This window comes from Ruegeria sp. CL5, from assembly GCF_056536485.1.
In genome coordinates, this window is the sequence record NZ_JBQFPS010000002.1 from 280758 (window position 1) to 392897 (window position 112140).

Here is a 112140-nt window from a genome sequence, read left to right on the forward strand (position 1 = left end):
GACGCGCTGGTCTGGGCGCTGCATGAGCTGGTTGTGGGGCCCGCGGGGGCGTATCGACGGCCGAGGGTGCGGAGTTTATGAGCACTCTTAGGGTTGCTCTACAAACAATCATGCTCCGCCTAGAGAATTGATCTTTCGCAGGGCGCATTCAGGTTCAGGACATTGGGTGCTCTTGATTCCAACTGTCCTCGTATTCGCCGAGCAACCGGGACAGCGCCAGCAGAGAAGAAAATAGCCTTGCGTGGACATCTGGTGACATCATTGTTTTGTAGTCATCAAGCAGCTGTACAAGAACGACTACGTTGGAGGCAAACACCTCGTAGACGTGTTTGTCAGCAGCAGTCGGTTCATTGGTCCAGTTATTGTTCGTATCGGGGTGTCCGGAAGGTGCAGGTTCGTTTTCATTCATGGGGTGGCCTCTTCAATTTGAAGCACACGTGGGGGCATGTGAAACGCAGACAATTGCCGTGGCACGAAATCACAAGAACTTGGCGGCGATTGCAAAGTAATTGGGTTAAATGTTCAGCGAGCTGCTAAACCTTGCAATCGGCCAAGCTGGGGTCAGGGGCAGGGCTCGCCTGACCGGGTCGATGCTCTGGTCTGGGCGTTGCATGAGCTGGTGGTAGGGCCTGCGGAGGCGTATCGGCGGTCCAGGGTGCGGAATTTGTAAAGCCATACATGCGAGGAATAGCGAGAAGGTCGCAGATCTCGTTTCAAATCAAGAGAGAGTGTAGGGTCTTTTGTGTCGGGGTTCTTATGACTGAGCCGGAGAGACACTATGGAACCTACTGTTTCACAAGAAGAACTGGACGCTGGGCGTGGCTATGAGGAGCTGTTTGTGCCCGCATTGTTTGCGCCGTGGCCCCCACATTTGGTGAAATCCGCCGGAGTCCAAGCTGGCCAGCAGGTTTTGGACATTGCATGCGGCAGCGGTGTTCTGGCGCGGCACTTGTTATCATTGGTCGGCGATGCAGGCCATATAACCGGACTCGATCCAGCGCCAGGGATGATTGCGACTGCGCGAGAGGTTGAGCCGCGCATTGACTGGGTTTTGGCCGGTGCAGAGGATACCGGGTTGGAGAGTGGCGTTTTTGACGCCGTACTCTCTCAGTTCGGCATTATGTTTTTCCAAGATCGTAATCAGGCGGCACGCGAGATGTACCGTGTGCTCAAGCCGGATGGAGTGGTTTCAGTAGCTGTTTGGAATGATCTGGATCACAATCCGGCCTATCATGCGATAATCAAACTTCTGGAGTCGGAAATCAGCAGGGCAGCCGCAGATGCCCTGAGATTACCTTACTCGTTGGGAAGATCTGAAAAGGTCGCGTCAGTCTATGAAAAGGCTGGCTTCATGGACATCTCAGTTACCAACAAAATCGAGCCGGCGAGGTTCACAAGCGCCAGAATTATGGTTGAGGCAGATTTGCGCGGATGGTTGCCTCTGTTTGATATTCACCTGAGTGAAGAGAAAATCGCGAGTGTCTTAGCTTGTGCAGACGACGCTCTTGCAGAGTTCCGCGCGGTCAACGGCGAAGTCGTATTTCAGGCGTCAGCTTATATTGTCAGCGGCAGGAAACCCTGATTGGTTGTTGGTCCGCTTCCGTTGCCCATCCCCCGTACGCCCCATTCCCGAGGCTTAAACTTCTTTCCCTCATAACTCCTTTCAACAAGCCGGGCAGAGCGGCGGCAGAAAGGAGCACAGATGGTATTCGATTTCTTGCGTCGTGGATCGGCTGAGGCAGCGCCCGAGGTGAAGGCGAGCGCGGCGGGGCCTGTGGTGGCGTGGCAGACGGGAGGGCGCGTGGCGTGGAGCCCTCGGGACACGATCTCGCTGACGCGGACGGGGTTTTCGGTGAACCCGGTGGGGTTTCGCTCGGTCAAGCTGATTGCTGAGGCGGCGGCGGCTCTGCCTCTGGTGTTGCAGGATCAAGCGCAGCGGTTTGATACTCATCCGATCCTGTCGTTGATGCGCCGTCCGAATGCGGCGCAGGGGCGGGCGGAGTTGATGGAGGCCTTGTTTGGGCAGTTGCTGCTGTCGGGCAATGCCTATGTCGAGGCGGTTCAGGCCAAGGAAGGCTTGCCGGTTGAGCTGCATGTTTTGCGCTCGGATCGGATGAGCGTGGTGCCCGGGGTGGATGGGTGGCCCAAGGCATATGATTACGCGGTGGGCGGCAAGAAGCACCGGTTTGCAGCGGAAAACATCTGTCATATCAAGTCGTTCCATCCGCAGGATGACCACTATGGGTTCTCGCCCATGCAGGCGGCGGCGATGGCGATCGATGTGCATAACAGCGCGTCTCGCTGGTCGAAATCGCTGCTCGATAATGCGGCGCGGCCTTCGGGGGCGCTGGTTTGGAAAGGCGGTGATGGTCATGGGGTGATGGCCGAGGATCAGTTCCGGCGTCTGTCGGATGAGATCGAGCAGAACTATCGCGGGGCGCGGAATGCTGGCCGTCCGATGGTTCTGGAAGGGGGGCTGGATTGGAAGCCGATGGGGTTCTCGCCGTCCGATATGGAGTTTCAAAAGACCAAGGAAGCCGCCGCCCGCGAGATCGCGCTGGCATTTGGGGTCCCGCCGATGCTGCTGGGGATCCAGGGCGACGCGACCTATTCGAACTATCAGGAGGCCAACCGGGCGTTTTACCGCCTGACCGTGCTACCTCTGGTGACGCGGGTGGCGGCGGCGGTGTCGGATTGGTTGGCGGTCTTTACCGGCGAGGAACTAGTGCTGAAGCCCGATCTGGATCAGGTGCCTGCGCTGTCTGCGGAACGCGATGCGCAATGGGCGCGGGTCAATGGGGCTGATTTTCTGAGCGATGCCGAGAAACGCGCGTTGCTGGGGCTGCCGGAGCGTGCGGATGGGTGACGGGTATCCTCCGTTCGATTGCGCGCCGGGCCTGCGTCTGGCCGCGCATGAGCGGGTGGCCGAGATCCAGCACGCGCATCTGTGTCGGCGGTTGGATCAGATCGAAGAGATGATGGAACGGTTGGAGAAGCGGTTGTGGCTGACAGTCTATGGCGTGGCGGCAGTGATTTTGGCGCAGGCGTTTCAGTCCTTCCTTGCGATAACACCATAATGTCAGTGGGTTGCATGGAGAAGTTCATGGATTTGGAGCATAAATTCGCACGGTTCGGAGACGGGTTGTCGGTGACCGAGGATGCGGTGATCGAAGGTTACGCCAGCCTGTTCGGGCAGGTCGATCAAGGCAGCGATGTGGTGCAACGCGGGGCGTATCGCGACTCGCTTGAGGGGCTCAAGGCCGCTGGCCAGCGGGTTAAGATGCTGTGGCAGCATGATCCGGCGCAGCCCATCGGCGTCTGGGATGACGTGCGCGAGGACGACACCGGCCTGTGGGTCAAAGGGCGTCTGCTGGAGAGCACGCAGAAGGGCCGTGAAGCGGCGGAGCTGATCCGGGCGGGCGCGATGGATGGCCTGTCGATTGGCTATCGCACCAAACGGGCCGTGAAGAATGACAAGGGCCAGCGGGTCCTGACCGAACTGGAGCTGTGGGAGGTGTCTTTGGTGACTTTCCCGATGCTGCCCAGTGCGCGGGTGGCGGCGAAGGGTTTTGAGCCTGATGTCGAGAACACCTGGCGCAGTATTGCCGAGGTGTTTGATCACGCCCGGCAGGAGCTGGCGCGGACCTAGCGCCTCAACCCCCCAAAAAGGAAGTGCTGATGAGCAAGACCGAGATCCCGGCCTTGACCGGAGAGGGTGCGCCCCTGGTTCAGGAGGTGAAGCAGGCGATGGCTGGCTTCGTGAATGAATTCAAGGGTCTGAAGACTGAAGTTAAAACCAAACTACAACAGACAGAAGAGCAACTGACCATGCTGGATCGTAAATCAACCATCGCGGCGCGTCCGCATCTTGCGGCCTCGATCGAGGACGGTGCCCCGCATCAAAAGGCATTCGACGCCTATGTGCGTTCGGGTGAGGATGATGGACTGCGTGGGCTGGAGATTGAGGCCAAATCGCTTTCGACAGCGGTTAACAGCGATGGTGGCTATCTGGTCGATCCGCAGACCGCTGAGATGATCAAGTCGGTGTTGAATTCGACCGCTTCGATCCGTTCGATTGCGTCGGTGGTGAATGTCGAGGCGAACTCGTTCGACGTGCTGATCGACCACACCGATGTGGGCGCGGGTTGGGCGGATGAGAATTCGGCCACGGCTGAAACGTCGACTCCGTCGATTGACCGTATTTCGATCCCACTGCACGAGCTGAGCGCATTGCCCAAGGCGTCGCAGCGCCTGTTGGATGACAGTGCGTTCGATGTCGAAGGATGGCTGGCCGGTCGTATCGCCGACAAGTTTGCACGCGCTGAGGCGGCTGCGTTCATCAATGGCGATGGTGTGGACAAGCCCAAGGGTATCCTAACCCACCGCACGATGGAGAATGGCAGCTGGGGCTGGGACAGCCTGGGTTATGTCGCGTCGGGCATTGATGGCGGCGTTGATGCGGACGCCATTGTGGATGTGGTCTATGCGCTGGGTGCGCAGTACCGGGTGAACGGCACTTTCGTGATGAACTCGAAAACCGCCGGTGTGATCCGCAAGCTGAAGGACAGTGATGGCCGCTTCCTGTGGTCGGATGGTCTGGCTGCGGGTGAGCCTGCGCGTCTGATGGGGTATCCGGTGCTGATTGCCGAGGACATGCCGGATGCGGGCACTGACAGTTTCTCGATTGCCTTTGGTGACTTCCAGGCGGGCTACACCATCGCCGAGCGTCCCGATCTGCGTGTGCTGCGCGATCCGTTCAGCGCCAAGCCTCACGTCCTGTTCTATGCGACCAAGCGCGTGGGCGGCGACGTCAGCGACTTTGCCGCGATCAAGCTGGTGAAATTCGGTACCGCCTAGGCGGTGACGGATCCGGGGGGCTCTGCGCCCCTCGGGCGGCGGGCGCGGGCCGGGGTGAGATCGCCCGCGTTGTCTAGCTGCTCCCCTCCGTCCGAGCAACGTGGGGCGGCGCGTGCCCGTCATTTTCCTGAAGTGGCCCCGGAGGGGTCCGAGATTGCGGAGTGAATGGATGATGTTGATCGAAGAAACCGCCATCGCGGATGCGGCGCTGCCGGTGGATCAGTTCAAGGCGCATCTGCGGCTGGGTACGGGGTTTGCCGAGGGCAATGTGCAGGACGAAGTGCTGCGGGGTTTTCTGCGCGCAGCCATTGCGGCGATAGAGGCGCGCACTGGTAAGGTGCTGATCCAAAGGGAATTTTCATGGAGCCTGAACGGCTGGCGTGACACTGCAGGTGAAGTGCTGCCGGTGGCCCCGGTGGTCTCGGTGGCTGCGGTCACGTTGACAGATGCAGCAGGGACCGAGACGGTTGCGGACTCGGCGGCTTACCGGTTAGAGCGCGACACGCAGCGCCCTCGGCTGCGTCCGGTTGGATCCTGCTTGCCAAAGGTGCAAACCGGCGGTTCGGTCACGATCGCCTTCACGGCTGGAATGGCTGCGGATTGGGGCGGATTGCCCGCTGATCTGGGTCAGGCGGTGCTGTTATTGGCTGCGCACTATTACGAATATCGCGATGAGACGGCGCTGGGCGCGGGGTGCATGCCCTTTGGCGTCACCAGCCTGATCCAGCGCTATCGCACAGTGCGCTTCGGCGCAGGGGTGACGCAATGAGTGCGCCGCGACTGAACCGCAAGCTGGTGCTGGAGGCTCCGGTACGCAGCGCTGACGGCACGGGGGGCTATACCGAGACATGGGCCGCTTTGGGCGCGCTTTGGGCCGAGGTGACGGCGCGCAGCGGCTCGGAACGGGCTGTTGGCGGTGCCTCGGTTTCGCGGGTTGGCTATCGCATCGTGGTGCGGGGTGCACCCAAGGGATCATCAATGCGGCCTACGCCTGATCAGCGCTTTGTCGAAGGAACGCGCCGGTTTGTCATCCGCGCGGTGGCCGAGCGTGATGGGCGCGGCCATTTCCTGACCTGTTTCGCAGATGAAGAGGTGGCGGCATGAGCTATGGCGTTGCAGCCGCTTTGCAGGCGGCGGTGTTTCAGCAATTGGCGGGCGATGCGCAGGTCAGCTCCCTGTCGGGCGGGGCAATCTATGACGCGGTACCCTCAGGGGTGTTGCCACAGACCTACGTGACCTTGGGGCCGGAGGAGGTGCGCGAGGCGTCGGACCGATCCGGTTCGGGTGCGGTGCACCGGTTCACGGTCTCGGTGGTGTCCGAAGCGGCGGGCTTTGGCGCGGCCAAGACACTGGCCGGTGCGGTCTGCGATGCGCTGGAAGGGGCGGCTCTGACTTTGGATCGTGGTCATCTGGTGGGGTTGTGGTTCGAGCGTGCCAGCGCCCGACGTACGGGAACCGGCGGCGCGATCCGCCAGATCGATCTGAGATTCCGCGCCCGCGTGGAAGATGACTAAGCAATCAACGGAGAGAGCATATGGCTGCCCAGAACGGAAAAGACCTTTTGGTCAAAGTGGATATGAACGGCACCGGCCTGTTCGAGACCATCGCGGGCTTGCGTGCCACGCGGATCAGCTTCAACGCGGAAAGCGTGGATGTCACCAGCCTGGAAAGCCAGGGCGGGTGGCGTGAGCTGCTGTCAGGGGCGGGGGTCAAATCAGCCTCGATCTCGGGCTCAGGCGTGTTCAAGGACGCGGGCACGGATGAAAGGGCGCGACAGCTGTTTTTTGACGGTGAGACACCCGGTTTTCAAGTGATCATCCCCGATTTCGGCATTGTCGAAGGGCCGTTTCAGGTCAGCAGCATCGAATATGCGGGCTCGCATAACGGTGAGGCGACCTATGAGATGAGCATGGCAAGCGCCGGTGCGCTGAGCTTTACGGTGCTCTGATGGCCAATCCGTGGACGGGTGAGGTGGCGCTGACCATCGATGGGGAGCAGCGGGTGCTCAAGCTGACATTGGGTGCTTTGGCGGAATTGGAACAAGAGCTGCAGGCCGGGTCTCTGGTTGAGCTGGTGCAGCGGTTTGAAGGCGGGGCTTATTCCAGCGGTGATGTGCTGGCCCTGCTTGTCGCTGGGTTGCGGGGCGGCGGAGCGCAGGTCACACGCGATGATCTGCTGCATGCCGAGATTGAGGGCGGGCCGATGGCGGGGGCCAAGGCGGCGGCTGAGTTGCTGGCGCAGGCCTTCATGGTGCCCGAGTGAGCGGGTTCGATTGGCCAGTACTGATGCGGGCCGGGTTCCTCGGCCTGCGTCTAACGCCGGACCAGTTCTGGCGTCTGACCCCGGTCGAGCTGCGGCTGATGCTGGGGCAATGCGCGGGGATGCCTTCGATGAACCGTGCGGGCCTGGATGCCTTGCTGGTGGCCTATCCGGACAAAGAACAAGGAGAGCGTGATGACGGATCGTGATGGTTTTGACGACCTGCAAGAGCGGGGAGAGGCGCTGGGCGATGCGCTTGGGGATGCCGCCACCATGGCCTCGGCGTTTGATGGTCAGATGCGGCGGATCAGGGCCGCGTTTGAAGAGACCGGAAAGGATGTGGCCACGCTGGAGCGTGGGATGTCCGGCGGGCTGCGTAAGGCGTTCGATGGTGTGGTGCTGGATGGGATGAACCTGTCAGGCGTGCTGGATGTGCTGAAGAATTCGATGATCCGCACCGCCTATTCGGCGGCGATCAAGCCGGTGACAGATCATTTCGGAGGCATGCTGGCCAATGGGGTGGGCGGTTTGGTGCAGGGCATTTTGCCCTTTGCCGATGGCGGCAGTTTTTCCCAAGGCAGGGTGATGCCGTTTGCCAATGGTGGCGTCGTCAGCAGCCCGACCATGTTCCCGATGCGCGGCGGCACCGGGTTGATGGGTGAGGCGGGCCCAGAGGCAATCATGCCGCTGGCGCGCGGCGCGGATGGCAAGCTGGGCGTGCGGACGCAAGGCGGGGGAAGGGCGGTGAATGTGGTGATGAATATCTCCACGCCCGATGTGCAGGGGTTCCGCCGCTCTCAAGGGCAAATCGCGGCGCAGATGAGCCGGGCCTTGGGTCGCGGCAATCGCAACAGATAAGGGGAGCAGGTGATGAATTTCCACGAGGTGAGATTTCCCGCCAGCCTGAGCTTTGGCTCGGTAGGGGGACCGGAACGGCGCACAGATATTGTGACGCTGACCAACGGGTTTGAGGAACGCAACACCCCCTGGGCGCATTCGCGCAGGCGCTATGATGCCGGGCTGGGGATGCGGTCGCTGGACGATGTCGAGACGTTGATCTCGTTCTTTGAGGCGCGGCAGGGGCAGATGTTTGGGTTCCGCTGGAAGGACTGGTCGGACTTCAAGTCGGGCGCGGCGACGGCCGAGGTCGATAAGGGCGATCAGGTGATTGCGCGCGGCGACGGTGAGACGTTCGAGTTTCAGCTGGTCAAGACCTACAGCTCGGGCGGGTTCAGCTATGTGCGGCCGATCCTGAAGCCGGTGCTGGGGACCGTGACACTGGGGCTGGATCAGGATGTGCAGCGCGAGGGGGTGGATTTTGAGGTCGATCTGGCATCCGGGCGTGTGACGTTTACCGCACCGCCACTCGAGCAGGTCGAGATTACGGCAGGGTTCGAGTTCGATGTGCCGGTGCGGTTTGATACCGACAAGATTCAGACAAGCGTCACCAGCTTTCAGGCAGGCGACGTGCCGAATGTGCCGGTTGTCGAGGTGCGGGTCTGATGAGCGGGGACAAACAGGCGCTGCAGGCGCATTTGCAAATGGGCTTGACCACGACCTGCCGCTGCTGGGCGATTACGCGCAGCGACGGGCAGACTTTTGGTTTTACCGATCATGACATGGAGCTGCGCTTTGACGATCTGGTGTTCAAAGCCAGCACCGGCCTGACCGCTGCGGCGATCGAGCAGGCAACTGGCCTGTCGATCGACAATACCGAGGCCATGGGCGCGCTGTCTGATGCCTCGGTCCGCGAAGAGGATATCGAGGCGGGGCGTTTCGACGGGGCTGAGGTGCGGGCCTGGCTGGTCAATTGGGCCGATCCAGAGCAGAGGATGCTGCAGTTTCACGGCTCGATTGGTGAGTTGCGGCGCGCAGGCGGGGCGTTTCATGCGGAACTGCGCGGATTGACCGATCTGCTGAACCGGCCATTGGGGCGGATTTACCAGAAGCCCTGCACGGCTGTGCTGGGCGACAATGACTGCCGGTTTGCCCTTGAGACACCAGGCTATCGTGCCGAGGCCGTAATTGCCTCATTGGATGGTGCGGCGTTGCGTTTGCAAGGCGCGGAGAGTTCTGACGCAGGGTGGTTCGAGCGTGGCAGGCTGGATGTGCTTGATGGTGCCGCACAGGGTCTTTGGGCTTCAATCAAACTGGATGAACCGGCGCGAGATGGGCGCGACGTTACGCTGTGGTCGTCGATTGGCGGCGGGCTGGCGGTTGGGGACCGGGTTCAGTTGACCGCAGGGTGCGACAAACGCATGACCACTTGCCGGTTGAAGTTCAACAACATGTTGAATTTTCAGGGCTTCCCCGACCTGCCGCACGAGGACTGGGTCATGGCCGTGCCCAAGCGAAGCAGTCAACACAAAGGGGGGAGTCGGCGGTGATGCGGAATAAGGAAGAAATCGTTGAAGAAGCGCGGGCGTGGCTGGGTACGCCCTACGTGCATCAAGCGTCTGTCTGTGGGGCCGGGGCGGATTGCCTGGGCCTGCTGCGGGGCGTTTGGCGCGCCGTGATGGGACATGAGCCCGAGACGGTGCCGGTCTACAGCATGGACTGGTCCGAGCCACAGGGAGAGGAACGCATGTGGGCTGCGGCCCGCCGCCATCTCATCGAGAAATCGCCCGAGGATATAACCTCCGGGGATGTTTTGCTGTTTCGGATGCGGAATGCGGCGGTGGCCAAGCATCTGGGCATTGTCAGCGCGCCTGATCCGGTGCGATTCATCCATGCGTACACCGGGCATGGCGTTGTTGAAAACACGCTGAGCGAGCCTTGGCGTCGCCGCGTGGTTGCTTGTTTCGAATTCCCGCTGGAGGACCTCTGATGGCTACAATAGTTCTGTCTGCCGCCGGAGCCGCAATTGGAGGCTCGATCGGGGGCTCGGTCGCAGGGCTGTCGACAGCTGTGATTGGTCGTGCGGTGGGGGCGACACTGGGGCGGGTGATTGACAACCGGCTGATGGCCAGTCAGTCCGTCATGGGGGGCGGCAGTGAGGTCGTTGAAACCGGACGCCTGGATCGCTTCCGTCTGACCGAGACCGGCGAGGGTGCGACCGTCGCGACAGTCTATGGCCGGATGCGTATCGGCGGACAGGTCATCTGGGCATCGGATTTTCTGGAAACCCGCTCTACATCGACCTCGACACAAACTTCGGGCGGTGGTGGCGGGGGCAAAGGGAAGCCCAAGCCCGTTGAGGTGACGACGACAACCACCACCCATAGCTACAGCTATTCGGTTTCTCTGGCGATTGCCGTGGGCGCGGGCCAGGTCGCGGATATCACACGCGTCTGGGCCGATGGCGATGAGGTCGAGCGCCAAACGCTGAATATGCGGATTTATCGTGGGGATCACGATCAATTGCCCGATCCACTGATTGAGGCGGTTGAAGGCACAGGCACGGTGCCTGCCTATCGCGGTACGGCTTATGTGGTGATCGAAGATCTAGCGCTGGGTCCTTTTGGCAACCGTGTACCGCAATTCTCATTTGAGGTGGTACGGCAAGAACAAAACGAGATGCCGGATGCCGCAGACGCGCTGTCTCGGATCATCAAAGGTGTGGCGCTGATGCCGGGAACAGGCGAGTACGCGCTGGCTTCATCTCAAGTCAATTACACCAAGGGCCGGGGCCGCAGTTGGGCGGCGAATGTCAACTCGCCGTCGGGCAAGTCCGATCTGGTGACATCGACGCGGGCGCTGGGCAAAGAGCTGCCGGGGTGCGAGGCAGCGTCGTTGATCGTGTCGTGGTTCGGCAATGATTTGCGCTGCGGAGAATGCCAGATCCGCCCCAAGGTCGAACGCAAGAATATTGAGGGCGCAAACATGCCCTGGAGTGTTTCGGGTCTGTCCCGAACTGTGGCACGGCAAGTGAAATGGCAAGATGGGCGCCCGATCTATGGCGGCACCCCGGCTGATGCGGCGGTGGTGCAGGCGATCCGGCATCTGAAGAATTCGGGCAAACGAGTCATGTTCTATCCGTTCATTCTGATGGAGCAATCAGAGGGCAACGGCCTGCCTGATCCATGGTCTGATGATTTTGATCAGCCGCATTTGCCGTGGCGGGGGCGGATCACGTTGGATGTGGCTCCGGGACGGCCGGGCTCACCGGATCAAACTGCTGATGCGGATGCCCAAGTGGCGGCGTTCTTTGGTACTGCGCGAGCGTCACATTTCTCGACCAGCGGCAGCAAAGTGACCTATCGTGGCCCAAGTGAATGGGGATTGCGGCGGTTCATTTTGCACTATGCGGCCCTGTGCAAGGCCGCGGGTGGTGTGGAGTCCTTCTGCATTGGGTCCGAGATGCGCGGGCTGACACAAATCCGCGGTGCGTCGGGCTTTGCAGCAGTTGCCGAGTTGCGGGAATTGGCTGCGGAGGTGCGTACGATATTGGGGCCGGAGACCAAGATCGGCTATGCCGCCGACTGGACCGAGTATTTCGGGTATCAACCGCAGGATGGCACCGGTGACCGGTATTTTCACCTTGATCCGCTTTGGGCTGATGAGAACATCGATTTTGTCGGCATAGACAATTATATGCCGCTGTCCGACTGGCGGGATGGCGCCTCGCATCTGGACGCTGAGGCGTCGAACGGGTCGATCTATGACCTCGACTATCTGCGTGGCAATATCGAAGGCGGTGAGGGGTATGATTGGTATTACGCTTCACCCGAAGAGGCCGAAGCGCAGATACGAAGCCCGATCACCGATGACGCCAATGGCGAGCCATGGGTTTGGCGGTACAAGGATGTGCGCAACTGGTGGGGGAACCGACATCACGAACGGATCAACGGCACCCGGCAGGAGACCCCTACGGATTGGGTGCCTGGAGCTAAGCCGATCTGGTTTACAGAACTGGGATGCGCGGCCATCGATAAGGGCACGAACCAGCCGAACAAGTTCCTGGACCCGAAATCGTCGGAATCGTATTTACCGAACTATTCCAATGGGTTGCGAGACGACTTTATCATGGTCCAGTACCTCCGGGCCGTTCTGGGCTATTGGAGCGATCCTGAGATCAACCCAGTCTCGGACATCTATGAAGGCCGGATGGTGGACATGTCGAACGCCTTTGTCTGGGCCTGGGATGCACGACCCTTCCCAACCTTTCCAAACCTGCAGTCGCAGTGGTCTGACGGAGACAACTACGCGCGCGGGCATTGGCTGAACGGGCGGTCCGGGTCTCGGACATTGGCCTCGGTCGTGACAGAAATCTGTCACAAGGCGGGGGTGACAGCCATCGATGTCTCAGAGCTGTATGGCGTGGTGCGCGGCTATGCGGTCGAAGAGGTGATGAACGCCCGGCAGGCTTTGCAACCGCTGATGCTGCGCTATGGGTTCGACGCGATCGAGCGAGACGGGGTGCTGAAGTTCAGAACCCGGGATGGGCGTCAGGCTGTAAATCTGGATCCCGAGCAAATCGCGATCAGCTCGGATATCGATGGACCGGTGGAACATCGCCGCGAGGCAGAGGCTGAGATGACAGGGCGTGTCCGTTTACGGTTCGTCCAATCGGATGCCAACCATGATGTCGTCGCGGAAGAGGCCGTCTTGCCCGATGACAGAACCCATTCGGTCGCCGTCAACGAAATGCCTCTGTCGATGACCCGCGCTGAGGGGCGTCAGACGGTCGAACGCTGGCTGAGCGAATCCCGCATCTCGCGCGAGACGGCGCGCTTTGCTCTGCCGCCCTCGCTGCTGCATGTCGGGGCTGGCGATGTGGTTCGTTTGCCGGATGCTGGGGACGGAACGCTATATCGGATTGACCGGCTGGAACAGGCCGAGATGCAATTGGCCGATGCAGTACGGATTGAACCCGGCGTCTATACGCCGTCCGACGTGCTAGACGATGTAGCTGCGGCCAAACCGTTCATCGCGCCGGTGCCTGTCTTACCGGTGTTCATGGACCTGCCGCTGATCACCGGATCCGAAGCGCCCCATGCACCTTATCTTGCAATCTCGGCCGAGCCGTGGCCCGGCAGCGTGGCCGTCTATTCAGCCCCACAGGATGAGGACTATACGCTGCATCAGGTGATCGCAGGGCAGGCGGTAATCGGATTCACCGAGACACCGCTGCGGCGCGCTGAGGCCGGGCTCTGGGATGAAGGGGCTGCGCTGCGGGTCAATCTCATCGATGGCGTGTTGGAGTCTCGTCCACGCTCAGCGTTGTTGAGTGGTGCTAATCTGGCCGCCATCGGGGACGGAACGCCCGGCAATTGGGAAGTGTTCCAGTTTTCCGAAGCCGACCTGCAGGAGACCGGCGTGTATAACCTGTCAGGCCGCCTGCGCGGACAGTTGGGTACGGATGCCTTGATGCCCGATATCTGGCCAGAAGGGTCAACCTTTGTGCTGCTGGATGAACGTGTTTATCAGACCGGATTGCTGCGCACCGAACGGCGCGTGGCCAAGCATTACCGCATCGGCCCGGCTACGCGCGGCTATGAGGACCCGGCCTATGAGCATCTGGTCGAAGCGTTCGACGGCAATGGGCTGAGGCCTTATTCGCCGGTGCATTTGCGAGTCTCTGTGACGGGCTCGGGCGACGACATCTCTTGGGTGCGCCGGACACGGATCGATGGCGATGACTGGGGCGGGCTCGAAGTGCCCTTGGGTGAAGAAAGTGAGGTATATCTAGTTCGCGTGTTCGCCGAAGGCGCTTTGCTGCGCGAGACGGTTACTAGTGCTCCGGTCTGGCAGTATTCCGCCGCGATGAAGTTCGACGATGGGCTGAGCGGAGCTTACAACATCGCGATCGCGCAAGTCTCAGCCACTTATGGGCCCGGTGCGTTTGCACATCTTTCGGTAGGCTAAGACACTGTGAGACCGGTCCTGCACGGAGATATCAGCGCAGCGGCGCGGGCTTTGCTGGCTGCGCCGCTCACTGACCGCGATCAGTTGAGCACCCTTTTGATCTCTGCGGCCGAACTGGCAGATCAGCACGTCGCCAGAACGGGTCGGCTGCATCCGGTTTACGGAAATGGCTCACTAATGGCTGCTGCACGCAGTCGACCGCTGGCAGATGAACCAAGTTTCGATGATCTGCAATATTGCCAGTGTTTCGAGATGATTCTGCTAAAACTGATCCGGTTTCAAATTAAGCAGTCGCGCAGCTAACACATTTGGATGCGGCAAGGTCCAATTTTAGCCGACCGTGGGCAATTTCCTCGCCGCAATCTTCGCAATAGCCAAACTCGTCCTCTTCCATCCGGACAAGCGCAGCCTGAAGACGATGAACTTCGGTGTTCCGCCGAACCTGCTGGGCTTTCGCCATCGCCTGATTTTGAAGGGCATCCATTCGGCTAAGTCGACCAACTGCCTGTTGATCCAGTTCCACAATCGATTGAGCTTCTTGACCAGCTGCGGATTGCGTGGCCAGATCGCTAAGGCGCTTGTGGATGAGTTGCCGGAATTGCTCCAGTTCAGCTGAGTTCATTTTTTGTTGCACTGTGCATCAAGGGTTTGCGTTTGGCGTTTTTGCCACTAGATGGCTATTCTAAGCGCAGCAAAGGATGAAAAGCCATGTTCGAAACGCGCAGCCAAGTGACGCCGGTGGATCCCGTTTGGGACCGCATAACCTCTGAAGCCCACGCGGCGGTTGAAAAAGAGCCGCTGATGGGCGGGTTGGTGCATGCCTGTATACTGCATCACCGCAGCCTGGAACGGGCGCTTTCCTATCGGATCTCGGCCAAGCTGTGCTCGAACGAGATGTCGATGATGGTCCTGCGCGAGATTGTGGACGAGGCCTATACCGACGACAAGGCACTGCTCGAAGCCGCGCGGGCCGATCTGATGGCAGTCTATGAGCGCGATCCGGCCTGCCACCGCCTGCTGCAGCCGATTCTGTATTTCAAGGGCTATCAGGCGATGCAGGCCTACCGTGTGGCCCATTGGCTTTGGAAGAAGGGACGGCATGATCTGGCCTATTTCTTCCAGATGCGCTCATCCGAGATTTTCGGGATCGATATCCATCCCGCCGCGCGGATTGGTAAGGGCATCATGATTGACCATGCGCATTCCATCGTGATCGGTGAGACTGCCGTTGTGGGTGACAATGTCTCGATGTTGCATTCGGTGACGCTGGGCGGGACCGGCAAGGAAGAGGAACAGCGCCATCCCACAATTGGTGATGGAGTTCTGATCGGAGCTGGTGCCAAGGTTCTGGGCAATATCGAGGTCGGCCATTGCAGCCGTATCGCTGCGGGTTCTGTGGTGCTGCAGGAGGTTCCACCGTGCACGACGGTTGCAGGCATTCCCGCTAAGATCGTGGGCGAGGCCGGGTGCGATCAGCCGTCGATCTCGATGGATCATATGCTGGGGAAAGACCAGTAAATCTGAATGAATAGACGAAAAAGGCCGCCTCGGGGTTCGAGGTGGCCTTTTTTGTGCGTATTCCGGTTGGCTTAGGCCAACATGACCATCGGGTTTTCCAGATTGTCGACGATGGCTTGCAGCAGCTGAGCGCCAAGCGCGCCATCGATGACCCGGTGATCGACCGACATGGTGACTGACATGACGGTTGCGACTGTCAGTTCTCCGTCCTCGCCCACGATAGGTTTCTTAAGGCCGGTACCAACTGCGAGAATACCGGCATGCGGCGGGTTCACGATGGCGTCGAAATTGTCGATGCCGAACATGCCAAGATTCGAGACCGCGAAGGTGCCGCCTTGATATTCATGCGGTGCCAGCTTGCGTTCGCGGGCGCGGCCTGCAAGATCCTTCATCTCGGTCGATAGGGCAGATAGCGACTTGGTGTCGGCGTCTTGCAGGACCGGTGTGAACAGGCCTCCCTCGATCGCAACCGCGACAGCCACGTCCGATGGTTTCAGTTGCAGCACCCGGTCACCCGCCCAGACGGCGTTGCATTCGGGAACCTGTTGCAGCGCGTTGGCGACGGCCTTGATAATGAAGTCGTTGACGCTGAGCTTCACACCCCGACCTTCCAACTGCTTGTTCAAATGGCTGCGGAACTTGAGCAGCGCGTCGAGCTTGATGTCCCGGCGCAGGTAGAAATGCGGGATGGTCTGTTTGGCCTCAGACAGACGCGCGGCGATGGTCTTGCGCATACCGTCGAGTTTGATCTCTTCGTATTCGCGACCTTCATACATCTTGGCCACAGCGTCTGCCGATGGGCCTGCAGGTGCAGCGGCGGCTGGGGCGGCCGCAGCAGCAGGCGCTGGTGCCGCTGCAGGTGCGGCTGTGGCGCTTTCCACATCGGCTTTGACGATACGACCATGCGGACCAGAACCTGAGATTTGTGCCAGATCCAGGCCTTTTTGTGCGGCAATCCGACGAGCAAGGGGGGAGGCGAAGATACGACCGCCATCCGCTTTGGCCGGCGCTGCCGGGGCGGGGGCGGGCGCCTCGGGTGCCGCTGGTGCGGCAGCCTCGTTGCCCGCTGCAGCTGCTGGCGCAGCCGCAGGAGCAGCGGCAGGCGTGGCCGCGATATCATCAGCGCTTTCGCCATCTTCCAGCAGAACCGCGATGGCGGTGTTGACCTTGACGCCTTCGGTGCCCTCGGGGATCAGGATTTTGCCGATGGTGCCTTCGTCGACTGCCTCAAATTCCATAGTGGCCTTGTCGGTTTCGATCTCGGCCAGCAGGTCACCGGACGAGACGGTATCGCCTTCCTTGACCAGCCATTTTGCAAGGGTGCCTTCCTCCATCGTCGGGGACAGGGCAGGCATCAGGATTTCGGTGGGCATTTCAGCGCTCCTCAATCAGAGTAATTTGGTCAAAGGGCGCTTTGGGGCGCCCGGTGCCGCGTGCGAGCGTCGCAATCGCAGCCTCGATTTTATCTTTGTTCTCCGCCATCCAGACATAGGCGGTCTGGTGCGAGGGGCGCGCGCCGATCAACCGCATATCCGCCGCAAGCCGTTCGGGCACAAGCGCCCGCACGGTCCGGTCATCGAGATCGATCTCGACACGGTAGCATTCGGTTGCTGGATCGCGGCCCCTGATCTCCATTACCGGTAGGTCACCTGTTTCACCGCCGCGATCACCTCATCAGTGGTGATCAGCGCCAGCTTTTCGAGGTTCGCTGCATATGGCATCGGAACATCTTTGCCGGTGAGGGTGATGACCGGTGCGTCGAGATAATCGAACGCTTCCTGCATCACGACCGAGCTGATGTAGCTACCAACGGAACCTTGCGGCCAGCCTTCTTCGACGGTCACAAGACGGTTGGTTTTCATCACCGAGTTGATGATCGCGCCGGTGTCCATCGGGCGGATAGTGCGCAGGTCGATCACCTCGGCGCTGATGCCGTCCTCGGCCAGCTTGTCGGCGGCCTCTAGCGCATATTGCATGCCGATGCCGAAGCTGACGATGGTCACGTCCGAGCCTTCGCGCCAGATGCGGGCCTTGCCCAGCGGGATGGTAAGGTCATCCACTTGCGGCACGTCGAAGGAGCGGCCGTAGAGGATTTCGTTTTCAAGGAACACAACCGGGTTCGGATCACGGATGGCCGATTTCAGCAGGCCTTTGGCGTCGGCTGCGGAATAGGGCATCACCACCTTGAGGCCAGGCACCTGCATGTACCACGCGGCGTAGTCCTGGCTGTGCTGAGCAGCCACGCGGGCGGCGGCACCGTTGGGGCCACGGAACACGATGGGACAACCCATCTGACCGCCAGACATATAAAGCGTCTTGGCGGCAGAGTTGATGATCTGGTCAATCGCCTGCATGGCAAAGTTGAAAGTCATGAACTCTACAATTGGTTTCAATCCGCCAAAGGCCGACCCAACCGCGATACCGGCAAAGCCGTGCTCAGTGATCGGAGTGTCGATGACACGCTTGGCGCCGAACTCATCGAGCAGACCTTGGGAGATTTTATACGCGCCCTGATATTCGGCGACTTCCTCGCCCATCAGATAGACATCTTCATCACCGCGCATTTCTTCGGCCATCGCATCGCGGAGTGCTTCGCGGACGGTTTCGGACTTCATCTCTGCATCTGCGGGCCAGTCGGGCGACAGGTCGACCACCGGCGCAGCAGGGGCAGTGGCAGAAGTGGGGGCCTCAACCGCCGCTGGGGCGGCCTCGGTCACCACAGCGGCTGCGGGTGCAGCCGCGGGCAGGGCCGAGGCGTCTTCGCCTTCTTCCACAAGCACGGCGATAGGGGTGTTCACTTTGACCCCTTCTGTGCCTTCAGCGATCAGGATTTTGCCGACGATGCCTTCATCAACGGCCTCAAACTCCATCGTCGCCTTGTCGGTTTCGATCTCGGCCATGATGTCGCCGGAAGATACGGTGTCGCCTTCCTTAACCAACCATTTGGCCAGTGTGCCCTCTTCCATCGTGGGCGAAAGGGCGGGCATGAGAATTTCGGTTGCCATGTCTTATTCGTCCTCTCAGGCGTAAATGTCAGTCCAGAGCTCATCCAGCGACGGCTCGGGGCTTTCTTTCGAGAATTCAGCGGCTTGATTGACGATTTCTTTGATTTCTTTGTCGATCGCCTTCAGGTCATCCTCGGTCGCATGTTTGCCGGTCAGAAGCAGTTCGCGCACGTGTTCGATCGGGTCGCTTTGTTCGCGGACCTTCTGAACCTCTTCACGCGTGCGGTATTTCGCTGGGTCCGACATCGAATGGCCGCGATAGCGGTAGGTTTTGACCTCGAGGATGTAGGGACCTTTGCCAGCGCGGCAGTGGGCGACGGCCTTCTCACCAGCAGCTTTGACCGCCAGAACGTCCATGCCATTGACGATCTCGCCGGGGATGCCGAACGCCTCGCCCCGATGGTAGATGTCTTTGGTTGAGGTCGAACGCGTCTGCGACGTGCCCATGGCGTATTGGTTGTTCTCGATCACGAAAACAACCGGCAGATCCCAGATCGCCGCCATGTTGAACGTCTCATAAACCTGGCCCTGGTTGGCCGCGCCATCACCGAAATAGGTGAAGGTTACGCCACCGTTTTCCTTGTACTTGTCGGCGAAGGCCAGACCTGCGCCCAATGGCACCTGAGCGCCGACGATACCGTGGCCACCATAGAAGTGTTTCTCTTTCGAGAACATGTGCATCGAGCCGCCTTTACCTTTTGAAAGGCCACCTTCGCGACCAGTCAATTCGGCCATAACACCACCTGGGTCCATGCCACATGCCAGCATATGTCCGTGATCGCGGTAGGAGGTAATCCGCTTGTCGCCTTCTTTGGCGGCAGCCTCGAGGCCCACAACGACGGCTTCCTGCCCGATATAAAGGTGGCAGAACCCTCCGATCAGACCCATTCCATAGAGTTGACCTGCCTTCTCTTCGAATCGGCGGATCAGAAGCATCTCGCGGTAGTAGGTTTTAAGTTCTTCCGCAGAAACATTTGGTTTCTTTGTGGTTTTTCGCGCAGCCATCGTGGCGATCTCCCCCTCTCGGACAGATAGTTTAGCGTTAAACTATCTCATAAAGCATTTCGCGCGTTCTGGCGAGTACAAATGTGACGCGGGGGGGGGGGGGAGCCTTCGTTTCGGTGGCAGAAAATCTTAGAAGATGAATTAGGGTGAGTGATTTTTCTGTAAAAAACCCTGTGCCTGGGCGTGATCAGCGAATGACAATTTCATCGGCGCGGATCATGCCGAGGATAGATCGTGCCTGCTGATCCAGCAGGTCGAGGTCCAGATAAGTATCAGACAGACGACGGGTCATATTTTCCATTCGCACGATCTCAGCCTGAAGCAGAGTAAGGTCGCGGGACAGCGCGTCACGTTCCGCTGCAATTTCCACACGTCGGAATAAGCCATAATCCCCCTGCACGGCGGCAAAGGTGAAATAGACGCCTAACATAAAGGCGACCGAGTAGAATGCGAATGCCCCAAGACCGGGTCGATAGGAACGGGTCACCGTGTAAACCACCGTAGAACGAACTGCCTCAAAACGTGCCCTTAGCGGGCATCTGCCTGCACTATGTCACAGGTGATTCGGCTTGTGAATCCCCTGTGAGCAAAAAGATCAGATCTGGGGATTGGCTACTTACCGAACCAGAGCGGCGACGCCTGGCAGGGCCTTGCCTTCCATCCATTCCAGGAACGCACCACCTGCGGTGGAGATATAAGAAAATTCAGCCGCTGCACCCGATGCGTTCAGCGCGGCTACCGTGTCACCTCCACCCGCGACAGAGGTTAGTTTGCCATCTCGGGTCAAAGCCGCGGCTTGCAGCGCGGCGGCATTGGTGGCGGCGTCGAACGGGGTCAGCTCGAACGCGCCTAGCGGGCCGTTCCAGATCAGAGTCTGGCTTTTCTCCAGCACCTTGGCCACGGCTTCGACGCTTTCGGGGCCAGCGTCCAGTATCATGGCGTCGGCAGGGCATTGATCCGCGGGCAGAACCTGATGCGGTGCGTTTGCCTCGAATGCCTCGGCTACCACGATGTCGCGCGGCAGGACGATCGTGCAGCCTGTAGATTCGGCTTTGCTCAATATCTCGGTGGCCGTGTCGGTCATGGCGTGTTCGGCCAGAGATTTTCCGACGTCGATCCCTTTGGCCACCAGGAAGGTATTGGCCATCCCTCCGCCGATTACGAGGTAATCGACCTTCTCGATCAGGTTGCCTAACAGGTCTAGTTTGGTTGACACTTTCGCGCCACCGACAACGGCAGTGACGGGGCGATTGGGTGCACCCAAGGCAGCCTCAAGCGCGCTGAGTTCCTGTTGCATCAGACGACCGGCGCAGGCCGGTAGCTGGCGGGCAAGTGCTTCGGTCGAGCTGTGCGCGCGGTGGGCGGCCGAGAAGGCGTCGTTGCAATAGACATCGCCCAGTTTTGCCATGCCTTCAGCAAGGGGCAAGCTGTTCTTGGTTTCTTCGGCATGGAAACGGGTGTTTTCCAATAGCAGTACCTCGCCTGCACCCAGCGATGCTGCGGCAGCTTCGGCCTCAGGACCGACGCAATCATCGGCGAACCGAACCGGTGTGCCAAAGGCGGTCTCGAGCGCCGGGACCAATTGCCTGAGAGACATCTCGGCGACGCGTTCGCCTTTCGGCCGACCGAAATGGGCCAGCAGGATCGGCTTGCCGTTTGCGGCGAGGATATCGCGCACGGTTGGCACGATGCGCTGAATGCGGGTGTCATCCGTGACCACACCATCCGCGACGGGCACGTTGATATCCACACGTACCAGAACCCGTTTGCCGTTCAGTTCCATATCGTCCAGAGTTTTCCAGCCCATCGCTTCTATCCTTGCCCATTACATCCAGTTTCAGGCGGTTCTTTTCCTGCATTTTGCCTTAAGGTCAATGCGTCACTTGGCATTCGCGCGTCTGCGTCATAGGTATTTGCGCAAGTTTCAAAGACAGGAGGGCCAGATGGCCGAGATCAAAGACCCCGAAAACACGATCATCATCGAGCTGAAAGACGGCAATGTCGTTATCGAGCTGCTACCCGACGTGGCACCTCAGCACTCGGCCCGCATGAAAGAGCTGGCGCGTGGTGGCGAATATGACAACGTTGCCTTCCACCGTGTGATCGACGGGTTCATGGCGCAAACCGGTGACGTACAGCATGGCGACATGGAAGACGGTTTCAACATTCGTATGGCAGGCACTGGCGGATCGTCGCTGCCGAACGTACCTGCCGAGTTCTCGAAGCTGCCCCATGATCGCGGCACTTTGGGCGCGGCACGCTCGGCCAACCCGGATTCGGCCAACTCGCAGTTCTTCATCAACTTCAAGGACAACCATTTCCTGAACGGTCAGTACACCGTGTATGGTCGTGTCATCGATGGAATGGAGCATGTGGATGCCATCGTTCGTGGCGAGCCGCCTGCGAGCCCTGACCGGATGATCAGCGTGAAGGTGGCCGCCGATGCATAAGCTGGCTGCTGCATTCGTCATGTTGGCCAGCCCTGCGCTGGCGACAGGCCTTGAGATCGAAATCGAAGGGGAGGGGGCGAATGGCACCGTTACGGTCGACCTCTTCGAAGACCTTGCACCAAAGCATGTCGAGCAGATTACCGCTCTGGCCGCTGACGGTCAGTATGATGGCGTTGTGTTTCACCGCGTGATTGATGGCTTCATGGCTCAGACCGGTGATGTGCAACATGGCCGCGCTGGCGCGGACATGCGTCGCGCCGGAACAGGTGGGTCAGATCGCCCAGACCTGCCTGCTGAGTTCTCGGACTACAATTTTGACCGGGGCGTTGTCGGCATGGCACGGGCACAGGATCCCAACAGCGCAAACTCGCAGTTCTTCATCATGTTCGAGCCCGGTCCGTTCCTGAACGGCCAATACACCGTCGTTGGCCAAGTTACCGACGGGATGGATGTAGTCGATGCGATCAAGCGCGGCGACGGCCCTAACGGTGCTGTTATCGGTCAGCCCGATGCGATGAAAAAGGTCACCGTGACCGAATGAACGAAAAAAGCCCCGGCTCGCGACAGCGGACCGGGGCTTTCAGAAACGGACCGATCAGTCGTCGGACGACATCGCGCGCCAGATCAGCGCGCCAATTGCGCCGCCAATCAGGGGCGCCACCCAGAACAACCAAAGCTGAGCTAATGCCGGACCGTCGGCAAACAGAGCCACGCCAGTTGACCGGGCAGGGTTTACCGAGGTGTTCGTCACTGGAATCGAAATCAGATGGATCAGCGTCAGCCCCAACCCGATGGCAATCGGCGCGAATCCTGCCGGAGCACCGCTGGATGTTGCCCCCAAAATGATCACGATGAAGAAGGCCGTCATGACGATTTCGATTACCAACGCGGACATCATCGAATACCCTTCGGGTGAGGCCTCGCCATACCCGTTCGAGGCAAACCCTCCCACACCTTCAAAACCCGGCGCTCCGCTGACGATTAAATAGAGCACGGCTGCTGCCGCGATGGCTCCGATCACCTGAGCGATCCAATAAGGGATCAGATCTTTGGCGTCGAACCGCCCGCCTATCATTAGGCCAAGGCTGACTGCCGGGTTGAAATGCCCGCCCGAGATATGACCGACCGCAAAGGCCATGGTCAGCACCGTCAGGCCGAAAGCGAATGAAACGCCCAGCCAGCCGATACCCACATCGGCCACACCTGCGGCCAGTACCGCGCTGCCGCAGCCGCCAAGCACAAGCCAGAAGGTGCCAAAGAATTCAGCCATGAGTTTTGATGACATGAAAAGTCCTCCAGAAAACAATGGCTTTTAGTCTAATTCAAAAAGTGCGTTTTGTGAAACTAACGTCTACGGAGAATTTTTCAGGCTTTTCTTCAGCGCCTAAAAACTATCCGGTGCGTCCGTAGAACGTTTGGCGTGCGCTTTCTGACAAAGAAATGCCGGGTTCGGTGTTATAGGCAAGCACCGCAAGGATGCGGGTTTGTTCGCCCTCGTTTGGGGCAACCCGGTGGATCGAGTTCCGGCCACGAAAAAACACCAAAGTTCCAGCCTCGGCGTATAGCTGATTAACTTGGGTACGGCCATCAAGGATGTCGCCAACCGCGTCAAAGCTCATTTCACCGGCATCTGCATCGCGCACATCACGGACATACTCAAAGGAACCGCCCTGTTCAGGCGGTTGAACCATCAGCGTGATCGCGAAAGAGGAATTGTCAAAATGCCATCCCAGCTCTTGCCCTTGTTCGGCAAAATGTAGATTTATTGACGACAATGGATCGGCGTATTCAAACAGGGCTTCTTCTTCCAGCACGTCGCACAGAAAGGCGCGGAATGCATCGGAATCGTATAGCGCACGAAGGGCAGAAGTCTCGGGAATCTGATCATCGGTCAAGCAACCCTTTGACGAGGTCACCAGCCGGTTGCGCGGGTGTTCCGGGTTATAGGCGGGGTCCTTCGGGCTGAGGTAGACCGTGTGCTTCTCGGTCTTGGCATATACCTTATCTTTGTTTGCCAGGCCATCTGCCCGAATGGAGGATATCGCGCTCTCGGTAATGAAACCCGGCATCTCCAGCACACCGTCACGCTGATAGCTCTGTCTGAGCGTTGCGCGAAAGCCAGGGTCCTCGATCGGGTAGGTGGTGAGATCAACAATATCGGCCAGTTCCATTGGACCTCCATGCCATTGAGTGCATTGTTCCCAATTGGTGTAGAACTTTCTCAGTACCCAAGAAACAAAAAACGCCGCGAACAGGATCGCGGCGTTTCTGTTGGACAGAAGTGTTAGTCTTACTGTTTGACTTCCGCAGCCGGATTGGCACCCGATTTGCCACTACGGCCTGGGTTCAGCGGGTCGTCCTGACGCTGTACGGAACCCTCAAAATGGGCGCCGCTTTCGATCGCGATGGTCTTGTGGATGATGTCGCCTTCGACTCGTGCGGTCGAGGTCAGGCGGACCTTCAGGCCACGTACGCGGCCCACGATGCGGCCGTTGACGACGACGTCATCGGCAGTAACTTCACCCTTGATGGTGGCAGTTTCGCCGATGGTCAGCAGATGGGCGCGGATGTCACCTTCTACGGTGCCTTCAACCTGGATATCGCCCGAGGTTTTCAGGTTTCCGGTGATGTGAAGATCCGAGGACAGGACCGATGCGGGCGGCTTTGGCTTGGGCGGGGTGCTCGCCTTGGTTTCAGCCGGTGCAGGAGCCGCCGGAGTGGCCGGTGCGGCTGGTTTTGCTGCCTCAGTCTCTTTCGATCCGGGTTCGTTGATTTTGCTCTTAGAAAACATTTCTCGCAGCCTTGATATAAGTCATTGGGTTAACAGGTTTTCCGTTCACACGGACCTCGTAGTGCAAGTGTGTGCCGGTCGACCGTCCGGTGCTACCCATATCAGCAATATGATCCCCGCGCGAGACCCTTTGACCAACCTTTACGCGTACCTTGGTGTTATGAGCGTAAAGTGTCTCAATCCCAAAGGCGTGCTTGATCTTAACCAGCCGTCCGAAACCCGATTGCCAGCCTGCATGAGTGACAACACCATCAGCAGTCGCGAAGATATCGGTGCCCGAGGGGCCGGCAAAATCAGCGCCATTATGCATGCGGCGACCGCCGGTTTTTGGGTCGCGCCGCGTACCGTAGCCGCTGGTGAAACGAACCGCTGCACGCACCGGGCTGGCGAAGGGGGCCTTTTCGGCAGCGATGCGATAGAGGTTCAGCTGGTCCATCTGTTCCAGCAGGATATTTGCGCGGATCTGGTCGGGGGTCAGTTCCTCACCGCGCGTACTAAGGGATAAAGGGGTCAGCGGACCGCCCATACCGCTATATCCGCGACGAACCTCGTCGAGGATACGATCTGTGGGCATGCCCGCGTTGCGGAACATCTTGTCGAGGGGTTCGACCGAGATCACCATGGCCTCTTCCAACTGGCGGAAAATCTCGTCGCTGCGTTCCTGCATCAGACGAATTTCAAGTTCTAGCTCATCGCGCTGATGCAGCGCGCCTTGTGCGTCAGCTGCAATCTGGTCGCGCTGTGCAGCGGTCCTAGCCAGAGCGTCTGTCATGAATGCCATTTGCGCGGGATTGGCCGATGCCGCCATATACGCAGAATCCCCACCGGCGCTTTGTTGCAGTTCGGCCAATTCAATTCGGGCGTCTTCACGCTGTTTCATCGTGGCGCGCAGTGTGGTCTGGATAACCTCGATGCCGGTCTCCAGCTCGCGGCGGCGGTTCTCGGATTCCAGCAACTCGGACTGCATGACCGAAATCTGTTCCAGCGCCGCGTTGAACCTGTCATGGGCGGCCAAAGCCTCGGCAGCGCGCGTATCACGTTCATCCGACAGGATATTCAGGCGCTCTTGATAGGTTGCTTGATCGCGCTTGGCTTGTTCCCGGAAATTGCCAGACCCAATACTGTCCATCAGCAGGATCGACGTGGCAATGGCGGTCCAGGCGACCATTACCCCGACACCAGCGACGGCGGCAATCTGGGTCTCCGAACTTAGCCGGATAAACCGTGTATCATTGTCAGATTTCAGAAAAACCCGGCGCTCTGGAAAGTGCCGCTCAAGCAGTGAGTGTAGTTTAATTGCCAGACGTGTCCGCACGCGTCCTACCTCAATTGTCCCCATATCTCGGAGCCGGTCGTGAGTGAGTAGCCGCTCCTTGACGCGATTGCATAAAGGGGTCGGGGCATTCGGGCAAGTTTGTTAACCAATCGAGCGCAATGAACGGAGTTTTACCGCACGTGATCGGCGGGAATTTGCCGATAGCAGGCGTTTGCTGTCAGTCTGATACAACTCCGGGTGGTGGTAGGTCTTCGGTCAGGGGCCAATAGAAATCAGGGGGCAGCCCGGCTTCGGCGCGCTTCTCTTCGTTGAAGGGTGGTTTCAGCGCTCCGTGGAAATAGCGACGCACGAGGGCGTGGAACACGTCTTTGGGGTCTGCATTCTCGCGCCCACACAGGAAGTGGAACCATTTCGAACCATAGGCGACATGGCCGACCTCTTCGGCATAAATCACTTCAAGCGCAGCAACGGCGTCATCAGCCTTTGCCTTGCGGAAGATGTCTATCATGCCAGGGGTCACATCCAGCCCGCGCGCCTCAAGAACCATCGGGACCACGGCAAGGCGGCCCATCAGGTCCTCGGCTGTGTCCTCGGCTGCGCGCCACATGCCTGCATGGGCGGGCAGGGCGCCATAGTGGCTGCCCATCTGTTCGAGGCAGTCGCAAACCATCTCGAAATGGCGTGATTCTTCTTCGGCGCATTTCACCCAATCATCGTAGAACCCGATGGGCATCGGCACATGGCCAAAGCGCGCGATGATATCCCAATGCAGGTCCACCGCGTTCAACTCTATATGCGCGACGGCGTGCAACAGCGCGATGCGGCCCGCCTCGGACCCGGGCCTGCGGCGCGGTACATCCCGAGGCGACAACAGTTCGGGCTTTTCAGGCCGCGCGGGGTAAAGCGGTGGCTTAGCGGTGCCTACTTCGATCTTGGGCGCGTCGCCCTGCCGGGATGTAAACCAGGCAGCGGCGTATTGTTTGGACAGGGCGGTTTTCTCGCGTCCGACCGATGTGGTCAAAACCTCAGTCGCCATTTCGGTCAGTGTTTTTGACACGCTTGCCCCCTTACGCTGCAGTCCGCGCGGGTCATACCCTTGATGCCCGCGCGGGTCGAGAGGGTCAGAGTGCGCGCGCAGCCTCAAGCACTTCGTCCACATGGCCCGGCACTTTCACCTTGCGCCAGATACGGGCTATTTTGCCCTCGGCATCGATCAGAAAGGTTGAACGTTCAATGCCCATCGATTTCCGCCCATACATGTTCTTTTCGACCCAAACGCCATAATCCTCGCACACGGTCTGACCCTCGTCGGACAAAAGTGGCGTGGTCAGGCCGTGCTTTGCGACGAATTTGTCGTGCTTTGCCAAGGTGTCGCGCGAGATGCCGAAAACGTTAGCACCCGCATCCGCAAAGGCTTGCAGTTGTTCCGAGAAACCGATGGATTCCTTAGTGCAGCCCGGCGTATCATCGCGGGGGTAGAAAAATAGAACGACGGCACGGCCACGTTGTTCCGACAGGGACACCTCGCCGCCGCCATCGCGGGGCAGAGTAAAGTCGGGTGCGATGTCTGAGACTTCGGGCATATTCAAACTCCGGCTGAGAAATTAACGGTTGCCGCATATCATAGGGCTCCGTGTGCAGGTTGAAAGGCGTGGGACGTAAATTGGTCCAGCAAGAACAGCAGGATGACGCCGGTTCGGTTAAAAAGCCCCGACGTCGGTCGCGTCGACGGACTGCTGGCTTGTGGACACTGCGCGGTGTCTTCATTCTTGTTCTTCTGGCACTGGTCACAGGCTTCATGGTGGTGGGGCAGCGCATGCACGCGCCGGATTGGCTACGTGATCGGGTTGAAACTCGGTTAGATCAGGCGCTGGGCGGCGTCAAAGTGCGGTTCGGCGATGTCAGCTTTATCATTCATGAAGGCTGGCGTCCTCGATTGCGTTTGACCGATGTCCGCATCAATGACGCTGACGGTCGTCAGATCGCCGAAGTGTCCGACCTGCGGGCCAGCCTTTCTATGCGCCCGCTGCTGCGCGGTCATGTGCGGCCCAAGCGGATCATCCTGCAAGGCGCGCAGATCGCTTTGACAAGGGGTGTGGACGGAGCCCTTTCTCTGACGGTGGGTGCGGGCAGTGCGCCGGTCGGGCAAGCTCCGAATCTGGCGCAGCTGATCGAGGCCTCGGACGAGGTGTTCCAGGCCCCTGTCTTGTCAGCCCTGACCTCAGTTGAACTGGATGCAATTACGCTGGACTATCAGGATCTGCGGCTGGGCCGGTCCTGGGTGCTGGATGGTGGGCGCATTCAGGCGACCCGCAGCGCGCGTGAGGTTCGACTTGCCACCAGCTTTTCGGTACTTGCCGGGCGGGACTACGTAAGCACGATCGAGGCCAATTATACCAGTTCGCTTGGCAGCCCTGCCGCACAGTTTGGCATTTCGATCACCGATCTGCCTTCCGAAGATATTGGCGGACACAGCCCAGCTCTTGCATGGATGCAGGTGTTGCGCACGCCCATCTCTGGTGCTTTGCGTGGTAGCGTGGACCCCGAAGGCGCGCTGGGCCCGGTCTTTGCCACACTGAACCTCGGTGCGGGTGCGGTGCAGCCGACACCAGAAACAACACCGATCAAGTTTGAATCGGCGAGAACCTATTTTACATACGATCCAAAGCTGCAGGCGCTGGACTTTAATGAGGTCTCGATCAATTCCGCTTGGGGAACAGTGCAGGCGGATGGAATGACCTTCCTGAAGGGGGTCAAAGCCGGCGGCTTGGAGAGCATGTCAGGGCAGTTCCGTTTGAGCGGGATTGAGATTAATCCCGTGGATCTGTTCCCTGAACCGCTGAACCTTTCGCAGGCCGAGGTGGACTTTCAGATGAAACTGGCCCCGTTCAGGCTGCAGTTGGGCCAGATGTCAATTGAAGATGGTGAACATCGCGCGCGCCTGAGCGGGTCATTGGCCGGTCTGTCCGAAGGTTGGGTTGCCGAGATTGACGCGCAGATCGACCAGATGAGCTCTGATCAATTGTTGAAATACTGGCCAGAACGTCTTGCGCCGAAACCACGTCTCTGGGTCACTGAAAACCTGTATCAGGGCGAAATGTCGGATCTGGATTTCGCTCTGCGTCTGCGGCCAGGAGAAAAACCCGACATCTATGCCGATTTTGAGTTCGAAGAAACCAAGGTCCGGTTCGCCAAGACGCTTCCGCCCATTCAGGATGCACAAGGGCAGGCCAGCCTGCTAAACGGGCGGTTTACGGTCTCGGCGCAGAAGGGGATCGTAATCGCGGACGAGGGCGGGGCGGTTGATGCTTCGGGCACTTCGTTTATCATTCCAGACACCCGTATCAAGAAATCCACGCCCGGGATCGCCCGCGTGCAGGCCAAGGGTAGCGTGACGGCTGCCCTGTCTTTATTGGATCGGCCACCGCTGCAATTATTGACCAAGGCCAATCTTCCCATAGAGCTGGCAGAAGGTCAGGTCAGTCTTTCGGGCACGTTGTCGTTGCCCATGATCAAGGGCTTGAAGCTTGAAGACACACGATTCCATTTTTTGGGCGAACTGGTCGATCTGGACAGTGACAGGCTGGTGCCGGGGTTTGAAGTCAGTGCCAACCAACTCGATCTGACGGGGGATCAAACGCAGGTCGCCATTTCGGGCGAGGGCTTGTTTGGTGTCGTACCAGTTAATGCAACCTGGCGACAGCCCATCGGCGGCGACACCGCGCAACGTAGCGAGCTGACAGGGCAAATTGAAATCTCTCCGCGCCTGATGGAACAGATAAATGCCGGTTTACCTAAAGGGATGCTAACCGGACAGGGGGTCGCCGACTTTTCACTGGGTATCGGCGCAGGTGAACCGCCACTTCTGAACGCAAACTCTGACCTGGTGGGGGTGGCTCTGGCCATCCCCGAGTTGGGGTGGAGGAAAGGGGCAAACAGCAGCGGCACCTTAACAGCCGAAGCGACACTAGGCGCGCAACTCAACGTCGATGAGCTGCGTATCGAGGCGGCGGGGCTGCGAACATCAGCCACGATCTCTTTCAGAGATGGTGAGTTTGACCGCGTGCGCTTCAGCTCATTTGAATTGGGCAACTGGTTGGCTGTTCCTGCGGAACTGATCGGGCGAGGGACGGCGTTACCGGACATCCGCGTGTTGGGCGGCGTGCTTAATTTGGGTAAATCGACTTTGGGTGAAGGGGGTAGCAGCGGAGGAGGCGCAGCTGGACCTGGGCCGAAGCTCGACGTCACCTTGGATCGATTACAGGTAACCGAAACGGTGGCATTGACCGGGTTAACCGGCTCGTTTCAAACCACAGGCGGGTTGACGGGTGGATTCGCAGCTCAGGTCAACGGTGGCGCGCGGATCAAAGGCCAGGTGACGCCGCGCGATAATCGAACGGCGGTTGGGCTGACTTCCGAAGATGCGGGTGCGGTTCTGCGTTCGGCTGGTGTTCTGACGCAGGCGCGTGGCGGGTCCATGCAATTGCAACTCGACCCGATTGCCGAGCCCGGAAACTACGACGTTGACCTGAAAATCAAGAATACACGGATCACCGACGCTCCGGCGATGGCGGCCTTGTTGAACGCGATCAGTCTGGTGGGGCTGTTGGACGAGATGGCGGGACAGGGCATATTCTTTGCAGCCATCGATAGCAAAATGCGCATCACCCCGACCGAAGTGAAGGTTTTAAGTGGCAGCGCCGTGGGGCCATCTATGGGACTTTCATTCGAGGGCACCATTGATACGGTGACTCAAATGCTGAACCTGCGCGGCGCGATCTCGCCAATTTATCTGGTTAATGCGATTGGCAGTGTTCTGTCGAAGAAGGGCGAGGGGATTTTCGCCTTCAACTATACCCTGACCGGCCCACTGAGCGATCCAAAGGTTTCTGTCAATCCGCTGTCCGGGCTGGCCCCGTTGTTCCTGCGAAACTTGTTGCGCGAGCCCGCGCCGACTGTCTCGGATGGCCCAAATGCAACGCCTGACCGATCGGACCAACCCCATCCGGCTGTGCAATCACGCGGCGAGGACCGCTGATCTGAGCGGTGGCCGAATCTGTTGGGCCGATGTATGGCGCGGCCATGAAACTCAGCGATTTTGATTTCCATCTGCCCGAACACCTGATTGCGACGCGGCCTGCCAGCCCGCGCTCATCGGCACGCCTGCTACTTGCGCAGCGGGATACCATTCGAGATCAGCGTGTCCACGATCTGCCGGACATATTGCTCCCTGGGGACCGGCTGGTCTTGAACGACACACGCGTCATCCCGGCACGCCTGAATGGCCGCCGCCATCGCAGCAGCGCACAGGGGCCTGTGTCCGCAGCGATCGAAGCGACGCTGCTGGACCCGCAATCCGACGGCTGCTGGGCTGCACTGATCAAACCGTTAAAGAAGGTCAAACCCGGCGAAGAAATCGTGTTTTCAGATGACTTAAGTGCGACCCTGGATCGGGTTGCCGATGGCCAGGCCTTTCTGCGTTTCAACCTGACCGGAGAGGATTTCGACCAAGCCTTGGAGCAGGCTGGTGCGATGCCATTGCCGCCCTATATTGCGGCGAAACGTGCGGCGGACGAACAGGACAAGACCGATTATCAAACTGTATGGGCGCGGAACTCTGGTGCTGTCGCAGCCCCGACAGCGTCGCTGCATTTCGACGGTGCGTTGCTGCGGGCGCTTTCAGCACGTGGTGTCGAGTTTACCCATGTCACTTTGCATGTGGGTGCGGGCACCTTTCTGCCAGTTAAGGTCGAGGACGTGGCGACCCACAAAATGCATGCTGAATGGGGCCGTGTCAGCGCGCAGGCCGCAGCCGATATCGCCGCGACCAAAGCAGCGGGTGGGCGGATCATTCCTGTGGGCACGACGGCCTTACGTCTGATCGAAAGTGCTGCACGTTCAGGGCAGATCGAACCGTGGGAAGGTGAGACCGACATATTCATTTACCCCGGATTTCAGTTTCACGTCACTGATGCGCTGATGACTAACTTTCATCTGCCGAAATCCACACTGTTAATGCTGGTTTCCGCGTTGATGGGACAGGAACGGGTCAAAACAATTTATGATCACGCCATCGCGGATGAATATCGCTTTTTCTCCTACGGCGACGCATCTCTTTTGATCCCCTAGTCGCATCTGTTTCATCCGCGCCGCAACAATGTCGTAGACAGGCGCGACGCGGATAGTATTTGATCGCAAAGCGAACAAAACAAATCAGCAATTTGGGTTGGCAGAATGCTTCAGGTTCTTTCCAGCGCTTGGGCGCTTCTTCTGGGTATGGGATTGCTGATGGTCGGCAACGGCCTGCAGGGCACTCTGCTGGGCGTGCGTGGCGAGATTGAGGGGTTTTCGACCCTCGAAATGTCATTTGTAATGTCCGCCTATTTTGTTGGATTTCTCGGCGGTTCGCGTTTGGCGCCCGAAATGATCCGTCGCGTCGGTCATGTGCGCGTATTCGCAGCACTGGCTTCGTTTATTTCGGCCGTCATGATCATGTATCCGATGCTTGCCGATCCCATTGCCTGGTCGCTGGGCCGGGTCGTGATCGGATTCTGTTTCTCGGGTGTGTATGTGACCGCTGAGAGCTGGCTGAACAACGCCGCAAACAACGAGAACCGAGGACAGGCCCTTTCGCTTTATATGATCGTGCAGATGGCGGGTGTGGTCAGCGCTCAGGCCCTGCTGCTGGTTGGTGACCCAGCCGGGTATGAAACCTTTGTCATCGCGTCGATTCTGGTTTCGATCTCGTTTGCACCCATTTTGTTGTCGATCTCTCCTACGCCTGCGTTTGACACCACCAAGCCGATGACCCTGCGCCAGTTGATGGAAACATCACCGCTGGGCTGCGTTGGCATGTTCTTGTTGGGCGGGATTTTCTCTGCCCAATTCGGGATGAGTGCCGTTTATGGTGCGCAAGTAGGTCTGAGTCTGGTTGAAATTTCGATCTTCGTGGCGGTGTTCTATATTGGAGCGGTATTGCTTCAGTTTCCACTGGGCTGGATGTCCGACCGGATGGACCGTCGCGTATTGATTATACTGGTCTCGGCAGTTGGCGGGGTTGGTGCCGTTATTGGCATGGTGCTGGGTGTAACATTCACGATGCTTCTTGTTGCGGCCTTCTTTATTGGCGGCATGACAAGCCCGCTCTATTCCCTGCTGATAGCTTATACCAACGATTATCTGGAGTATGATGATATGTCGGCGGCCTCGGGCGGGCTGGTATTCATCAATGGCCTTGGAGCTATCGCCGGGCCAATTATTACCGGCTGGCTGATGGGCACAGGCGTTGTCGGGCCAAAGGGTTTCTTTCTGTTTATCGCTACGCTGATGTTTGCCATGGCCGCCTACGCCGCCTATCGGATGACCCAGCGAGTCTACACGCCGGTGGATGAAACGGGCGCGATTGCTCCGATCTATCCAACTTCGTCACCTGTTGCGCTGGAAGTCGCCCAAGAGGTTGCTATTGAAGCAGCGCAAGATGAGCAAGATGCGCAAGAACCCGCCCGTGCGCCGGAATTGTGACTTTAGTGTTGCAATATGTTACTGTCACAAATCTGTAAAAGTGATTTTAATGACGTTACGTCCTGGGGAGGACAATTACGGAGTCTAGGGCAATGGTAGGTCCTGAAGAAGTATTGAGTTTTTGGTTAGATGAGGTCGGCCCCGAGGGGTGGTACCTACAGGATGAAGCGCTGGATGCGCGGATCCGAGACAAATTCCTTTCAACCTGGAAAGCAGCGTGTGAAGGCAAGTTTTCGCTCTGGCTGACCTATCCCAGCGGGACGCTGGCTTACATTATCCTTTTGGATCAGTTGCCTCGCAATATGTTCCGGGGCAGCAAGCAAGCCTTTGCATCCGATAGGGCGGCACTGGCGGCAGCAAAATGCGCGGTCGATAAGGGCTGGGATCTAAAGATCGATGAACCCGCGCGGCAGTTCTTCTATCTGCCAATGATGCACTCGGAAAATTTGTGCGATCAGGAACGTTGTGTACGCATGATGCTTGAGCGGATGCCCGAAAGTGGCGACAGCAATCTGCTGCATGCGCGCGCGCATCGCGAGGTGATCCGAAAATTCGGCCGTTTCCCATATCGCAACGATGCACTGGAAAGGGCGACTACTGATCACGAAGCCGCATATGTGAGCAATGGTGGCTACGGATCAACAGTGCGTGAATTGCAGGCCGCGACCTAGGTCGCGGGCTCGCAACCCTTGATGATCAAGATCCGGTTGGTGATGTTGTCTGCGGAAGTCGTGATCGCATAGTTGATCAGGTCTTCCGGACGTTCGACAAGGTTCGCCAAGCGAGATTGGGTGTTTTCAAGTTCCCCCTCCAAACTGTTCAAGCGTTGCAGTGTGGCGCTCAGCTGTTGGCGCATGGTTGCATCTAGCTGCGCTCTCTGGCCAAATGAGGCAAGATCGCTGCGCAGCTCTGTCAGCTCTACTCGAATGCCTTGCGCCTGTTCGCGCAATGGCGCCACTGCTTGCAAGTTCTCAGCAAATCCGGTCCGAATTTGGTCTGCAGATTGCAAAAGTTTCCACCCCAGGAAGAGGCATAAGGCCAGCAATATCAATGTCGCGTTCAAAAAAGCCAGTAATAAGTCCTTGAGGGTTTTGGCCATGTTTCGCCTTTCGAAATATGGTGGATATCAAAAACAAATGGTTCCGAAGTCTCCGTTCTAGCCTTTGCGGCGGCACGGGTATAGGCTGAATTCAGCTTGATAATGGCGAAATTACCCTGCGTCACATATGTCGCGGGAAGTTATGTTGATGCGTTGGAAAAAATAGTTTAACGGTAAACTAGTTTTTGAACCGATCTGTGCCGAGAGGGAAACATGGCTGCAAAATCCTATGATCTGATCGTAATCGGGGCTGGCCCCGGTGGCTATGTGGCCGCTATTCGCGCGGCACAATTGGGCCTTAAGACCGCTGTCGTTGAACGCGAGCATTTGGGCGGCATCTGCCTGAATTGGGGCTGTATCCCCACAAAGGCGCTGTTGCGGTCATCGGAAGTGTTCCATCTGATGGAGCGTGCCAAGGATTTTGGCCTGAAAGCTGACAAGGTCGGTTACGATCTGGACGCCGTGGTCAAACGCTCGCGCGGGGTTGCGGCGCAGCTTTCCGGCGGCATCGGTCACCTGTTGAAGAAAAACAAAGTGGCCGTTGTGATGGGAGAAGCGACCATTCCGGCCAAAGGCAAGGTCAGCGTGAAAACTGACAAAGGCACCGAGGAGCTGACAGCGAAGAACATCGTTCTGGCCACTGGCGCCCGTGCGCGTGAACTGCCGGGGCTCGAGGCTGATGGCGATCTGGTCTGGACCTACAAACACGCGCTGCAGCCGCCGCGGATGCCCAAGAAATTGCTCGTTATCGGTTCGGGCGCGATCGGAATCGAATTCGCCAGTTTCTACAACACGCTGGGAGCAGACACGACTGTTGTCGAAGTCATGGATCGCGTTCTGCCGGTCGAAGATGCTGAGATCAGCGCGTTTGCAAAAAAGGCCTTCACCAAGCAAGGCATGACCATCATGGAAAAAGCAATGGTCAAGCAACTGGACCGCGCCAAGGGCAAAGTAACCGCGCATATCGAGGTGAAAGGTAAGGTCGAGAAGCACGACTTTGACACTGTGATTTCGGCGGTCGGTATTGTCGGCAATGTTGAGAACCTCGGGCTTGAGGCTCTGGGCGTAAAGATTGACCGCACCCATGTTGTGACGGATGAATTCTGCCGTACCGGGTTTGAAGGACTTTATGCGATTGGCGATATCGCTGGCGCGCCGTGGCTTGCGCACAAGGCGAGCCACGAAGGCGTTATGGTCGCTGAGCTTATTGCTGGTAAGCACGCACATCCGGTCAAACCCGAAAGCATCGCTGGCTGTACCTATTGTCAGCCTCAAGTCGCCTCGGTCGGATACAGCGAAGCCAAGGCCAAAGAGTTGGGGTACGACATTAAGGTCGGCCGGTTCCCGTTCATTGGCAATGGCAAGGCCATCGCACTGGGTGAGCCTGAAGGGCTGATCAAAACCGTGTTTGATGCCAAAACCGGTGAACTGCTGGGCGCGCACATGATTGGTGCTGAAGTGACCGAGTTGATCCAGGGCTATGTGGTGGGCCGCCAGTTGGAGACCACCGAAGAAGATCTGATGAACACTGTCTTCCCGCACCCAACGCTGTCGGAAATGATGCATGAAAGCGTGCTGGATGCCTATGGACGCGTGATCCACATGTAAGGATGGGGGCTCAGCCCCCGTCGAGGTATGCCGCGACTCTCCGAGATAGTTATCGCCAGATGAAGCAGGGTATCCGTACTTCATCTGGCTGGAAATATCCCGGAGCGCGAGGCAGAGCCTCGCAAAATACCATTCTTATTTCCTGGTCAAAGCGTCCAGAATGCGCGCCCACGAGCGGATGCCCTTGTGGAAACTTTTGACGTCGTATTTCTCGTTCGGTGAGTGAATGGCGTCGTCGTCATTAGCATAGCCGACCAGCATGGAATCCAAGCCCAACACCGAATTGAAATAACCAACGACAGGGATCGAGCCGCCCATGCCAGTGAAGACGGCCTCGCGGTCCCATTCATCCGAAAGCGCGCCGCGCGCGGCTTCGAATTCGGGGCGATTGAGGTTCATGACCGAGGCGGGCGAGCCCTCAAGGTCGTTATCCCATACTACTTTGGCATCCGATGACAAGCGATCTTCGACATGTTTGCGGATTCGATTGCGCAACGCATCTGGATCCATATCGCCAACCAGACGGCAGGTAATCTTGCAATGCGCCTCGGACGGGATCACGGTTTTGGAGCCAGCGCCGTTGTAGCCTCCCCACAAGCCGTTCACTTCCAGCGTCGGCCGCGCCCATTGTTGTTCGAGCGTCGAATACCCCTTTTCGCCGTGTGGTTCGGAGTAGCCAACAGAGTTCAGGTATTCCGCTTCGTCGAAGCCACAATTCTGCCATTGGCGCAGTTGCTCGGCTGGGACTTCGTGCACGCCTTCGTAGAAGCCGTCGACCGCCACGCGACCGGTGTCTTCGTCGTAGAATGAGGCAACGATGCGCGATAGCTCTCGCAGCGGGTTCAGGCCGGGTCCGCCATAATGGCCTGAATGCAGGTCGATGCGGGGGCCGATGATGGTGAATTCATCCTTAAGCATGCCGCGCAGTTGCGACGCGATTGACGGGACACCTCGCGAGACCATCGAGGTGTCACAGACCAAAGCCAGATCGGCTTGAAGCTCGGCTTTATTTGCTTCGAGAAACGGAACCAGAGATGGCGATCCGGATTCTTCCTCGCCCTCAAAGAAAAAGGTAATGCGGCAGGGCAGGGAGCCGTGAACCGCTTTCCAGGCGCGGCAAGCTTCTACAAAGGTCATTAACTGACCCTTGTCATCGGAAGACCCTCGACCGCGGATCACTTGACCATGTGCGGTGTCTTCCAATGCTGGATCGAAGGGGTCGCGGTTCCACAGTTCCAGCGGGTCAACCGGTTGTACGTCATAATGGCCATAGAACAGAACATGAGGACCTTCGTTGCCTTCACCGACATGACCAACAACCATAGGATGGCCAGGGGTTTCTCGCTTTTCAGCGCTGATGCCGATGCTTTTCAAATCATTGACCAACCAGTCTGCGGCTTTGTCGACGTTCTCCTTGAACGCTGGATCAGTGGAAATAGAGGGGATTCGCAGGAACTCCATCAGGCGATCGATAGAGGTTGTCAGATCGGTATCGATCCGGCTCAGTACAGCGTCAAGCGACATGGGTCTCTCCTGAAAGGTCTGGATTTGGCGCAGAGCCTAGCAGCGCAAACGGGGCCGTCCAGCCCGTTTTGCCTTAAGAATCGGTGAATCTGCCTGCGTCGTTTCCTCGCGTCTGGTTGCCGTAACTTTACTTGTCGGATAGCCGCTTAGTAGGTATTTGATGCAAATCAAAGTTGGGTTCAACGGTTCGGCTGTAGGCAGGTCGGACAGGGGAACGCGAAGCCATATGTTCGGCCCGTCTGTGATGTGGCAAAAAATATCGCCCGGGGTTATGATAAACCCGGGCATCCAAGGAGGGTCCGTTGGACTATACTGCTCAGCTCGATACTGCGATTGCCAGGCTGCATGACGAAGGACGTTATCGGACCTTTATTGATATCGAACGCCGTAAGGGTCAATTCCCGCACGCCGTGCGGACTTGCCCGGACGGATCACAGCAGAACATCACCGTGTGGTGCGGCAATGATTATCTCGGCATGGGGCAGAACCCTGTGGTACTGGACGCGATGCATGAGGCAGTGGATGCGACCGGTGCGGGTTCAGGCGGAACACGCAATATATCAGGGACGACTGTCTATCATAAACGTCTCGAAGCTGAGTTGGCCGATCTGCATGGCAAGGAAGCCGCGCTATTGTTCACCAGCGCTTACATTGCAAATGATGCGACCCTGAGCACGTTGCCCAAGCTATTTCCTGGCCTGATCATCTATTCAGACGAGCTGAACCACGCCTCGATGATCGAAGGCGTGCGCCGTAATGGTGGGGCCAAGCGTATATTCCGTCACAATGATGTCGCACATCTGCGCGAATTGCTCGAGGCCGATGACCCGGCAGCCCCCAAGCTGATCGCCTTTGAATCAGTCTACTCGATGGATGGTGATTTTGGTCCGATTGAACAGATTTGTGATCTGGCTGATGAATTCGGAGCTTTGACCTATATCGATGAAGTTCACGCAGTCGGTATGTACGGCGCCCGTGGTGGTGGCGTGACTGAGCGGGATCGCCTTGCTCATCGCGTCGACATCATCAATGGAACGCTGGCCAAGGCCTATGGCGTTATGGGGGGCTACATTGCCGCAAGCGAGAAGATGTGTGATGCCATCCGCTCTTACGCGCCCGGTTTTATTTTTACCACGTCCCTGCCACCTGCGGTCGCTGCCGGGGCGGCGGCTTCAGTTGCCTATCTCAAGCGCGCACCGGAATTGCGTGAGCAGCACCAAACCCAGGCCAGCATTCTTAAGCTGCGGCTCAAGGGGCTGGGCTTGCCGCTGATAGATCATGGCAGTCATATCGTGCCGGTGATCGTCGGTAATCCCGTGCATACGAAGATCCTTAGCGACCGGTTGCTGGATGACTATGGAATCTACGTTCAGCCAATCAATTTCCCGACCGTCCCGCGCGGCACCGAACGCCTGCGCTTTACCCCCTCTCCGGTGCATGGGCCTGACGAAATGAACCGTCTGGTGCAGGCGATGGACGAACTTTGGTCACATTGTGCGCTAAATCGCGCCGAACTTGCCGGGTAATGTCACACTAAAGTGTGCAACGAGTTTGCTGCGTGTTACGCTTACGCTAACAAAAGAATTAGACGAATCGTTGTAGGGGCGATTCGCCGCTAGCGTGCAACACGCGACAGGCAAAGATGGGGCAGCAGGAATGATTGGGCGCAGATCACAGCGCGATTCCGAAGAAGACATGGACGTCAGGCCAAAGGGCTTTGACGACTATGAGGTACGACTCGGCGATGTTATGCGCGGCGAACGCGCGACGATGGGCAAATCTCTTTTGGATGTGCAGCGCGAACTGCGGATCAAAGCCAACTACATAGCCGCCATTGAAAATGCTGATCCTGATGCTTTTGACACACCCGGCTTCATCGCTGGGTATGTGCGTTCCTATGCCCGCTATCTGGGGATGAACCCCGATGAGACTTTCGCAAGCTTCTGTCAGGAGAGCGGATTCGAAGTTGCACACGGCATGTCGGCCGAGGCATCGGTAGTCAAGAAAGCCCAAGGTGGTTTGCCCGCTCGCGGGTCGATGGGGCGTGATCCCTTCGTCTCGCCGAACACGCCCTATATTCCCGGTCGCGAATCCGTGGTCAGCCAGATCGAACCGCGGGCCATCGGCTCGACACTTGTGCTGTTGGCCGTAATTGGCGGAATTGGCTATGGCGGCTGGTCGGTTCTGAACCGAATTCAGCAGGTACAGGTCAGCCCGGTCGAGCAAGCGCCGGTTGTACTGACTGATCTTGATCCGCTGGACGCTGCGCAGGTGCGGGCGGACGAGGAGGCCGAATTGGCCAGCGTCGATGCACCAAGCACAGAAGCGCTGGATCGTTTGTATCGCCCGCAAGCGCTGGATGTACCGGTGCTGGTTGCCCGCGATGCCCCGATTTCAACGCTTGATCCGCGTACAGTCGGCACTTTCCGCGCTCCTGAGCCACCGCAGATTCAGGTGACTGAAGTTCATACGGTCGAGCGTCCGGCGTTACCGCAGGTGGTTGAGCAACTGGATACGACGCTGAAGATCGTAGCCGTTAACCCATCGTGGATGCGCGTAACGGCCGCTGATGGCAGTGTCATCTTCGAAGGTACACTGGGTACCGTCGAACAAGGCAGCACGTTCGAAGTGCCCCTGACCGAAGAGGCTCCGCTATTGCGAGCTGGTGCATCAGGATCCGTATATTTCTCGATGAATGGTGAACATTTTGGTCCGGTTGGCGCACCCGGCACGGTGACCAAGGGCGTTGTGCTCTCGAAAGATGCAGTTTCCGAAAAATTCGCAGTTGCAGATCTTGAGGCCGAACAGAACAGCGCGCTCAAGCAACTGGTCGCGGAATTGCAGACTAAGCCAGCAGAAGCGCCTGCTGAGTGATCTAGCCATTGCTCCCCTTGGGTTGGCGAACTATCTAAGGGGCAACTCAGGCTGATCTGGACCCTCCCTCATGTCCCTTAATCACGTGCGTCCCTGGCGCGACATCTATCGCCGCAAATCTCGCCAGATCATGGTGGGCAATGTGCCCGTTGGTGGAGATGCGCCGATTGCTGTGCAAACCATGACCAACACGCTGACGACAGATGTGGCAGCAACAGTCGCGCAGGTTCAGGCGGCAGCAGAGGCCGGCGCGGATATTGTTCGGGTGTCGGTGCCGGACGAGGCCTCGGCCAATGCGCTGAAAGAAATCGTGCGCGAAAGCCCGGTTCCAATCGTGGCTGATATTCACTTTCACTACAAACGTGGTATCGAAGCCGCCGAGGCGGGTGCCGCTTGTTTGCGGATCAATCCCGGCAACATCGGCGATGAAAAGCGGGTGAAAGAGGTCATCAAGGCCGCGCGCGACCACAATTGCTCGATCCGGATCGGGGTGAATGCGGGCAGTCTGGAAAAACACCTGCTTGAGAAATATGCCGAACCATGCCCCGAGGCGATGGTTGAAAGTGGGCTGGAACACATCCGTATCCTCGAAGACAACGACTTTCACAATTTCAAGATCAGTGTGAAGGCCAGTGACGTCTTTCTATCGGCAGCCGCCTATCAAGGCATCGCCGAAGCCACGGACGCACCGATTCACCTGGGCATCACCGAGGCTGGCGGGCTGGTATCGGGCACGATAAAGTCTGCCATCGGCCTGGGCAATCTGCTGTGGATGGGCATTGGCGACACGATCCGGGTCAGCCTGTCTGCCGATCCGGTGGAGGAGGTGAAGGTGGGCTTTGAGATCCTGAAATCTCTGGGCCTGCGCCATCGCGGCGTGAACATCATCTCATGCCCTTCCTGCGCGCGTCAGGGCTTTGATGTGATCAAAACGGTTGAGGCGTTAGAACATCGACTGGAACACATCAAGACTCCGATGAGTCTGTCGATCATTGGCTGTGTGGTGAACGGGCCGGGAGAAGCCCTAATGACCGATGTCGGCTTTACCGGCGGTGGGGCAGGGTCTGGCATGGTCTATTTGGCGGGAAAAGCCAGCCACAAGATGTCAAACGATCAGATGATCGATCACATCGTGGAACAGGTCGAAAAGAAGGCGGCGGAGTTGGACGCTGCAGCCGAGGCGGCGGAGTAGAGCCTTTTAGCGTTTACTTTGGCAGTGGAAATTGAGAGGTATCGAGGACCAGGGCCTGCTGATCTTCGGTCAAGTATGCCTGTTGCGTAATCAGCCTCTCGTGACTCGGGCCTTTTTGTGGGCGGCCCCACATATCAAAATGCACTCCGCGGCACGGATCGAAGAAACCGTGATAGTCACCAGCCTGTGCCAGAACGATACATCCCAAACCTGCAGGGCTTATGGGGCTGACGATCAACCATTCCACGCGGGCAAATTCCTCGGGACCCAACGCATTCGCAAGCGATCCGTCGTTTAGCACCTCAGCCCAACCCTTCAAAGGGATGGACGCGTCGGCCTGCGACATCGCTGAAGCCATTTCCGTAGGGCTACGGCGCCAAATGACCACGGGCTTTCCACGAATAACCAGGCGTTTTATTTCACCGGGTACCCAGCTTACTATCGGAATTGTGTGCAGTCTGGCCTGATAGCTGGATTTTACGTCAGCCGTTGGTTCCATGCTGGTCATCAGAAAGTGCGCGCCAATTGCAACTGTCAACAGCGCCCAACCTCCCGTCAATTAATAAAGAATAACGCCTTTTTTCATCACAACAGACTTGAGCAAAACCAGTTTAGTAAATCATGCTTTGATTGAACGCTAATCGAAACGCCTTTCCACTGGGAAGTGCATATTAATCTATCCATCCGTCTATGAAGGGAATAGCGAAGAGGGTTACTCTGCAAACTTCGGATATATGAAACCGTTCACCGGGTATGAACTGCCGTACCGACCCGGATTGGTTTCCACCCGCACCAGCGTCCAATCATTGTTTTTGGATACGTCCATGACGCCCATTTTCAACGACACTTTGTTGCGGTGCCAGTTTGCATGGTTGATGATGACTTCTCGGTTGGTGACGATATCGGAGACGACGGCGACATGACCCAGAGGCATTCCGCGGGTTGCACGAAACGACATCACAGCACCAACCTCTGGCTCATTGCCCCGGTCAAAGATATTGCCAGCCTTGCCCCACCAGTCCTTTGCATTACCGCGGATCTGGATGCCGCTGAGGTTTCGGGCGTAGGGTACGCACCACACTCTTTGCCCGCGGGCATGCTTTTTCGAAACCTCTTGCAGCGCCATTGCCTGACGCTCTGGATCAAGATCACTATCGTTTGGATTCTGAGCGCAGGCCGAGACAAAACCGATAAGGCCCATCGCAATCACAGCGCGGGCGGTGACTGGCAGGCGCGGCCAAATCGTATTTGTTTTGCGGTTGCTGATTTGCAAGAATCTTTGATGACGGTTTGAGTGGTTACAGAGTTTTAAGGTGATCATGCAGCTTGTGAAAAGAGCCCAAAAAGGTCCCGGCAAAATTTTGCCGGTTCCCTAGTTCCAAGGTGGTCCAATGCATGCTCAGGAAAGCCCACTCAATCGCTTCAATTCAATTGATAGGTTTGAAGAGAAGTCTCACAAAAGGCTCAATATCCAATGAAGATGGCTGTTGGGCCAAAGGTGAGTTGAACCCATCGGTAAAGTGAACGTCGGGCGAGCATTCCAACCCCTGCTCTTAACCTTGTTCTGCACGAACTCCGTTCGCAATCTGCAGCATCTGATCTGCGGGTAGGTAACCGCGCAGCATTTCAGTGCCCAGAACAAATGAAGGCGTTCCAGAGATTCGTAGTTTTTGTGCCAGCGCGCGGGTTTTGGCGATCTCCTCGGTGACTTCTTCACTGTCCATCGCCACGATGATCGCGTCGCTGTCCAGTCCCAGCCCGTCAGAGATGCGGCGCAGGGTGACTTCGGACGGCTCACCGCTAAAGGCCAGGAGGGCATCATGAACCTGTTTGTATGCATCATCTCCCGCCACCTGTTTGGTCGCGATGGCAAAGCGGGATGACACGACCGAGGCATCGCCCAAAATTGGCAATTCCTTAATAACCAGACGGATATTGCCGTCCTGGGCCAGCAGGGTCGCCACTTCGGGCATGGCGCGCCGGCAATAGCCGCAGCGATAGTCCATGAATTCAACCAGAGTTATGTCGCCGTCTGGGTTGCCGCCCACCCAGCTATACCCATCGTTGAACAGGTCTTCCGCATTGGCAGCGACGAGTTCTTTGTCGGCATTCGCCTCGGCTGCGGCGTTGCGCTCTTCAAGGATGTTGATCGCCTCGATGATCACTTCCGGATTTGCCAGCAGATATTCGCGCACCTGCGCGCCAAACTCGGCTCTCTCTGCGTCGCTCATGGCGTTCAGGTCGAGCGCCTGCGCGGGGCTAGTGATCAGGGAAAGAGCCAATAGGGCCGGTGCAGCATGTCTCAGGATCATTTCCGTTTCCTTCTTTTGTTCTTTTTCAGGCGCTCCGAGGCAATCAGCACATCCTGCGCCCTTTGCCAACCCGGAGATCCTTCGGGGAGTTGCGCAACCGCGCGTTTAGCATGGATGCCTGCATCAGCAAGACGACCCTGCAGCGCATATCGCTCTGCGGTCACAGCAGACGCCATTCCATTGTTGCCCACCTGCGAATAGGCTAAGCCAAGATCACGCATCAATCGGGCGTTTCGGTAATCTCTTGCCCTTGCTTTTTCAAGAACTTGCAGGGCTTTCTTGGTTTGGCCATCCGCCAGCAGAGCGCGCCCATACCCCGCCAAAACCAGAGAATTGTTCGGTGCCATATCGACTGCAGCACCATAGGCTGCAACAGCCTCGCTCAGGCGTCTGTTCTCCAACAGAATCTGGCCTTTCAGTTCGTAGAAAAACGGATCATCGGGGCGGATTGCCAACGCTCCGTCAATCGCGGCGCGGGCGCGGGACAAGTCTCGGTTCTGGTGGTAGGCCGATGCTTCACGCATCAGACGGATGTCGCGGTCGGTTTCCTCGGCTGCACGGCGTAGAGTCCAGGTCGGGGATCGCAAGAAGGCTGACAGTTTTCCTTTTACGCGGGCAAACCAGTAATCTGCGTTTGGGTTCTTTTTAGCTTTGTCACCATACTGATCCAGAAACGTCTCAGCCGCGCGAAGGCGCTCTCGGCTGGTTGGGTGCGAGCGCATATACGGGTCCTGCCTGATTTCGCTCAGCAGTTCCTGCCCGGCAAACTTGCGGTGCAAATCAACCATCCCGCGCGGTGAGATCCCAGCCCAACGCAGATAGCTGGCAGCACTGCGATCGGCCGAGGCTTCTTCGGCGCGTGTATGCCCCAAGAAACTGCGCAATGCCGAAGCCTGAGTGCCCACAGCAATGCCTGCCGCAGCCTCTCCGCCGCCCGCTGCTGCGGCCGCAAGCGCCAGCAGCGTGCCTAGCTGCGCGTTGCGCTGTGCCGCCCGCAGGTTTTCCGAACGGCGTGCAAGGTGACCGTTGGCGATATGGGCGGCCTCATGCGCGATCACCGCCTGCAACATCTCGGGGGTTTCGACAGTCAGGATCAGACCGTAATTCAGGTAGATGGTGTTGTAGTCTATAACAAAAGCATTGAATACGCTGTCATTTACCACCAGCACCCTAACCCGGTTGGTGTTCAGGCCAGCCGCGCGCAAGATCGGAAAGGCCAGTTCTCGTAGGCCGTGTTCTATATCGGGATCGCGGATCAGGCTTTGCGCGTTGGTCTGAACGACACTGACCAACCACGTCACTGCGATCAGCAACACAGCCGGGATTGACGCCAGCCGGGATAAGCGTTCAAAAGCCATGGCTGCAACATGGGAGATGGCCATGAGAAACTCAACCCGTTCCGGGGTCGATCCCTTCATCGTGATGGACGTGATGGAGGCCGCACGCAAGGCAGAAGAGGCCGGGCGGCATGTCATTCATATGGAGGTCGGTCAACCGGGAACCGGGGCACCTAAAGGGGCGACCGAAGCGCTGGCGAGGGCCATGGAACAGGGGCCGCTGGGGTATACGGTGGCTTTGGGTTTGCCCGCGCTCAGGCAGCGGATCGCGCGGTTGTATGGCAAGTGGTATAATGTTGATCTTAACCCCGAACGGGTGGTGATCACACCGGGGTCGTCCGGCGGGTTCCTGCTGACCTTCACGGCGCTTTTCGACAGCGGTGATCGGGTAGGGATCGGGGCACCGGGGTATCCGTCTTATCGGCAAATCCTCAAGGCGCTGGGGTTGGTTCCGGTTGATCTGCCGACTGCGCCTGAAAACCGGCTGCAACCAGTGCCCGCTGATTTCGCGGGGCTCGATCTGCAGGGATTGATGGTTGCTTCACCTGCGAACCCCACAGGAACGATGTTGGACCATGCCGCGATGCAGGCACTGATCGAAGCCGCGCAGGGGCAGGGCGCGTCGTTCATCAGTGACGAGATTTATCACGGGCTGGAATACGAAGCCAAAGCCGTCACTGCGTTGGAGCTGACGGATGAGTGCTATGTGATCAACTCGTTCTCCAAGTATTTCTCGATGACGGGCTGGCGTGTTGGCTGGATGGTTGTGCCCGAAGATCAGGTGCGCGTGGTCGAGCGAATTGCGCAGAACATGTTCATTTGTGCTCCCCATGCGAGCCAGGTGGCGGCATTGGCTGCGATGGATTGCGAAGATGAGCTGCAGGCCAATCTGGATGTTTACCGCCGTAATCGTCTGTTGATGCTGGATGGGTTGCCCAAGGCCGGGTTTGCCAATATCGCACCGCCGGATGGGGCGTTTTATGTCTACGCAGATGTCTCGGATTTGACGCAGGATAGCCGTGCCTTTGCGGCCGAGATTCTGGACAAGGCCGGGGTTGCCGTGACACCGGGGCTGGATTTCGATCCGGTGCGCGGGCACACGAAGTTGCGTTTTTCTTATGCGCGGTCGAGCGAAGACATTCAGGATGGGCTGGATCGGCTGCAGCGTTTTATGACCGAGCGAGGCGCGATCCCGCAAACGGCCTAATGCGTTCACAAAGGCAGGGGATTGCTATAGGCTCTGCCTCAAACGATCTCGGGAAAACTTGAGGCCATGAGCAGGATTTTCTTCGCACTCGCCCTGATCTGGGCGCTGACTGGTGCCGCTATCGCGCAGGACTTCAGCGCACTTGCACGCGCCCTTCCGGAGCAGAGCCGCATCGTCGATGAGGGCAATACCGGGGTGCGGCTGGACCTTGGCCTCAGCCAGGGTGTGCCATACCGCGTGTTCACATTGCGTGATCCCTACCGGATGGTGCTGGATTTCCAGGAGGTCGATTGGTCTGGTTTGGACCGCGGGACCTTCCTTCAAACTGACCGTATCAGTGGTTTTCAGTACGGAGCCTATGTGCCCGGCTGGTCGCGCCTAGTGCTGGAGCTTGGTGCTCCTTTGGCTGTAGAAACCGCCGATCTGCGGATTGATCAAGCGACGGGTGCTGCACATTTGTCGTTGCATCTGAAAGGGACTGACTTTGACAGTTTCGCGGCCAGCGCGGGTGCTCCGCGCCAGCCAGGGTGGGACCTTCCGGAACCCGCGGTGACACCGACGATGCCCGGGCGCGTTGATCAACATGTGTTGCTTGTCATGTTGGACCCCGGCCATGGGGGCATCGATCCGGGTGCCGAAGTCGCTGATACCAATGAGAAAACGCTGATGCTGACCTTCGCACGCGAACTGCGCGAGGCGCTGCTGCGTACAGGCGGATACGAAGTGGCGATGACACGCGTCGACGATCAGTTTGTCTCGCTAGAGCGGCGCATTGCTTTGGCGCACAGGGCCGGGGCGGACGTGTTCATCTCGCTGCACGCGGATTCGCTTTCCGAAGGGTTGGCGCATGGGGCTGTCGTCTACACACTGTCAGAAGAGGCCTCGGATGTTGCCAGCCAGAAGCTGGCTGAACGTCACGACCGAGGCGATCTGATTGCGGGTATCGATCTGAGCGGAGCGGACGATCAGGTCGCTGATGTGCTGCTGGATTTGGCCCGGCAAGAGACCAAACCGCGCAGCAAAGCGCTGGCCAGCTCGTTGGTCGATGGTATGGCACAGCAGGGTGGGCCGATGAATCGCAGACCCCTGCGTTCTGCGTCATTCTCGGTATTGAAGGCCGCAGACATCCCATCTGTGTTGGTCGAGTTGGGGTTCTTGTCCAGCCCGCGTGATTTCAAGAACATCTCTGATCCGGACTGGCGGGCCTCGATGGCGCGCGGGCTGGTGCTGGGGCTTGAGAACTGGCGTCAGGACGATTTGGTGAAACGATCGCTGATTGGTCAATAACGCAGCGGCGCAAAACGGCCATTGTAGCCTTTCGTGTTTTGACCCTGCGAGGGGGCGACACTATATAGGCGTCACCGCGAGTAAAAGGCAGTAACGTGATCCGGTTCATTCTTTCGTTTTTCGGGGCGATTTTCAGCCTCGTGACCTTGGGTATTTTTATGGCCGCGCTGGTCGTTGGCGCGGTGTTCTGGATGTATGGGCGCGACCTGCCCAGTCATGAATCACTGGCGCAATACAAGCCGCCGACCATCAGCCGGATTTACTCGGGCGAAGGACAGCTGATCGACGAATTTGCACAGGAACGCCGTCTGTTCACGCCGTCCGAGGAAATCCCCGATCTGGTGAAACAGGCGTTTATCTCTGCGGAAGACAAGAATTTCTATACCCATCAGGGCTATGACCCGCGCGGTATCATTGCTGCCGGGGTCGAGGCCGTGCGCACCAAGGGCGAAACCGTACGTGGTGCGTCAACGATCACGCAGCAGGTGATGAAGAACTTCCTGCTGTCCGGCGATCGCCGGGCCGAGCGCAAGATCAAGGAAATCATCCTCGCCACTCGGCTTGAGGATACGCTGGACAAGGAACAGATCCTCGAACTCTATATGAACGAGATATTTCTGGGCCAGAACTCCTATGGCGTGACCGCCGCGGCGCAGACTTACTTCAATAAGACCCTGCAAGAGCTGGCACCACACGAAGCGGCGATGCTGGCCGCTATGCCCAAAGCGCCGTCCGACTACCATCCGGTTCGTCAGAAGGAACGCCTGCTCAACCGCCGCAACTATGTGCTGCGCGAAATGCAGCAGAACGGGTATATTGATCAGGCGACCTATGAGACCGAGGTCGAGATGCCCCTGCGCTCGGTCCAAAACGGTGACTTTGAAAGCTTCCGTACTGCATTGCCACCCCGTGATTACTTCACTGACGAAATCCGCCGCCAGCTGAGTGAGGATTTTGGTGAAGGTGAGTTCTTCACTGGCGGCTTTACCGTCCGGGCGTCGGTTGATGAAGAAATGCAGGTCGAAGCGGCGAAAGCCCTGCGCACGGCGCTGCAGAAATACGACCGCTCGCGCGGGAAATGGCGTGGTACGGGTGAGGTGATCCCTGAAGAGAAGCTGGCAGATGAAGCTCAGTGGCGCGAGGCGCTGGCGATCATGGAAATCCCCCGCGACGTGGTGCTGCCGACGCAATGGTATCCGGCCGTTGTTCTGAACGTGGCCGACCAATCCCTGACCGTCGGGATCGAAGATGGCCCAGCAGATGGCACCGTCCCCCGCGAAGATATCAAGTGGATGCAGGGTGATTTCGCAGCCAATTTCAAACGCGGCGATGTCATTCTGGTAATGGCCGGCGAAGAGGGGCAGTGGTCTGCCCGTCAGGTGCCAGAAGTGCAGGGCGGCTTTGTCGCGATGGACGTGAATTCGGGCCGTGTTCTCGCGATGCAGGGTGGGTTTTCTTATCAGGACACGGTGTTCAACCGCGCCACGCAAGCGCAGCGGCAGCCTGGGTCCAGCTTCAAACCCTTCGTTTATGCAGCCGCACTGGATAGCGGATATAGCCCAGCCACAATCGTTGTGGATGCGCCGATCGAGGTGAATACACCGCAGGGCCTTTGGCGTCCCAAGAACTCGACCAACAAGTTCTATGGTCCGACGCCGTTGCGCACTGGGATCGAGATGTCGCGGAACTTGATGACCATCCGGCTCGCGCAAGAGGTCACCATGCCCGTTGTTGCGGGGTATGCCGAACGGTTTGGCGTTTATGACCGTATGGGCGCATTCCTTGCGAACTCACTGGGGTCCGAGGAAACCACGCTATATAAAATGGTTGCTGCCTATGCGATGTTCGCCAATGGCGGCGAGCGGGTTGAGCCGACTCTGGTTGACCGTATTCAGGACCGGTTCGGCAAGACCATCTATCGCCATGATGACCGCCAGTGTGTGGACTGCAACTCCAGCTGGCTTGAGCCCGATGAATCGCCCACGATCCTTACCGATCGCAGTCAGGTCATGGATGCCATCACCGCCTATCAGCTGACGTCGATGATGAAAGGCGTGGTGGATCGCGGCACCGCGTCGCGTGTCGTGAACTTGCCCGTGCCCACGGCGGGCAAGACCGGCACAACAAACGAATCCAAGGATGCGTGGTTTATCGGCTTTACATCAAACATCGTGGCTGGTTGCTACATCGGTTATGACCGCCCGCGCCCGATGGGCCGGGGGGCCTATGGCGGCACGCTGTGTGGCCCTGTGTTCCAAAGCTTCATGGAAAAGGCCGTCGAGAAATACGGCGGAGGCCCCTTCGAAGTGCCTCCTGGCGGCCACTTCATCAAGATCGACCGATTCAGCGGCGCGCGTTTGCCTGAAGATGCCAGCGGAGAATACGTGGTCGCTGAGTATTTCCGTGATGGCGTCGACGGCTTCATCGACCGCATCTATGATGGTGGCTTCGCGATGGGCTCAGATTTGCCGCTTTTTGAAGAGGCCAGCTCGGGTCGTCAGGTAACCACCTCGACGGGTGATACGATCACGGTCGGTCCCAATGCTAGCCAAGGTGATCTGCAGGGCGGTGGGCTTTACTGACCGCCCAAGTTTCACCGCTTAGTCGTCTTGTGGTGACTTGCACCTCTTGCTATCACGCAACCCTGATTGAGCAAGTTGGGACCTGACCATGCGCGCCGAAACCCAGAATATCGTGGCGGAAATCGAAAAGTCGCTGGAGCTGCTGGCGCAGCGTATGGACTATGAAACCGCTCCGCACAGGCTGGAGGAATTCAACGCGCGTGTTGAAGATCCAAACCTGTGGGATAATCCTGAAAACGCGCAGAAACTGATGCGCGAACGGCAGATGCTGGTCGACGCAATCGAGACCTACGAATCCATCAAAACCGATCTCAGCGATAATATCGAACTGATCGAATTGGGCGAGATGGAAGAGGACGAAGAGGTTGTCACCGACGCTGAGAACGCCATCAAAAGCCTGCAGACCAAAGCCGCCAAGAAAGAGCTTGAGGCGTTGCTGGACGGAGAAGCCGACCGTAATGATAGTTTCCTTGAGATCAACTCGGGCGCCGGAGGTACAGAAAGCTGTGACTGGGCTTCGATGCTGGCGCGGATGTACGTGCGTTGGGCCGAGAAAAAGGGCTATACGGTTGAACTACAATCCGAGACGGCGGGGGAAGAGGCGGGCATCAAATCTGCCGCTTACAAGATCACCGGTCACAACGCCTATGGCTGGTTGAAATCGGAAAGCGGCGTGCACCGGCTGGTGCGCATTTCGCCTTTCGACTCGGCAGCCAAACGGCATACCTCGTTCAGTTCGGTCTGGGTTTATCCGGTGGTGGACGACAATATCGAGATCGAGGTCAATCCTTCGGACATCCGCATCGATACATACCGGTCCTCGGGCGCAGGCGGTCAGCACGTGAACACCACGGACTCGGCGGTACGTATCACACACATCCCGACCGGGATTGTTGTGACGAGTTCCGAGAAATCGCAGCATCAGAACCGCGATATCGCCATGAAGGCACTGAAATCGCGGCTGTATCAGCAGGAGCTGGATCGCCGGAATGCTGACATTAACGCAGCGCATGAGGCCAAAGGTGATGCGGGTTGGGGTAACCAAATCCGGTCCTACGTGCTGCAGCCCTATCAGATGGTCAAAGATCTGCGAACCAACCATGAAACCTCGGATACCAAGGGCGTACTGGACGGCGACCTTGATGAGTTCATGGCAGCGACGCTGGCGTTGAATGTCTCGGGTAAAAGCCGGTCCGAGGCGCAAGGCGAAGGCTAGTTGCGAAAGCACCTGACCTCTGTTGCAAACCTGATCAAAGGCCACTGGCAATTGATCATCATTGTTGCATTGGTGTTTGTGTTCTGGAACACGATGCTGGTGCTTCCATTGAAAATCCTGATTGTTTTTCTGCATGAGCTTTCGCACGCCCTTGCTATCGTTCTGACCGGAGGATCGGTCGAAAGCTTTTCGGTCTCACCGCAACAGGGTGGTCTGGTGGTCGGCCGAGGCGGCAACCGGTTTATCAGCCTTTCAGCCGGATATCTGGGCTCATTGATGCTTGGGATGGGGCTGCTGATGATCGCCCTACGCACGAATGCAGATCGGATGGCGCTTGGTCTTTTTGGTGGCGTCATGCTGGTGGTCACTCTGCTGTATATCCGTGACCCGTTTGCCATGGCGTTCTGTGCGGGCAGCGGCGTGGTGATGGTGGCGATCGCCTGGTACCTGAGCCGCAATCTGTGCGATCTGATTTTGCGAGTCATTGGATTGACCAGCATGATCTACGTGCCCTTTGATATCTTCGATGACACCCTCCGGCGCTCGGGCTTGCGTTCAGACGCGTATATGCTGGCCGACGAGTTCGGTGGCACGACAATGATGTGGGGTGGGTTGTGGCTGACCATCAGTCTAGTCATGATCATCTTTGGCCTGAGGAACATGCTTGGCCGCGATAGCAATGTCCGGATCGACGTCAGGATCAGGTAAGCATAACCTTTGCTCACATCCAAAAAAGATACATTTAAACAGTGGCTTTAAATGGTCCGGCCACGTCGTTAGGCTGATCGGGAACAGGCAAAGGGCCAACCCACATGGATCTGAATAGAGCCTCTGCAAAGGACATTCTCGATAGCTTGTCCAACCGTCAGCTTTCAGCAGTTGAGTTGTTGCGTGCGACCCTGGACCGGATCGCTGAGGTGAATGGCCCGGTGAACGCGATTGTCGCGCTCCGAGAGGAAGACGCATTGATGGAAGAGGCGCGGGCGGCGGATGCGGCCCTCACGCGTGGGTCTCTGCACGGGCTACCGATTGCGGTGAAAGACCTGGTGAATGTGGCGGGGATCGCCTCGACCCAGGGTTCGCCATTGTTCAAGGATCATGTCCCACAAACTGACGATCTGTTGGCCGCCCGGTTGCGCGCAGCCGGAGCGATCCTGATCGGTAAGACCAATACGCCGGAATTCGGACTTGGCTCGCACACGTTCAACCCCGTCTATGGCGCAACCCGCAACCCGTACGATACGGCAAAATCTTGTGGCGGCTCGTCGGGTGGCGCGGCTGTGGCGTTGGCGACGGGCATGCTGTCGCTGGCCGACGGGTCCGACATGATGGGCAGCTTGCGCAACCCTGCGGCATGGAACAACGTCTATGGGTTCAGGCCTACTTGGGGGCGGGTTCCTTCCGAACCAGCTGGCGACAGCTATCTGCACCAGCTTTCAACATTGGGACCGATGGCGCGCAGCCCCGAAGATATCGGGCTTTTGCTCGACGTGATGTCTGGCCCAGACCCAAGAATGCCCCTGAGCGCCGAGGTTGCGGCAGCGTCCCCCATTCAGACCGCCGATCTGACTGGAATGCGTATCGGCTGGCTGGGTGACTGGGGCGGGGCGTTTCCATATGAGCCGGGCATACTTGAGCTTTGCAGAGATGCGTTGCGGGTTTTCGAAGGAAACGGCGCGCGGGTCGAGACGCTTGAACCACCCTTTGATGCGGACCTGATCTGGGACAGCTGGATCACATTGCGCTCGTGGAGCGTGGCAACTGGGCTTGAGCCTCTGGCTCGGGACAAAGCCGTACTCAAAGATACAGCGCAATGGGAGTTGGAGCGTGGGCTGTCTTTCAGCGCAATGGATGTGCACCGCGCCAGTGTTATTCGATCAGACTGGCACAGACGCGCGGCAGAGATATTTGCTGATTATGACGCTCTGGTATTGCCAGCTGCGCAGGTCTGGCCATTCGAGATCGAAACACCATACCCAACCAAAATCGAAGGGCAGGGGATGGATACCTACCATCGCTGGATGCAGGTTGTGACGCCAGTCAGCCTGCTGGGTCTACCCTGTTTGGGAGCTCCAGCCGGGTTTGGGGCCAATGGGTTGCCGATGGGGCTGCAACTATTTGGCCCGCGTGGATCGGATGCGAAAATCTTGTCGATGGGCGCGGCTTATCACGCAGAAACGCACTGGCCACAGAAACGCCCCGCCATGTAGAAAGAAACGCCTGGGAGGAGCAAACAGGAATGAATAAACCCTTTGGTGTGCCGACGTTGAAACGGGTCGATACTGCGATGCTGAAACAAGCGCTGCGTCGCGCCTGGCAAGATTTTCGCTGCGCGCCGCTATACGGGCTTCTTTTTGCTGGTTTTTATGTCTTGGCCGGATGGCTCATGGCCTGGGTTACACTAAAGACCGGTACATCATTCTGGCTGGTTCTGGCCGCAATCGGATTTCCTTTGATCGGGCCGTTCGCCGCCGTAGGGCTATACGAGGTGTCGCACCGATTGGAGCAGGGCGAACCGTTGAACTCTGCTGCGATATTCGGCGTCGTCGTTCAGCAAAGTCGCAGGCAACTGCCGTCGATTTGCGCGATCATAGTGGTGATTTTTCTGTTCTGGTTCTTTCTGGGTCACATGATCTTTGCCCTGTTCATGGGTCTGTCGACGATGACCAACATCTCGACTTCGTTTGAAGTCTTTCTGACCCCCAATGGTTTGGGTATGTTAGCCTTGGGCACATTGGTCGGTGCCGTGTTTGCGATCATTTTGTACATGATCACGGTACTATCGATACCAATGTTGCTGGATCGCGAATTAGATTTTGTGACAGCGATGATTTCAAGTTTTGCTTACGTCAAAGCGAATACTAAAGTGATGCTGGGGTGGGGTGGATTCATCGCGATTGTTACATTTCTCGCGATGGTGCCCTGGTTCTTGGGCCTGTTTCTGGTTCTGCCGTTGCTTGGACACGCAAGCTGGCATCTCTATCGTTTGATCTCGGATGGTGGATCATCAGAAACTGTTGAACCTGAGAGTGCCTGAACGCACAATCTCAGGTCGAAGCGCCCCTGCTCGGGTGTGCTGAGCGCTTTGCTTTGCGCGCCAATTTCAACGCAGCAGACAGGTCATGTCCCAAGTGCCGTAGCTCAACACATTGGGTGCTCTGGCCTAGCTCGGATCCTTCTGCCAGCCGATAGACATAGCCCAACAATCGGGTACCGTTCTCTTCGCTTGTTTCAGACAGAACCATCATTCGACGATCTTGCGCGTCTTTTCGTGAAATCAACGCGCAGATCTTTCCATCTGCATAAGACACTATGCCCCGAACCTCACGCGTGGCTGGTCTCTCGGATAGTGAGGAACAGGGGTCATAACCACGTAGCAGGGTGCAATTGAAGATCTGACGCACATGGTACAGCCGGTGATGGGGCTGGCTCGCGGCTGTCTGGTCACGCACAATGGCTTGGTAAAAGCCGGTCGCGAACGTCGTATCGACGCTAGCCGAGAGGTAACGATCGATGACATTTACCGCCGGATGCGGGGCGTGGGGCTCGATTTCATCCAGTGGTTTTAGAAGGATACGCGCATCGACATCAAAAAACTGACAAATCCTATCCAAGATATCCGGGCGCGGAAAGCTCTCACCGGCCAGATATCGGTTGAACTGCGTTCGATTGATTCCCAGCTGGCGGCATAGCTCAGACACCGATGGGTATCTTTGTGCAAGCTGCCGAAGGTTCGCGCCAAACATTCTACGTAATTTAGCAGGGCTGCGATTGGTGTCGGTCACGTCAATTCCACGGTTCTGCTTGAGGTTCGAAATAACAAGAAGATGTCAACACAGTGGCTGCACGTCAGTCAGAAATCGTAAAAATGACAAATGGGGGCGTCGGATGAGGCCCCGCTACGCGGCTCAGGCTAACGTCACGTCATGCAAAATCAATAGCGATTCAGTTTATTTGCATGATCTTTTACATGTTATTGTTCGTGAACTGCGTGGAATGCGGACTAATTTCGGATTATTGTTTAAACTTATTGCGCTGTCAGGTCCTCGGCTGGGCAAGCACAGCCGAGGATGGTGCCAAAAATGTCAGTCGCCACGCAGCAGGGCAGCAACACCGGTCCGGGCGATTTCGATTAGCCCTAGAGGGCGCATCAGGTCAGCAAACGCATCGATCTTGTCTGGCGCGCCGGTGATTTCAAAAATGAATGAATTCAGCGTGCTATCGACCACATTGGCTCGGAAAATATCGGCCAGACGCAACGCCTCGACCCGTTTGTCTCCTTCGCCGACAACCTTGATGATCGCCAGCTCGCGCTCGACCGAGGCGCCTTCAACGGTCAGATCATGGACATCGCGAACCGAGACGATGCGTCCGAGCTGCGCCTTGATCTGTTCGATGACCTGCGGGGTGCCGGTGGTAACAATAGTGATGCGGCTCAGGTGGCCTGTATGATCCACCTCGGCGACCGTGAGGCTTTCGATGTTATAGCCGCGGCCCGAGAACAGTCCGATCACCCGCGCCAGAACGCCTGGTTCGTTTTCAACCAGAACAGCAATTGTATGCTGTTCCTGAACGTCCGAGAAAGTTGGGCGTAGGTTGTAAGCAGAATGGCGAGTTGCGCCTTTTTTGATTTGTAGGGCAGACATTTACGTCCCTTTCATCATCTTTCGATGGCCGGGCACCGAAGCGCCCGACAAAATTCGTCGAATTTTGTTAAACCAGTACCGAGCCTTTGCTATCGATTACGCCCTGCGTTTCGGCCTCGCCCAGCAGCATTTCGTTATGGGCTTTGCCTGATGGGATCATCGGGAAGCAGTTTTCGTGCTTTTCGACCACGCAGTCAAAGATCACAGGGCCGTCATAGTTGATCATCTCCATGATCGCGTCGTCCAGATCTGCTGGGTCGGAACACAGGATACCCTTGGCACCAAAGGCGTCGGCGAGTTTGACGAAATCAGGCAGTGCTTCGGACCAGCTGTGCGAATAGCGTTCGCCATGCAGCAGCTCCTGCCATTGGCGCACCATGCCAAGGCGTTCATTGTTCAGGATAAACTGCTTCACCGGCAAGCGGTACTGCGCTGCGGTGCCCATTTCCTGCATGTTCATCAACCACGACGCTTCACCTGCCACGTTGATGACCAGCGCATCGGGATGTGCCATCTGCACACCGATCGAGGCGGGGAAACCATAGCCCATTGTGCCCAGACCACCCGATGTCATCCAGCGGTTTGGATCTTCAAAGCCGAGATACTGAGCCGCCCACATCTGGTGCTGTCCAACCTCAGTCGTGACGAATCGATCGTGGTTCTTTGTCAGCTCTTCAAGCCGTTGCAGCGCGTATTGCGGCTTGATGGTTTTCTCGCTGTTGGTGAAGGCAAGGCAGTTAACTTTGCGCCACTCGTTGATCTGTTCCTGCCACTGTTTGATATTGGCGGCATCTGTTTTGCGACCGCGTGCCTTCCAGACTTTCAGAATGTCCTCAAGCACATGGGCAACATCGCCAACAATCGGGATATCCACCCGGATCACTTTGTTGATCGAAGATGGATCGATATCCACATGGGCCTTGATCGAGTTCGGTGAGAACGCATCGATACGACCGGTGATACGGTCGTCAAAACGCGCGCCGATATTGATCATCAGATCGCAATCATGCATCGCCATGTTGGCCTCGTAGAGCCCATGCATCCCCAGCATACCGATCCAGTTTTCACCCGAGGCCGGATAAGCCCCAAGCCCCATCAGGGTCGAGGTGATCGGGAAGCCGGTTGCGTCTACAAGCTCGCGCAACAGCTGGCTGGCTGCAGGGCCCGAATTGATGACACCGCCGCCAGTGTAGAAGACCGGTTTCTTCGCGGTCTCGATTGCCGCAACCAGTTCGGTGATTTCTTCCAGATCGCCCTTCAATACTGGCTGATAGTGGGAGGTTGACGGTTTTGGCGTCGTGTATTCACCCGAGGCAAACTGAACGTCCTTCGGAATGTCGACCAGCACGGGGCCGGGACGACCCGCGGTTGCCACGTGGAAGGCTTCATGCATTGTTGCCGCCAGCGAGTCCGTATCCTTCACCAGCCAGTTGTGCTTGGTGCAGGGGCGGGTGATGCCTACGGTGTCCGCTTCCTGAAAGGCATCAGAGCCAATCATGAAGGTTGGAACCTGACCGGTCAGAACAACGATCGGAATCGAATCCAGCAACGCATCGGTCAGGCCGGTCACCGCGTTTGTCGCACCAGGACCGGATGTGACCAAGGCAACGCCCGGCTTGCCGGTTGAGCGGGCATAGCCTTCAGCGGCATGTACAGCACCCTGCTCATGCCGTACCAGAATGTGGCGAATGTCGTTTTGCAGAAAAATCTCATCATAGATCGGTAGGACGGCGCCACCGGGGTATCCGAAAACTGTGTCCACGCCCTGATCCTTGAGGGCCTGAACTACCATCTTTGCGCCGGTCATCTCACGTGTCATCTGCTTTGCTCCGTTCGCGACATGTGTCTTGCGTGTTGCCAAAAAAAAAGCCCCCGAGATTTTCGGAGGCGCATGGGTTCGATTATGGTTTACCGTTACCGGCCCATGCGCGTGTTTCCTACGATTACGACTAGCGCTTTCATCGCCAGAGGCTCCTTCTTTGCGTGCAGGGACATTATGGTTGAGGGGAAGGGGCGTCAACAGGCAAATACAAAAATATTGTAAGTCAGTGTTCATATTTTTTGTTACTTTATTGCGCAAAATGACGCAGCTCGAGAAACATCCGTGAAATTTGGGTGAAATTTTGAGTGTATGACCTTGCGTTAGGCTGGTCTGATTGCGTCAGGTCCATGTCTGAAACAGACCAGAGCAACCCCCGATGCTGAGGCAGGCTGATGAAAACAGCACTACATCGGGAGGTCAGACATGTTGCACGATCTTGTAGATTTAGGGCGATATCCGATCGATCGGCCTGATTCCTATGGATATAGGCAGTTGATCGCGGACCTGCGGCGGGATCTGGATGTTGATGGATGTGCAGTCCTGCCGTCCTTTGTGCATGAAGAGGGATTGGAAAAACTGATTGCCGAGGCCGACGAGGTCGCTCCCAAGGCGCATCGGTCATTCAATCGCACGAACGCCTATTTCACTCAGGACGACCCGAGCTTTGGTATCGGGCATCCGATCCGACGGTTTTTCGACCGGTCCAATGCCTTTGTGCCAGCGGATAATTTTTTAGCGTCAAGCCCTCTGCGACGTATTTATGAGTATGAAGGTTTTATGCCCTTCATCCGCGAGGCGCTGAACGAGCCAGAGGATCGGTTCTTTAGATATGACGATCCGTTGGCGGACGTGATCATCAATGTTGTCGAGAAGGGAGGCGGCTTCCCGTGGCACTTCGACACCAATAATTACACTGTGACGCTGGCAATTCAGAATGGCGAAGCAGGCGGCGCGTTCGAATACGCACCCAACCTACGAACCGGTGAAGACGAAAATTTCAAAGGCGTCGCTGCGATTTTAGATGGCAGCAGGAGGGGTGTGCACCAACTGGAACTGCAACCAGGAGACCTGCAGATTTTCAAAGGGCGTTATGCCTTGCACCGGGTTGCTCCGGTCGAAGGCGACCGCAAACGCTATGTCGGAATTTTTTCATTTGTAGAAACCGAAGGGATGTGTGGCGGGGTTGAGCGTACACGGCAACTTTATGGTCGGGTTTTGCCCCATCATTACGCGCGTGCCGGGCTTCGGGATGATGAATTGCTAGATTGAGTTAAGCGAGAGGTTAGACTGGCCACTATATTATCTGCGGAGAAACCATTAATGTCGCAAATACTGCAACTCACACCATTTGTCCTTTGTTCGTCTTTGGACGCGCAGATTGAGTTTTATTGCAATAAGCTGGGATTTACCTGCAATTTCAGGCAGGAGAACTATGCGTTTCTAAGGTTGGATCAAGTTGCCATTCGTTTATTGGAATGCCCGCCGCGATCGGATGGTAAACCATTGGGTGATAACCAATCCTTCTATATTGATGTCGACGGAATTGATGAGCTTTATGAAGAGATGAAAGGGCAGTTGGCCGATTTGCCAGAAGGCCGCGTGCGCCCGCCTTTCGATCAGCCCTATCAGCAGCGCGAATTTCATGTGATCGACGAAGATGGAACGCTGATCTTCTTTGGTCAGGACATTCGCCCCAGGTAACCGGGCATGGCTCCCGCCCGTAATCAACGCGCCATTCGGCGCGCCTTTTCCGGTTGGGTCGGGCAGCGCGTATCGCGCTGCGGTCAGAGCCCGGGGCTGGTGCCCTGCAGAACGCCGTGTTCCAGCGCATAGCGGGTCAAACCGGCAGTCGAAGAGATCCCCAGTTTACGTTTGATATTCTTACGGTGGGTTTCGACCGTGCGGACAGAAATATCCAAAGACTGCGCGACTTCTTTGTTGGATTTGCCCTGCGCGAGCTCAAGCAAGATAGTCTGTTCGCGCCCGGTTAGCGCTTCACGCGTGTCACCTTCTTTCGGTTCCAAAGAACCTCTGGCACCGGTGCAGAGATAGCGCTCGCCACGCATCACCGCGTCGATAGCTTGCTTGATTTCTTCGGTCGGAACGTCCTTGAGGATATAGCCCTTGGCGCCGTGACTGAGCGCCGTCGAGATATATTCGGGACTGTCGTGCATTGATAGGATCAGAATGCGGGTTTCAGGCAGGCGTTCCAAGATAATCTCAGTGGCGTTGAGCCCGCTGAGACCGGGCATGTTGAGATCCATCAGGATCACGTCTGGTTCGAGCTGGGTCGCCTGATCAACCGCCTCTTGCCCGTTTGAGAGCGTGCCAACCACGTCTATTTCATCAAAACTTTCCAGTAGTGACTGAATGCCTTCGGCGACCATGGGATGATCGTCGACTATAAGTACACGGGTGGTCGTGTCGGACATCAGAGACCGGCCTTTCGTTTTGGCGTTGGATCTTCCTGCGGCGGCAGCATATGGCTGAGTGGCAGGCTGACTTCAATCACAGTGCCGCTTTGCCCGCCGCGAGAGGAGAGGATACGCAGGCTGCCGTCAAGCTGCTCAATCCGCTCTTGCATGTTGCGCAATCCGATCCCGGCGCTGACTTGACCGGGTTCGCTACGCAATCCGCGGCCATTGTCGGTGATCCGCATCGTGGCGCCTTTCTTATGACCCCGCAGATCTATGGTAACACGTGTCGCGCCTGAGTGGCGCTCGATATTGGTCAGGGCTTCCTGTGCAATCCTATAAAGGGCGATCTTGCTGTCCTGATCCAGCCGGTTACGGAACACGACTGTCGAAAACTCGGTCTCGATCCCGGTGCGTTCGCTGAAGTCGTCTGTTAGTGCTTTTAGGGCAGGCCCAAGACCTAGATCGTCCAGAACGCCGGGGCGCAGATCGCGGCTAATACGGCGGACTTCGGTGATGGCGGTGGCCAGATTATCGATACCTGTTTGCAGCGGAGCTTGCGCGGCTGCGTCGTCTCCGCGGCCCAACCGTCGACGGGCATTGTCCAGCGCATAACGGACGCCGACCAGTATTTGGCTGATGCCATCGTGCAATTCACGGGCAACGCGCCCGCGCTCTTCCTCTTGGGTATCAAGCACGCGCTGGGTCAGTTCCTTGAGTTTGGCGTCAGCCAGCCTGCGTTCGCGGAAATTCAGCAACATTCCGGATGCAAAGACGATCAGTACGGCTGCAAGAACGATTCCCCCGATATAAAGGAATGTGCGCTGCACGCGCGCCTCGACCTCGGCGCGGGCGTTGGCCACGGTGGCGACGATATCGTCGATGAAAACGCCGGTGCCGACGACCCAGCGCCAATCCTGCAAGCCAACCACATAGGCGATCATCTGCGCCTCTTCCCCGGTTGAAGGTTTTTGCCACATAAAGCTGTGCCATCCTGCGCCTTGGCGGGCGAGGCTTATGAACTCATCCACAATGGGCGTGCCATCACTATCCGTTAGGCCAACCCAGTTGCGGTTGATAAACTCGGTCTGGCGCGGGCTGACCAGATTGTTGCCGTCATAATCGTAGACGAAGAAGAACCCGTCTTTGCCGTAGATCATCGCCGACAGGATTTGCGTGACCAGGTTCTTTGCCACCTCGTCATCGGGCGAGGCGCGACCGTAGATATAGGCAAACCCGTTGCGCGCTTGTGTGACGTAGTTGCGCAGTTCGTCCTTCTTGGCTTCGATCAGGCGGCGTTCAAGCGCTTGGATCTCGCTTTCAGCGGTTGCGCGGGATTCATATGCGACCACCAAGGCGATCGCAGCCACCGCCGCGATCAATGGGATGGCAGCGACCAGCGACAATTTCTGCGCGTAGGTCAGCGAGATGAGATTCCGGAAACCTCTCATGATCGAATCGATACGCAAGCCGCAGCGAAATTGCAAAAAGATTGGTTGATCAGTGACCTCAGGCAACGCGATTTAGCGCTGGGCACGCGAAATCAGCCGGAATTGCGCCCTCAAATCCAAAAAAATCTGACTGGCTACGTAGTAGTAGGTATTCACATTCATGTGTGCGGAACTAGGCTAACGCGCACTGGAAACGATCGACCCGGCATCACCCGGGGAATGAATATGAAGGGGAGGATCACTCATATGGATCGTCGTAAGTTTCTAAAAACATCAGCACTGGGCGGCTCGGCCGCTGCAGCCACCACGCTGGCAGCGCCCGCCTACGCGCAGGGCAAGCGCACGCTGACCATGGTTACCTCATGGGGCCGTGGCCTTGCGGGTGTATTTGACAGCGCACAGCGCTGCGCCGACAGCATCACCACCATGTCGGATGGCGACCTGAACGTTGAAATCAAAGCAGCCGGTGAACTGGTTGGTGCTTTCGAAGTATTTGACGCGGTATCGTCCGGTCAGGCTGATATGTACCACGCGGCAGACTACTACTTTGTGGGTCAGCACCCGGGCTATGCGTTCTTCACCGCTGTTCCGTTCGGCATGACCGCGCAGGAATTGGTGAACTGGTACTACCATGCCGGCGGCATGGAGCTGCATGATGAGCTGGGCGAAATCTTCGGCCTGAAATCCTTCTTGGCCGGTAATACTGGCGCGCAGGCAGGTGGCTGGTACTCGAAAGAGATCAACAGCCCCGAAGACTTTAACGGCTTGAAGTTCCGTATGCCGGGTCTGGGCGGTAAGGCGCTGGGCAAGCTGGGTGCATCGGTTCAGAACATTCCAGGCTCAGAGGTGTATCAGGCGCTGTCGTCCGGTGCGATTGACGGAACCGAGTGGATCGGTCCTTGGGCTGACGAAAAAGCGGGCTTCCAGGAAATCACCAAGACCTACTACACTGCGGGCTTCCATGAGCCGGGTGCGGGTCTGTCGTTGGCCACTAACCGCGAGGTTTATGACAGCCTGTCCGCCGCTCAGCAGAAGATCATCGAGATCGCAGCAGCCGAATGCCACCAGTGGAACCTGGCACAATTCCTGGCCAACAACGGTGCCGCGCTGGCGCGCCTGCAAGCCGGTGGCGTCAAGGTCATGGAATTCCCTGACAGTGTTTGGGACGCATTTGGTGCAGCCAGCCAGGAAGTTCTGGACGAGAACATGGGTGACGAGCTGTTCAAGCGCATCCACGACAGCGCCATGGCGTCGATGGCTGAGTCCTCGGCATGGAACAACCTGTCGTCGGGTGTTTATACCGCACAACGCGACCGCGTTCGCGGCTAAGTAAACCGCTCAATGCAATCGGTTCCCCCGTAAAGGCGGGGGAGCCTTTCCCGTTGCACATAAGCGGTTCGGACATGCCGCAATAATCAAACGTGCAACCGATACGACCTGGGGACAACATGCAGGACGAAAACGGTATCTCGTTCTTCGGCGCCCTGTGGAATGGACTGATATGGTTCATTCAGAACATTGCCGAAGCCTTCTATAATTTCGGATACGCCATCACGCATCCGCAGCTCTGGCTGGACTGGTCGGACAAAGAAGCGATCATGCGCTTTGTCTATTACGGCGGGTCTGTCGAGTTCTTCTTCGTGATCTTTGCGCTGTTTCTGGTGCTGACGGCCATAGGGCTCTACTACCGGAATTTCATGTGGGGAATGGTGCGCGGGCTCGAGGGTTTTGCCAACACCACGGGCCGTTTCTTTGCCTGGGCGGGACTGCTGATGGTGATCCAGCAGATCGTGATCGTATTCATGCAGCGGGTGTTCACGCGGCCAGATATGTCCTTTGGTTTGGGCATCCCTTTTCAGATGGATATCAGTTGGTTCGCCGAAGAACTTAAACTTTATAACGCGATGGTTGTCTGCCTGTGCTGCACCTACACATTCGTCCAAGGCGGTCACGTCCGCGTTGACCTGATTTATGCAGGTATCAGCCACAAAGCCAAACGCGTCGTTGATATGTGTGGGGCGGTTCTGTTCATGATGCCCATGGCCGTGCTGACCTGGATGTATGGCTGGTATTTCATGTGGCGGCACCTGATCGTGCCGAAACCCTCGGCCAGTGATACGCTGGACCGGCTGCTGGCCAAGTCCCGCGCATTGCGCTGGAACGTTGAAACCATCGGGTTCAGCCCGAACGGGTTTAACGCCTACTTCCTGTTCAAAATCCTGCTGGTGGCCTTTGCCGCCATGGTGTTCCTGCACGCGATTGCGTTCCTGTATCGCTCGTATCTGGAATACGTGGAAGGGCCGGAAAGTGAAGGAAAATACCTCGACAAGGACAGCCTTGGCGAGGGTGAAGAAGCCTACGAAGGCGCGCATTAGGGACGGAGAACCAGACAATGCTATTCGGACTTGATGGCGTCGAGATAGGCCTCATTATCGTATTCTTCTGCCTCTTCGGGGGCATCCTTTCGGGTTTCCCCGTGGCCTTTGCCATCGGCGGGGCCGGGGTGATTTCCTTCGGGATCATCGCCGCATTGGACAGCGCCGGGCTGTTGATCCACCAAGCGATCGACACTGGTTCGCAAGCCTACCGTGACGTGGTGAATTCGGGCGTCAAACCTGATGTGATATCCGTATTCCGATACCCGGATTTGCCAAGAATCGCCGAGCCGGTCTTTGTACAAGGCTGGGAAACCGCGCTGGACCGGAACGTCTCTTTCATCGTGAACCGTATGAACGAGCGTGTTCTGGCCGGGCAATCGATTGAAACCCTGCTAGCGGTGCTGATGTTTGTTCTGATGGGCATCACGCTGGAGCGGTCGAAGATCGCGAATGACCTGTTGACCACGATGGCACGCGTCTTCGGGCCCTTGCCCGGTGGCCTTGCGGTCTCGATTGTGGTCGTGGGTGCATTCCTTGCGGCTTCGACCGGTATCGTGGGCGCGACTGTGGTGACCATGGGCTTGTTGGCCTTGCCCACCATGCTGCGGAACAACTATTCGCCGGAACTGGCGACGGGTGTGATCGCGGCCTCGGGTACGTTGGGGCAGATCATTCCACCGTCCATCGTGATCGTTCTTCTTGGAACGTTGGCCGGTGACCTCTATTCGACCGCGCAGGAAACGCGAGCGGTTGAGGCCGGGTGTACCGACGCGCTGACTTATCTGGGCGAGCCTGCGGTTGTTTCGGTGGGCACATTGTTCCAGGCGGCGCTGCTGCCGGGGATCATGCTGGCACTGCTTTATGCGCTCTATGCCTTTGGTTATGCGCTATTGAACCCGGAAAAGGCCCCTGCGGTTGAGCTGTCGGGCGGTTCGGGTGAAACCATCACGCGCTCGGAAGGTCTGACTTGGCTGCTGGGTGCTCCGGTTGCTCTGATCGTTGGCGCTGTGCTGCTGGGCAGTGCGGGCGTGATCGGAAGCCAGAATGTCTCAGTCTCGGCATTCTCGGATATCGGGCAGGGCGCATCACTGCGCACAAACGTTTCGGAAGAGTGTCAGGCTTCGATGATCGAACTGCATGGTCAATCCGCCTGGGATCAGGCGGTGGCCGAGCAGGAAGCGATCGATGAGGCAGGAGGTGCAGCTGAATCCCAACGACTGAGCGAAGAGGAACTTGCGGCTGCACAAGAGGCCAAGATCGCTGCCGCTGCACCGATAGGAAACGGTGTCGCCGTTATTGTGGTTCTGCTGGGGCTCACGCTGGTACTGGGACGCGGGATTGCTCCATCGCGGTCGCCGCAACCTCTGATCGTCGGGGCTATCGGCCTGTTGCTGATGCTGCTGGTCGATGTGCTGCTGATTGCGCCGACAACGTCGTCCGGGGCGACGTTCCTGTTGCTGGCGATACCCTTCGCGTTTGCCATGTATGGCTGCAAAGAGGCGGCTGCACGATGCGCCACTAATGATCTGATCAGGGTGGTGTTCCCGCCGCTGGTCCTGATCATCGCGGTGCTGGGATCGATCCTTGGCGGTGTCACCAACCCCACGCCCGCAGCGGCACTGGGGGCAGGTGGGGCTATCATGCTGGCGGCCTATCGCAAGCTGCAGGATCAGGGTAGGTCGGGCAAGGTGATCATATGGTCCACCTTTGCAGTGATCATTGCGCTGCTGATGGGCGTGAACTTTGATCTGCGTATCAATCAGGGCGGTGTCACGGTCGAAAGCTGGATTGCTTTCATCATTGCCTATTCCGCTTATCTTTACGCGCTGTTCGGGCTGTTGTTCGCATGTTGGGTGCTGTTCTCGAGCGGGGTTCTGACACCTGTAGTGCGCGAGACGGCTAAGGTGACCTCGATGGTCTTTACCATCCTGATCGGATCGCAACTGCTGAACCTGGTGGTGATCTCGTTCGGAGGCGAGCACTATATCCAGCAATTCCTCAAGAGCTTCGACAATGAATTCACAGTCTTCCTGATTGTGATGCTGGTGTTGTTTTTCCTGGGCTTCGTTCTGGATTTCCTTGAGATCATTTACATCGTGATCCCAATCGTGGGACCGGTGATCTATGGCGGGTCATTCGATCCGAAATGGGTGACGATCATGGTTGCAGTGAACCTTCAGACCTCGTTCCTGACGCCACCTTTCGGGTTTGCGCTGTTCTATCTACGCGGAGTTGCTCCCAAAGAGGTCACAACCGGCCACATCTATCGTGGCATCATACCGTTTGTGATCATTCAGGTGGTGGGTATCGCGATCTTGTGGTTCTTCCCCTCGATCGTCACCATTGTGCCCGATCTGATACCAAGCTGATTGAGGCGATTTATGTCCAAGGGAAAGGGGGCTTCGATGCCCCCTTTGCTTTATGCAACTGTGAAGGGGATCAGGTGAACTGGATCAGGTCCCAGCGATTGCCGAAGGGGTCACGCCAGACCGCTACGGTACCGTAGGGTTCGTAGCGAGGCGGTTCTTCAAAATGAACGCCGTTGACGCGCATGTTTTCGTAGTCCCGATTGAAATCATCTGTTTCAAGGAAGAAGCCGACACGGCCCCCTGTCTGGTTCCCGATGCACGAGCGCTGGACGCCATTCGCAGCCCTGGCAAGCAACAGCGTACCCCCGGATGATCCCGGAGGCGCGACGCGCACCCAACGTTTGCCACCACCCAGATCTATATCCTGGAGCAGCGAGAAGCTCAGCACATTGGTGTAGAACGCAATCGCATCATCGTAATCCGGCACTACTAGAGTGACCGCGTGAAGGCTCTGCATCATTGCAGGTTAGCCTTTCGTCGGATGTCTGTCAGGCAGTTGGATATTGGCCACCTGCTCGGCAATGGGGGCCGATGACAGAGGGTGGTGCGCTGTCTGGGCGTATTGTTCCGGGTCTTCAATCTGCTTCCATTCGCCTCGAATATAGGCCTGAAGCCCCGAAAATTTGGCTTTATAGTCCATCTTCGGACTGCCTGGGACCCAATAACCCAGATAGGTGTAGGGCAATCCGGCCTCGCGCGCGATCTCAATATGGTCGAGGATCATATACGTACCCAGCGAGTGTTGCTGAAACTGTGGATCGTAGAACGAGTAGACCATGCTCAACCCGTCATCCAGCACATCGGTCAGGCTGACTGCGATCAATTCGTCTGTATCGGGATCGGCATATTCCACTACGCGGCTGCGGATCGGGGTTTCCTCGATCATCGCGGCAAATTCAAACACATCCATATCGGCCATACCGCCATCAGCATGGCGAGCATCGAGATAGCGCCGGAACAGGTCGAATTGCTCATCCGTGGCCCAAGGCGATGTGGCACGCCGAGTCAGGTAGGAATTGCGCCGATAGGCTCGTTTCTGGCTTTTGCTGGGGCGAAAGTTTGAAACATCGATGCGCGCTGACAGGCAGGCGGCGCAATCGGTGCAGGACGGACGATAAAGCACATTCTGCGAACGGCGAAATCCTTGTTGCGACAAGCAATTATTCAGCTGGTCCGCGCCTTCTCCCTGAAGGGCGGTGAACAGTTTGCGTTCCATTCTACCCTCAAGATAAGGGCAGGGTTGGGGTGCCGTCACATAGAATTGTGGCGCGATTGGCAGCGTGTGTCGCATGAAGGTCCCGCATTTCCTCGGGACCGATGATAACAACGGTTTTTGGTGCCGCCAAGTGTTTCACTCAGGTGTTTAGTCAGGCGCGTTGATTGATCATTACGGTGCCAAGGAAGGCATCGGTAAGGCCCTGACACCGGGCGCTGGTCATCATCATGATAACCGAGATGATCTGCAGTACCGGAAACGCCATGCTAACGAAATAGCCTGCCGTGTGTGCGATGGCTTTGCCTGTATCCATCCGAGCACCAAACGCATCACGCAACTCGATCCCCATGAAACGCATACCCAACGTGGCCGAGCCATTCGCGATAGTGACAACGCGGTAGACGAAGCTAACCACGGCATAGATCAGGGCCAGGATGAAAAAACCCATGCCAAAGGTCAGCAGAATTGCAACTGTACACAGCAGCGAGATGAAGGCGATGTCGAACAGCCAGGCAAAGAAGCGTTTGGTCGCCACGGATTGATAAAATTCGGGCTGGCTATCGGGATCAGGCAGGTGAGTCATAGAGTGCGGTCCGGAAGTTTGTCAGAAACACCCTGTCCCGACAGGCGGGACAGGGCAAGTTCAGATCAGACGGGTTTATTGCCATCGTCTGCGTCGTCGCGATTGTCGCGGGCGCGTTCGTCCATGAACTCGTCGAATTCGGCCTTATCCTTGGCTTCGCGCAGGCGGTGCAGGAAGGCCTCAAAGTCCTTCTGTTCACGTTCGAGCCGCGCCAGCGTGTCAGCCTTATACGCGTCAAATGCGCTGTTGCCCGAAGGTTTCATTGCGCTCATGTGACTGTTCCAGGAAGAACGGCGGCTGCAGGATTTGCTGAACATGCGTTTGCTCCAGATCATATAGGCAAGGAAGGCAAGGCCGATGGGCCAGAAGAAGATAAAGCCAAGGACCATTGCGGCGATCCAGGCGCCTTTGCCCTTGCTGTCAAGCCAGGCTTCGCTTCGGTGCAGCCACCCCGGGTTTTGGGGAACGGCGTGGTCGGACAATGCGGTCATTTTGCTCTCTCCAGTTAGGATGTAAATTCTCTTCACATTTCCTAGATGGGAGGGGTCGATCGGCAATGCAAGGGGTGTATGTGAAAAAGATTTACATTAGCTCAGAAACGGGTTCGTTTCGCTAAAAAAGGCCTTTGTATATAAGAGAGGTGGCGATCGCTTCTGTTCCGGTACTCCAGCCGAGTGTGTGCGTGCAATGCGAATTAACGCCCGATTAAGATCGCTTAATATTCAACCTCTTCGCTAGTGATCCACGTTTATGTGCATACATAACGCTGAGCTTAGATTTGCAGGGAGGCTGTAAAATGATTGCTGGGAATACATCGTGTTGGCAGCCTTTACTGGGGGATGAGTTCATACTGCCGATCAAACCTCATTTGGTTGCAAGCACTTACGGTGCGGGTGATCGGCCCTTGGGTCACGATGAACTCTTCCAATATGAAATCGCCACCGAACCGACATGTATTGCGCAAGATACTTCGCTGGATGTCAGCGCAAGCTCAGTGGGTCAGAATGAGGTCCCGTTTCGAAACCTCGACCCTTATGATCTAATTGGTAGAGACGATCTGCCCAACATCACACTTCATGAGCGAGGCGGTGGGCCTGTCTATTCGGAGGTTGGTGTCTATCACGGGGCCGGAATTGATGGGGCGGAATTCGGTCTTTTGCTGACGGGATACCAAATGGCGTCCGATAACAGCGCGACGCAAATTTCTGAGCTGTATCATGAACGAATTGTCGAACTTGAGTACGCACATCAGAATGGTCAGTTTGTGCCGGCAGGTTATCAAACCTATTCAAGCTTTGGGTTTGAGGGGCAGTATTTGGATCAGTCGGTTCAGTTTTACCATCTGTCCATCGAATCAGAGCGTGAAGAAAGCTTTCAGACCCAAATGTTCTTTGGAAGTGAAGATCCGGTCCTGACGTCTTATGGCTACCATGAAGTTCTGGAGATCGCAGGAGAGGCGTTTCAAAACGGGATCGCCGATTTCTCATTCAGTCTCCAGTACTCGATCGAAATTCAAATGAATGCTTATGGTCAGTACGAGCTGCTTGCCGAAGTCGCGTTTGATGGGCAGATAAACTATATGAATGCCCAGACGCGAGAGTTTCAGTTTTACGATTATGTGCCTATCGTGTTTCGCGATCTTGAAAGCTTGGAATTTCCTCCCTTTTCAGATCAGCTTGCTGATCAATTGGCTATGTTTCAGTACAGCATGAGTGAGGCCTGGGATGGGTTGGCGCAATTGAACGATCAGCTTGAGGCGGTGTTCGTGAAGATGCACGAAGATGGACATTATGACGCGTGGGACCAGATCGGACAGGGGCCTGATAACCCGTACAATTTCGATTTGCCGCCGCCTGATCTGTGGCTATAACGAATTTGCCAAAGCTTAATCGATCCAAGTGTTTGCCTTGGCTGTATCTGATATTCATCGGTCACAAGACATAGGCGCATGGAAAACGACGAGAACACCACCCCTCCAACCTTTGATGAAATACTAACGATGGAAAAGCAGGTGTGGGAGGCGTTGGTCGATGGCAACGCTCAAGCTGACCGCGCGCTATTGTGCGCGGATTTTCTGGGCGTTTATCCGAGCGGTTTTGCAAATCGCGATGATCATGTCGGGCAATTTGCCGATGCGCCGACGATGGCACAGTATGAACTCAGCGACACCAGACTGCGTGTTTTGTCGGCGGACATAGTTTTGCTCTCGTACCGCGCAGATTATCGGCGACCAGACAGAGAAGAGTGGGAAGCGATGCTGATCTCGTCACTGTGGGAGCGGCGGCATGACGTTTGGGTCAACAGCTTCAGCCAGGACACCCCTTTGGATAAAGCATGAGTGATGCTCTCGCCATAAACCGTCTACCGCGTGCATTTCATGCCGAACTAGGGCAGGAAACACGTGCTGCACTGCCCGATCTGACGGCCGAACAGGGGGAGTTGATCGCAGGAACTGCTGGCTCCAGCCCGTATCTTAAGGGACTGATCGACCAAGAACGGGATTGGCTGCCGCAAGCGCTGCAGCGACCGGACCAGTCATTCGCGGATGTGATGGAGGCGACTCGGAAGCTGCCATCGGATCAGTTGAAACCCGGATTACGGCAAGCAAAACGGCGCATGGCATTGCTGACGGCCCTCGCAGATCTGGCGGGTGCGTGGCCGTTGGAAAAAGTGACTGCTGCGCTGACCGATTTCGGGGCGCTGGCCACCGATGTGGCAGCGAAGGCCGAGATCGCAGCTCTAATTCGGCGTGGAAAGCTGCCGGGCATGACTGAAGACGATGTCGAAACCGCCGCCGGTATGGTCATTCTGGCGATGGGTAAAATGGGTGCGTACGAGCTGAACTATAGCTCGGATATCGACCTGATCGTGATGTTCGATGAAACACGTTTCGACCCTGATGATTTTTACGAGGCCCGGCAGGGAATGGTTCGCGCCACGCGTAACTTTTGTGCGACGCTCAGCGACAAAACGGCGGATGGATATGTATTCCGCACTGATCTGCGCCTGCGCCCTGACCCGGCAGTCACGCCAGTGTGTCTGGCGATGGAAGCGGCTGAGCGGTACTACGAAAGCCTTGGACGCACGTGGGAGCGCGCGGCCTATATCAAGGCGCGACCTTGTGCCGGGGATATCGCGGCGGGGCAGAGGTTTTTGGATGCGTTACGCCCGTTCGTCTGGCGCCGGCACTTGGATTTTGCCGCGATTCAAGACGCTCATGACATGCGTCTGCGCATTCGCGAGAATAAGGGAACTGGTGGCAGCCTCTCGATTCCAGGTCATGATATGAAGCTGGGGCAGGGCGGTATACGCGAGATTGAGTTCTTTACTCAGACCCGCCAACTGATCGCAGGAGGCCGCGACCCTGACCTGCGGGTGCGGGGAACCGTGCCTGGTTTGGCGGCGCTGGCGTCGAAAGGCTGGGTGCCCGAGGATGTCACCTTAAAACTAACGGATCATTACCGCGCCCATCGCGAGGTCGAGCATCGCATCCAAATGGTACATGATGCGCAAACCCATAAAGTTCCAAACTCAGAAGACGGGATCGAACGGGTTGCCTGCCTGATGGGCATCAGTAGCGACGAACTGACCGCCGATCTGACCCGCCGCCTGACCGAAGTGCACGAATTGACTGAAGGGTTCTTTGCCCCCGGACCGGGTGCGCAGCCTGCGCAGCTACAAGAGTTCGAATTCGACAAGGGTGTTCTGGCCCGCTGGCCCACCTACCCGGCGCTTCGGTCTCAGCGGGGGGCTCGGATATTCGAGCGGCTAAGACCCGAGCTTCTATCGCGACTGGCAAAGACCGCGAAACCCGAAGAAGCGTTGCTTGCGTTGGACGGGTTTCTGTCTGGACTGCCAGCTGGGGTACAGCTGTTTTCACTGTTTGAGGCGAATCCGCAACTGATCGATCTGCTGGTCGATATCGTCGGTACATCTCACGCTCTTGCCACCCATCTTTCGCGCAATGCCTCTGTTTTTGACGCGGTGATAGGCGGAAGTTTCTTCAGCGATTGGCCGGGGCTGACTACGTTGCGGGCCGAGCTTACACAGGCCCTGACAGAAGAAGAGGACTATGAAACGCAGCTGGATTTTGCGCGTCGCTGGTGCAAGGAATGGCACTTTCGCATCGGCGTGCATCATCTGCGCGGATTGATCAACGGGGCGCAGGCCGGGCGGCAATATGCTGAACTTGCGCAGGCCGTCATCGCGGCGGTGCTGCCTTGCGTTGTCGAGCAGTTTGCCAAGAAACACGGCCCTGCGCCGGGGCGTGGTGCCGCGGTTCTGGGAATGGGATCGCTTGGGGCAGGGCGCATCAACTCGCAATCCGATCTGGACATGATTGTCATCTACGACCCACAGGATCAGGACATGTCAGATGGCCCCCGCCCGCTGGCCACGCGGACATATTACGCTCGGTTTACCCAAGCCCTGATCACAGCGCTCAGCGCGCCGATGTCGCAGGGGCGTCTTTATGAGGTCGACATGCGCCTTCGACCTTCGGGCAATCAGGGGCCAGTAGCCACCAGTTGGGGCAGCTTCACCAACTACCAGCAGAATGAAGCCTGGGTGTGGGAACACCTGGCGCTGACCCGAGCCCATGTTGTTGCGGGCGATGCTGAGCTGGCGGAGGATATCGAGACCTTTCGCGCTGAATTCCTGTCGCAACCACGCGATAGGGACATGGTTCTGAAAGAGGTTGCCGAAATGCGCGCCCGGCTTGCTGCCGCCAAAGCACCCGCCGGAGTGTGGGACGCCAAGAACGGGCCGGGCCGCATGATGGATATTGAACTGTTGGCTGAAACCGGAGCTTTGATGGCGGGGCTTTCTCAGCGCGACGTGGCTTCGGGTCTTGACGGCGCGGTCGCAGCCGCGTTGCTGGATGTCGCGCAGGCACAAACCCTCAAGGACTGTTACGACTTATGCTGGTCGGTGCAATGCGCAGCGCGGCTGCTGTCGGGGAAAGTGATTGAGGCCGACAAGATTGGCGAGGGAGGCACAGCCTTCCTGTGCCGGGCCACCGGGTTCGATCAGGTCGAGCAGCTGCAATCTGCCTTGAAGGACAGTTACAGTAGGGCCGCCCAGTTGATCAGCGGCGTGGTTGGGGAGATTGAAGATGGCACGCAATGATGATCCTAATGACCATAAAGGTCTGATCCGCGAGGCTTATCGGATTGAAGGCATCACCTTGCCTGAATGCCGCAGCATCTTTCTAGATTGGGCGCTGAGCCTGCCTGCGGACCGCGATCAGCAACAGGCAGTGAGCTCTCTGCATTCGATTTACTCGGCTCAGGCAGAAGACCACCCTATGACGCAGGTACTGGCCGAAGGGCTGCAAACTGCCCAAGCGCCCAAGCGGCGTGGCGGTTGGCGCAATCGCAACCGCTAACAGGGCTTTTACCCCTGCCTATTCGCGACTATGAGGGCGCCATGACAAATTCATCCGAACGCCCCCGTATCCGTTTGAAACCCAAGGCCAACGCGCGTAGCCTTCGCCATGGGTTTCCATGGGTCTATGCCAATGACATCGTGACTGACCGCCGGACTCGAAAAATCGAAGCCGGAGCATTGGCTGTGCTCGAAGATGATAAACGCGCCCCCATCGCTCTGGTCGCAGTAAACCCGTCCTCGAAGATCATGTGCCGGGTGCTGGATCGCGATATCGGGACACAGCTGACCGCGGATTGGTTCGAAACGCGACTTCGCCATGCGCTTGAGATGCGCGAAAACTTGTTTGATGCCCCATACTACCGTCTGATCCATGCTGAGGCGGATGGGTTTCCGGGTGTCATCATCGACCGCTTCGGAGATGCCTGCGTGATCCAGCCAAACGCCGCATGGGCCGAGGCGCATCTCGATGCGCTGACCGACGCGCTGGTCAAAGTCACCGGGGTATCTACGGTGTTGAAAAATGCCTCGGGCCGCACGCGCGGTTTGGAAGGGCTGGACGATCTCAGCCTGGCCCTCCGCGGCACTGCGCCCGAGGCACCGCTGCCGGTGCCCATGAACGGTGCAACATATATGGCCGACCTGACGGGCGGGCAGAAAACCGGCCTGTTTTATGACCAGCGCCCCAATCATGCGTTTGCCGCCAAGTTGGTTCACCCCGGAGCGCGTGTACTGGATGTTTTTAGTCATGTCGGTGGGTTCGGCTTGGCCATGCTGGCGGGCGGCGCGGCACACGCCTTGTCGGTTGATGGATCGGTAGCCGCTCTGGAATTGGCGGCAAAGGGCGCTGAGGTATCAGGGTTTGCCGACCGTTTTCAGACCCGTCAAGGGGATGCCTTCGATGTGCTGGCCAAGCTGGGGAAAGAGGGTGCAGAATTCGACGTTGTAATCTGCGACCCTCCAGCCTTTGCCCCCTCGAAACAGGCGCTGGACGCAGGCTTGCGCGCGTATGAGCGCATCGCACGTCTGGCAGCACCGCTGGTCAAGCCCGGCGGTTACCTTGGCCTCTGCTCCTGTTCTCATGCCGCTGATTTGGGACGCTTCCGTGATGCGTCTTCGCGCGGGATCGGACGCGCAGGGAGACGAGCCCAACTGATCCATACCGGATTTGCGGGCCCTGACCACCCGCAACTGCCGCAACTAGCCGAAAGCGGTTATCTCAAAGCTGTGTTCTACCGGCTGTGAAAGCGGTTCTGGATACCTGCGTTATCTATCCAACGGTGATGCGAGAAATGTTGCTGGGCGCCGCCAAGCTTGGCCATTTTACACCTGTCTGGTCCGCGCGCATCTTGGAAGAATGGGCCCGCGCGGCGCGCAAACTCGGCCCGGAGGGCGAGGGACAGGCACGTGCCGAAATCGCACTGGTTCAGGCAAATTGGCCAGATGCCAAGCATCCTGCCGCACCCGGAGCTGAGCAGCGTCTGTGGTTGCCGGATACGGCAGATATCCACGTTCTGGCAACAGCAGTCACAAGCTCGTCGGATGCCATTGTCACCGTCAACGCCAAGGACTTCCCAAAAAACATCCTTGCCGAAGAAGGGCTTGATCGGCGCGACCCCGATGGGTTGCTGCACGGTTTCTGGCTTTCGGATCCAGAAGGCATGTCGCAAATCGCTACCAGCGTTCTGTCAGTCGCCAACCGTCTATCGGGCGATAACTGGACATTACGCGCACTGATGAAGAAAGCACGGCTGCCAAGACTAGGCAAAGCGCTCGCCGACTGACGCAGGATTTTCTTCATCTGGCCAAAAATACTCCGGGGTGTGCGAGGGGCTGGCCCCTCGCTTCCAAACTAACCACCAACGCCCCACTTTTGTTCCAACACCTCCAACGCTGCAATCCGCTCATCCGTTTTCGGGTGGCTCATCAGCCAGGCTGGTGCTACGCCTGCACGCTGTTGTGTCAGATCTTCAAGCTTGTGGAACAATGACTTCTGCGGCCCAATCCCAATTCCGGCTTTTGTCAAAAGCGCCGCGGCATACTCATCTGCCTCATACTCGTCGCCACGCGACAATCGCGAGGCCAACAGATGTGTCAGCATATTCGCGATCCACGCACCGATGAACGGAATAAAGCGGTTCAACAGCATCATCAACGCCGCCCGCAGCGCATTCTGGCCGGAAAAATCGATCATGCGCCGCCGGGCGTGTCCCAGGGCCACATGCCCAAGCTCGTGCGCGATGACGCTCGCCATTTCTTCTGCCGAAACCTCGCCATTGTGAAACTTTCGATAGAATCCACGTGTAATGAAAATGCGTCCATCAGGGGCTGCCAGACCGTTCACCGGATCGATTTCGTAGATGTAGACCGGCACACGATCGATTTCCAAAGCTGCCGCCAATCGGTCGGTCATACGTTTGAGAGCGGGATCAGCCAACTCAGTCGATTTTGCATCCAGCTCGCGATGCGTGCGCCATACAGAAATCCGATACATGACGACGGCATAGGCGATGGCCAGCAAGATGGGTGTTAATCGGAGCATGTGTTAGATATGGGCGGCCCGCCCTGTAGAGGCAAGTCGCTATTCCAGATACAGGCCGGATTGGAGGGTGTTGCGTAGACGATTGCTACCGGCTTGGCGTTGGCAACGGAAAGTTCGAGTGGAACTCGGAAAGCGACTGCTTAGTCAAAGCCGCGCCCTTTGAAGCTTCGAAAAACGCATGTTCGGCCTCTTTCTTTGCAACCAAGGTGTCAATTCTCAGATCCTTCACATCCGCGCGCAGATCGTCGCGCGCCTCCTCATAGGCCGCAGCATCGCGCAGTTCATCCTCAAGCGCACTGAGATCGTCTTCGTAATTCGGGTCTGCAGGATCGAGCGCGGCGATGTCATCAGCGATGTCTTCGCTGCTGCGGCCATCATAGCCCTCGTTCAGGTCACGCAGTTCACGGCGCGCCTCATAGAGGTCTCCGCGCAAGTCATAGTAGGTTTCCGCTGCAGTCTGATAGGTCGCGATCTTGCCCACATTGCTGTTGGCTGAGGCATTGCGGAACGCCGGCGCTGCCGCCTTGGACGCATTTAGGTTACGCAGCTTGTCCGAGCCATCGGGATCGGTGATCGCCGCGACAAGTGGATCGCGGTAATAGCGGTAGCGGTCCTTCTTGCGATCGGAATATGGCTTGTCGTAGCGCAGTCGATAGTCGGTTTCATCATAGAACGTCTTATGATCCGAATAGCTGTAGTCATCAGGATCGTAAGGCACCGGCTGGATCGTTGCCCAGTCCTTGTGCCGGTAACCTGGCTGTGGCAGGTCGAGATAACCATGGAACTCGCCCAGCGTCGCCTTGGTCAATGTCCGCCCTTTCGAAGCGTCATAAAAGGCAGCCTCCGCATCTTGCAACGCGTCGCGGGTTTCGTATCTCAGATCCCTCACATCCGCGCGCAGATCGTCGCGCGCCTCTTCATAGGTTTCTGCATCACGCAGTTCATCCTCAAGCGCACTGAGATCGTCTTCGTAATTCGGGTCTGCAGGATCAAGCGCGGCGATGTCATCAGCGATGTCTTCGCTGCTGCGGCCATCATAGCTCTCGTTCAGATCACGCAGTTCACGGCGCGCCTCATAGAGGTCTCCGCGCAAGTCATAGTAGGTTTCCGCCGCAGCCTGATAGGTCGCGATCTTGCCCACATTGCTGTTGGCTGAGGCATTGCGGAACGCCGGCGCCGCCGCCTTGGACGCATTCAGGTTACGCAGCTTATCCGAGCCATAGGGATCGGTGATCGCCGCGACAAGCGGGTCGCGATAATAGCGGTAGCGGTCCTTCTTGCGATCGGAATATGGCTTGCCATAGCGCAGTCGGTAGTCGGTTTCATCATAGAACGTCTTATCATCCGAATAGCTGTAGTCATCAGGATCGTAAGGCACCGGCTGGATCGTTGCCCAGTCCTTGTGCCGGTAACCTGGCTGTGGCAGGTCGAGATAACCATGGAACTCGCCCAGCGTCGCCTTGGTCAATGTCCGCCCTTTCGAAGCGTCATAAAAGGCAGCCTCCGCATCTTGCAATGCGTCGCGGGTTTCGTATCTCAGATCCCTCACATCCGCGCGCAGATCGTCGCGCGCCTCTTCATAGGCCTCAGCATCGCGCAGTTCATCTTCAAGCGCACTGAGATCGTCCTCGTAATTCGGGTCTGCAGGATCAAGCGCGGCGATGTCATCAGCGATGTCTTCGCTGCTGCGGCCATCATAGCTCTCGTTCAGATCACGCAGTTCGCGGCGCGCCTCATAGAGGTCATCGCGCAGGTCGTAATAGGTTTCCGCCGCAGCCTGATAGGTCGCGATCTTGCCCACATTGCTGTTGGCTGAGGCATTGCGGAACGCCGGCGCCGCCGCCTTGGACGCATTCAGGTTACGCAGCTTGTCCGAGCCATAGGGATCGGTGATCGCTGCAACAAGCGGATCGCGGTAACGACGCGTGCCGGGTTTTTTGTCGACATGGCGCTTGGAATAATAATCCGTACGGGCAACAGGGCGCGGGGAATGCTCGAGCGGAGCTACGGAAGCTTGACGGTGACTTTTCTTTACGCGGTTGGCACTTGTATTGGATTTTGATCGCGTACGTTTTCCAAAAAGTTGCTCAACATCGCGTTTGAACTCTCGTCCAAAGCCCGCCAGTGTAGTTTCCCGGACTTTGCTGTTCTGTCCCTTATTCTTGTTCTTGGCCGACCGTTGGGATTTTGCATTCTGATTTTTATTAAATTTAAAAGCTTTGCCTGAGCGTCGAGTATTGAACTTGGCACCACCTGCATCTTTATCCGTGCTTTTGGCCCCATGGCCTTTACCGGATATTCCTTTGCCGCCCTTGGTGCTGTCATTGCCTTTGCCGGATTTTCCTTTTCCGCCACTGCGGCCTGCTCCTTTCCCGTTACCATTGCTCTTGTCGTTCTTGGCATAAGCCGCATCGGGACCCAGTATAATGGTAGCGACAGCTCCCGATGTAAGAACCAGCGAAGTAACCGTCAAAACAGACGTCAGAATATTGCGGAATTTGGAATTGGTCATCTCAGCCCCCCAGCCTCAAACCCTGCTCTGTATATCATGGATTTGAGAGAGGTGGGGAACTTAGCTTAGATTGTTTCCGGAGTGCTCATTTTGGAGCGTGAATCATGAGAATTCAGTCTGATTGTTTCCCGGATCCGGCCAATCAGAATTCCAACGGCCCTAACGTGTCAGTTCCCGCATGCCCTGTTCTAGCCCCGCCAGCGTCATGGGCACCATGCGATCCTCAAAAATCTCGCGGATCATGCCGATCGAATGCGTGTATTCCCAATACTTCTCGGGCACCGGGTTGATCCATAGGTTCGATGTCCACTGTTCGCGCGCGCGCTGCAACCAGACTTGTCCGGCCTCCTGGTTCCAGTGCTCATTTGCGCCACCGGGATACGCGATCTCGTAGGGGCTCATCGAAGCGTCGCCAACGAAGATGCATTTGTAGTCCGGACCGTAGGTGCGCAGCACCTCGTGCATTGGCGTCTGCTGATCCCAGCGGCGGCGGTTGTCACGCCACACACCTTCATAGAGGCAATTGTGGAAGTAGTAGTATTCCAGATGCTTGAACTCGGTCCGCGCGGCCGAGAACAGCTCTTCGACCACCTTGATGTGCGGGTCCATTGAACCACCCACATCGAGAAACAAAAGCACTTTAACGGCGTTGTGCCGTTCAGGACGAGTTTTGACATCCAGATAGCCATGCTCGGCGGTGGCACGGATTGTGCCATCCAGATCCAGCTCTTCCGCAGCGCCCTCACGCGCCCAGCGGCGCAGGCGTTTCAGGGCGACCTTGATGTTGCGGGTGCCGAGTTCAACCGTGTCATCCATGTTCTTGAATTCACGCTTGTCCCAGACTTTAACCGCGCGTTGATGGCGGCTTTCTTTCTGGCCGATGCGCACGCCTTCGGGATTGTAGCCATAGGCCCCGAATGGCGAGGTACCTGCTGTCCCGATCCATTTGTTGCCGCCTTGATGTCGGCCTTGCTGATCCTTCAGGCGCTCGCGCAGTGTCTCCATCAGCTTGTCAAAACCACCCAGCGCCTCGATCTCGGCCTTTTCTTCGGCGCTCAGATGTTTTTCTGCCATCTTTGCAAGCCATTCGGCGGGAATATCGACGGCCTCGAGCACCTGCTCAAAACTGATTGCGTCCAGGCCTTCGAAACTTGCGGCAAAGGCGCGGTCGAACTTGTCGATATTGCGTTCGTCCTTCACCATCGACACGCGGGCGAGGTAGTAGAAAGCTTCGACATCGTAGGTGGCGAGGCCCTTTTTCATTCCCTCCAGAAAAGTCAGGTATTCGCGTAAGGAAACGGGAATACCGGCGTTTCGAAGGTTCTCAAAAAAGGGCAGGAACATATCTTTAAACCAATCGCACCAGAACCAGCGAGATCACCAGTCCGATTAGCGCAAAAGCGATCCCGTATCCGGCAGCATACTGGGCCATATCTGCACCGCTGCCATTGCGTTTCCGCGCAGTTCGAACGCCCAGCAAAGCCCCTAAAAGTGCCATGCCCAAAACCACTACCATATGCCGTTATCCACCCGTACCTGCGGCGGCCGCTTGCGCAATGTCTTGCGATACCGAGCGTGCCACCAATTCCGAGCCGAAGCCGTAGCGCGCCCACCCGATACTGTCCAGCCGAACGCTGCGTGCCTGATCAATTTGCCCAGACTGGCGCAAAGCTTCGGATTTCAGCAGCAACAAAGTCGCCAGCAGCGCGGCGTTTTCAGAGCGCGTCATGACATCAATCGCACTGTTCAATTCGGGCAGCGCCTGCGCCCCTTGACCCTGCGCCAAGGCAAATGCCGCAGTCTGGGCTGTGATATGGGCGCGCTGGACCTCTGTTCCGGGTGTGGAGCGCAGGTACTTCTTCGCGATGTCGTATTGCCTCTGCGCGGCTTCGGGGTCGTCGAACTGCCCCATGCGCCCCAGCAGGTAATGCGGGTAGGCGCGGCGGTGGTCTGTCCAGCCTTGTTGTTGCCCGATCTGTGCCGCTTCTTTCGCGGCATTGACCCGCTTGGCGGTGCCCGCACCAGCCCCCAATGCGCGCTGTACTGCGTTTATCCAGGCGCGGGGTGTCTCGGTTACCGGTTGCGGTGCAACGCGATCCCCGCGCGGATTCAGCCGGCTTAGGACACCGGGCAAAACCGCCGCGACCTGTTCGCTTGTCATACCGTTCTGCAACTCGGGCGAGTAGGCCGTTCGCAGGATCAACATGTCGAACCCGGTCAGAACCGTGTGAAAGTTATCGTCGTTGAATACAGAATCCGGCAGGCGGTAGAGATCGTTTAGCGGTCCAAGGGCCTGAGCCAACTCTTCATGCAGGCAATCGCGAATTTCCTGTGGGCTGGCATCATAAGGGATGAAAATTCCGATCCTCTCGCGGCTGCGAAGTTCGGTCCAGTTGCTTTTCTTTTTCCGCCGGTCGCGGCGGTATTCTTCCAAACTTGAAGAGTTTGGAACGACGAAACACGCAGCCTGCGGAAGGATGCGGCGAATCTGTTTCTGGCTTACGGCTTCGATGGTGATATTCGCCTGACCCTCTGGAATCTGTCGGATGTCGATCTTCGCCTCCCGTCGCAGCCGTGTCAGTAGCCGGCTCAGGTCGGTCTGCATCGTTGGAGGGGGCGTCCCAGTCAGGCGCACCGTGATCGGTTCGTCGAACCGAGTAAAGACCGGAAGTTCCGCACCGCTTTCAAGCGCGAAATGCAACGACAGGAAATCAGCTGCGATATTCTTGTTTGAACGGGCAGGCGGGCTGGGACGGGCCGCACCGAAGGATTTAGACGGCGGCAGCGATGCTTCGATCACCTGGGTACGGGTCGGCGTCTCAATCCGGTCGACCGTGGTGCAGGCGGAAAGCGCCGCCAGAAGGAGGGTTGCGCCCAAAAGCCTCATGGTCGCTGATACTTCAGGAACGGCGACAACTTGCCGATGCGGTCATAGAGTTTGCGCGCGGTATGGTTGTTTTCCTGTGTCAGCCAATAGACTGAGGGGGCTTTCTGCCTGTCCGCTTCGTCGTAGACGGCTTGAATCAAGGCGCGTCCAATACCGGTTCCACGCGCTTCGGGGCGGGCATAGAGATCCTGCAGATAGCAGACACTCTCCTCTTTCCATGCGTGGCGATGAAAAAGGTAGTGGGTCAGTCCGAGCAGCTGCCCATCCAGATCGGCGACAAAACAGGAAAAGTCATTCGGATCATCACCTAAGAGCCGAGCAAAGGTGCTTTTGTAAGTCGAATCCGGCACCTCGGTTTCATAAAATGCAAGGTAGTCACGCCACATATCGGCCCATTGGTCCCGATCCTCTGATCGCAAAGGGCGGATTGTGGGGGTGGTCGACATTGCCATGTTTCCTGCTCTGGAGGCCCGATTGTCGCCGGGTTTTTCGTTAACGCAATGCTGACATCCGAGCGTACCGATGACAAGCCGTGATCACCGCTTGCTGCGCGCCATAAAGGCCAGCCGTTCAAACAGATGTACGTCCTGCTCATTTTTTAGAAGCGCACCATGCAGTTTTGGCAGCGCATTAACGCCGTCGCGCTTCAGATCCTCGGCACTTAAATCCTCAGCTAAGAGCAACTTCAGCCAGTCCAGCACCTCCGAAGTCGAGGGTTTTTTCTTCAACCCCTGTGTCTCGCGGATTTCGTAGAACTGGGTTAGTGCGGTGGTCAGCAGAGCGTCTTTGATGCCGGGGTGATGCACCTCGACGATCCGGCGCATCGTGGCCTCATCCGGGAAGCGGATATAATGGAAGAAGCAGCGGCGCAGGAAGGCGTCCGGCAGTTCCTTTTCGTTGTTTGAGGTGATGATCACGATTGGGCGGTTCTTGGCCCTGATTGTCTCGCCGGTCTCGTAGACGTGGAACTCCATCTTATCGAGTTCCTGAAGCAGATCGTTGGGAAACTCGATGTCGGCCTTGTCGATCTCATCGATCAGCAGAACCACCTTTTCATCGGCGTCAAAAGCCTGCCACAGCTTGCCCTTGCGGATGTAGTTCGACACCTCATGCACCCGTTCATCGCCAAGCTGGCTGTCACGCAGACGGCTGACGGCGTCGTATTCATACAGGCCCTGTTGCGCACGGGTTGTGGATTTCACGTTCCACTCGATCATCGTCAGCCCCAAAGCACCCGCGATCTGCTTCGCCAGCTCAGTCTTGCCAGTTCCCGGCTCACCCTTGACCAGCAGAGGGCGTTCCAGGGTGACGGCAGCATTCACAGCAATGGTCAAATCGTCGGTGGCAACATATTCTGCGGTGCCTTGGAAACGTGCGGTCATGGGACCCCTCATATGGTGTTAGGGCAGTGTTTGCTTTGCAGGGGTTACAGAGGGGCAGGTGTTTTTACAAGCCGGGCCGCTGCGTCGCGCTGAGATGATTTCTACCGTGAGTTCAATCCCTCTCGGGCGATTCGCCCGCTTCAAATTAGCCTGGTGGCTGAGGGTGCCCGAAAAACGCCATGTGATAACCACAGAAAAACAAGGTTTTGTTGTTACAAGTCTCATTATTAGAGCAGGCGGAGTGACGCGGCGACGAGCGACAAGTTTGTGTAGTGACAATCTTTGCGCCGTCGGATACACGCTCCGCAGAAGGGGGTGCCGAATGTCAGCTAACACAACAGCAACCGACGTTTCAGGCCATACCGAGGGAGCAAATATGAAGCAGGAAGTTTTTCTGCCGGAAGATTATCGCCCGGCCGAAGATGAACCTTTCATGAATGATCGACAGCTTGAGTATTTTCGCCGCAAGCTGATGGATTGGAAGACAGAACTACTCGCAGGCAGCCGCGATACGATCGAAGGGTTGCAGGACAACACCCGTAACATTCCTGATGTCGCTGATCGCGCAAGCGAAGAAACCGACCGCGCGTTGGAACTGCGCACGCGAGACCGTCAGCGTAAACTGGTTGCCAAGATCGATTCGGCCTTGCGTCGGATTGACGAGGGTGAATACGGGTATTGCGAGAAAACCGGCGATCCGATCTCGTTGAAGCGTCTGGACGCACGTCCAATCGCGACGATGACCTTGGAAGCGCAAGAGCGCCACGAACGCCGTGAAAAGGTCCACCGCGACGATTGATCGCTGGAAAATCAAGATAAAACGTCAACGCCGGGGCCTGTCGCCCCGGCGTTTTTGCGTTATGGCAGAGCCATGAACATAAACGGTCTGAAATTTGGCGTCATCGGCGGCGGCATAGGCGGAATTGCGTCAGCGATGGCATTGCGGCAGCGCGGAGCCGAAGTAACTGTATTTGAGCAGGCAAAAGAACTTACCGAAGTCGGCGCTGGTCTGCAGATCAGTGAAAACGGTATGGTTGTCCTGCGCGCCCTAAACGTCATTGACGAAACGCCGCAGGCGGGTTTGCGGTCCTACGGAACGGTGCTGCGCGACTATCGGGCGGGCAGGTCTGTCAGCGAGATACCTGCTCCCGCTGCAGGACTGACCTATTATTATCATCGCGCTGATCTGCTGGGATTGTTGTACAAAGCAGCGATTCGCAAAGGGGTCGAGTTTCGATTGGGCGCGCGAGTTTCACAGGTGTGTAAACATCCATCTGAAGCCGAGCTTGCATTGGAAGACGGCACCAGATTCTGCGTTGATTGCGCAATTGCTGCAGATGGTGGGCGAAGCGAAATCCGTGCTGGGTTGAATGGTCCCGAGGTGCCAGCCTTCACACATCAGGTGGCCTGGCGGGCGACAATCCCTTGGGCGCGTCGCGATCAAAAGCCTTGTGCTGTTTTGACCATGGGTCCGGGGCGGCATGTCGTGACCTATCCCCTTCGTGACCATACCTTGATGAACGTTGTCGCGATTGAAGAGCGCTCTGATTGGCAGGAAGAAGGCTGGCGGTTGCGCGGCGATCCTGCGGATTTGAGGGCGCGATTTAGTGATTTTGGCGGATTGGTTGGTGACATTCTCGGGCAAGTTCAAGACCCAAATATCTGGGCCTTGTTCCTGCGGCCTGTCGCGAGCCGCTGGCAAAACGGACGTGTTGCGTTGTTGGGGGATGCAGCCCATCCGACTCTGCCGTTTATGGCGCAAGGCGCCTGCCTCGCGCTTGAAGACGCTTGGATGTTGGCCCGATCTTTCGATGAGCAGTCTGGCATACGGCAAGCGCTAACCGCGTACGAGGCACGCCGCCGACCTCGGGCAAAGCAAGTAGTTGCCGCCGCCGGTGCAAATGCGCGCAATTTCCACCTGCGTGGACCAATGCGACTGGCTGCACAAGCCGCGTTGATGGCAATCGGCCCACGCTTGGCGCGGCGCTATGAATGGATCTACAGCTACGACGCGACGGCGTAAGCCATCAGATATCGAGATCGACCCAAACCGGCACATGGTCCGAAGGTTTTTCGTGCCCACGAATCTCGAAGTCGATCCGACAATCGCGCATCAGATCCGCTGCCTGCGGAGTCAGAAGGAAGTGATCGATCCGAATCCCGTCGTTTCTGTTCCACGCACCGGCCTGATAGTCCCAGAACGAATAATGACCCGGACCATGCGTGCGAGCGCGGAAGGCTTCGGTAAAGCCCAAGTTCAAGATTTTTCGAAATGCAGCGCGGCTTTCGGGCCGAAAAAGAGCGTCCTCGCGCCAGGCGTCGGGTCGTTTTGCATCCTCGGCTTGCGGAATGATGTTGTAGTCCCCGGCCATCAGCGCGGGCTCTTCGGTGGCCAGAAAATCGCGCGCGCGCTCATAAAGGCGCTCCATCCACGCAAGCTTGTAGTCATATTTCGGCCCCGGCACCGGATTGCCGTTAGGCAGATACAGCCCACAGATGCGAAGAGCTTTTTTCCCGATGACAGTCGCTTCGATCCAACGGGCCTGTTCATCGTCGTCATCACCGGGAAGGCCTCGGGAGACATCCTCCAACGGTAGTTTCGAAAGGATTGCGACGCCGTTGAAACTCTTTTGCCCGTGTGTTTCCACGTTGTATCCGCGTTCTTCGAATATCTCGCTTGGGAAATTCTCATCAATCGATTTGATTTCCTGCAGCAAAACGACATCCGGCTGCGCCTCATCCAGCCAACGCGGTAGCGCCTCGGCCCGAGCTTTTATCCCGTTGATGTTGAACGTGGCGATTTTCATGCGCGATCCTCCGGTGCCATCCGCAACCTATCGCGCAGATTGCACCTGACGGCAAGGAACAGAACGGGCCAGCGAGGCTCTGCCTCGCGCTCCGAGGTATTTTGGGCCAGATGAAGAAACGGATTCTTAACCAAACTTGTAAAAAATGATTATGCGGTACAGGCGGAGGCGCCGATGACCGTGCCAGGTGAAGCTCTCTTCATCTGGCTAGAAATACCTTGGGGGTGTGGGGGCAAAGCCCCTACTTTGGCTACATTGAGAAAGATGTACCGCATCCGCAGGAAGACGTGGCATTGGGGTTCTCGATAACAAAGCGCGCACCGATCAGTTCCTGTGTGAAATCGATCACCGCATTTTCCAGAAATGGCAGAGAGATCGAGTCGACGATAACCTTCTGGCCTTTGCCCTCTAAAACCAAATCGTCTTCCTTAGGCTTATCCAGCGCAATTTCGTATTGAAATCCTGAACATCCACCACCCTCTACTGCGACGCGCAGGGCCTGGCCCTGATCTGCGGCGCCAATCTCGGCCAAGCGATCAAAGGCGCGTTCTGTAACTGTTGGGGGCAGATTCATGCCGGTCTCCAAAGGTTTATTTCCTTAGCATCGTACAATATATGAAACCTGAAGACAGGCGACAAGGACAACACCATTGGACAGAGCGGGTTTTGCCTCGGATCCGGGCCGCGCGCGGGGGCGGTTGGTGCCGGAAGAAGAGAGCAGCTTTCGTTCATGCTTTCAGCGTGACCGCGACAGGATCATTCATGCCAGTGCCTTTCGGAGGCTCAAGCACAAGACACAGGTCTTTGTTGAGCACGAAGGTGACAGCTATCGTACCCGTTTGACCCACTCAATCGAAGTTGCGCAGGTGGCGCGGACGATTGCTGGCGCTTTGGGGTTGAACCCGGAGCTGACCGAAGCGGTCGCTCTGGCGCATGATCTTGGGCACACGCCTTTTGGTCATACGGGAGAGGATGCACTGCACGCGTTGATGAAGCCCTATGGCGGTTTTGACCACAACGCACAGGCCATTCGGATCGTAACTAAACTTGAGCGTCACTATGCCGAGTTCGACGGCTGCAATCTGACCTGGGAATGTCTGGAGGGCATCGCCAAGCATAACGGTCCCGTCGTAGGCGAATTGCCATGGGCGCTGGCCGAGTGCAATCAGGGCTATGACCTCGAACTCAACACACACGCGAGCGCCGAGGCGCAGGTGGCCGCGCTTTCTGATGACATAGCCTATAACAATCACGATCTGTTTGATGGGTTGCGCGCTGGTCTGTTCAGCGATGACGACATTCAGCAACTTCCCATCATCGATGCCTGTTTTGCAAAAGTCGATCGCAGATATCCGGGTCTGGACCCATACCGGCGTCGCCATGAAGCGCTGCGGCGGGTTTTTGGCGTGATGGTCTCGGATGTTATTGACACGTCGCGCGCGTTGATCGCTTCCTCAGGGGCGCAATCGGTCGAGGATATTCGGAATCTGGGCTATCCGGTCATTCAGTTCTCAGATGGGTTATGGGCTCAGCTCAAACAAATCCGGGCGTTTCTGTTTTCGCGTATGTATCGCGCACCAAGCGTGATGCAAGTGCGAACCAAGGTCAGCAAGGTCGTCGAAGAGCTCTTTCCGATTTATCTTGCCGACCCGAAGCAGATGCCTGGGCACTGGCACGGCGATATCGAGGCGGCGGCTGACGAAACGGCGTTGGCGCGGATCGTCTCGGATTATATCGCGGGTATGACGGACAGGTTTGCGCTGCAGGACCATGCCCGCCTGACCGGAGATCATTCAATCGCGATATAGGCAATGGCCCAAACTTGCTGGCTGGCCTGTATCTGGGCCAATTCTACGTCATCAGTTGGCGGAAAAACGATCATCGTGGGGCCATAGCCGCCGATTCCCATGGGCACGCCGTCCGCATGGGTGGCTACAATCGGTTGGTGTGCTTTGATGCTTTGCCAACGGATTTCCGCTTGATAACCGTCCATTGCCATAGGCAGGGCGGATTTACCCTCAGCCCCGGCCAACTTCATTATTTCGGACAGCCGTGGGCCTGAAAAGATATAGTCGCGCTGGTTCTCCGGCGGGCCATAGGGGATAGTGATCTCGATCTGCTCCAATCCCTCCAGCATGGTTGCGTCGAACCCGGCCGCTCCTGCGTGCGTGACTTCGAGGTAACCGAACAGGCCACCGTCATTTTCTGTTCGTGCGGGCAGGTTGATCTCATCGACGGCGCCACCCAGTGTCAGAATGACGTGACCCTCGGGCGTCGATAGTTCGGCCCATGCGGGTATGGCGGCAGATAGAAGCAGGACTAAGGGCAGAGCGCGGTACATGGGGATCTCCGGGGCGTGTGTGGCGTCAGGCCCGAAACTACCCGGCCTGTGCGTTATGCCAAGTACAAACTAAGGGCGTCCATTGACCTTGCCGCGATGCGTGTTAAACCCCGCGACAAGTAAAAGGACATCCGAAATGAACCTGTTTTCCGAGATCCGCGGCCTTGTACTGGACGCGCTGGCGCAGATGCAGTCCGAAGGCGCGCTGCCAGAGGGATTGAGCTTTGACAACGTGGCGGTTGAGCCTCCGCGCGATGCAGCGCATGGCGACATGGCGACCAATGCGGCGATGGTACTGGCGAAACCGGCGAAGATGAAGCCGCGGGATATTGCGGATGTGCTGGCAGGCAAGCTGTCTGCAGACGACCGGATCACCAGCGCCGAGGTGGCGGGCCCGGGCTTTCTAAACCTGCGGCTTGCGCCTTCGGTCTGGCAGGGTGTGCTGGCTGCGGTGCTGGAAAAAGGCACCGATTATGGCCGTTCGACCATGGGGCATGGTCAGAAGGTCAATGTGGAGTATGTCTCGGCCAACCCGACCGGCCCGCTGCATGTGGGCCACACGCGGGGGGCTGTGTTCGGTGATGCGCTGGCAAGCCTGCTGGCCTATTCGGGCCATGATGTGACACGCGAATACTACATCAACGATGGCGGCGCGCAGGTGGATGTGCTTGCGCGCTCGGCCTATGAGCGGTATCGCGAGGCGAATGGTCTAAGCCCTGAAATTGCCGAAGGTCTATACCCTGGCGACTACCTGATCCCGATTGGCGAGGCGCTGAAAGAGAAATATGGTGATAGCCTGGTCGACAAGCCGGAAAGCGAATGGCTGGAAGAGCTGCGCAACTTTGCCACCGACGCGATGATGGACCTGATCCGCGCCGACCTGAAGGCGCTGGGCGTCGAGATGGACGTGTTCTTCTCAGAGAAGTCGCTCTACGGCACGGGTCGGATCGAGGCAGCGCTGCAGTCTTTGACCGACAAGGGCTTGATCTATGAAGGTGTGCTTGAGCCGCCCAAGGGTAAAAAGCCCGAGGATTGGGAGCCGCGCGAACAGACCTTGTTCAAGTCGACCGAACACGGGGATGACGTCGATCGCCCGGTCAAGAAGTCGGATGGTAGCTGGACCTATTTTGCCCCCGATATCGCCTATCACTACGACAAGGTGAGCCGCGGGTTTGACGCGTTGATCGATGTGTTCGGTGCGGACCATGGCGGCTATGTCAAACGGATGAAGGCGGCTGTGTCGGCTCTGTCCGATGGCAAGGTGCCGCTGGATATCAAGCTGACCCAATTGGTGAAGCTGTGGAAGAACGGCGAGCCGTTCAAGATGTCCAAGCGGGCAGGGAACTTTGTCACCCTGCGCGATGTGGTCGATCAGGTCGGGCCGGATGTGACCCGTTTCGTGATGCTGACTCGCAAGAACGACGCGCCGCTGGATTTCGATTTCGACAAGGTGCTGGAACAAAGCCGCGAGAACCCGGTGTTCTACGTGCAATACGCCCATGCCCGCGTCATGAGTGTACTGCGCCGCGCGGCCGAAGCCGGGATCGCGGCCGATGATGCGACCCTTAAAGGGGCCGATCTGGGCAAGATTGATCACGCCTCTGAGCTGACTGTTGCCAAGAAGCTAGCGGAGTGGCCACGGCTGGTGGAAATCGCTGCGCGCACCAACGAGCCACACCGGGTCGCATTCTATCTCTATGAATTGGCTGGGGATTTTCATGCGCTGTGGAACAAAGGCAATGACGAAACTCAGCTGCGCTTTATCCAGGATGGCGATGTTGCCACAAGCCAATCGAAAATCGCATTGGCACGCGCTGTTTCTGTTGTGATTTCAGCGGGCTTGGGTATTCTTGGCGTTACCCCGGCGCAGGAGATGCGGTAAACAATATCGCCCGAACCGCCGGAACGAGGTAGGCAAGAAATGACCCGCGCGCCATCTTTTTAAGGCGCGAAACGGGCGGTGAGGCGGATATGGCACGTTACGATTACTCGGGGCAGAACAGCTCCGAGCAGATGCATTACTCGAATCAAACGCACTCTGCAGATGCGTATGACTATCCTGATGAAAGCTATGGTTATGACGATGGGCCGCGCGCAGGCGCTGGGCTTGGTCGAATTGTGAACGTGCTTGGCGCGGTTGCGTCCCTGGCGCTGGTCGCGGGTGTTGGCGTCTGGGGCTACCAGTTGATCATGCGCGACGTTAGCGGTGTGCCGGTTGTGCGTGCCGCCGACGGGCCGATGCGGGTGCAACCCGAAAACCCCGGCGGTACGCCTGCGGATCACCAGGGGCTGGCGGTGAATGCGGTCGCCGCAGTTGGAACCGCTGCACCTCCGGCAGATCGGCTCATTCTGGCACCACGCCCTGTGTCGCTGACGGATGAAGACACACCGATGGCGACGCTTGAGGCGACGAATGCCGTACATGTGGTTGAAGAGCCCGCCACGGATCAGGCAGTCATGCAGGCTTTGGCCCAAGGGCTCGCCGCACCTGCGCCCGCGCAGGAGCAAGAGCAGGGTGTGCAGCTGGCCTCGCTGGTTACCCCCGAGGAAGAGCCCGCGATTGATCCGGCGGACTATGCCGCGCAACAGCCTGACCCGAAGATTGCAGCACTGCCCGGAGTGCGCCGTTCGCTACGTCCGCATGTGCGCCCAGCTCGTGCAACTCCCAGCACAATCTCGTCCAGCAGTGCAACCGAGGCCGCAATAAACGCGGCCGTAAAGGCTGCCGTTGGTTTGGATGTTGACCCGGATACGCTGGCCAAAGGCACGCGGCTGGCTCAGCTTGGGGCCTACGAAAGCGCCGATGTGGCGCAAGCGGAATGGGCGCGTTTGAACGGTCAGTTCGGTGAGTATATGGATGGAAAACAGCGCGTTATCCAGAAAACCTCAAGCGGAGGCCGCACTTTTTATCGCTTGCGGGTCATGGGGTTTGATGATCTGAGCGACTCGCGTCAGTTTTGTGCCGCCTTGGTCGCGCAGGGTGCAGACTGTATCCCGGTCGCCGTCCGGTGAGATTCGGCGCTGTCATCACCGATGCCGAAGGGCTGCGCCTGACGCCGGATGAGAAAGCATTGTTCAAAGAGATGAACCCATTCGGGTTCATTCTGTTTGCCCGCAACATCGAATCCGCCGACCAGACCCGCGCTCTGTGCGAGGACTTTCGCGAGGCTGTTGGTCGAAATTGCCCGATCACCGTGGATCAGGAAGGGGGCCGCGTGCAACGTCTGCGCGCACCTTTAGCCCGTGAATGGATGCCGCCGCTGGATGATGTCGCGCGTGCCGGAGATCAAGCCGAGCGTGCGATGTATCTGCGCTATCGCCTGATCGCGCATGAATTGCTGGAGCTGGGCATCGACAGCAACTGCGCACCAATGGTTGACTTGGCTCGCGACAACACACACGCGTTTCTAAAGAACCGCTGCTATGGATCTGATCCCGAACAAGTTTCTGCGATTGGCCGTGCTGTCGCTAACGGGCATTTGGACGGCGGAGTGCTGCCGGTTGTGAAGCACATGCCGGGTCATGGCTTATCAACGCTCGACAGTCATCACGACCTGCCTCATGTGAACCTTTCGCTGGAAGCACTGGAAGACGCAGATTTTTCGCCGTTCCGAGCGCTCAACGACCTGCCAATGGGAATGACGGCGCATTTGGTCTATGGCCAGATTGATCCCAGACCTGCGACCATTTCTGCCGGAATGATGACATTGATCAGGGAACACATTGGGTTCGATGGTCTGATTATGACTGACGATATCACGATGAAAGCGCTCAACGGCACGCCCGCTGACCTGGCCCGCCAGGCGCTGGACGCTGGATGCGATGTGGCCTTGCACTGCAACGGGGCGTTTGAAGAACGCGCGCAGGTGCTCGAAGCCGCTGGAGAAATGACCGATGCGGCACAGGTCCGCGCAGATCGGGCGTTGGCCCGACGCCAGCCGCCACGGGAACTTGACATCCAAGCCGCCGAAGCGGAACTATCTGCCCTAATGGGCGGGCAGGTATATGCAGGATAACCTTTTCAGCGAAGACCCGGTCTCGGTCGCGGATCGGCTTGCAGCCGAAGCGCTGATTGTTGACGTTGACGGGTTTGAGGGGCCATTGGACGTGCTGCTGACCCTGTCACGCACGCAAAAGGTGGATCTGCGCAAAATCTCGGTTCTGGCGCTGGCGCAGCAGTATCTGACCTTTGTCGAAAAGGCGCGGCAGCTGCGGATTGAGCTGGCGGCGGATTATCTGGTGATGGCGGCATGGCTGGCTTTTCTGAAATCCCGCCTGTTGCTACCGCCCGACCCGGATGACGAAGGCCCCTCGGGTGAAGAACTGGCCGCACACCTCGCATTCCAGTTGGAACGCTTGCAGGCCATGCGCGATGCAGCCGCGCGTCTGATGGCACGCGATCAGCTGGGTCGTGACTTTTTCAAACGCGGGCAGGGCGAGGATGTCACTCGTATCCGCACCGTGACCTATTCTGCCACGCTGCTAGACCTTATGCAGGGCTATGCGCGCATCCGCACCCGAGACGAATTCCGACCCTTTGTGATGGACCGCGATGCCGTCTTCACGATGGAACAAGCACTGGAGCGTATGCGCCCGCTGATTGGTTTTGCCGGTGCCTGGACGGATATGGAGACCTATCTGCCCGAAGGTTGGGACGCCGATCCGGTGCGCCGCCGCTCGGCCACGGCTGCGACCTTTGCGGCCTCGCTGGAGCTGGTGAAAGAAGGACATATGGAGATGAAGCAAAGCGAGACATTTGCACCGATCCATTTGCGTAAGAGGACCGAAACACGTGACTGACGCCCCAGAAGAGACCGGCACTCTGTTTGAAGCGCCGCCATTGGCCGAACAGGAACGTATGGTCGAGGCCGTGTTGTTTGCCAGCGCCGAGCCGGTGACGATTGGTGATCTCGAAGCGCGGATGCCCCATGGCAGCAATGCTGCACAAGCAGTTGAATCGCTGCAAAAACGATACGAAGGGCGCGGTGTGCGCGTGGTGCGCGTGGGTGAGGCATGGGCAATCCGTACCGCACCCGACCTGGGTTTCCTGATGCAGAAAGAAACGGTTGAGACGCGCAAGCTGAGCCGGGCAGCCATCGAAACGCTGGCGATTGTTGCCTATCACCAACCCTGCACAAGGGCTGAGATTGAAGAAATCCGAGGCGTTTCCGTCTCGCGTGGCACCATCGATCAGCTTCTGGAGATGGAGTGGATTCGGCTGGGTCGCCGCCGCATGACGCCGGGCCGTCCAGTTACATTTGTGGTAACACCCGAGTTTCTGGATCATTTCGGTCTGGAAAACGCCCGTGACCTTCCGGGTCTGAAAGAACTGCGCGCGGCGGGGCTGTTGGAAAACCGGCCGCCTCCAGGCACAGTGCCGTTGGGCGAAGGGCAGGATCAGGATGAAGACGAAGATCAGACCGAGCTGTTCGAGGAAGAGTGATCAAACACCTCTTTTGTTGGCACAGAACATGCCTATTGTAGTGCGCAGGAAACGGAGTTGAACCAATGAATGCCAATCGGATCATTGACATGATCGTGCGTCAGGTTATGCGCCGCCTTGTGAACCGCGGGGTCGACAAGGGTATTGATATGGCGAGCCGGGCCGGTCGCAAACCAGGTCCGTCAGAGACCCAAAGTGATCCCGAAGCAAATCGTCAAATGCGCGATGCGGCTGGGCGCCAGAAGCAGAGCGCCAAGCAGATGAAACAGGTAACTCGGCAGATGCGCCGCTTCATGAAATTTTGATTGTTAGCCTACGGCCTTAAAATGCTTAGACAGCTTGAGGCCTTGCCCCTGATAGTTTGAGGCAATGCCCGCGCCATAAAGCTGCGTCGGCATCTCAGCCATTTTCTCATATACCAAACGCCCGACGACCTGCCCGTGCTCCAGCACAAAGGGCGCCTCGTGGCAGCGCACTTCCAACACGCCGCGCGATCCTGCGCCGCCCGCTTCGGCATGACCAAAGCCCGGGTCGAAGAAACCAGCGTAGTGAACCCGGAACTCGCCTACCATGGCCAGATAGGGGGCCATTTCGGCGGCATACATCGGTGGGATATGCACTGCTTCGCGGCTGACGAGAATATAGAACGCGCCGGGGTCGAGGATGATGCGACCGTCCTTGGTATGTACCTCTTCCCAGTATTCCTGCGGGTCGTATTCGCCGATCCGGTCCAGATCGATCACCCCGGTATGGGGTTTGGCGCGATAGCCGACCAGATCAGTATCGTGCAGCTGCAGATCGACCGAGAACCCCAGGCCGTCCTGAATGACGGCTGGCCCATCTACCAAGGGTGTCTGACTATGCAACGCGGTCAGTTCGGCGTCGCTCAGCACAGCCTGACCCTTGCGGAAACGGATCTGATTCAACCGCATTCCGGGGCGCACCAAAACCGAGAAAGAGCGCGGGCAGATCTCGGCATATAGAGGACCAGTATATCCAGCGGAGACCCGATCGAACTCGGTACCACCATCTGTGATCGTGCGTGTCAGCAGGTCGAGCCGCCCGGTCGAGCTTTTGGCATTGGCCGCCGCACTGACGTCATCGGGCAGGGCGAGCGATTCCATAAGCGGCACCAGATAGACGCAGCCTTTTTCCAGAACCGCGCCTTCGGTGATGTCGATGCGGTGCATTTCAAACTCGGCCAGACGATCAGCAACAGACCGTCCTTCGCCTGCCAAAAATGAGGCGCGCACCCGGTAAGCTACTGTTCCCAAACGTAGATCAAGGCTGGCCGGTTGTACCTGCGCAGGGATGATGTCCGGGCTTGCAGTAATCTCACCACGCGCGATCATCGCCTCAAGCTGCTGATTTGGGCAAACACCTGTCATCTCGATCCCCTCTGCTGCCAGAGCGGGATCTGGCCTATGTGCCATAAACGTCGGTGTGATTTGGTCGGGCTAGCAGGACTCGAACCTGCGACCTTCCGTCCCCCAGACGGACGCGCTACCAGGCTGCGCCATAGCCCGACGTTGAGGTGTTCATAAAGACTTTCCCGGCAGGGGCAAGAGGAAATCATCGCCTTTTTTGCTATCCCGCCGCCCGGTTTTCAACGCGATCCAGCCAACGGCGCAGGTCTTTCGCAATCGGTGCAATTTGGTGCAGAAGCTTGTCGTCATACTCTGCCCGGTTCCATGCCAATGATGCTATTCCGCCCATAAGCGGAGCAGCGTCCATTGCATCAGGTTGCGGCTTGGGTTGGTCGCTAATGTCGGGCTTTATTGGTGCCGGAGCTTGGCCGGGTTCGCCGAGATCCATGTTAATCTGGTTCGCAGGCTGCGCCGAGGATGCTGCGGTAAACGGAACAACTGTGTCATCCGAGTGCGAAACGGGCGGGCTGTCATCCAGGCTCGGTGAAAGTGAAGCAACGTGTGCAACGCCTTGTTCCCGCAGGATTCTCTGTACGCCTTTGATGGTGGTGCCATCCTCGTGCAGCAGTTTCTTGATGCCACCCAGTAATCGCATATCATTCGGGCGGTAATATCGCCGCCCACCGGCACGCTTTACCGGCTTTACCTGCGTAAACTTGCTTTCCCAAAAGCGCAGAACATGAGCCTGAACTCCTAGCCAGTCCGCAACTTCACTAATGGTGCGAAAGGCGTCGGGGGACTTACTCATAACCAAACTGTCCTGAACTTACTTGCGGTTCCCTGCAGCGACGCGATCCTTCATCAGGTGCGACGGGCGGAAGGTCAGCACGCGGCGCGGCTGGATCGGAACCTCTTCTCCGGTCTTGGGATTACGTCCGATGCGGGCGGTTTTGTCCCGAACGCTGAATGTCCCGAAAGACGAAATCTTGACCTGCTCGCCACGCACCAACGCGTCGGACATGTGGTTCAGAACGCTTTCGACAAGCTGCGCACTTTCATTGCGTGACAGGCCGACCTCACGAAAGACGGCCTCGCTCAGATCCATTCGGGTCAGTGTTTTATCGCCCATACTTTTTCCCCTGTTGATGAGCGAGCATATGGCGATGCGAAATTCACTGTCAATATCAATGAATTGCAGGCGGCTTCGTAAGCCGGATTGCGCCCATCACCAGCGTAGGGCAACCGCACCCCATGCCAGACCGCCGCCGATCGCTTCAGTTACAATCAGATCGCCGGTTTTGATCTGGCCGTTTTTCTTGCCGACCGACAAGGCCAAGGGAATCGACGCAGCGGAGGTGTTTCCATGATCCTGCACGGTGACAACGACATTTTCCATCGGCAGGCCCATCTTCTTGGCAGTACCTTGAATAATGCGGATATTGGCCTGATGTGGCACAATCCAGTCGACGTCGTCACTTGTCAGGCCTGCTCGCTCCAGCGCCACTTCGGCAGTTTTGGCCAGCTTTTCAACGGCATGGCGGAAGACTTGATTGCCCTGCATCCTGAGATGGCCGGTCGATTGCGTTGAAACCCCGCCATCAACATAAAGCAGGTCTTTGTATCGCCCGTCCGAGTTCAGGTCGGTGGAAAGAATGCCGCGATCATCAGAAGTGCCTTGCCCATCCTGTAATTCCAGCACAAGTGCGCCTGCGCCATCGCCGAACAGCACACAGGTGGACCGGTCGGTCCAGTCCATGATTCGCGAAAATGTCTCGGCTCCGATCACCAGCACGCGCTTCGCTTGTCCAGACAGGATCAGAGCGTTGGCATTGCAAAGTGCAAAGACGAACCCGGCGCAGACGGCCTGCACATCAAACGCAAAGCCTTTGGTCATACCCAACCGCGCCTGCACCATAGTCGCAGCCGATGGAAAAGTCAGATCCGCCGTCGAGGTTGCCAGCACAATCGCGTCGATATCATCTGCCGTCAGTCCGGCATCAGCCAGCGCAGCCTCGGCCGCTTTGGTGGCCAGATCGGATGTGGTCTCGTCCTCGGCTGCGAAATGCCGCCGCTCGATACCGGACCGGGTGCGAATCCATTCGTCCGTCGTATCCAGTGTTTTTTCGAATTCGGCGTTTGGTACAACGCGCTCCGGCAAATAATGTCCGACACCTACAACAACTGAGCGGCCTGCCATGCTGGGGTACTGCCTTTTTTGTTATTATTCCGATTGAGACACGGAATGGGCCGCATCTTGTGCAAGTGCGGCAGTTGATGCAACCCGTGCCGCCAATTTTTCGGCAAAGCCGGATTCTGCCAAAGTGAAAGCAAGTTTGACCGCAGCCGAAACGCCTGTCGCGTCTGCTCCGCCGTGGGATTTCACAACGGTTCCGTTCAGCCCGAGGAACACACCGCCGTTTACGCGACGCGGATCGATCCGCTTTTTAAGACGGTTTAGCGATGTGATCGCCAGAATCGATGCCAAGCGGGACAGGGGCGAGTATTTGAATGCCTCGCGCAACAGATCACCGATTAGGTTCGCGGTGCCTTCGCCGGTTTTGATCGCAACGTTGCCGGTAAAACCGTCTGTGACGATCACGTCAGCCTTATCGCCGGGGATATCACTGCCTTCGACAAAGCCGACGAACTCAAAATTCGCCTGATCGGCAAAGTCCGAAATCATGGCGTGCGCCTCTTTCAATTCGGCGCGGCCTTTGTGCTCTTCAGTTCCGACGTTCAGCAGGCCGATGCGGGGGCGGCTGAGCGCCATCCCGTTGCGCGCGTATGAAGCACCCATCAGAGCGTATTGCAGCAAATCCTTGGCATCGGCACGCACATCCGCGCCCACGTCCAGCATCACGTTAAAGCCATGCGGGTTACGCGAGGGCCATAAGATCGCAATAGCAGGGCGGTTCACGCCGGGCAGCTTGCGCAGCCGCAGCATCGACATTGCCATCAATGCGCCAGTGTTGCCGCAGGACACCGCGCCATGCGCTTCGCCTGCGCGCACTGCTTCCAGCGCCGACCACATCGATGTGTTCTTGCCGCTACGGACAACCTGGCTGGGCTTGTCCTCCATCGTGACGACGTCAGGGCAATCACGAAAAACGACGCGCCCATCAAGGACACGTCGTTTGGCAACCAGCTTGCGCAATTCCTGTTCCTGGCCGTGCAGGATGAACCCGATCTTCGGGTTCTTGTCCGCAGACTTGGCAATACCCGCCACAACGACGGCAGGGCCCGAATCTCCGCCCATAGCGTCAACCGAGATGATGATCCGTCCGGTTTGCGTGGGCTGATCCGTCATGCCTTGGCCTGCGTCCAATCAGGCTTAGGCCGCGTCTTCGTCCAGGTCGATTTCGTCGGCCTGAGCGACGACTTCACGATCGTCATAGTGGCCGCAAGAGGCACAAACATGGTGCGGGCGCTTCAGCTCGCCGCAGTTCGGGCATTCGTTCGGGTTTGCAGCAACCAGAGCGTCGTGTGCGCGGCGGTTGTTGCGACGCGACTTGGAAACTTTGTTCTGTTGGACGGCCATGGTCTCAACCTTTGTCTGATATGGGCTGATAGATTCGCTGTCAGCCGGGTTACGTACTTTGTTTTCTCGTGGTTTGACGCGCGTTTAAGGGGCTTGCCCCGCAATGTCCAACCCAAATTCCAATGAGCGCGCGAAAATACTGCGATTCTCGTCATGTTCAAGCGGTTTTTCTGGCCGCCTGCTATGACAGGAAATCCCTTGCCTGTCACTCGTCTTTTTTCATCGCATCCCGCAGGTCAGCCAGCCCCGCAAAGGGTTTGACATCCTCGTCGGTCATCGCTTTTTTTCCGGGCTCAGTATAGTCGGCTTGCTCAAGTTCGGCACCGTCCTTGCGGGGATATTGCGGCAACGCAAGTGATAACGCTTCGATCATAACCTGCGCCGGATCAATTTCAGCGCCCAATGGTTCGGTCTCGTCATCTTCTGGGATTTCGAATTCGGGCTCGTCCGGATCGGTCCAATCCGCCAGAAACACACGAGTGACTGGCGTGTCGATCCGGGTTGTCACGGGTTCAAGCGTGACGACGCAGGGTTGGATCACCGTCGCACCAAGTTTGCCTTTCAGAACCCAGTCACGTTTGCCCTGGGCGCTTAGCTGCCCGACAAAGCTCAACTTGCGCAGCCCCAGCAGGCCGAGCTCCCGTTTGATCGGTTCAAGCGTGTCGCTATCTGGGCGCAGTTCAAACGGGGTTGCGGCGTTCTGAGGCAGGTCTGCCACCCGTAATGATGTTTGGTTGCTCATAGTTGAGTCTTTCCTGTGTTGAACCGGAGCGCCGGTTTCTGTAATCGGATAGGGTCCGCAAGGGGCCATGGCAAGAGGGTGTCAATGTTGAAGGGTGTGAACAGGCTGAAACCAGCATCGAAAACGCTTGTCTTTGCTGTCTGTTTGGCAGTCGCGGGCGCGTGTTCGCCAATCTTCAAGAATCACGGCTATGTGCCGCCGCCGGAGGATCTGGCCAAGATCAAGGTCGGCGTCGACACACGCGAAAGCGTCGAAGAAACGATCGGTGCGCCAACGGCATCTGGCGTTGTACGGGATTCGGGTTATTACTACGTCGCGTCTCGAATTCGTCACTATGGACCGAAAAAGCCGGAGGTCGTTTCGCGCCAGTTGGTCGCAATCAGCTTCGACCAACGCGGTGTCGTCCGCAATATCGAGCGGTTTGGTCTGGAAGATGGCTATGTCATTGTACTTGACCGCCGCGTGACCGATTCCAATGTCGAAGACAAAGGATTCCTGCGTCAGCTGTTGGGTAATATCGGCAACTTCAATCCGGCGAACATTCCGGGGGTCAGTCAGTAACTAAGCTGTGTAGTGTCGATGTGGCAGTCATATGGCGGTCACATGCACTATATAAGTGTTCCAGATGATTGACCGGTCAGCCACCGCAGGAGGATGCGACCATGGCTGTTTTGTTGGAGAAGGGCCGTTATCAAGCGCGCTTAGCACAAACCGCGTGTGATGTGGCCGAGGCACAGAAGCTGCGGACGCTGGCCTTCGCGACCGAGGATCAGGATTGCGATGTTTTTGATGAGCACTGCAATCACGTGCTGATCGAGGACATGAGCACCAATGGAGAGTTGGTATGCTGCTTCCGCATGCTGACGATGCAGGACGGTGACGAAGTAGGGCGCAGTTATTCAGCTCAGTTCTATGACCTGTCAGCGCTGCGTGGCTTTACGGGGCCAATGGTCGAGATGGGTCGTTTCTGTATTCATCCTGACCGGCACGATCCGGATATCTTGCGTGTCGCCTGGGGGGCAATGACGGCATATGTCGACCAGAACGGGGTCGAGATGCTTTTTGGCTGCTCGTCCTTTGCGGGGACTGAGACGGTTGAGTATCTGGATGCTTTTGCCATGCTCAAAGACAAGCATTTGGCCCCAAAACGGTGGTTGCCAAGGGTCAAGGCGCCCGATGTTTTTCGGTTTGCCACACGGTTGCGTCGCAGACCTAATGCAAAACTGGCGATGCTGCGCATGCCGCCATTGCTGCGCACTTATCTGATAATGGGGGGTTGGGTCAGTGATCATGCGGTCGTGGATCGCCAGATGAACACGCTGCATGTGTTCACAGGACTTGAAATCAGCGCAATTCCAGCTGCGCGTAAACGCCTTCTGCGGGCCGCGGCCGGGTGAGATGGGTACTATTCAAAAGGTGAAACAGGGGCGTTGACGCCTTGCCCCAGCCGGTTTAGCTGGCGGGCATGGCGAGAATTCCTTTGTTGCAGATGTCCGGTATCTCTCTGACCTTCGGTGGGGATCCGGTGTTTTCTGGTCTGGACCTTGTGGTTCAGCCCGGTGATCGCGCTGCGCTGGTCGGACGTAATGGATCAGGTAAATCTACCCTGATGAAAGTAATGGCCGGATTGGTTGAGGCCGATCAGGGCGATATTGTCATCCCCCCGGGTAAATCTGTGGGTTACATGGAGCAGGATCCCGATATGCAAGGGTTCTCGACGCTTGGTGACTATGCCTCAAGCGGGTTGGAGCCCGGCGAGCTCTATAAGGTCGAACGCGCTGGCGAAGGCTTAAAATTCGATCCCGCCCGTCCGGTTGAAACTGCGTCTGGCGGGGAAAGACGGCGGGCGGCATTGGCAAAGCTAATGGCCGAGGCACCAGACCTGATGCTGCTGGACGAGCCAACGAACCATTTGGATATCGAAGCGATCGCATGGCTTGAACGTGAGTTGGGATCGACCCGTGCGGCTTACGTTCTGATTTCGCATGACCGGGCCTTCCTGCGTGCATTGACCCGCGCGACTCTGTGGATTGATCGCGGGGTTGTACGGCGGCAGGAGCAGGGGTTTGAGGCTTTTGAAAGCTGGCGCGACAAGGTCTGGGAAGAAGAAGATCAACAGCGCCACAAGTTGAACCGCTTGATCAAATCCGAGGCGCGATGGGCTGTTGAAGGTATCAGCGCGCGCCGTAAGCGCAATCAGGGCCGGGTGCGGGCGCTGCAGGCATTGCGAGCCGAGCGGGCAGCGCAGATCAAACGTCAGGGTTCTGCCGCTATGGCTTTGGAATCTGGTCCAAAATCCGGGCGTAAGGTCATCGAAGCCACTGGCGTTTCAAAGGCATTTGGATCTCAGCAGATCGTGCGCAACTTTGATCTTCTGGTGCAGCGCGGTGACCGTGTGGCCTTTGTCGGCCCCAACGGTGTGGGCAAGACAACGCTGCTGAAAATGCTACTGGGTCAGGTCGATCCTGATGAAGGATCGGTGGTTCTGGGCACCAATCTGGAGATCGCAGTGTTCGATCAAGCCCGTGCGCAGTTGGATCCGGAAATGAGCCTGTGGGACAGTCTGACCGGCGATCCTGAGATGCGGGTGTCTGGCAAGGCTGATCAAGTGATGGTGGGTGGGCAGCCCAAGCATGTGGTGGGCTATCTCAAAGAGTTTCTGTTCGATGACGCACAGGCAAGAGCGGCTGTTAAGTCCTTGTCTGGTGGGGAAAAAGCACGGTTGCTGTTGGCCAAGCTGATGGCAAAAACCTCGAACCTGCTAGTGCTGGATGAACCGACAAACGACCTGGATGTTGAAACCCTGGATTTGTTGCAAGAACTGCTGGACGACTATGATGGCACGGTGTTGCTGGTCAGCCATGATCGGGATTTTCTGGATCGGGTTGCGACCACAACCATCGCGATGGAGGGCAATGGGCGCGCAACCGTTTACGCCGGAGGGTGGTCCGACTACATCGCGCAACGTGGAGAGATAACTCAGAAAAAAGAAGATAAAACAAAACCTTCAAAGCCGAAGATGAAGCAAGAGGCAAAGCCAAAACCTGGCCTCTCATTCTCGGAAAAGCACCGGCTAGAGAAGCTACCTGCCGAGATCGCGCGCCTTGAGGCCGAGATCGCCAAGCTTGAGGAACTGATGTCGGACGCCGAGCTGTTCACCCGCGAACCGGTCAAGTTTCAGAAAGCGACAGACGCCTTGGTCGAACGACAGGAAAAACTATCAGCAGCCGAGGAAGAGTGGCTGATGCTGGAAGAAAAGGCTGAATCCGGTTGAGTCCGAGTTGAACACCGTCAAATGGGTAAATCCTCCGAGTTGTACAAAACCCGAGCTTCTGGATTGAACACGATTTATTAACCGCTTTGAGCCCCTTGCGGTCGATGTCAGTTTGGTCCCGTGTGTCAGGTTTAGCACATTTCTCTAACTCGTAACAGAAACGCTAATTTGCGGGCTCCCGTTTCAAAAATGAAGTTCAGGCAGGCGCACCTTGTGGCGCCAAAATTGTCATACCTGTCTTTTCGGCCACCGCCATAATGGCCGGAATGTCGGGTGGTCCGTCAGGAGCGGGAATGTCTGTGGTGCCGTCTGGCATTGCTTCACCCGCTTCGGTGAAGAATGTATCGTGCATTGCTCCTGGGGCATTGACGCATAACAGGCGACCTGGGCTTTGTCCAATACAGGTAAACGCATGCACGGCGCCGTCCGGGACTTTCACGAAATCACCGTTGCTTACCTTACTCGTTTCGCCGTTCAGGAAAAATTCAAACTCTCCTTCGAGCACATAGAAACTCTCGTCTTCGCCAGCATGATGATTGGGAGGCGCACCCGCTCCCGGGGCGGTCTTTATTTCGACGATGGTACAGCGATCTCCGGTTTCAGCAGGAAACGCGTGAAACGTTAGAAGATTACCAAGTAGGTGATATGTGCGTGGACGAGACTCTGTCATTTCAACGGCTCCCTTTACTTCGATGAATGCATCATTATGATACATATATCTAATCATGAGACAAGTGTATCATTAAGGAACGCGCGATTTGGCTCCTCGCACCAATCAAAAGAACAGAACAAGAGAGGCCTTGCTGTCGGCAGCACGTGAGCTTATGTCCGAAGGAGAAAACGTGACGCTTGCCAGAGTCGCAGAGCGAGCGAAAACTGGCCGCGCGACAGTGTACCGGTACTTCTCAGACCCCAGTGTTTTGGCCTTGGATGCGACCCTCGACATAGAGGTGACTCCAACTGCAGGATTGCTGGAAGGACTTGAGGATGTGCGAAGCCGTGTGCACGCGGTGGCGCGCTACTATTTGGATTTCTCGCGCGAACATGAGGCTTTCTTCCGTCAGTTTTTGGCTGAATCGCTAAAGGCATCACTTCAGGACGGTACTGTCAAAATGCGCGGCGCCAGAAGAGTGATAGCATTTGGCGAGGCCCTAGAACCTGTCCGCCGTTCGATGAAACGGAGTGATTACGAAGACTTGACTCTACGTTTGGCCATGACAACAGGCATGGAACAGTTTGTGATATTGGAAGACATTCTGCGAGTAGACCAGCAGAAAGGATACCGCTTGCAAGAAGGTCTCGTGGACGCTCTGCTTGATCAATACCTGCCGAATGTGTGAAACATACCAGCAAAGCAATCTTGGCTAAACGGACGCTCTGTCCGCAAAGGTGACACCTCTAAAGAAAGCAAAACAGCTTCAATCAGGCGTAGAAGTGTTTGACACGGCTCATTGTTTTTCTGTGGTCCGGGCCTATGAAAAAGAAGAAGTGCAAGGTATTCGGCATATGGCTTGCGGTCATGCGTGAGGTCAGATCGCGCGGGCCGGGTTGCCGACGACGGTCGCTCCGACCGAGACGTCTTTCGTAACTATACTTCCGGCGCCAATGATGGCGCGGTCTCCGATTGTGACGCCGGGCATGATGATCGCGCCACCGCCGATCCAGATATTTTCTCCGATTGTCACTGGAAGGTCGATTTCCAGACCTTGGGCGCGGAGGTCTGGATCCTTGGCGTGCTGGGCGCAGTAAATCTGCACCGTGGGGCCGAGCATCGAGTCGCTGCCGATGCGAACAGGCGCGGTGTCGAGAATGACACAGCCAGCGTTCAAATACACGCGGTCACCTAGTGACAGGTTCATCCCATAGGCGCAGTGGAACGGAGCCTCGAAATAGCAATCCTGCCCGATCCCCGCAAAGAGCGCCGTCAATTCGGGAGCGATAGCCCCCCGGTCATCGGGCGGGCAGGTGTTGTGGGCATGAACTGCGCGGCGCGCTTTCATGCGAAGCACCTCCAGCTCAGGGTCGACGCAGCAATACCATTCGCCTGCCGCCATTTTCTGCCGCTCGGTCATGCAGCCCGTTCTAGCGCATCCGCAGGGCACCGTCGATACGGATGACCTCTCCGTTCAGGTAGCCCATCTCGACGATGAACCCAGCCAGACGACCGTATTCGCGCGGGTCGCCCAGACGGGCAGGGTTGGGGACGTCCGCCGCAAGCTGTTGCTGCACCTCTTCGGGTAGACCGGCCAGCATGGGAGTCATGAAGATACCCGGTGCGATGGCCATTACGCGGACGCCGGAAGACGCCAGATCGCGCGCCATGGGCAGGGTCATGCCGACCACGCCGCCTTTCGAGGCCGCATAAGCCGCCTGACCTTTTTGCCCGTCAAAGGCGGCGATTGAGGCCGTGTTGATGATCACGCCGCGCGCGCCGTCCGGTTCAGGATCATTCTTTGCCATCTCTGCAGCAGCAAGACGTGAGACGTTGAAGGAGCCCACCAGATTGATGTCGATGGTACGCTGGAACGCGTCCAGGGGGTGCGGGCCGTCTTTGCCCACAGTCTTAGCTCCGATCGCGATACCGGCGCAGTTCACCGCCGCGGTGATGCGACCCATCTTGTCCATCGCCTGCGCAATGGCCGCAGCGACCGAGGCCTCATCCGTCACATCGGTTTGCGCGAAGTACCCACCAATCTCAGCCGCGACTTGCGGGCCACGCTCGGCGTCGCGGTCAAGGATGGTGACCTGCGCGCCGTTCTCGGCAAAGTGACGGGCTGTGGCTTCACCCAGGCCGGACGCTCCGCCGGTGATGACTGCAGCTGTGGTTGAGAGTTGCATGAAGGGCCTCATCTTGATCTGAACACTTGTTCAGATAATCGCAAGCAGGGGGTGCTGTCCAGTCACAGTATTGATCAATCCAGCCTGCTACGCTGTTGCATGGGCGTGATCCCAAAGGTCGCACGATAGACGCGCGAGAAGTGACCGGCGCTTTCGAACCCGCAGGCAAAGGCGACCTCGGTCACTGAGGATTCGGTCTGCAAAAGCAGGTTACGCGCCCGTTCTAGGCGCAATTCCATGAAATATTTCTTGGGCGAAGTATTCAGGAATTTTCCGAACAAGCGTTCGAGTTGCCGGGTCGAAATGCCGATATCGGCGGCAATGACTGATGGCGACAGCGGGCTTTGGATGTTTTCGGTCATGATGTTGATCGCCTTGGCCAAATGCGCATTGCGCATCCCGTTGCGTGATTGCAGAGATACGCGCTGATCAGCGGTGGCATTACGCACGGCGTTATAGACCATCTGATCGGCAACGGCGACGGACATGTCGTGGCCGTGATCCCGTTCGATCAGGTGCAGCATCAGATCGGCAGTGGCCGTGCCGCCCGATGCGGTCATGTGTTTTTCGTCAGCGACAAAAACGCTGCGAACCAGGTTGATTTCGGGAAAAGCCTCCATAAAAGAATCGTGATATTCCCAATGAATTGCAGCCTGCATACCGTCCAGAAACCCGGCTTCGGCCAGCAACCAAGCACCAGAACACAGCGCGCCGATATTGGTCCCACGCGCGCGTTCACGGCGCAATGTGGCCAGCAGTGGCTTCGTGACATGATTTCGCATGTGAATGCCCGACAAAACAAACAACTGGTCGCATTTGGGCACGGACTGCAGCCCGCCATGTACCAGAGTTATTGATCCGTTGGAGCAAACCGCCTGCTCTCCGTGCTCTGATCGAAAGGACCATTGGTAGAGCTCTTCATCCGCCACCCAATTGGCAATGCGCAACGGTTCGACCGCGCATGAGAAGGCGAGGTGCGAGAATTCCTCGACCAGTATGAAAGTGAAGTGTTGCGGTTTGTGCATGGGGTAGACCGGAATCAGGGCGTTTCTGAATGTACCGGCATGCTGCACGAAAACTAACTGTATACAACATGTATTTTTTTGAGATACCACTATGCGCATACGCGATTCGAAAACGGCAATGGAAGGCGTAGGATGAAGGGCGAGGACAGATCACCGAAAGAGGCGTTGGCCGAGCATCTCAAGATGTCGGTTCTGACCTTGCGCCTGAGCCCCGGAGAGGATCTGGACGAGGCGCAGCTGTCGCAGGCCTTTGGCCTGTCGCGCACGCCGTTGCGCGAAGTGTTCCGGCAGTTGGCCGGTGAGGGCTATCTGGACCTGCGCACCCATCGCGGGGCGCGGGTGTCCGAGATGTCTCATACCACGTTGCGCGATTTCTTTCTGGTTGCGCCGATGATCTATGGCGCGGTGCTGCGTCTGGCCGCGGCCAATGCGACGCCTGATCAGATTGATCAGTTGAAAGAGGCGCAAGAGACGTTTCGGCAGGCCTTGTGTAAAGGCTCGGCTGAGGAGCGGACGCTGGCCAATACCCGGTTTCACGAGGTGACCGGAGAGATGGCGGGGAATGTCTATTTATCCCCATCGTTCAATCGGCTGCTGATCGACCATGCGCGGATCGGGATGACATTTTATCGCCCGCAGACCGCGCAGATGACCGAAAACCTGTCGCAAGCCAGTCATCAGCACGACGCCATCATCGCTGCCATCGAGGCGGGCGATGAGGCGGCTGCTGCGCATCTTGCCGACGACCACTGGACCCTGTCACGCGATCAGATTGAGCTGTTCGTGATGCCTGAGGGTTTGGATTTTCCGCTGGGGCAGGTCCCCGGCAAGACATCTGCATGAGGGAAACATGACTCCGATCTTCAGATTTGAGGGTATCTACACGCCGGTGGTGACACCCTACGCGGCGGATGGCAGCGTGAATTGGGATGCGCTGGCCGTGGTGATCGACTATCTGGTCGAACAGGGTGTACACGGTTTGATCTCGGGTGGATCGACCGGTGAGAATTATGCCCAGACCGTCGATGAACGGCTGCAACTTGCGCGCTTTACCCACGAACGTTTGAAAGGGCGAGTGCCTCTGGTTGTGGGAACCGGAGCGATGCTGACTGGCGATTCCATTGCATTGGCTTCAGGCGCGCGCGAACTGGGCGCGGATGCGATCCTGTTGGCCAGCCCTCCGTATTCGGTGCCGACAGACCGTGAGAATGCGCTGAACGCTCTGGCGATCGACAAGGCGGCTGATCTGCCGGTGATGCTTTACAATTATCCGCACCGGACCGGCACGATGATGGGGGAAGAGTTCCTGGATCGTGTGGGCCGCAGCCGGAATTTCTGCGGCATCAAGGAAAGCTCGGGCGATATCAACCGGGTACACCTGCTGGCGCGGGATTACCCTCATATTCAACTGGGCTGCGGCATGGATGATCAGGCGCTGGAGTTCTTCGCCTGGGGCGCTCCGTTCTGGGTCTGCGGCGGATCGAACTTTCTGCCCGCCGAGCACGTGGCGCTGTATCAGGCCTGCGTGATCGAGGGCAACTTTGCCAAAGGCCGCCGCATCATGAGCGCGCTGATGCCGCTGATGCGGGTGCTGGAGCAGGGCGGCAAGTTCATCCAGACGATCAAGCATGGCGTCACGATGAACGGGATCGATGCGGGGATGGTCAGATCGCCCCTTAAAGGCCTGAACAAAGATGACAAACGCGCGCTGGAACAGGTGACGCGCGTTCTGAAACGCAAAATCGCAGATATCGTGGCGGAGGATTGAGGCATGAGCTTGCTGACGAAAGATGAATACGAATCCATCGCTGCGCATCTGGATTTGCCGACGGGCGCGTTCATTGATGGCGGCTATCGCCCGGCAATCTCGGGACAGGTGTTCGAGACCGTGAACCCCGCCACTGGCGCGGTGCTGACCAGTATTGCAGCCTGCGGTGTCGAGGATGTGGATTTTGCCGTTGAAAAGGCGCGTGAAGCGTTTGAGGACGGGCGTTGGTCAAAGATGCACCCATCGGATCGCAAGGACGTTCTGATCCGCCTGTGCAAGCTGATCACCCGCAACGCGCGGGAACTGGCGGTGATGGAGAGCATCGATAGCGGCAAGACCATCTATGACTGCGAAACCGTGGATGTGCCCGAGACGATCCACTGTCTGAAGTGGCATGCTGAGGCGATCGACAAGATTTATGATCAGGTTTCACCGGCCAGCGACGACCACATTGCCATGGTGGTGCGCGAACCCATCGGTGTGGTCGGGCTGGTATTGCCGTGGAACTTCCCCTTGTTGATGCTGGCATGGAAGATCGGGCCAGCATTGGCGGCGGGCTGTTCCGTTGTGGTGAAGCCTGCGACCGAGACTTCTCTGACCTCGCTAAAGGTGGCGGAGCTGGCGTCTGAAGCCGGGTTGCCGCGCGGTGTGCTGAATGTGGTGCCCGGCGGCGGCGCCGAGGTGGGTGAACCCATCGGGCGACATATGGGTATCGACATGGTGTCCTTCACCGGCTCGACCGTGACGGGCAAGAAGTTCCTGAGCTATTCCGCCGAAAGCAACGCCAAGGAAGTGGTGCTTGAGATGGGCGGCAAGAACCCGGCTATCGTGATGGACGATGCGGAAAATCTGGATCGGGTGGCGGCGCATGTCGTTAATGGCGCGTTCTGGAACATGGGCGAGAATTGCTCGGCCTCGTCGCGGTTGATCGTGCATAAGGACGTGAAGGCAGAACTGCTGGAACGGATCGCGCATCATGCCAAGCACTGGAATGTTGGCGACCCGCTGGACCCTGAAACTCGGTTGGGCGCGCTTGTCAGTGAAGGGCATTATTCCAAGGTGTGCGGCTATCTGGATCAGGCCGAAACCGTGCTGATTGGTGGCAAGGCGGAGAATGGGTTCGTCGAGGCCACGGTGATCGAAGTGCCCGGAAACGATGCCACGCTGGCGCGCGAGGAAATCTTTGGCCCGGTCTTGTCGGTGATCGAAGTCTCTGGCTTCGACGAGGCGATTAGCATTGCTAATGACACTGAGTATGGCCTGTGTGCGTCGATCTTCACGGCCAACGCCAAACGCGCCATCCGGGGTGCACGGGCGATCCGGGCGGGAACCGTCACGGTCAACAGCTTTGGCGAAGGTGACATCACCACACCATTTGGCGGTTACAAGCAATCGGGGTTTGGTGGTCGGGACAATTCGGTCCATGCGCATGATCAGTATACCCAGCTGAAAACCATTTGGATTGATCTGACTGATGACGAAGATGAGGCGGTGGATTGACGAGCTACGCCGCCAAACGGTTGCCCCGGCAGACCGGCGCGGCGGGATGGAATGCGATCCTGCCGCCGCAGCAATCGCTGCCCCGGCTTGAGCAAGACCAGACCGCAGATGTGACCATCATCGGCGGTGGTTTTGCCGGGCTGACGGCGGCCCGGCGACTGTATCAGCTGGATCCGGGTCTGAAGGTTGTCGTGCTGGAGGCCGGGCGCTTTGCCGAAGGCTCGGCCGGGCGAAACTCGGGTTTCATGATCGATCTTCCGCATGATCTGGCTTCGGACAACTATGCAAGCGATGGGTTGGAGGCGGACCGAGCCACGATCGCGCTGAACCGTCAGGCCATATCCTTTGCAACGGAGGTGGCAGAAGAGTGTGATCTGTCGCTAGAGTCGTTCGACTCGTGCGGCAAGATCAATGCCGCAGCGACACCAGATGGAGATCGGCACAACGCAGATTATGCAGCTCATCTGGCGCATCTGGGTGAGCCTTGCGAGCTGTATGATGCGCATCAGATGCAGGCGCTGACGGGCAGTCCGCATTACACTTCGGGTCTGTTTGCGCCGGGAACCGTGATGATTCAGCCCGCTGCTTACATCCGTGCCCTGTCCGCGTACCTAGCAGGACAGATTGGGGTGTTTGAGAATTCACCCGTGACTGGGTTCAGTAAGAAGGGCAGTGGCTGGGAAGTCGAATCCGAAAAGGCGCATGTGTCGACCGGCCGCATTATTCTGGCCAATAATGGACACATCGAGAGCTTTGGTTTCTACCAGCGGCGTCTGATGCATATCTGCCTCTATGCTTCGATGACCGAACCGTTGAGCGAGGCGCAGATTGCCAAGTTGGGCGGGCAGCCGCGCTGGTCGGTGACGCCTGCGGATCCGATGGGCACTTCGGTGCGGCGGGTTTCGGGCAGCTATGGGGATCGTATTCTGATCCGAACCTGTTCCAGCTTTCATCCTGAAATTCACAGTAACGAGAGCCATTTGAAGCGGGCAGGCAAAGTGCATGACCGTAAGTTTCAGGAGCGGTTTCCGAATTTGTCCGATGTGGGGATGGAACATCGCTGGGCCGGGATGCTGTGCCTCAGCCGCAATGGCTCGGCGGCTTTTGGCGAAGTCGATCAGGGGGTTTTTGCCGCGTGTTGTCAGAACGGTCTGGGCATTGCGCGCGGCACTTTGCAGGGAATGGGTGCGGCAGAGTTTGTGCTGCAGAAAGAATCCGAGATTGCCGATCATTTTCTGGCGCAGCCGATGCCACCACGGTTGCCGCCCGAGCCCTTCGCCTCCATCGGTGCCAATGCGTATATGCGCTGGAAAGAGTGGCGATCTGGGGCTGAATAGCTCTGGGACCAATTATGGCAGGCTGAGTTTCGCCATCCGCCCGCCATCGACTGTATAGACTTGGCCGGTGATAAAACCGGCCTCATCTGCGGCCAAGAAGGCTACCAGTGCGGCCACTTCTTGGGGATCACCTGTCCGGCCAACCGGGTGAATGCGGGAGATATCCCGGCGGAACGCGGCGGGGTCGTCCATGCTGTCGATGAAATCGAGGTTGAGATCGGTGTCTATCCAGCCCGGAGCAACCGCATTGCAGCGGATGCCCTCTGCGCCATGGTCGACGGCAACCGCGCGGGTCAGCCCGTGCAACCCGGCCTTTGAGGCGCAATAGGCGGCATGGCCCGGATTGCTGCCCAGCCCTTCGACCGAGCCGATGTTGACGATGCTTCCCTTAGTTTTGCGCAGATGCGGCAGAGCGGCCTGGATCAGCAAGAAAGGGGCGGTCAGGTTGACCATGATGTTGCGTTGCCAATCCGCCAGAGACATGTCGTCGACAGATGCTTCCTGCATCATGCCCGCGTTGTTGACCAGCACATCCAGCCGACCCGCTTGAGCAATGACCTGCTCGATGATTTGTGCGGGGCTATCGGGGTCTGAATAATCCGCATGGAAGGAGGGGAATTCGTCGTCCATTCCACGTTGAGCGGTGTAGACATCTGCGCCTTCAGCACGCAGGCGATGTGCGATGGCGCGCCCGATGCCGCTGCGTCCGCCAGTAACCAGCGCAGTTTTTCCGACAAATCTGTTCATTGCACCGGCTTGCCTCCGTTCACTTCAACCAACGCACCGCACATGTACCGCGCGGCGTCCGAGGCCAGAAACAGGATCACGTCCGCGATATCCTCGGGT

Annotated in this window: 117 protein-coding genes and 1 tRNA gene (2 of these 118 running past the window's edge); 65 read left to right on the forward strand and 53 right to left on the reverse strand. The window is 57.5% G+C overall.

Features of this window, described 5'->3' with window-relative positions:
* Positions 1–81, forward strand: the 3' portion of a protein-coding gene (locus tag ACR0IU_RS05040; RefSeq protein ID WP_480715466.1) for a DNA-packaging protein. 1290 nt of this gene lie to the left of the window's left edge; only the last 81 of its 1371 coding nucleotides appear in the window; its start codon lies off the left edge, out of view; the stop codon is at positions 79–81.
* A gap of 73 nt (positions 82–154) precedes the next feature.
* On the opposite strand, the gene ACR0IU_RS05045 is transcribed toward ACR0IU_RS05040, so the two are convergent.
* Positions 155–409, reverse strand: coding sequence for a hypothetical protein (locus ACR0IU_RS05045; protein WP_480715467.1), 255 nt, complete (start codon positions 407–409; stop codon positions 155–157).
* A 369-nt stretch (positions 410–778) separates the two neighbouring features.
* Between ACR0IU_RS05045 and ACR0IU_RS05050 the strand changes: the two genes are divergently transcribed.
* The 17 genes from ACR0IU_RS05050 to ACR0IU_RS05130 all read left to right on the forward strand — a co-directional run bounded on the left by ACR0IU_RS05050 (position 779) and on the right by ACR0IU_RS05130 (position 14226).
* Positions 779–1582, forward strand: coding sequence for a methyltransferase domain-containing protein (locus tag ACR0IU_RS05050; protein ID WP_480715468.1), 804 nt, complete (start codon positions 779–781; stop codon positions 1580–1582).
* 120 nt (positions 1583–1702) lie between these two features.
* Complete coding sequence (locus ACR0IU_RS05055; protein ID WP_480715469.1) at positions 1703–2866, forward strand: phage portal protein; 1164 nt, start codon at positions 1703–1705, stop codon at positions 2864–2866.
* Positions 2859–3077 carry a GTA head formation protein, RCAP_rcc01685 family gene (locus ACR0IU_RS05060; protein WP_480715470.1) on the forward strand — a complete coding sequence of 73 codons (219 nt, stop codon included), beginning with the start codon at positions 2859–2861 and terminating at the stop codon, positions 3075–3077. The genes ACR0IU_RS05055 and ACR0IU_RS05060 overlap by 8 nt, the downstream gene beginning before the upstream one ends.
* Positions 3078–3103: 26 nt before the next feature.
* Entirely contained in the window at positions 3104–3649 is a 546-nt protein-coding gene (locus ACR0IU_RS05065; RefSeq protein ID WP_480715471.1) for an HK97 family phage prohead protease, read from the forward strand.
* A 29-nt stretch (positions 3650–3678) separates the two neighbouring features.
* Positions 3679–4857 carry a phage major capsid protein gene (locus ACR0IU_RS05070; RefSeq protein ID WP_480715472.1) on the forward strand — a complete coding sequence of 393 codons (1179 nt, stop codon included), beginning with the start codon at positions 3679–3681 and terminating at the stop codon, positions 4855–4857.
* A gap of 169 nt (positions 4858–5026) precedes the next feature.
* Positions 5027–5626 carry a head-tail connector protein gene (locus tag ACR0IU_RS05075; RefSeq protein WP_480715473.1) on the forward strand — a complete coding sequence of 200 codons (600 nt, stop codon included), beginning with the start codon at positions 5027–5029 and terminating at the stop codon, positions 5624–5626.
* On the forward strand, positions 5623–5961 hold the full coding sequence (locus ACR0IU_RS05080) for a phage head closure protein (protein ID WP_480715474.1): 339 nt from the start codon (positions 5623–5625) through the stop codon (positions 5959–5961). The genes ACR0IU_RS05075 and ACR0IU_RS05080 overlap by 4 nt, the downstream gene beginning before the upstream one ends.
* Entirely contained in the window at positions 5958–6371 is a 414-nt protein-coding gene (locus tag ACR0IU_RS05085) for a DUF3168 domain-containing protein (protein ID WP_480715475.1), read from the forward strand. Before ACR0IU_RS05080 ends, ACR0IU_RS05085 begins: the two co-directional genes overlap by 4 nt.
* Before the next feature lie 20 nt (positions 6372–6391).
* Positions 6392–6805 (forward strand): phage major tail protein, TP901-1 family, encoded by a 414-nt coding sequence (locus tag ACR0IU_RS05090; protein ID WP_480715476.1) that lies wholly within the window; start codon positions 6392–6394, stop codon positions 6803–6805.
* Positions 6805–7119 (forward strand): gene transfer agent family protein, encoded by a 315-nt coding sequence (locus tag ACR0IU_RS05095; RefSeq protein WP_480715477.1) that lies wholly within the window; start codon positions 6805–6807, stop codon positions 7117–7119. The genes ACR0IU_RS05090 and ACR0IU_RS05095 overlap by 1 nt, the downstream gene beginning before the upstream one ends.
* Positions 7116–7325 carry a rcc01693 family protein gene (locus ACR0IU_RS05100; RefSeq protein ID WP_480715478.1) on the forward strand — a complete coding sequence of 70 codons (210 nt, stop codon included), beginning with the start codon at positions 7116–7118 and terminating at the stop codon, positions 7323–7325. Before ACR0IU_RS05095 ends, ACR0IU_RS05100 begins: the two co-directional genes overlap by 4 nt.
* Positions 7312–7974 carry a phage tail tape measure protein gene (locus tag ACR0IU_RS05105; RefSeq protein ID WP_480715479.1) on the forward strand — a complete coding sequence of 221 codons (663 nt, stop codon included), beginning with the start codon at positions 7312–7314 and terminating at the stop codon, positions 7972–7974. The genes ACR0IU_RS05100 and ACR0IU_RS05105 overlap by 14 nt, the downstream gene beginning before the upstream one ends.
* A 12-nt stretch (positions 7975–7986) precedes the next feature.
* The gene (locus tag ACR0IU_RS05110; protein ID WP_480715480.1) at positions 7987–8619 is read left to right on the forward strand and encodes a phage distal tail protein, Rcc01695 family; all 633 of its coding nucleotides are present in this window, start codon (positions 7987–7989) and stop codon (positions 8617–8619) included.
* The gene (locus ACR0IU_RS05115) at positions 8619–9503 is read left to right on the forward strand and encodes a DUF2163 domain-containing protein (RefSeq protein WP_480715481.1); all 885 of its coding nucleotides are present in this window, start codon (positions 8619–8621) and stop codon (positions 9501–9503) included. Before ACR0IU_RS05110 ends, ACR0IU_RS05115 begins: the two co-directional genes overlap by 1 nt.
* Positions 9503–9943, forward strand: a complete 441-nt coding sequence (locus ACR0IU_RS05120) for an NlpC/P60 family protein (RefSeq protein ID WP_480715482.1) — start codon at positions 9503–9505, stop codon at positions 9941–9943. The genes ACR0IU_RS05115 and ACR0IU_RS05120 overlap by 1 nt, the downstream gene beginning before the upstream one ends.
* Positions 9943–13923: a baseplate multidomain protein megatron gene (locus ACR0IU_RS05125; protein WP_480715483.1), complete on the forward strand. Its 3981-nt coding sequence runs from the start codon at positions 9943–9945 to the stop codon at positions 13921–13923. The genes ACR0IU_RS05120 and ACR0IU_RS05125 overlap by 1 nt, the downstream gene beginning before the upstream one ends.
* 6 nt (positions 13924–13929) lie before the next feature.
* Complete coding sequence (locus ACR0IU_RS05130) at positions 13930–14226, forward strand: DUF7742 family protein (protein ID WP_480715484.1); 297 nt, start codon at positions 13930–13932, stop codon at positions 14224–14226.
* Here the strand turns inward: ACR0IU_RS05130 and ACR0IU_RS05135 are convergent.
* Positions 14207–14272: a hypothetical protein gene (locus ACR0IU_RS05135; RefSeq protein WP_310793658.1), complete on the reverse strand. Its 66-nt coding sequence runs from the start codon at positions 14270–14272 to the stop codon at positions 14207–14209. The two genes, ACR0IU_RS05130 and ACR0IU_RS05135, sit on opposite strands and share 20 nt — an antisense overlap.
* Here ACR0IU_RS05135 and ACR0IU_RS05140 point away from each other — a divergent pair.
* Together ACR0IU_RS05140 and cysE are read left to right on the forward strand one after the other, a co-directional pair.
* Positions 14264–14539, forward strand: coding sequence for a hypothetical protein (locus ACR0IU_RS05140; RefSeq protein WP_480715637.1), 276 nt, complete (start codon positions 14264–14266; stop codon positions 14537–14539). The genes ACR0IU_RS05135 and ACR0IU_RS05140 overlap by 9 nt on opposite strands.
* Before the next feature lie 92 nt (positions 14540–14631).
* On the forward strand, positions 14632–15441 hold the full coding sequence (gene cysE, locus ACR0IU_RS05145; RefSeq protein WP_170773206.1) for a serine O-acetyltransferase: 810 nt from the start codon (positions 14632–14634) through the stop codon (positions 15439–15441).
* Between the two features lie 71 nt (positions 15442–15512).
* Here the strand turns inward: cysE and ACR0IU_RS05150 are convergent, their stop codons facing one another.
* From ACR0IU_RS05150 to ACR0IU_RS05175, 6 genes are all read right to left on the reverse strand, one after another.
* Positions 15513–16814 carry a pyruvate dehydrogenase complex dihydrolipoamide acetyltransferase gene (locus ACR0IU_RS05150; RefSeq protein ID WP_480715485.1) on the reverse strand — a complete coding sequence of 434 codons (1302 nt, stop codon included), beginning with the start codon at positions 16812–16814 and terminating at the stop codon, positions 15513–15515.
* A gap of 1 nt (position 16815) precedes the next feature.
* The gene (locus ACR0IU_RS05155; protein ID WP_010442121.1) at positions 16816–17076 is read right to left on the reverse strand and encodes a hypothetical protein; all 261 of its coding nucleotides are present in this window, start codon (positions 17074–17076) and stop codon (positions 16816–16818) included.
* Entirely contained in the window at positions 17076–18446 is a 1371-nt protein-coding gene (locus ACR0IU_RS05160; protein WP_480715486.1) for a pyruvate dehydrogenase complex E1 component subunit beta, read from the reverse strand. The genes ACR0IU_RS05155 and ACR0IU_RS05160 overlap by 1 nt, the downstream gene beginning before the upstream one ends.
* Positions 18447–18461: 15 nt before the next feature.
* Positions 18462–19451 carry a pyruvate dehydrogenase (acetyl-transferring) E1 component subunit alpha gene (gene pdhA, locus ACR0IU_RS05165; protein ID WP_170472215.1) on the reverse strand — a complete coding sequence of 330 codons (990 nt, stop codon included), beginning with the start codon at positions 19449–19451 and terminating at the stop codon, positions 18462–18464.
* 187 nt (positions 19452–19638) lie between these two features.
* Entirely contained in the window at positions 19639–19938 is a 300-nt protein-coding gene (locus tag ACR0IU_RS05170) for an FtsB family cell division protein (RefSeq protein ID WP_480715487.1), read from the reverse strand.
* Positions 19939–20067: 129 nt separating this feature from the next.
* Complete coding sequence (locus tag ACR0IU_RS05175) at positions 20068–21258, reverse strand: phosphoglycerate kinase (protein WP_480715488.1); 1191 nt, start codon at positions 21256–21258, stop codon at positions 20068–20070.
* Positions 21259–21394: 136 nt separating this feature from the next.
* Between ACR0IU_RS05175 and ACR0IU_RS05180 the strand changes: the two genes are divergently transcribed.
* A complete protein-coding gene (locus tag ACR0IU_RS05180) occupies positions 21395–21901 on the forward strand; it encodes a peptidylprolyl isomerase (protein WP_170396522.1) in 507 nt (168 codons plus the stop codon).
* A complete protein-coding gene (locus tag ACR0IU_RS05185) occupies positions 21894–22442 on the forward strand; it encodes a peptidylprolyl isomerase (RefSeq protein WP_480715489.1) in 549 nt (182 codons plus the stop codon). The genes ACR0IU_RS05180 and ACR0IU_RS05185 overlap by 8 nt, the downstream gene beginning before the upstream one ends.
* Before the next feature lie 54 nt (positions 22443–22496).
* On the opposite strand, the gene aqpZ is transcribed toward ACR0IU_RS05185, so the two are convergent.
* From aqpZ to ACR0IU_RS05215, 6 genes are all read right to left on the reverse strand, one after another.
* Positions 22497–23186 carry an aquaporin Z gene (gene aqpZ / locus ACR0IU_RS05190; protein WP_480715490.1) on the reverse strand — a complete coding sequence of 230 codons (690 nt, stop codon included), beginning with the start codon at positions 23184–23186 and terminating at the stop codon, positions 22497–22499.
* Positions 23187–23292: 106 nt separating this feature from the next.
* Complete coding sequence (locus ACR0IU_RS05195; protein WP_480715491.1) at positions 23293–24072, reverse strand: HalD/BesD family halogenase; 780 nt, start codon at positions 24070–24072, stop codon at positions 23293–23295.
* A 119-nt stretch (positions 24073–24191) separates the two neighbouring features.
* The gene (locus tag ACR0IU_RS05200; protein WP_170585092.1) at positions 24192–24692 is read right to left on the reverse strand and encodes a polymer-forming cytoskeletal protein; all 501 of its coding nucleotides are present in this window, start codon (positions 24690–24692) and stop codon (positions 24192–24194) included.
* Positions 24682–26007, reverse strand: a complete 1326-nt coding sequence (locus tag ACR0IU_RS05205; protein WP_480715629.1) for a DUF5930 domain-containing protein — start codon at positions 26005–26007, stop codon at positions 24682–24684. Before ACR0IU_RS05205 ends, ACR0IU_RS05200 begins: the two co-directional genes overlap by 11 nt.
* Positions 26008–26185: 178 nt before the next feature.
* Positions 26186–27004: a ferritin-like domain-containing protein gene (locus ACR0IU_RS05210; protein ID WP_480715630.1), complete on the reverse strand. Its 819-nt coding sequence runs from the start codon at positions 27002–27004 to the stop codon at positions 26186–26188.
* An 85-nt stretch (positions 27005–27089) separates the two neighbouring features.
* Complete coding sequence (locus ACR0IU_RS05215) at positions 27090–27551, reverse strand: peroxiredoxin family protein (RefSeq protein WP_170773220.1); 462 nt, start codon at positions 27549–27551, stop codon at positions 27090–27092.
* 68 nt (positions 27552–27619) lie between these two features.
* On the opposite strand from ACR0IU_RS05215, the gene ACR0IU_RS05220 reads away from it, so the two are divergent.
* The 4 genes from ACR0IU_RS05220 to ACR0IU_RS05235 all read left to right on the forward strand — a co-directional run bounded on the left by ACR0IU_RS05220 (position 27620) and on the right by ACR0IU_RS05235 (position 34160).
* Complete coding sequence (locus ACR0IU_RS05220) at positions 27620–31006, forward strand: YhdP family protein (RefSeq protein WP_480715492.1); 3387 nt, start codon at positions 27620–27622, stop codon at positions 31004–31006.
* Between the two features lie 44 nt (positions 31007–31050).
* Positions 31051–32097 (forward strand): tRNA preQ1(34) S-adenosylmethionine ribosyltransferase-isomerase QueA, encoded by a 1047-nt coding sequence (gene queA / locus ACR0IU_RS05225; protein WP_480715631.1) that lies wholly within the window; start codon positions 31051–31053, stop codon positions 32095–32097.
* Between the two features lie 105 nt (positions 32098–32202).
* Positions 32203–33489 (forward strand): MFS transporter, encoded by a 1287-nt coding sequence (locus tag ACR0IU_RS05230; protein WP_170472195.1) that lies wholly within the window; start codon positions 32203–32205, stop codon positions 33487–33489.
* 92 nt (positions 33490–33581) lie between these two features.
* On the forward strand, positions 33582–34160 hold the full coding sequence (locus ACR0IU_RS05235; RefSeq protein WP_480715493.1) for a DUF924 family protein: 579 nt from the start codon (positions 33582–33584) through the stop codon (positions 34158–34160).
* Here ACR0IU_RS05235 and ACR0IU_RS05240 read toward each other — a convergent pair.
* On the reverse strand, positions 34157–34588 hold the full coding sequence (locus ACR0IU_RS05240) for a hypothetical protein (RefSeq protein WP_480715494.1): 432 nt from the start codon (positions 34586–34588) through the stop codon (positions 34157–34159). The genes ACR0IU_RS05235 and ACR0IU_RS05240 overlap by 4 nt on opposite strands.
* A gap of 213 nt (positions 34589–34801) precedes the next feature.
* Between ACR0IU_RS05240 and lpdA the strand changes: the two genes are divergently transcribed.
* Positions 34802–36196: a dihydrolipoyl dehydrogenase gene (gene lpdA, locus ACR0IU_RS05245; RefSeq protein WP_480715495.1), complete on the forward strand. Its 1395-nt coding sequence runs from the start codon at positions 34802–34804 to the stop codon at positions 36194–36196.
* Positions 36197–36331: 135 nt separating this feature from the next.
* Here lpdA and ACR0IU_RS05250 read toward each other — a convergent pair whose 3' ends face one another.
* Positions 36332–37720 carry a dipeptidase gene (locus ACR0IU_RS05250; protein WP_480715496.1) on the reverse strand — a complete coding sequence of 463 codons (1389 nt, stop codon included), beginning with the start codon at positions 37718–37720 and terminating at the stop codon, positions 36332–36334.
* 302 nt (positions 37721–38022) lie between these two features.
* On the opposite strand from ACR0IU_RS05250, the gene hemA reads away from it, so the two are divergent.
* The 3 genes from hemA (at position 38023) to ispG (ending at position 41786) form a co-directional block, all read left to right on the forward strand.
* A complete protein-coding gene (gene hemA / locus ACR0IU_RS05255; RefSeq protein ID WP_480715497.1) occupies positions 38023–39246 on the forward strand; it encodes a 5-aminolevulinate synthase in 1224 nt (407 codons plus the stop codon).
* A 130-nt stretch (positions 39247–39376) separates the two neighbouring features.
* Positions 39377–40594: a helix-turn-helix domain-containing protein gene (locus ACR0IU_RS05260; protein ID WP_170779948.1), complete on the forward strand. Its 1218-nt coding sequence runs from the start codon at positions 39377–39379 to the stop codon at positions 40592–40594.
* Positions 40595–40664: 70 nt separating this feature from the next.
* Positions 40665–41786, forward strand: a complete 1122-nt coding sequence (ispG, locus tag ACR0IU_RS05265; RefSeq protein WP_480715498.1) for a flavodoxin-dependent (E)-4-hydroxy-3-methylbut-2-enyl-diphosphate synthase — start codon at positions 40665–40667, stop codon at positions 41784–41786.
* Positions 41787–41799: 13 nt separating this feature from the next.
* Here ispG and ACR0IU_RS05270 read toward each other — a convergent pair whose 3' ends face one another.
* The 4 genes from ACR0IU_RS05270 to ACR0IU_RS05285 all read right to left on the reverse strand — a co-directional run bounded on the left by ACR0IU_RS05270 (position 41800) and on the right by ACR0IU_RS05285 (position 45480).
* A complete protein-coding gene (locus ACR0IU_RS05270) occupies positions 41800–42324 on the reverse strand; it encodes a Rieske (2Fe-2S) protein (protein ID WP_480715499.1) in 525 nt (174 codons plus the stop codon).
* 174 nt (positions 42325–42498) lie between these two features.
* Positions 42499–43107: a CHAP domain-containing protein gene (locus ACR0IU_RS05275; protein ID WP_170472179.1), complete on the reverse strand. Its 609-nt coding sequence runs from the start codon at positions 43105–43107 to the stop codon at positions 42499–42501.
* A 232-nt stretch (positions 43108–43339) separates the two neighbouring features.
* Positions 43340–44098, reverse strand: a complete 759-nt coding sequence (locus ACR0IU_RS05280; RefSeq protein ID WP_480715500.1) for a DsbA family protein — start codon at positions 44096–44098, stop codon at positions 43340–43342.
* Positions 44095–45480 carry a M48 family metalloprotease gene (locus ACR0IU_RS05285; protein WP_480715501.1) on the reverse strand — a complete coding sequence of 462 codons (1386 nt, stop codon included), beginning with the start codon at positions 45478–45480 and terminating at the stop codon, positions 44095–44097. The genes ACR0IU_RS05280 and ACR0IU_RS05285 overlap by 4 nt, the downstream gene beginning before the upstream one ends.
* On the opposite strand from ACR0IU_RS05285, the gene ACR0IU_RS05290 reads away from it, so the two are divergent.
* The 7 genes from ACR0IU_RS05290 (at position 45479) to ACR0IU_RS05320 (ending at position 54764) form a co-directional block, all read left to right on the forward strand.
* Complete coding sequence (locus tag ACR0IU_RS05290; RefSeq protein WP_480715502.1) at positions 45479–46642, forward strand: pyridoxal phosphate-dependent aminotransferase; 1164 nt, start codon at positions 45479–45481, stop codon at positions 46640–46642. The two genes, ACR0IU_RS05285 and ACR0IU_RS05290, sit on opposite strands and share 2 nt — an antisense overlap.
* A gap of 66 nt (positions 46643–46708) precedes the next feature.
* On the forward strand, positions 46709–47929 hold the full coding sequence (locus tag ACR0IU_RS05295) for an N-acetylmuramoyl-L-alanine amidase (RefSeq protein ID WP_480715503.1): 1221 nt from the start codon (positions 46709–46711) through the stop codon (positions 47927–47929).
* Positions 47930–48024: 95 nt separating this feature from the next.
* Complete coding sequence (locus ACR0IU_RS05300; protein ID WP_480715504.1) at positions 48025–50511, forward strand: penicillin-binding protein 1A; 2487 nt, start codon at positions 48025–48027, stop codon at positions 50509–50511.
* Positions 50512–50599: 88 nt separating this feature from the next.
* Positions 50600–51727 (forward strand): peptide chain release factor 2, encoded by a 1128-nt coding sequence (gene prfB, locus ACR0IU_RS05305; protein WP_480715505.1) that lies wholly within the window; start codon positions 50600–50602, stop codon positions 51725–51727.
* Positions 51728–52435: a M50 family metallopeptidase gene (locus ACR0IU_RS05310; protein WP_480715506.1), complete on the forward strand. Its 708-nt coding sequence runs from the start codon at positions 51728–51730 to the stop codon at positions 52433–52435.
* A 104-nt stretch (positions 52436–52539) separates the two neighbouring features.
* Positions 52540–53937 (forward strand): amidase, encoded by a 1398-nt coding sequence (locus tag ACR0IU_RS05315; protein ID WP_480715507.1) that lies wholly within the window; start codon positions 52540–52542, stop codon positions 53935–53937.
* 29 nt (positions 53938–53966) lie between these two features.
* Entirely contained in the window at positions 53967–54764 is a 798-nt protein-coding gene (locus ACR0IU_RS05320; protein WP_480715508.1) for a DUF2189 domain-containing protein, read from the forward strand.
* A gap of 10 nt (positions 54765–54774) precedes the next feature.
* Here ACR0IU_RS05320 and ACR0IU_RS05325 read toward each other — a convergent pair whose 3' ends face one another.
* The 3 genes from ACR0IU_RS05325 to ACR0IU_RS05335 all read right to left on the reverse strand — a co-directional run bounded on the left by ACR0IU_RS05325 (position 54775) and on the right by ACR0IU_RS05335 (position 58192).
* Positions 54775–55428: a helix-turn-helix domain-containing protein gene (locus ACR0IU_RS05325; protein WP_480715509.1), complete on the reverse strand. Its 654-nt coding sequence runs from the start codon at positions 55426–55428 to the stop codon at positions 54775–54777.
* A 384-nt stretch (positions 55429–55812) separates the two neighbouring features.
* Positions 55813–56373, reverse strand: a complete 561-nt coding sequence (ilvN, locus tag ACR0IU_RS05330) for an acetolactate synthase small subunit (protein ID WP_010442156.1) — start codon at positions 56371–56373, stop codon at positions 55813–55815.
* Between the two features lie 67 nt (positions 56374–56440).
* Positions 56441–58192, reverse strand: a complete 1752-nt coding sequence (locus ACR0IU_RS05335; protein ID WP_480715510.1) for an acetolactate synthase 3 large subunit — start codon at positions 58190–58192, stop codon at positions 56441–56443.
* Positions 58193–58618: 426 nt separating this feature from the next.
* Here ACR0IU_RS05335 and ACR0IU_RS05340 point away from each other — a divergent pair, with 426 nt between their 5' ends.
* Entirely contained in the window at positions 58619–59464 is an 846-nt protein-coding gene (locus tag ACR0IU_RS05340) for a HalD/BesD family halogenase (protein ID WP_480715511.1), read from the forward strand.
* A 51-nt stretch (positions 59465–59515) separates the two neighbouring features.
* Complete coding sequence (locus ACR0IU_RS05345; RefSeq protein ID WP_480715512.1) at positions 59516–59896, forward strand: bleomycin resistance protein; 381 nt, start codon at positions 59516–59518, stop codon at positions 59894–59896.
* A gap of 83 nt (positions 59897–59979) precedes the next feature.
* Here the strand turns inward: ACR0IU_RS05345 and ACR0IU_RS05350 are convergent, their stop codons facing one another.
* Complete coding sequence (locus ACR0IU_RS05350; protein WP_010442161.1) at positions 59980–60627, reverse strand: response regulator transcription factor; 648 nt, start codon at positions 60625–60627, stop codon at positions 59980–59982.
* Positions 60627–62060, reverse strand: a complete 1434-nt coding sequence (locus ACR0IU_RS05355) for a cache domain-containing protein (RefSeq protein ID WP_029622026.1) — start codon at positions 62058–62060, stop codon at positions 60627–60629. Before ACR0IU_RS05355 ends, ACR0IU_RS05350 begins: the two co-directional genes overlap by 1 nt.
* 246 nt (positions 62061–62306) lie before the next feature.
* Between ACR0IU_RS05355 and ACR0IU_RS05360 the strand changes: the two genes are divergently transcribed.
* From ACR0IU_RS05360 to ACR0IU_RS05370, 3 genes are all read left to right on the forward strand, one after another.
* Positions 62307–63389 carry a TRAP transporter substrate-binding protein gene (locus ACR0IU_RS05360; protein ID WP_170473331.1) on the forward strand — a complete coding sequence of 361 codons (1083 nt, stop codon included), beginning with the start codon at positions 62307–62309 and terminating at the stop codon, positions 63387–63389.
* A 119-nt stretch (positions 63390–63508) separates the two neighbouring features.
* The gene (locus tag ACR0IU_RS05365; RefSeq protein ID WP_480715513.1) at positions 63509–64435 is read left to right on the forward strand and encodes a TRAP transporter small permease subunit; all 927 of its coding nucleotides are present in this window, start codon (positions 63509–63511) and stop codon (positions 64433–64435) included.
* A gap of 17 nt (positions 64436–64452) precedes the next feature.
* A complete protein-coding gene (locus ACR0IU_RS05370; protein WP_170773268.1) occupies positions 64453–66807 on the forward strand; it encodes a TRAP transporter large permease subunit in 2355 nt (784 codons plus the stop codon).
* Positions 66808–66877: 70 nt separating this feature from the next.
* Here the strand turns inward: ACR0IU_RS05370 and ACR0IU_RS05375 are convergent, their stop codons facing one another.
* From ACR0IU_RS05375 to ACR0IU_RS05390, 4 genes are all read right to left on the reverse strand, one after another.
* A complete protein-coding gene (locus ACR0IU_RS05375; RefSeq protein ID WP_480715632.1) occupies positions 66878–67264 on the reverse strand; it encodes a VOC family protein in 387 nt (128 codons plus the stop codon).
* 9 nt (positions 67265–67273) lie between these two features.
* Positions 67274–68098 carry an arginyltransferase gene (locus ACR0IU_RS05380; protein ID WP_480715514.1) on the reverse strand — a complete coding sequence of 275 codons (825 nt, stop codon included), beginning with the start codon at positions 68096–68098 and terminating at the stop codon, positions 67274–67276.
* A gap of 76 nt (positions 68099–68174) precedes the next feature.
* Positions 68175–68606 carry an RDD family protein gene (locus tag ACR0IU_RS05385; RefSeq protein ID WP_010442168.1) on the reverse strand — a complete coding sequence of 144 codons (432 nt, stop codon included), beginning with the start codon at positions 68604–68606 and terminating at the stop codon, positions 68175–68177.
* A 65-nt stretch (positions 68607–68671) separates the two neighbouring features.
* Positions 68672–69097 (reverse strand): DUF2852 domain-containing protein, encoded by a 426-nt coding sequence (locus tag ACR0IU_RS05390; protein ID WP_170540470.1) that lies wholly within the window; start codon positions 69095–69097, stop codon positions 68672–68674.
* A gap of 305 nt (positions 69098–69402) precedes the next feature.
* On the opposite strand from ACR0IU_RS05390, the gene ACR0IU_RS05395 reads away from it, so the two are divergent.
* The 6 genes from ACR0IU_RS05395 to ACR0IU_RS05420 all read left to right on the forward strand — a co-directional run bounded on the left by ACR0IU_RS05395 (position 69403) and on the right by ACR0IU_RS05420 (position 75775).
* Positions 69403–70476 carry a hypothetical protein gene (locus ACR0IU_RS05395; RefSeq protein ID WP_480715515.1) on the forward strand — a complete coding sequence of 358 codons (1074 nt, stop codon included), beginning with the start codon at positions 69403–69405 and terminating at the stop codon, positions 70474–70476.
* A 78-nt stretch (positions 70477–70554) separates the two neighbouring features.
* Positions 70555–70944, forward strand: coding sequence for a DUF4440 domain-containing protein (locus ACR0IU_RS05400; protein ID WP_480715516.1), 390 nt, complete (start codon positions 70555–70557; stop codon positions 70942–70944).
* Positions 70941–73733 carry a [protein-PII] uridylyltransferase family protein gene (locus ACR0IU_RS05405; protein ID WP_480715517.1) on the forward strand — a complete coding sequence of 931 codons (2793 nt, stop codon included), beginning with the start codon at positions 70941–70943 and terminating at the stop codon, positions 73731–73733. The genes ACR0IU_RS05400 and ACR0IU_RS05405 overlap by 4 nt, the downstream gene beginning before the upstream one ends.
* On the forward strand, positions 73720–73992 hold the full coding sequence (locus ACR0IU_RS05410; protein ID WP_260022577.1) for a hypothetical protein: 273 nt from the start codon (positions 73720–73722) through the stop codon (positions 73990–73992). The genes ACR0IU_RS05405 and ACR0IU_RS05410 overlap by 14 nt, the downstream gene beginning before the upstream one ends.
* Positions 73993–74033: 41 nt before the next feature.
* Complete coding sequence (locus ACR0IU_RS05415) at positions 74034–75236, forward strand: RSP_2647 family RNA methyltransferase (protein ID WP_480715518.1); 1203 nt, start codon at positions 74034–74036, stop codon at positions 75234–75236.
* The gene (locus tag ACR0IU_RS05420) at positions 75233–75775 is read left to right on the forward strand and encodes an RSP_2648 family PIN domain-containing protein (RefSeq protein WP_480715519.1); all 543 of its coding nucleotides are present in this window, start codon (positions 75233–75235) and stop codon (positions 75773–75775) included. The genes ACR0IU_RS05415 and ACR0IU_RS05420 overlap by 4 nt, the downstream gene beginning before the upstream one ends.
* 68 nt (positions 75776–75843) lie before the next feature.
* Here ACR0IU_RS05420 and ACR0IU_RS05425 read toward each other — a convergent pair whose 3' ends face one another.
* The 7 genes from ACR0IU_RS05425 to ACR0IU_RS05455 form a co-directional block, all read right to left on the reverse strand.
* Positions 75844–76533, reverse strand: coding sequence for a M48 family metallopeptidase (locus ACR0IU_RS05425; protein ID WP_170540452.1), 690 nt, complete (start codon positions 76531–76533; stop codon positions 75844–75846).
* 85 nt (positions 76534–76618) lie between these two features.
* Positions 76619–79045, reverse strand: a complete 2427-nt coding sequence (locus ACR0IU_RS05430; RefSeq protein WP_480715520.1) for an AAA family ATPase — start codon at positions 79043–79045, stop codon at positions 76619–76621.
* 159 nt (positions 79046–79204) lie between these two features.
* Positions 79205–80389, reverse strand: a complete 1185-nt coding sequence (locus ACR0IU_RS05435) for a vWA domain-containing protein (protein ID WP_480455098.1) — start codon at positions 80387–80389, stop codon at positions 79205–79207.
* A 4-nt stretch (positions 80390–80393) separates the two neighbouring features.
* Complete coding sequence (locus ACR0IU_RS05440; protein WP_010440604.1) at positions 80394–80561, reverse strand: hypothetical protein; 168 nt, start codon at positions 80559–80561, stop codon at positions 80394–80396.
* A 6-nt stretch (positions 80562–80567) separates the two neighbouring features.
* On the reverse strand, positions 80568–81932 hold the full coding sequence (locus tag ACR0IU_RS05445; protein ID WP_319544768.1) for a DUF2927 domain-containing protein: 1365 nt from the start codon (positions 81930–81932) through the stop codon (positions 80568–80570).
* Entirely contained in the window at positions 81929–82378 is a 450-nt protein-coding gene (locus ACR0IU_RS05450) for an N-acetyltransferase family protein (protein WP_480715521.1), read from the reverse strand. Before ACR0IU_RS05450 ends, ACR0IU_RS05445 begins: the two co-directional genes overlap by 4 nt.
* Before the next feature lie 90 nt (positions 82379–82468).
* The gene (locus ACR0IU_RS05455; RefSeq protein ID WP_319544767.1) at positions 82469–83314 is read right to left on the reverse strand and encodes an AAA family ATPase; all 846 of its coding nucleotides are present in this window, start codon (positions 83312–83314) and stop codon (positions 82469–82471) included.
* Positions 83315–83690: 376 nt separating this feature from the next.
* Between ACR0IU_RS05455 and dksA the strand changes: the two genes are divergently transcribed.
* Both dksA and ACR0IU_RS05465 read left to right on the forward strand, forming a co-directional pair.
* A complete protein-coding gene (gene dksA, locus ACR0IU_RS05460; RefSeq protein WP_039537084.1) occupies positions 83691–84113 on the forward strand; it encodes an RNA polymerase-binding protein DksA in 423 nt (140 codons plus the stop codon).
* 72 nt (positions 84114–84185) lie between these two features.
* The gene (locus ACR0IU_RS05465) at positions 84186–85337 is read left to right on the forward strand and encodes an FAD-dependent monooxygenase (RefSeq protein ID WP_480715522.1); all 1152 of its coding nucleotides are present in this window, start codon (positions 84186–84188) and stop codon (positions 85335–85337) included.
* Between the two features lie 4 nt (positions 85338–85341).
* Here the strand turns inward: ACR0IU_RS05465 and xth are convergent, their stop codons facing one another.
* A complete protein-coding gene (gene xth, locus ACR0IU_RS05470; protein ID WP_480715523.1) occupies positions 85342–86121 on the reverse strand; it encodes an exodeoxyribonuclease III in 780 nt (259 codons plus the stop codon).
* A gap of 250 nt (positions 86122–86371) precedes the next feature.
* The gene (locus ACR0IU_RS05475; RefSeq protein WP_010440593.1) at positions 86372–86695 is read right to left on the reverse strand and encodes a HesB/IscA family protein; all 324 of its coding nucleotides are present in this window, start codon (positions 86693–86695) and stop codon (positions 86372–86374) included.
* A gap of 76 nt (positions 86696–86771) precedes the next feature.
* On the opposite strand from ACR0IU_RS05475, the gene ACR0IU_RS05480 reads away from it, so the two are divergent.
* Positions 86772–87929 carry a deoxyguanosinetriphosphate triphosphohydrolase gene (locus ACR0IU_RS05480; RefSeq protein ID WP_480715524.1) on the forward strand — a complete coding sequence of 386 codons (1158 nt, stop codon included), beginning with the start codon at positions 86772–86774 and terminating at the stop codon, positions 87927–87929.
* On the opposite strand, the gene ACR0IU_RS05485 is transcribed toward ACR0IU_RS05480, so the two are convergent.
* Positions 87911–88462, reverse strand: coding sequence for a putative pterin-binding protein (locus ACR0IU_RS05485; RefSeq protein WP_480715525.1), 552 nt, complete (start codon positions 88460–88462; stop codon positions 87911–87913). The two genes, ACR0IU_RS05480 and ACR0IU_RS05485, sit on opposite strands and share 19 nt — an antisense overlap.
* A 136-nt stretch (positions 88463–88598) precedes the next feature.
* Between ACR0IU_RS05485 and argS the strand changes: the two genes are divergently transcribed.
* From argS to ACR0IU_RS05515, 6 genes are all read left to right on the forward strand, one after another.
* The gene (argS, locus tag ACR0IU_RS05490; RefSeq protein WP_480715526.1) at positions 88599–90344 is read left to right on the forward strand and encodes an arginine--tRNA ligase; all 1746 of its coding nucleotides are present in this window, start codon (positions 88599–88601) and stop codon (positions 90342–90344) included.
* A gap of 89 nt (positions 90345–90433) precedes the next feature.
* On the forward strand, positions 90434–91474 hold the full coding sequence (locus ACR0IU_RS05495) for an SPOR domain-containing protein (RefSeq protein WP_480715527.1): 1041 nt from the start codon (positions 90434–90436) through the stop codon (positions 91472–91474).
* A complete protein-coding gene (nagZ, locus tag ACR0IU_RS05500) occupies positions 91471–92478 on the forward strand; it encodes a beta-N-acetylhexosaminidase (RefSeq protein WP_480715528.1) in 1008 nt (335 codons plus the stop codon). Before ACR0IU_RS05495 ends, nagZ begins: the two co-directional genes overlap by 4 nt.
* Positions 92468–93262 (forward strand): segregation and condensation protein A, encoded by a 795-nt coding sequence (locus ACR0IU_RS05505; protein WP_010440582.1) that lies wholly within the window; start codon positions 92468–92470, stop codon positions 93260–93262. Before nagZ ends, ACR0IU_RS05505 begins: the two co-directional genes overlap by 11 nt.
* The gene (gene scpB / locus ACR0IU_RS05510; protein WP_010440580.1) at positions 93255–93905 is read left to right on the forward strand and encodes an SMC-Scp complex subunit ScpB; all 651 of its coding nucleotides are present in this window, start codon (positions 93255–93257) and stop codon (positions 93903–93905) included. Before ACR0IU_RS05505 ends, scpB begins: the two co-directional genes overlap by 8 nt.
* A gap of 65 nt (positions 93906–93970) precedes the next feature.
* Positions 93971–94210 carry a hypothetical protein gene (locus ACR0IU_RS05515; RefSeq protein ID WP_480715529.1) on the forward strand — a complete coding sequence of 80 codons (240 nt, stop codon included), beginning with the start codon at positions 93971–93973 and terminating at the stop codon, positions 94208–94210.
* 3 nt (positions 94211–94213) lie between these two features.
* Here the strand turns inward: ACR0IU_RS05515 and ACR0IU_RS05520 are convergent, their stop codons facing one another.
* The 8 genes from ACR0IU_RS05520 to ACR0IU_RS05555 all read right to left on the reverse strand — a co-directional run bounded on the left by ACR0IU_RS05520 (position 94214) and on the right by ACR0IU_RS05555 (position 99552).
* A complete protein-coding gene (locus tag ACR0IU_RS05520) occupies positions 94214–95293 on the reverse strand; it encodes a 2'-deoxycytidine 5'-triphosphate deaminase (protein ID WP_480715530.1) in 1080 nt (359 codons plus the stop codon).
* Between the two features lie 61 nt (positions 95294–95354).
* Positions 95355–95431, reverse strand: a tRNA-Pro gene (locus tag ACR0IU_RS05525).
* Positions 95432–95492: 61 nt separating this feature from the next.
* A complete protein-coding gene (locus tag ACR0IU_RS05530; RefSeq protein ID WP_480715531.1) occupies positions 95493–96080 on the reverse strand; it encodes a MerR family transcriptional regulator in 588 nt (195 codons plus the stop codon).
* 18 nt (positions 96081–96098) lie between these two features.
* Positions 96099–96401, reverse strand: coding sequence for an integration host factor subunit alpha (gene ihfA / locus ACR0IU_RS05535; RefSeq protein WP_008755922.1), 303 nt, complete (start codon positions 96399–96401; stop codon positions 96099–96101).
* Between the two features lie 96 nt (positions 96402–96497).
* Positions 96498–97469 (reverse strand): beta-ketoacyl-ACP synthase III, encoded by a 972-nt coding sequence (locus tag ACR0IU_RS05540; RefSeq protein WP_170470817.1) that lies wholly within the window; start codon positions 97467–97469, stop codon positions 96498–96500.
* 24 nt (positions 97470–97493) lie between these two features.
* Entirely contained in the window at positions 97494–98579 is a 1086-nt protein-coding gene (plsX, locus tag ACR0IU_RS05545) for a phosphate acyltransferase PlsX (protein ID WP_010440567.1), read from the reverse strand.
* A 24-nt stretch (positions 98580–98603) separates the two neighbouring features.
* The gene (gene rpmF, locus ACR0IU_RS05550; RefSeq protein ID WP_008756996.1) at positions 98604–98810 is read right to left on the reverse strand and encodes a 50S ribosomal protein L32; all 207 of its coding nucleotides are present in this window, start codon (positions 98808–98810) and stop codon (positions 98604–98606) included.
* A 205-nt stretch (positions 98811–99015) separates the two neighbouring features.
* Entirely contained in the window at positions 99016–99552 is a 537-nt protein-coding gene (locus tag ACR0IU_RS05555; protein WP_170470814.1) for a YceD family protein, read from the reverse strand.
* An 84-nt stretch (positions 99553–99636) separates the two neighbouring features.
* Between ACR0IU_RS05555 and ACR0IU_RS05560 the strand changes: the two genes are divergently transcribed.
* The 3 genes from ACR0IU_RS05560 to ACR0IU_RS05570 all read left to right on the forward strand — a co-directional run bounded on the left by ACR0IU_RS05560 (position 99637) and on the right by ACR0IU_RS05570 (position 102826).
* A complete protein-coding gene (locus ACR0IU_RS05560) occupies positions 99637–100113 on the forward strand; it encodes an outer membrane protein assembly factor BamE (protein WP_170470812.1) in 477 nt (158 codons plus the stop codon).
* Positions 100114–100214: 101 nt separating this feature from the next.
* Complete coding sequence (locus ACR0IU_RS05565; RefSeq protein ID WP_480715532.1) at positions 100215–100949, forward strand: GNAT family N-acetyltransferase; 735 nt, start codon at positions 100215–100217, stop codon at positions 100947–100949.
* 68 nt (positions 100950–101017) lie between these two features.
* Positions 101018–102826 (forward strand): ABC-F family ATP-binding cassette domain-containing protein, encoded by a 1809-nt coding sequence (locus ACR0IU_RS05570; RefSeq protein WP_480715533.1) that lies wholly within the window; start codon positions 101018–101020, stop codon positions 102824–102826.
* 196 nt (positions 102827–103022) lie between these two features.
* Here the strand turns inward: ACR0IU_RS05570 and ACR0IU_RS05575 are convergent, their stop codons facing one another.
* The gene (locus ACR0IU_RS05575; protein WP_480715534.1) at positions 103023–103496 is read right to left on the reverse strand and encodes a cupin domain-containing protein; all 474 of its coding nucleotides are present in this window, start codon (positions 103494–103496) and stop codon (positions 103023–103025) included.
* A gap of 130 nt (positions 103497–103626) precedes the next feature.
* Here ACR0IU_RS05575 and ACR0IU_RS05580 point away from each other — a divergent pair, with 130 nt between their 5' ends.
* Positions 103627–104166 carry a TetR/AcrR family transcriptional regulator gene (locus ACR0IU_RS05580; protein ID WP_480715535.1) on the forward strand — a complete coding sequence of 180 codons (540 nt, stop codon included), beginning with the start codon at positions 103627–103629 and terminating at the stop codon, positions 104164–104166.
* Positions 104167–104355: 189 nt separating this feature from the next.
* Here ACR0IU_RS05580 and ACR0IU_RS05585 read toward each other — a convergent pair whose 3' ends face one another.
* The 3 genes from ACR0IU_RS05585 to ACR0IU_RS05595 form a co-directional block, all read right to left on the reverse strand.
* Positions 104356–104898, reverse strand: a complete 543-nt coding sequence (locus ACR0IU_RS05585; RefSeq protein WP_480715536.1) for a sugar O-acetyltransferase — start codon at positions 104896–104898, stop codon at positions 104356–104358.
* 10 nt (positions 104899–104908) lie between these two features.
* The gene (locus tag ACR0IU_RS05590) at positions 104909–105664 is read right to left on the reverse strand and encodes an SDR family NAD(P)-dependent oxidoreductase (protein ID WP_480715537.1); all 756 of its coding nucleotides are present in this window, start codon (positions 105662–105664) and stop codon (positions 104909–104911) included.
* Positions 105665–105738: 74 nt separating this feature from the next.
* On the reverse strand, positions 105739–106689 hold the full coding sequence (locus tag ACR0IU_RS05595; RefSeq protein ID WP_170773861.1) for a GlxA family transcriptional regulator: 951 nt from the start codon (positions 106687–106689) through the stop codon (positions 105739–105741).
* Positions 106690–106821: 132 nt separating this feature from the next.
* Here ACR0IU_RS05595 and ACR0IU_RS05600 point away from each other — a divergent pair, with 132 nt between their 5' ends.
* The 4 genes from ACR0IU_RS05600 to ACR0IU_RS05615 are packed head-to-tail and all read left to right on the forward strand — an operon-like array spanning position 106822 to position 111294.
* Entirely contained in the window at positions 106822–107532 is a 711-nt protein-coding gene (locus ACR0IU_RS05600; protein WP_480715538.1) for a GntR family transcriptional regulator, read from the forward strand.
* Positions 107533–107539: 7 nt separating this feature from the next.
* Complete coding sequence (locus ACR0IU_RS05605; protein ID WP_480651682.1) at positions 107540–108457, forward strand: dihydrodipicolinate synthase family protein; 918 nt, start codon at positions 107540–107542, stop codon at positions 108455–108457.
* A 3-nt stretch (positions 108458–108460) separates the two neighbouring features.
* Positions 108461–109957 (forward strand): aldehyde dehydrogenase, encoded by a 1497-nt coding sequence (locus ACR0IU_RS05610; RefSeq protein ID WP_480715539.1) that lies wholly within the window; start codon positions 108461–108463, stop codon positions 109955–109957.
* Complete coding sequence (locus ACR0IU_RS05615; protein ID WP_480715540.1) at positions 109954–111294, forward strand: NAD(P)/FAD-dependent oxidoreductase; 1341 nt, start codon at positions 109954–109956, stop codon at positions 111292–111294. Before ACR0IU_RS05610 ends, ACR0IU_RS05615 begins: the two co-directional genes overlap by 4 nt.
* Before the next feature lie 12 nt (positions 111295–111306).
* On the opposite strand, the gene ACR0IU_RS05620 is transcribed toward ACR0IU_RS05615, so the two are convergent.
* Positions 111307–112041: an SDR family NAD(P)-dependent oxidoreductase gene (locus tag ACR0IU_RS05620; protein WP_480715541.1), complete on the reverse strand. Its 735-nt coding sequence runs from the start codon at positions 112039–112041 to the stop codon at positions 111307–111309.
* Positions 112038–112140, reverse strand: the final stretch of a protein-coding gene (locus tag ACR0IU_RS05625; protein ID WP_480715542.1) for an SDR family NAD(P)-dependent oxidoreductase. Its footprint extends 629 nt past the window's final position; only the last 103 of its 732 coding nucleotides appear in the window; its start codon lies off the right edge, out of view; it ends in the stop codon at positions 112038–112040. The genes ACR0IU_RS05620 and ACR0IU_RS05625 overlap by 4 nt, the downstream gene beginning before the upstream one ends.

Coding starts and splice junctions, on each gene's coding strand:
- dksA (WP_039537084.1), top strand. CDS start 83,691: ATGAAGCAGGAAGTTTTTCTGCCGGAAGATTATCGCCCGGCCGAAGAT.
- rpmF (WP_008756996.1), bottom strand. CDS start 98,810: ATGGCCGTCCAACAGAACAAAGTTTCCAAGTCGCGTCGCAACAACCGC.
- ACR0IU_RS05335 (WP_480715510.1), bottom strand. CDS start 58,192: ATGACACGTGAGATGACCGGCGCAAAGATGGTAGTTCAGGCCCTCAAG.
- ACR0IU_RS05360 (WP_170473331.1), top strand. CDS start 62,307: ATGGATCGTCGTAAGTTTCTAAAAACATCAGCACTGGGCGGCTCGGCC.
- ACR0IU_RS05585 (WP_480715536.1), bottom strand. CDS start 104,898: ATGACCGAGCGGCAGAAAATGGCGGCAGGCGAATGGTATTGCTGCGTC.
- ACR0IU_RS05085 (WP_480715475.1), top strand. CDS start 5,958: ATGAGCTATGGCGTTGCAGCCGCTTTGCAGGCGGCGGTGTTTCAGCAA.
- ACR0IU_RS05355 (WP_029622026.1), bottom strand. CDS start 62,060: ATGAGAGGTTTCCGGAATCTCATCTCGCTGACCTACGCGCAGAAATTG.
- ACR0IU_RS05285 (WP_480715501.1), bottom strand. CDS start 45,480: ATGGCCATCTCCCATGTTGCAGCCATGGCTTTTGAACGCTTATCCCGG.
- ACR0IU_RS05400 (WP_480715516.1), top strand. CDS start 70,555: ATGGAAAACGACGAGAACACCACCCCTCCAACCTTTGATGAAATACTA.
- ACR0IU_RS05445 (WP_319544768.1), bottom strand. CDS start 81,932: ATGAGGCTTTTGGGCGCAACCCTCCTTCTGGCGGCGCTTTCCGCCTGC.
- ACR0IU_RS05560 (WP_170470812.1), top strand. CDS start 99,637: ATGTTGAAGGGTGTGAACAGGCTGAAACCAGCATCGAAAACGCTTGTC.
- ACR0IU_RS05565 (WP_480715532.1), top strand. CDS start 100,215: ATGGCTGTTTTGTTGGAGAAGGGCCGTTATCAAGCGCGCTTAGCACAA.
- ACR0IU_RS05410 (WP_260022577.1), top strand. CDS start 73,720: ATGGCACGCAATGATGATCCTAATGACCATAAAGGTCTGATCCGCGAG.
- ACR0IU_RS05290 (WP_480715502.1), top strand. CDS start 45,479: ATGAGAAACTCAACCCGTTCCGGGGTCGATCCCTTCATCGTGATGGAC.
- ACR0IU_RS05570 (WP_480715533.1), top strand. CDS start 101,018: ATGGCGAGAATTCCTTTGTTGCAGATGTCCGGTATCTCTCTGACCTTC.
- ACR0IU_RS05365 (WP_480715513.1), top strand. CDS start 63,509: ATGCAGGACGAAAACGGTATCTCGTTCTTCGGCGCCCTGTGGAATGGA.
- ACR0IU_RS05595 (WP_170773861.1), bottom strand. CDS start 106,689: ATGCACAAACCGCAACACTTCACTTTCATACTGGTCGAGGAATTCTCG.
- ACR0IU_RS05405 (WP_480715517.1), top strand. CDS start 70,941: ATGAGTGATGCTCTCGCCATAAACCGTCTACCGCGTGCATTTCATGCC.
- ACR0IU_RS05150 (WP_480715485.1), bottom strand. CDS start 16,814: ATGCCCACCGAAATCCTGATGCCTGCCCTGTCCCCGACGATGGAGGAA.
- ACR0IU_RS05070 (WP_480715472.1), top strand. CDS start 3,679: ATGAGCAAGACCGAGATCCCGGCCTTGACCGGAGAGGGTGCGCCCCTG.
- ACR0IU_RS05105 (WP_480715479.1), top strand. CDS start 7,312: ATGACGGATCGTGATGGTTTTGACGACCTGCAAGAGCGGGGAGAGGCG.
- ACR0IU_RS05080 (WP_480715474.1), top strand. CDS start 5,623: ATGAGTGCGCCGCGACTGAACCGCAAGCTGGTGCTGGAGGCTCCGGTA.
- ACR0IU_RS05450 (WP_480715521.1), bottom strand. CDS start 82,378: ATGTCGACCACCCCCACAATCCGCCCTTTGCGATCAGAGGATCGGGAC.
- queA (WP_480715631.1), top strand. CDS start 31,051: ATGAAACTCAGCGATTTTGATTTCCATCTGCCCGAACACCTGATTGCG.
- ACR0IU_RS05515 (WP_480715529.1), top strand. CDS start 93,971: ATGAATGCCAATCGGATCATTGACATGATCGTGCGTCAGGTTATGCGC.
- pdhA (WP_170472215.1), bottom strand. CDS start 19,451: ATGGCTGCGCGAAAAACCACAAAGAAACCAAATGTTTCTGCGGAAGAA.
- ACR0IU_RS05260 (WP_170779948.1), top strand. CDS start 39,377: ATGATTGGGCGCAGATCACAGCGCGATTCCGAAGAAGACATGGACGTC.
- ACR0IU_RS05065 (WP_480715471.1), top strand. CDS start 3,104: ATGGATTTGGAGCATAAATTCGCACGGTTCGGAGACGGGTTGTCGGTG.
- ACR0IU_RS05590 (WP_480715537.1), bottom strand. CDS start 105,664: ATGCAACTCTCAACCACAGCTGCAGTCATCACCGGCGGAGCGTCCGGC.
- ACR0IU_RS05485 (WP_480715525.1), bottom strand. CDS start 88,462: ATGTACCGCGCTCTGCCCTTAGTCCTGCTTCTATCTGCCGCCATACCC.
- ACR0IU_RS05110 (WP_480715480.1), top strand. CDS start 7,987: ATGAATTTCCACGAGGTGAGATTTCCCGCCAGCCTGAGCTTTGGCTCG.
- ACR0IU_RS05605 (WP_480651682.1), top strand. CDS start 107,540: ATGACTCCGATCTTCAGATTTGAGGGTATCTACACGCCGGTGGTGACA.
- ACR0IU_RS05415 (WP_480715518.1), top strand. CDS start 74,034: ATGACAAATTCATCCGAACGCCCCCGTATCCGTTTGAAACCCAAGGCC.
- ACR0IU_RS05275 (WP_170472179.1), bottom strand. CDS start 43,107: ATGATCACCTTAAAACTCTGTAACCACTCAAACCGTCATCAAAGATTC.
- ACR0IU_RS05530 (WP_480715531.1), bottom strand. CDS start 96,080: ATGAGTAAGTCCCCCGACGCCTTTCGCACCATTAGTGAAGTTGCGGAC.
- ACR0IU_RS05465 (WP_480715522.1), top strand. CDS start 84,186: ATGAACATAAACGGTCTGAAATTTGGCGTCATCGGCGGCGGCATAGGC.
- ACR0IU_RS05160 (WP_480715486.1), bottom strand. CDS start 18,446: ATGGCAACCGAAATTCTCATGCCCGCCCTTTCGCCCACGATGGAAGAG.
- ACR0IU_RS05240 (WP_480715494.1), bottom strand. CDS start 34,588: ATGGCCAAAACCCTCAAGGACTTATTACTGGCTTTTTTGAACGCGACA.
- ACR0IU_RS05175 (WP_480715488.1), bottom strand. CDS start 21,258: ATGGGCTGGAAAACTCTGGACGATATGGAACTGAACGGCAAACGGGTT.
- ilvN (WP_010442156.1), bottom strand. CDS start 56,373: ATGTCTGCCCTACAAATCAAAAAAGGCGCAACTCGCCATTCTGCTTAC.
- ACR0IU_RS05215 (WP_170773220.1), bottom strand. CDS start 27,551: ATGCCCGAAGTCTCAGACATCGCACCCGACTTTACTCTGCCCCGCGAT.
- plsX (WP_010440567.1), bottom strand. CDS start 98,579: ATGACGGATCAGCCCACGCAAACCGGACGGATCATCATCTCGGTTGAC.
- ACR0IU_RS05425 (WP_170540452.1), bottom strand. CDS start 76,533: ATGCTCCGATTAACACCCATCTTGCTGGCCATCGCCTATGCCGTCGTC.
- ACR0IU_RS05440 (WP_010440604.1), bottom strand. CDS start 80,561: ATGGTAGTGGTTTTGGGCATGGCACTTTTAGGGGCTTTGCTGGGCGTT.
- lpdA (WP_480715495.1), top strand. CDS start 34,802: ATGGCTGCAAAATCCTATGATCTGATCGTAATCGGGGCTGGCCCCGGT.
- xth (WP_480715523.1), bottom strand. CDS start 86,121: ATGAAAATCGCCACGTTCAACATCAACGGGATAAAAGCTCGGGCCGAG.
- ACR0IU_RS05210 (WP_480715630.1), bottom strand. CDS start 27,004: ATGGCGACTGAGGTTTTGACCACATCGGTCGGACGCGAGAAAACCGCC.
- ACR0IU_RS05235 (WP_480715493.1), top strand. CDS start 33,582: ATGGTAGGTCCTGAAGAAGTATTGAGTTTTTGGTTAGATGAGGTCGGC.
- ACR0IU_RS05540 (WP_170470817.1), bottom strand. CDS start 97,469: ATGGCAGGCCGCTCAGTTGTTGTAGGTGTCGGACATTATTTGCCGGAG.
- ACR0IU_RS05155 (WP_010442121.1), bottom strand. CDS start 17,076: ATGGAGATCAGGGGCCGCGATCCAGCAACCGAATGCTACCGTGTCGAG.
- ACR0IU_RS05575 (WP_480715534.1), bottom strand. CDS start 103,496: ATGACAGAGTCTCGTCCACGCACATATCACCTACTTGGTAATCTTCTA.
- ACR0IU_RS05495 (WP_480715527.1), top strand. CDS start 90,434: ATGGCACGTTACGATTACTCGGGGCAGAACAGCTCCGAGCAGATGCAT.
- ACR0IU_RS05075 (WP_480715473.1), top strand. CDS start 5,027: ATGATGTTGATCGAAGAAACCGCCATCGCGGATGCGGCGCTGCCGGTG.
- ACR0IU_RS05060 (WP_480715470.1), top strand. CDS start 2,859: ATGGGTGACGGGTATCCTCCGTTCGATTGCGCGCCGGGCCTGCGTCTG.
- ACR0IU_RS05385 (WP_010442168.1), bottom strand. CDS start 68,606: ATGACTCACCTGCCTGATCCCGATAGCCAGCCCGAATTTTATCAATCC.
- ihfA (WP_008755922.1), bottom strand. CDS start 96,401: ATGGGCGATAAAACACTGACCCGAATGGATCTGAGCGAGGCCGTCTTT.
- ACR0IU_RS05045 (WP_480715467.1), bottom strand. CDS start 409: ATGAATGAAAACGAACCTGCACCTTCCGGACACCCCGATACGAACAAT.
- ACR0IU_RS05055 (WP_480715469.1), top strand. CDS start 1,703: ATGGTATTCGATTTCTTGCGTCGTGGATCGGCTGAGGCAGCGCCCGAG.
- ACR0IU_RS05195 (WP_480715491.1), bottom strand. CDS start 24,072: ATGGAACTGGCCGATATTGTTGATCTCACCACCTACCCGATCGAGGAC.
- ACR0IU_RS05375 (WP_480715632.1), bottom strand. CDS start 67,264: ATGCAGAGCCTTCACGCGGTCACTCTAGTAGTGCCGGATTACGATGAT.
- prfB (WP_480715505.1), top strand. CDS start 50,600: ATGCGCGCCGAAACCCAGAATATCGTGGCGGAAATCGAAAAGTCGCTG.
- ACR0IU_RS05600 (WP_480715538.1), top strand. CDS start 106,822: ATGAAGGGCGAGGACAGATCACCGAAAGAGGCGTTGGCCGAGCATCTC.
- ACR0IU_RS05345 (WP_480715512.1), top strand. CDS start 59,516: ATGTCGCAAATACTGCAACTCACACCATTTGTCCTTTGTTCGTCTTTG.
- aqpZ (WP_480715490.1), bottom strand. CDS start 23,186: ATGTCATCAAAACTCATGGCTGAATTCTTTGGCACCTTCTGGCTTGTG.
- ACR0IU_RS05340 (WP_480715511.1), top strand. CDS start 58,619: ATGTTGCACGATCTTGTAGATTTAGGGCGATATCCGATCGATCGGCCT.
- ACR0IU_RS05610 (WP_480715539.1), top strand. CDS start 108,461: ATGAGCTTGCTGACGAAAGATGAATACGAATCCATCGCTGCGCATCTG.
- argS (WP_480715526.1), top strand. CDS start 88,599: ATGAACCTGTTTTCCGAGATCCGCGGCCTTGTACTGGACGCGCTGGCG.
- ACR0IU_RS05390 (WP_170540470.1), bottom strand. CDS start 69,097: ATGACCGCATTGTCCGACCACGCCGTTCCCCAAAACCCGGGGTGGCTG.
- ACR0IU_RS05380 (WP_480715514.1), bottom strand. CDS start 68,098: ATGCGACACACGCTGCCAATCGCGCCACAATTCTATGTGACGGCACCC.
- ACR0IU_RS05200 (WP_170585092.1), bottom strand. CDS start 24,692: ATGTTTTCTAAGAGCAAAATCAACGAACCCGGATCGAAAGAGACTGAG.
- ACR0IU_RS05050 (WP_480715468.1), top strand. CDS start 779: ATGGAACCTACTGTTTCACAAGAAGAACTGGACGCTGGGCGTGGCTAT.
- ACR0IU_RS05090 (WP_480715476.1), top strand. CDS start 6,392: ATGGCTGCCCAGAACGGAAAAGACCTTTTGGTCAAAGTGGATATGAAC.
- ACR0IU_RS05120 (WP_480715482.1), top strand. CDS start 9,503: ATGCGGAATAAGGAAGAAATCGTTGAAGAAGCGCGGGCGTGGCTGGGT.
- ACR0IU_RS05315 (WP_480715507.1), top strand. CDS start 52,540: ATGGATCTGAATAGAGCCTCTGCAAAGGACATTCTCGATAGCTTGTCC.
- ACR0IU_RS05555 (WP_170470814.1), bottom strand. CDS start 99,552: ATGAGCAACCAAACATCATTACGGGTGGCAGACCTGCCTCAGAACGCC.
- ACR0IU_RS05455 (WP_319544767.1), bottom strand. CDS start 83,314: ATGACCGCACGTTTCCAAGGCACCGCAGAATATGTTGCCACCGACGAT.
- ACR0IU_RS05180 (WP_170396522.1), top strand. CDS start 21,395: ATGGCCGAGATCAAAGACCCCGAAAACACGATCATCATCGAGCTGAAA.
- ACR0IU_RS05395 (WP_480715515.1), top strand. CDS start 69,403: ATGATTGCTGGGAATACATCGTGTTGGCAGCCTTTACTGGGGGATGAG.
- ACR0IU_RS05125 (WP_480715483.1), top strand. CDS start 9,943: ATGGCTACAATAGTTCTGTCTGCCGCCGGAGCCGCAATTGGAGGCTCG.
- ACR0IU_RS05435 (WP_480455098.1), bottom strand. CDS start 80,389: ATGTTCCTGCCCTTTTTTGAGAACCTTCGAAACGCCGGTATTCCCGTT.
- ACR0IU_RS05230 (WP_170472195.1), top strand. CDS start 32,203: ATGCTTCAGGTTCTTTCCAGCGCTTGGGCGCTTCTTCTGGGTATGGGA.
- ACR0IU_RS05095 (WP_480715477.1), top strand. CDS start 6,805: ATGGCCAATCCGTGGACGGGTGAGGTGGCGCTGACCATCGATGGGGAG.
- ACR0IU_RS05430 (WP_480715520.1), bottom strand. CDS start 79,045: ATGACCAATTCCAAATTCCGCAATATTCTGACGTCTGTTTTGACGGTT.
- ACR0IU_RS05370 (WP_170773268.1), top strand. CDS start 64,453: ATGCTATTCGGACTTGATGGCGTCGAGATAGGCCTCATTATCGTATTC.
- ACR0IU_RS05250 (WP_480715496.1), bottom strand. CDS start 37,720: ATGTCGCTTGACGCTGTACTGAGCCGGATCGATACCGATCTGACAACC.
- ACR0IU_RS05295 (WP_480715503.1), top strand. CDS start 46,709: ATGAGCAGGATTTTCTTCGCACTCGCCCTGATCTGGGCGCTGACTGGT.
- ispG (WP_480715498.1), top strand. CDS start 40,665: ATGTCCCTTAATCACGTGCGTCCCTGGCGCGACATCTATCGCCGCAAA.
- ACR0IU_RS05475 (WP_010440593.1), bottom strand. CDS start 86,695: ATGAATCTGCCCCCAACAGTTACAGAACGCGCCTTTGATCGCTTGGCC.
- ACR0IU_RS05620 (WP_480715541.1), bottom strand. CDS start 112,041: ATGAACAGATTTGTCGGAAAAACTGCGCTGGTTACTGGCGGACGCAGC.
- ACR0IU_RS05320 (WP_480715508.1), top strand. CDS start 53,967: ATGAATAAACCCTTTGGTGTGCCGACGTTGAAACGGGTCGATACTGCG.
- ACR0IU_RS05505 (WP_010440582.1), top strand. CDS start 92,468: ATGCAGGATAACCTTTTCAGCGAAGACCCGGTCTCGGTCGCGGATCGG.
- ACR0IU_RS05280 (WP_480715500.1), bottom strand. CDS start 44,098: ATGATCCTGAGACATGCTGCACCGGCCCTATTGGCTCTTTCCCTGATC.
- ACR0IU_RS05115 (WP_480715481.1), top strand. CDS start 8,619: ATGAGCGGGGACAAACAGGCGCTGCAGGCGCATTTGCAAATGGGCTTG.
- ACR0IU_RS05350 (WP_010442161.1), bottom strand. CDS start 60,627: ATGTCCGACACGACCACCCGTGTACTTATAGTCGACGATCATCCCATG.
- cysE (WP_170773206.1), top strand. CDS start 14,632: ATGTTCGAAACGCGCAGCCAAGTGACGCCGGTGGATCCCGTTTGGGAC.
- ACR0IU_RS05520 (WP_480715530.1), bottom strand. CDS start 95,293: ATGACAGGTGTTTGCCCAAATCAGCAGCTTGAGGCGATGATCGCGCGT.
- ACR0IU_RS05185 (WP_480715489.1), top strand. CDS start 21,894: ATGCATAAGCTGGCTGCTGCATTCGTCATGTTGGCCAGCCCTGCGCTG.